General features: G+C 65.9%; 81 protein-coding genes (2 of these 81 only partly in view). 52 read left to right on the top strand and 29 right to left on the bottom strand.

From position 1 onward, the window contains the following. Positions 1 to 297, bottom strand: the 5' portion of a protein-coding gene (locus U9J33_RS24600) for a 2Fe-2S iron-sulfur cluster-binding protein (RefSeq protein WP_132468888.1). It extends 24 nt beyond the left edge of the window; the window shows 297 of its 321 coding nt (coding positions 1–297); the start codon lies at positions 295 to 297; its stop codon lies off the left edge, out of view. A gap of 322 nt (positions 298 to 619) precedes the next feature. Here U9J33_RS24600 and U9J33_RS24595 point away from each other — a divergent pair, with 322 nt between their 5' ends. Both U9J33_RS24595 and U9J33_RS24590 read left to right on the top strand, forming a co-directional pair. Then, the gene (locus U9J33_RS24595; protein ID WP_324699519.1) at positions 620 to 4,081 is read left to right on the top strand and encodes a glycosyl hydrolase; all 3,462 of its coding nucleotides are present in this window, start codon (positions 620 to 622) and stop codon (positions 4,079 to 4,081) included. Between the two features lie 344 nt (positions 4,082 to 4,425). Next, complete coding sequence (locus U9J33_RS24590) at positions 4,426 to 5,946, top strand: GH39 family glycosyl hydrolase (RefSeq protein WP_324699518.1); 1,521 nt, start codon at positions 4,426 to 4,428, stop codon at positions 5,944 to 5,946. 64 nt (positions 5,947 to 6,010) lie between these two features. Here U9J33_RS24590 and U9J33_RS24585 read toward each other — a convergent pair whose 3' ends face one another. Beyond that, complete coding sequence (locus tag U9J33_RS24585; RefSeq protein WP_324699517.1) at positions 6,011 to 6,823, bottom strand: SDR family NAD(P)-dependent oxidoreductase; 813 nt, start codon at positions 6,821 to 6,823, stop codon at positions 6,011 to 6,013. 191 nt (positions 6,824 to 7,014) lie between these two features. Here U9J33_RS24585 and U9J33_RS24580 point away from each other — a divergent pair, with 191 nt between their 5' ends. Continuing rightward, a complete protein-coding gene (locus U9J33_RS24580; RefSeq protein WP_324699516.1) occupies positions 7,015 to 7,770 on the top strand; it encodes an SDR family NAD(P)-dependent oxidoreductase in 756 nt (251 codons plus the stop codon). Between the two features lie 92 nt (positions 7,771 to 7,862). Then, positions 7,863 to 8,900 carry a dihydroorotase gene (gene pyrC / locus U9J33_RS24575; RefSeq protein WP_324699515.1) on the top strand — a complete coding sequence of 346 codons (1,038 nt, stop codon included), beginning with the start codon at positions 7,863 to 7,865 and terminating at the stop codon, positions 8,898 to 8,900. Positions 8,901 to 8,999: 99 nt separating this feature from the next. On the opposite strand, the gene U9J33_RS24570 is transcribed toward pyrC, so the two are convergent. Further along, positions 9,000 to 10,175, bottom strand: coding sequence for an ROK family protein (locus tag U9J33_RS24570; RefSeq protein ID WP_324699514.1), 1,176 nt, complete (start codon positions 10,173 to 10,175; stop codon positions 9,000 to 9,002). Positions 10,176 to 10,463: 288 nt separating this feature from the next. Here U9J33_RS24570 and U9J33_RS24565 point away from each other — a divergent pair, with 288 nt between their 5' ends. Together U9J33_RS24565 and U9J33_RS24560 are read left to right on the top strand one after the other, a co-directional pair. Then, a complete protein-coding gene (locus U9J33_RS24565; protein WP_324699513.1) occupies positions 10,464 to 13,076 on the top strand; it encodes a TonB-dependent receptor plug domain-containing protein in 2,613 nt (870 codons plus the stop codon). Between the two features lie 78 nt (positions 13,077 to 13,154). Beyond that, complete coding sequence (locus tag U9J33_RS24560; protein ID WP_324699512.1) at positions 13,155 to 15,305, top strand: hypothetical protein; 2,151 nt, start codon at positions 13,155 to 13,157, stop codon at positions 15,303 to 15,305. Between the two features lie 78 nt (positions 15,306 to 15,383). Here the strand turns inward: U9J33_RS24560 and U9J33_RS24555 are convergent, their stop codons facing one another. Beyond that, positions 15,384 to 16,874 (bottom strand): amidohydrolase family protein, encoded by a 1,491-nt coding sequence (locus U9J33_RS24555; protein ID WP_324699511.1) that lies wholly within the window; start codon positions 16,872 to 16,874, stop codon positions 15,384 to 15,386. A 357-nt stretch (positions 16,875 to 17,231) separates the two neighbouring features. Here U9J33_RS24555 and U9J33_RS24550 point away from each other — a divergent pair, with 357 nt between their 5' ends. After that, positions 17,232 to 19,592: a TonB-dependent receptor gene (locus U9J33_RS24550; protein WP_292635891.1), complete on the top strand. Its 2,361-nt coding sequence runs from the start codon at positions 17,232 to 17,234 to the stop codon at positions 19,590 to 19,592. Between the two features lie 151 nt (positions 19,593 to 19,743). On the opposite strand, the gene U9J33_RS24545 is transcribed toward U9J33_RS24550, so the two are convergent. Continuing rightward, a complete protein-coding gene (locus U9J33_RS24545; RefSeq protein WP_324699510.1) occupies positions 19,744 to 21,048 on the bottom strand; it encodes a lipase family protein in 1,305 nt (434 codons plus the stop codon). Positions 21,049 to 21,283: 235 nt separating this feature from the next. Between U9J33_RS24545 and U9J33_RS24540 the strand changes: the two genes are divergently transcribed. Further along, positions 21,284 to 22,555 carry an MFS transporter gene (locus tag U9J33_RS24540; RefSeq protein WP_324699509.1) on the top strand — a complete coding sequence of 424 codons (1,272 nt, stop codon included), beginning with the start codon at positions 21,284 to 21,286 and terminating at the stop codon, positions 22,553 to 22,555. Here U9J33_RS24540 and U9J33_RS24535 read toward each other — a convergent pair. After that, a complete protein-coding gene (locus tag U9J33_RS24535; RefSeq protein WP_324699508.1) occupies positions 22,504 to 23,229 on the bottom strand; it encodes an SDR family NAD(P)-dependent oxidoreductase in 726 nt (241 codons plus the stop codon). The two genes, U9J33_RS24540 and U9J33_RS24535, sit on opposite strands and share 52 nt — an antisense overlap. Before the next feature lie 138 nt (positions 23,230 to 23,367). Here U9J33_RS24535 and U9J33_RS24530 point away from each other — a divergent pair, with 138 nt between their 5' ends. The 3 genes from U9J33_RS24530 to U9J33_RS24520 are packed head-to-tail and all read left to right on the top strand — an operon-like array spanning position 23,368 to position 25,838. Next, positions 23,368 to 24,183 (top strand): D-glutamate cyclase family protein, encoded by an 816-nt coding sequence (locus U9J33_RS24530; RefSeq protein WP_185999574.1) that lies wholly within the window; start codon positions 23,368 to 23,370, stop codon positions 24,181 to 24,183. A gap of 3 nt (positions 24,184 to 24,186) precedes the next feature. Continuing rightward, positions 24,187 to 25,044, top strand: coding sequence for a phytanoyl-CoA dioxygenase family protein (locus U9J33_RS24525; protein ID WP_324699507.1), 858 nt, complete (start codon positions 24,187 to 24,189; stop codon positions 25,042 to 25,044). Further along, on the top strand, positions 25,044 to 25,838 hold the full coding sequence (locus U9J33_RS24520) for an SDR family NAD(P)-dependent oxidoreductase (RefSeq protein WP_324699998.1): 795 nt from the start codon (positions 25,044 to 25,046) through the stop codon (positions 25,836 to 25,838). The genes U9J33_RS24525 and U9J33_RS24520 overlap by 1 nt, the downstream gene beginning before the upstream one ends. Positions 25,839 to 25,896: 58 nt before the next feature. On the opposite strand, the gene U9J33_RS24515 is transcribed toward U9J33_RS24520, so the two are convergent. Both U9J33_RS24515 and U9J33_RS24510 read right to left on the bottom strand, forming a co-directional pair. Then, positions 25,897 to 27,336: a glutamine synthetase family protein gene (locus tag U9J33_RS24515; protein ID WP_324699506.1), complete on the bottom strand. Its 1,440-nt coding sequence runs from the start codon at positions 27,334 to 27,336 to the stop codon at positions 25,897 to 25,899. Positions 27,337 to 27,348: 12 nt separating this feature from the next. Beyond that, complete coding sequence (locus tag U9J33_RS24510) at positions 27,349 to 28,671, bottom strand: aromatic ring-hydroxylating dioxygenase subunit alpha (protein ID WP_324699505.1); 1,323 nt, start codon at positions 28,669 to 28,671, stop codon at positions 27,349 to 27,351. Positions 28,672 to 28,932: 261 nt separating this feature from the next. On the opposite strand from U9J33_RS24510, the gene U9J33_RS24505 reads away from it, so the two are divergent. Then, entirely contained in the window at positions 28,933 to 29,520 is a 588-nt protein-coding gene (locus tag U9J33_RS24505) for a TIGR00730 family Rossman fold protein (protein ID WP_324699504.1), read from the top strand. A gap of 59 nt (positions 29,521 to 29,579) precedes the next feature. Here the strand turns inward: U9J33_RS24505 and U9J33_RS24500 are convergent, their stop codons facing one another. The 4 genes from U9J33_RS24500 to U9J33_RS24485 are packed head-to-tail and all read right to left on the bottom strand — an operon-like array spanning position 29,580 to position 33,465. After that, complete coding sequence (locus U9J33_RS24500; protein WP_324699503.1) at positions 29,580 to 31,037, bottom strand: aldehyde dehydrogenase family protein; 1,458 nt, start codon at positions 31,035 to 31,037, stop codon at positions 29,580 to 29,582. Between the two features lie 4 nt (positions 31,038 to 31,041). Then, entirely contained in the window at positions 31,042 to 31,458 is a 417-nt protein-coding gene (locus U9J33_RS24495; protein ID WP_054441779.1) for a DUF3830 family protein, read from the bottom strand. A gap of 19 nt (positions 31,459 to 31,477) precedes the next feature. Beyond that, entirely contained in the window at positions 31,478 to 32,674 is a 1,197-nt protein-coding gene (metC, locus tag U9J33_RS24490; RefSeq protein WP_324699502.1) for a cystathionine beta-lyase, read from the bottom strand. 14 nt (positions 32,675 to 32,688) lie between these two features. Beyond that, the gene (locus U9J33_RS24485) at positions 32,689 to 33,465 is read right to left on the bottom strand and encodes an SDR family NAD(P)-dependent oxidoreductase (RefSeq protein WP_132468898.1); all 777 of its coding nucleotides are present in this window, start codon (positions 33,463 to 33,465) and stop codon (positions 32,689 to 32,691) included. 228 nt (positions 33,466 to 33,693) lie between these two features. On the opposite strand from U9J33_RS24485, the gene U9J33_RS24480 reads away from it, so the two are divergent. Genes U9J33_RS24480 through U9J33_RS24470 form a run of 3 tightly spaced genes read left to right on the top strand, consistent with a single transcriptional unit; the run spans position 33,694 to position 38,457 of the window. After that, entirely contained in the window at positions 33,694 to 34,701 is a 1,008-nt protein-coding gene (locus U9J33_RS24480; protein ID WP_324699501.1) for an isopenicillin N synthase family dioxygenase, read from the top strand. A gap of 7 nt (positions 34,702 to 34,708) precedes the next feature. Next, on the top strand, positions 34,709 to 36,787 hold the full coding sequence (locus tag U9J33_RS24475) for a hydantoinase/oxoprolinase family protein (protein WP_324699500.1): 2,079 nt from the start codon (positions 34,709 to 34,711) through the stop codon (positions 36,785 to 36,787). Then, a complete protein-coding gene (locus U9J33_RS24470; RefSeq protein ID WP_324699499.1) occupies positions 36,784 to 38,457 on the top strand; it encodes a hydantoinase B/oxoprolinase family protein in 1,674 nt (557 codons plus the stop codon). The genes U9J33_RS24475 and U9J33_RS24470 overlap by 4 nt, the downstream gene beginning before the upstream one ends. 50 nt (positions 38,458 to 38,507) lie before the next feature. Here U9J33_RS24470 and U9J33_RS24465 read toward each other — a convergent pair whose 3' ends face one another. After that, entirely contained in the window at positions 38,508 to 39,491 is a 984-nt protein-coding gene (locus U9J33_RS24465; RefSeq protein WP_054441770.1) for a LysR family transcriptional regulator, read from the bottom strand. A gap of 201 nt (positions 39,492 to 39,692) precedes the next feature. On the opposite strand from U9J33_RS24465, the gene U9J33_RS24460 reads away from it, so the two are divergent. From U9J33_RS24460 to U9J33_RS24445, 4 genes are all read left to right on the top strand, one after another. Further along, positions 39,693 to 40,481, top strand: coding sequence for an SDR family NAD(P)-dependent oxidoreductase (locus U9J33_RS24460; RefSeq protein ID WP_324699498.1), 789 nt, complete (start codon positions 39,693 to 39,695; stop codon positions 40,479 to 40,481). A gap of 26 nt (positions 40,482 to 40,507) precedes the next feature. Continuing rightward, a complete protein-coding gene (gene allB, locus U9J33_RS24455) occupies positions 40,508 to 41,947 on the top strand; it encodes an allantoinase AllB (RefSeq protein ID WP_231636213.1) in 1,440 nt (479 codons plus the stop codon). Positions 41,948 to 42,040: 93 nt separating this feature from the next. Next, positions 42,041 to 42,466 (top strand): GlcG/HbpS family heme-binding protein, encoded by a 426-nt coding sequence (locus tag U9J33_RS24450; protein ID WP_324699497.1) that lies wholly within the window; start codon positions 42,041 to 42,043, stop codon positions 42,464 to 42,466. A gap of 5 nt (positions 42,467 to 42,471) precedes the next feature. Beyond that, positions 42,472 to 44,577, top strand: coding sequence for a malate synthase G (locus U9J33_RS24445; RefSeq protein WP_324699496.1), 2,106 nt, complete (start codon positions 42,472 to 42,474; stop codon positions 44,575 to 44,577). A gap of 675 nt (positions 44,578 to 45,252) precedes the next feature. Here U9J33_RS24445 and U9J33_RS24440 read toward each other — a convergent pair. Next, positions 45,253 to 46,260, bottom strand: a complete 1,008-nt coding sequence (locus U9J33_RS24440; protein ID WP_324699495.1) for a site-specific integrase — start codon at positions 46,258 to 46,260, stop codon at positions 45,253 to 45,255. 153 nt (positions 46,261 to 46,413) lie between these two features. On the opposite strand from U9J33_RS24440, the gene U9J33_RS24435 reads away from it, so the two are divergent. The 19 genes from U9J33_RS24435 (at position 46,414) to U9J33_RS24345 (ending at position 68,170) form a co-directional block, all read left to right on the top strand. Then, positions 46,414 to 47,799 carry an EAL domain-containing protein gene (locus tag U9J33_RS24435; RefSeq protein WP_324699494.1) on the top strand — a complete coding sequence of 462 codons (1,386 nt, stop codon included), beginning with the start codon at positions 46,414 to 46,416 and terminating at the stop codon, positions 47,797 to 47,799. Positions 47,800 to 48,094: 295 nt separating this feature from the next. Beyond that, positions 48,095 to 48,385, top strand: coding sequence for a hypothetical protein (locus U9J33_RS24430; RefSeq protein ID WP_324699493.1), 291 nt, complete (start codon positions 48,095 to 48,097; stop codon positions 48,383 to 48,385). 109 nt (positions 48,386 to 48,494) lie between these two features. Continuing rightward, the gene (locus U9J33_RS24425) at positions 48,495 to 49,907 is read left to right on the top strand and encodes a sugar transferase (protein ID WP_132468900.1); all 1,413 of its coding nucleotides are present in this window, start codon (positions 48,495 to 48,497) and stop codon (positions 49,905 to 49,907) included. Between the two features lie 77 nt (positions 49,908 to 49,984). Continuing rightward, entirely contained in the window at positions 49,985 to 51,250 is a 1,266-nt protein-coding gene (locus tag U9J33_RS24420; protein WP_324699492.1) for a nucleotide sugar dehydrogenase, read from the top strand. Positions 51,251 to 51,252: 2 nt separating this feature from the next. Beyond that, the gene (locus tag U9J33_RS24415) at positions 51,253 to 52,578 is read left to right on the top strand and encodes a glycosyltransferase (protein WP_324699996.1); all 1,326 of its coding nucleotides are present in this window, start codon (positions 51,253 to 51,255) and stop codon (positions 52,576 to 52,578) included. Next, the gene (locus U9J33_RS24410) at positions 52,575 to 53,924 is read left to right on the top strand and encodes a hypothetical protein (protein ID WP_324699491.1); all 1,350 of its coding nucleotides are present in this window, start codon (positions 52,575 to 52,577) and stop codon (positions 53,922 to 53,924) included. The genes U9J33_RS24415 and U9J33_RS24410 overlap by 4 nt, the downstream gene beginning before the upstream one ends. Further along, positions 53,921 to 55,000, top strand: coding sequence for an acyltransferase (locus U9J33_RS24405; protein WP_324699490.1), 1,080 nt, complete (start codon positions 53,921 to 53,923; stop codon positions 54,998 to 55,000). Before U9J33_RS24410 ends, U9J33_RS24405 begins: the two co-directional genes overlap by 4 nt. A 59-nt stretch (positions 55,001 to 55,059) precedes the next feature. Further along, on the top strand, positions 55,060 to 55,767 hold the full coding sequence (locus U9J33_RS24400) for a polysaccharide biosynthesis/export family protein (protein WP_185999555.1): 708 nt from the start codon (positions 55,060 to 55,062) through the stop codon (positions 55,765 to 55,767). A gap of 52 nt (positions 55,768 to 55,819) precedes the next feature. Beyond that, entirely contained in the window at positions 55,820 to 58,027 is a 2,208-nt protein-coding gene (locus U9J33_RS24395; protein WP_324699489.1) for a GumC family protein, read from the top strand. Next, on the top strand, positions 58,024 to 59,184 hold the full coding sequence (locus tag U9J33_RS24390) for a hypothetical protein (RefSeq protein WP_324699488.1): 1,161 nt from the start codon (positions 58,024 to 58,026) through the stop codon (positions 59,182 to 59,184). Before U9J33_RS24395 ends, U9J33_RS24390 begins: the two co-directional genes overlap by 4 nt. Beyond that, a complete protein-coding gene (locus tag U9J33_RS24385; protein ID WP_324699487.1) occupies positions 59,181 to 60,533 on the top strand; it encodes an O-antigen ligase family protein in 1,353 nt (450 codons plus the stop codon). Before U9J33_RS24390 ends, U9J33_RS24385 begins: the two co-directional genes overlap by 4 nt. Then, positions 60,530 to 62,326, top strand: coding sequence for a heparinase II/III family protein (locus U9J33_RS24380; protein ID WP_324699486.1), 1,797 nt, complete (start codon positions 60,530 to 60,532; stop codon positions 62,324 to 62,326). Before U9J33_RS24385 ends, U9J33_RS24380 begins: the two co-directional genes overlap by 4 nt. Next, positions 62,323 to 62,688, top strand: a complete 366-nt coding sequence (locus U9J33_RS24375) for a hypothetical protein (RefSeq protein ID WP_054435637.1) — start codon at positions 62,323 to 62,325, stop codon at positions 62,686 to 62,688. The genes U9J33_RS24380 and U9J33_RS24375 overlap by 4 nt, the downstream gene beginning before the upstream one ends. Next, on the top strand, positions 62,685 to 63,743 hold the full coding sequence (locus U9J33_RS24370) for a mannose-1-phosphate guanylyltransferase (RefSeq protein WP_324699485.1): 1,059 nt from the start codon (positions 62,685 to 62,687) through the stop codon (positions 63,741 to 63,743). The genes U9J33_RS24375 and U9J33_RS24370 overlap by 4 nt, the downstream gene beginning before the upstream one ends. Continuing rightward, positions 63,740 to 64,255, top strand: coding sequence for a hypothetical protein (locus U9J33_RS24365; protein ID WP_185999549.1), 516 nt, complete (start codon positions 63,740 to 63,742; stop codon positions 64,253 to 64,255). The genes U9J33_RS24370 and U9J33_RS24365 overlap by 4 nt, the downstream gene beginning before the upstream one ends. 51 nt (positions 64,256 to 64,306) lie before the next feature. Further along, on the top strand, positions 64,307 to 65,320 hold the full coding sequence (gene galE / locus U9J33_RS24360; RefSeq protein WP_324699483.1) for a UDP-glucose 4-epimerase GalE: 1,014 nt from the start codon (positions 64,307 to 64,309) through the stop codon (positions 65,318 to 65,320). 43 nt (positions 65,321 to 65,363) lie between these two features. Then, positions 65,364 to 66,602: a hypothetical protein gene (locus tag U9J33_RS24355; protein ID WP_324699482.1), complete on the top strand. Its 1,239-nt coding sequence runs from the start codon at positions 65,364 to 65,366 to the stop codon at positions 66,600 to 66,602. Continuing rightward, the gene (locus U9J33_RS24350; protein WP_324699481.1) at positions 66,592 to 67,509 is read left to right on the top strand and encodes a glycosyltransferase family 2 protein; all 918 of its coding nucleotides are present in this window, start codon (positions 66,592 to 66,594) and stop codon (positions 67,507 to 67,509) included. The genes U9J33_RS24355 and U9J33_RS24350 overlap by 11 nt, the downstream gene beginning before the upstream one ends. 64 nt (positions 67,510 to 67,573) lie before the next feature. Beyond that, a complete protein-coding gene (locus tag U9J33_RS24345; RefSeq protein ID WP_324699480.1) occupies positions 67,574 to 68,170 on the top strand; it encodes a LuxR C-terminal-related transcriptional regulator in 597 nt (198 codons plus the stop codon). 44 nt (positions 68,171 to 68,214) lie between these two features. Here the strand turns inward: U9J33_RS24345 and U9J33_RS24340 are convergent, their stop codons facing one another. The 5 genes from U9J33_RS24340 to U9J33_RS24320 are packed head-to-tail and all read right to left on the bottom strand — an operon-like array spanning position 68,215 to position 79,287. Further along, complete coding sequence (locus U9J33_RS24340; RefSeq protein WP_324699479.1) at positions 68,215 to 70,149, bottom strand: alpha-L-fucosidase; 1,935 nt, start codon at positions 70,147 to 70,149, stop codon at positions 68,215 to 68,217. A 30-nt stretch (positions 70,150 to 70,179) separates the two neighbouring features. Next, on the bottom strand, positions 70,180 to 71,634 hold the full coding sequence (locus tag U9J33_RS24335; protein ID WP_324699478.1) for a glycoside hydrolase family 125 protein: 1,455 nt from the start codon (positions 71,632 to 71,634) through the stop codon (positions 70,180 to 70,182). Further along, positions 71,634 to 74,195, bottom strand: a complete 2,562-nt coding sequence (locus U9J33_RS24330; protein WP_324699994.1) for a glycoside hydrolase family 3 C-terminal domain-containing protein — start codon at positions 74,193 to 74,195, stop codon at positions 71,634 to 71,636. The genes U9J33_RS24335 and U9J33_RS24330 overlap by 1 nt, the downstream gene beginning before the upstream one ends. A 29-nt stretch (positions 74,196 to 74,224) precedes the next feature. Continuing rightward, the gene (locus tag U9J33_RS24325) at positions 74,225 to 76,843 is read right to left on the bottom strand and encodes a beta-mannosidase (RefSeq protein WP_324699477.1); all 2,619 of its coding nucleotides are present in this window, start codon (positions 76,841 to 76,843) and stop codon (positions 74,225 to 74,227) included. Positions 76,844 to 76,845: 2 nt separating this feature from the next. Then, a complete protein-coding gene (locus tag U9J33_RS24320; RefSeq protein ID WP_324699476.1) occupies positions 76,846 to 79,287 on the bottom strand; it encodes a beta-N-acetylhexosaminidase in 2,442 nt (813 codons plus the stop codon). A 179-nt stretch (positions 79,288 to 79,466) separates the two neighbouring features. Here U9J33_RS24320 and U9J33_RS24315 point away from each other — a divergent pair, with 179 nt between their 5' ends. Genes U9J33_RS24315 through U9J33_RS24305 form a run of 3 tightly spaced genes read left to right on the top strand, consistent with a single transcriptional unit; the run spans position 79,467 to position 84,030 of the window. Further along, positions 79,467 to 80,207: a GntR family transcriptional regulator gene (locus U9J33_RS24315; protein WP_054435645.1), complete on the top strand. Its 741-nt coding sequence runs from the start codon at positions 79,467 to 79,469 to the stop codon at positions 80,205 to 80,207. Then, entirely contained in the window at positions 80,204 to 83,134 is a 2,931-nt protein-coding gene (galA, locus tag U9J33_RS24310; protein ID WP_324699475.1) for a beta-galactosidase GalA, read from the top strand. The genes U9J33_RS24315 and galA overlap by 4 nt, the downstream gene beginning before the upstream one ends. Positions 83,135 to 83,190: 56 nt before the next feature. Next, positions 83,191 to 84,030, top strand: a complete 840-nt coding sequence (locus U9J33_RS24305; protein ID WP_185999539.1) for a hypothetical protein — start codon at positions 83,191 to 83,193, stop codon at positions 84,028 to 84,030. 8 nt (positions 84,031 to 84,038) lie between these two features. Here the strand turns inward: U9J33_RS24305 and nagE are convergent, their stop codons facing one another. From nagE to U9J33_RS24280, 5 genes are all read right to left on the bottom strand, one after another. After that, positions 84,039 to 85,763 (bottom strand): N-acetylglucosamine-specific PTS transporter subunit IIBC, encoded by a 1,725-nt coding sequence (gene nagE, locus U9J33_RS24300; RefSeq protein WP_054435650.1) that lies wholly within the window; start codon positions 85,761 to 85,763, stop codon positions 84,039 to 84,041. Next, on the bottom strand, positions 85,760 to 88,330 hold the full coding sequence (gene ptsP / locus U9J33_RS24295) for a phosphoenolpyruvate--protein phosphotransferase (RefSeq protein ID WP_324699474.1): 2,571 nt from the start codon (positions 88,328 to 88,330) through the stop codon (positions 85,760 to 85,762). Before ptsP ends, nagE begins: the two co-directional genes overlap by 4 nt. A gap of 49 nt (positions 88,331 to 88,379) precedes the next feature. Further along, on the bottom strand, positions 88,380 to 89,510 hold the full coding sequence (gene nagA, locus U9J33_RS24290; protein ID WP_324699473.1) for an N-acetylglucosamine-6-phosphate deacetylase: 1,131 nt from the start codon (positions 89,508 to 89,510) through the stop codon (positions 88,380 to 88,382). After that, positions 89,510 to 90,556, bottom strand: coding sequence for an SIS domain-containing protein (locus U9J33_RS24285; protein WP_324699472.1), 1,047 nt, complete (start codon positions 90,554 to 90,556; stop codon positions 89,510 to 89,512). Before U9J33_RS24285 ends, nagA begins: the two co-directional genes overlap by 1 nt. A gap of 197 nt (positions 90,557 to 90,753) precedes the next feature. After that, positions 90,754 to 91,533 (bottom strand): copper homeostasis protein CutC, encoded by a 780-nt coding sequence (locus U9J33_RS24280; RefSeq protein WP_324699471.1) that lies wholly within the window; start codon positions 91,531 to 91,533, stop codon positions 90,754 to 90,756. Positions 91,534 to 91,855: 322 nt separating this feature from the next. Here U9J33_RS24280 and U9J33_RS24275 point away from each other — a divergent pair, with 322 nt between their 5' ends. The 7 genes from U9J33_RS24275 to U9J33_RS24245 all read left to right on the top strand — a co-directional run bounded on the left by U9J33_RS24275 (position 91,856) and on the right by U9J33_RS24245 (position 104,614). Continuing rightward, positions 91,856 to 94,540 carry a TonB-dependent receptor gene (locus U9J33_RS24275; protein WP_324699470.1) on the top strand — a complete coding sequence of 895 codons (2,685 nt, stop codon included), beginning with the start codon at positions 91,856 to 91,858 and terminating at the stop codon, positions 94,538 to 94,540. A gap of 156 nt (positions 94,541 to 94,696) precedes the next feature. Next, complete coding sequence (locus tag U9J33_RS24270) at positions 94,697 to 97,039, top strand: GH92 family glycosyl hydrolase (protein ID WP_324699469.1); 2,343 nt, start codon at positions 94,697 to 94,699, stop codon at positions 97,037 to 97,039. A gap of 213 nt (positions 97,040 to 97,252) precedes the next feature. Beyond that, entirely contained in the window at positions 97,253 to 98,248 is a 996-nt protein-coding gene (locus U9J33_RS24265; RefSeq protein ID WP_324699468.1) for a N(4)-(beta-N-acetylglucosaminyl)-L-asparaginase, read from the top strand. A gap of 129 nt (positions 98,249 to 98,377) precedes the next feature. Next, the gene (locus U9J33_RS24260) at positions 98,378 to 101,395 is read left to right on the top strand and encodes a TonB-dependent receptor domain-containing protein (RefSeq protein WP_324699467.1); all 3,018 of its coding nucleotides are present in this window, start codon (positions 98,378 to 98,380) and stop codon (positions 101,393 to 101,395) included. Positions 101,396 to 101,446: 51 nt separating this feature from the next. Then, complete coding sequence (locus U9J33_RS24255; RefSeq protein WP_324699466.1) at positions 101,447 to 101,620, top strand: hypothetical protein; 174 nt, start codon at positions 101,447 to 101,449, stop codon at positions 101,618 to 101,620. Positions 101,621 to 101,807: 187 nt separating this feature from the next. Then, entirely contained in the window at positions 101,808 to 103,646 is a 1,839-nt protein-coding gene (locus tag U9J33_RS24250; RefSeq protein WP_324699465.1) for a DUF885 domain-containing protein, read from the top strand. 467 nt (positions 103,647 to 104,113) lie between these two features. After that, entirely contained in the window at positions 104,114 to 104,614 is a 501-nt protein-coding gene (locus U9J33_RS24245; RefSeq protein ID WP_324699464.1) for a hypothetical protein, read from the top strand. A 27-nt stretch (positions 104,615 to 104,641) separates the two neighbouring features. Here U9J33_RS24245 and U9J33_RS24240 read toward each other — a convergent pair whose 3' ends face one another. The 3 genes from U9J33_RS24240 to U9J33_RS24230 are packed head-to-tail and all read right to left on the bottom strand — an operon-like array spanning position 104,642 to position 108,854. Continuing rightward, positions 104,642 to 106,876, bottom strand: coding sequence for a CHASE2 domain-containing protein (locus tag U9J33_RS24240; protein WP_324699462.1), 2,235 nt, complete (start codon positions 106,874 to 106,876; stop codon positions 104,642 to 104,644). After that, a complete protein-coding gene (locus tag U9J33_RS24235) occupies positions 106,873 to 108,174 on the bottom strand; it encodes a FecR domain-containing protein (protein WP_324699461.1) in 1,302 nt (433 codons plus the stop codon). The genes U9J33_RS24240 and U9J33_RS24235 overlap by 4 nt, the downstream gene beginning before the upstream one ends. Continuing rightward, the gene (locus U9J33_RS24230) at positions 108,171 to 108,854 is read right to left on the bottom strand and encodes a response regulator transcription factor (RefSeq protein WP_185999528.1); all 684 of its coding nucleotides are present in this window, start codon (positions 108,852 to 108,854) and stop codon (positions 108,171 to 108,173) included. The genes U9J33_RS24235 and U9J33_RS24230 overlap by 4 nt, the downstream gene beginning before the upstream one ends. 208 nt (positions 108,855 to 109,062) lie before the next feature. Between U9J33_RS24230 and U9J33_RS24225 the strand changes: the two genes are divergently transcribed. The 3 genes from U9J33_RS24225 to U9J33_RS24215 all read left to right on the top strand — a co-directional run bounded on the left by U9J33_RS24225 (position 109,063) and on the right by U9J33_RS24215 (position 111,855). After that, complete coding sequence (locus U9J33_RS24225; protein WP_324699460.1) at positions 109,063 to 110,073, top strand: diguanylate cyclase; 1,011 nt, start codon at positions 109,063 to 109,065, stop codon at positions 110,071 to 110,073. Between the two features lie 85 nt (positions 110,074 to 110,158). Further along, positions 110,159 to 111,361, top strand: coding sequence for a serine hydrolase domain-containing protein (locus U9J33_RS24220; RefSeq protein ID WP_324699459.1), 1,203 nt, complete (start codon positions 110,159 to 110,161; stop codon positions 111,359 to 111,361). Next, positions 111,358 to 111,855, top strand: a complete 498-nt coding sequence (locus tag U9J33_RS24215) for a MarR family winged helix-turn-helix transcriptional regulator (RefSeq protein ID WP_324699458.1) — start codon at positions 111,358 to 111,360, stop codon at positions 111,853 to 111,855. The genes U9J33_RS24220 and U9J33_RS24215 overlap by 4 nt, the downstream gene beginning before the upstream one ends. 2 nt (positions 111,856 to 111,857) lie before the next feature. Here the strand turns inward: U9J33_RS24215 and U9J33_RS24210 are convergent, their stop codons facing one another. Then, the gene (locus tag U9J33_RS24210; RefSeq protein ID WP_324699457.1) at positions 111,858 to 113,546 is read right to left on the bottom strand and encodes a diguanylate cyclase; all 1,689 of its coding nucleotides are present in this window, start codon (positions 113,544 to 113,546) and stop codon (positions 111,858 to 111,860) included. A gap of 102 nt (positions 113,547 to 113,648) precedes the next feature. After that, positions 113,649 to 114,356, bottom strand: coding sequence for a FadR/GntR family transcriptional regulator (locus tag U9J33_RS24205; RefSeq protein WP_324699456.1), 708 nt, complete (start codon positions 114,354 to 114,356; stop codon positions 113,649 to 113,651). 228 nt (positions 114,357 to 114,584) lie between these two features. Here U9J33_RS24205 and U9J33_RS24200 point away from each other — a divergent pair, with 228 nt between their 5' ends. Continuing rightward, positions 114,585 to 115,343: the 5' portion of a serine hydrolase domain-containing protein gene (locus U9J33_RS24200; protein ID WP_324699455.1), read on the top strand. 378 nt of this gene lie beyond the right edge of the window; 759 of the gene's 1,137 nt are visible here — the first part of the coding sequence; the start codon lies at positions 114,585 to 114,587; the stop codon falls past the right edge of the window.

Here is a 115,343-nt window from a genome sequence, read left to right as displayed (position 1 = left end):
GCGCAGGCCATCGAGCGCATCGGTGACCTGCAACTGACACGAGAGGCGCGAGCGCTCATTCCGGTGGCTCGACGAATCCAGCAGATCGCTTTCATCATCGCTCATGGGATCGAGGGCCTTCGTCCCCTGCACATGTTCGACATGGACGTGGCAGGTCGCGCAGGAGCAACAGCCCCCGCACAGCGCCAGCAGTTCATCGAACCCGGCATCCCGGATGATTTCCATGACGGTTTGCCCCGGCCTCGCCTCCAGGGCTCTTTCCTCTCCGGACGCGCCCACAACGATAATCGTCGTCATTTTCCAGCCCTCTCCTGCACCGCGGCCCCACCGGCTTCAAACCGGATTTCGTTTTTACGCGATACAGTGGCGCATAAACCTGACGCCGCTTATGCGTCAAGCCCGAACGAGGATGGGAAGGGGGCATGCGGCGGCATCAGCCGGCCGAACCGCGTCACTGGCTTGACAGCGCTTCAATCCATTAATACGCGATACTGTATCGCACAAAATACATGGCGCCGGAGACAGTACGCAAGGGCCTGTTCCGGCCAGGCATTTTTCGCGCAACGATGCAGGAACGGGCAGAGACATGGCAGCAGGGAATTTTCGTTTTTATGCCAAAGTGTTGAAGCAGTTTCTGTTACTCTCGGCCGCCATCTGCTCGGCCCCCGCGCTTGCCGATGGAGCAGATCCCGCCCAGCCCGCGGAAGCACGGGGTCTCGAAGCCGCCTTCAACGATCCTCCCATGGAAGCGCGGCCGCGCGTCTGGTGGCACTGGATCAACGGCAATATCACGCAGGACGGACTCCTCAGGGATCTTGCCTGGATGAAGCGCGCCGGTATCGGCGGTGCACAGTCCTTCGATGTCAATCTGCAGAGCCCGCAGATCGTCGACCAGAGACTGGTCTACATGACGCCCGCCTGGAAATCGGCGTTCAGGGCCGCCGCTCGGGAAGCTGACCGGCTCGGCATCGAACTGGCCATCGCCTCTTCGCCGGGATGGTCCGAAACCGGCGGGCCATGGGTGCCGCCCGCCGATGGCATGAAGAAACTGGTCTGGAGCGAGGTGACTATCGAAGGCGGAAAACCGTTCTCGCGGGCGCTCCCCGCGCCGCCTGCTATAACCGGGCCCTTCCAGTCGATCGCGGCAAAGTCGGGAACGAACTCAACCATTAACGAGAAGGCGCCCGAAGTTCCGCAGCCCTTCTACCGCGATGTCGCCGTGCTGGCTTTTCCAGCCGCCGTAAACGAGGTGCCGGCGCCCGTATCCTACAGGGACGGCCCCGGGCAGAAGATTGACGGAGCCGCCCTGGCGGACGGCGATCTCGAATCCGCGGTTGACCTCGCCAAGGCGGCGAAAGGCCCATCGGTCCTGGAACTGGACTACGCCCGGCCAACCACGGTCCGGTCCATGACGCTCTTCGTGCCCGGCGGTTCCGGCAAATTCGTCGGCGCCAACCTCAAGGCCAGACTGGAAGCCGAAACGACCGGTGGGACGTGGACGGCAGTATCCGAAATACCGCTTTCGCGCGTGCCCACGACCATGGCCTTCCCGCCCGTGAAGGCAAGCCGGTTCCGCGCCGTGTTCGAGGAAGTCAGCAGCCTGCCCAACATCGCGCCGCCACCCGCAGGCGTCGATCTTTCCGCTCTGGCGGCAGGGTTTTCCGGCACCGGGCAGGCGAAGACCATCCGCATTGCCGAATTCGTCCTTTCCGAAACCGATCGCATCAATCGCGCCGAAGCCAAGGCCGGGTTCGACGTCGTGCCGGACTACTACGATCTCGACCACGGACTCATCGACACACCGGGAACGCCCCCGACCGATGTGATCGACGTGACAGCGCGCCTCCGCCCCGACGGCACGCTGGACTGGCTGCCGCCAAAGGGGCGGTGGCGGATCATGCGGTTCGGCTATTCGCTCGTCGGCACCATGAACCACCCGGCGCCGCTGGAGGCCACCGGGCTCGAGGTGGACAAGTACGACGCCGGAGCGGTGCAGCGCTACATGGATCACTACCTTGAAACCTATCGCGACGCGGCCGGCCAGGATCTGATGGGCGAAAAAGGGATCCGGGCCATCCTGACCGACAGCATCGAAGTGGGCGCGTCGAACTGGACGCCCGGCATGATCGACCGGTTCCGGCGCCTGCGCGGATACGATCCGGTTCCCTGGATGCCGGCCCTCACCGGCAGGATCGTCGGATCGCGAAGCCGGAGCGACCGCTTCCTCCATGACTTCCGCCGGACTTTGGCGGAACTGCTCGCCAGCGAGCATTACGGTACGATCGCCCGGTCAGCCCACGAACACGGCATGATCGTCTACGGCGAAGCTCTGGAGGACCACCGCCCCATGCTGGGCGACGACATGGCCATGCGCAAATTCGCCGATATTCCCATGGCCGCAATGTGGGCCTTCCCTCGCGCAGGAGGACCCAAGCCCACCTATCTAGCCGACATGAAGGGCGCGGCATCGGTCGCTCATATCTATGGCAGGACATTCGTGGCGGCGGAATCACTGACGTCCATGCTCTCGCCGTGGTCCTATGGTCCGGCCGATCTCAAGCGCATGATCGACCTGGAATTCGCAAGCGGCATCAACCGGCCGGTCATCCACACCTCGGTTCATGTGCCGGTGGAAGACCGCAAGCCGGGACTGCGCCTTTCGATCTTCGGGCAGGATTTCAATCGCAACGAAGCATGGGGCGAACTCGCGCGGCCGTGGATGGATTACATCGCACGCAACGCGCTGATGCTGCAGCAGGGAAGGAACGTTGCCGATGTCGCCTATTTCCACGGCGAGGAAGCGCCCCTCACATCCCTTTTCGGAAATGGGCAAGCTACCGGCATTCCCGCAGGCCATGCGTTCGACTTCGTGAATGCCGATGCGCTCGTGGAAGCCCTGAAAGTCGATCGCGGCGAACTCGCCAGCATCGGCGGCGCACGTTACCGCGTGCTCTATCTCGGCGGTTCTTCCAGCCGGATGAGCCTTGCCGTGCTGCGCAGGGTCGCTTCCCTGGCAGAACAAGGCGCGATCGTGGTGGGCCGGCGGCCGATCGGCGACCCGGGGCTGGAAACGGACAAAGACCTATACGCTGGCCTGCTCGGCAAGCTCTGGCCGGGCCGGCCCGACACCGCCGTCGGGCAAGGCCGCGTGTTTAACACTAACGATCTCGCTTCCGTCCTGACCGATATCGGCGTCAGGCCCGACTTTTCCTACACCGGCGCGCAGGCCGACAGCCATCTGCCGTTCGTGCACCGACAGTCGCAGGAGGCCGACATCTACTTCATTTCCAATCAGAAGGACCGAACCGAGACGATCGAAGCCCGGTTCAGGATCGCCGGCAGGATACCCGAGTTGTGGCATGCGGAGACCGGCCGATCCGAATCCGTCAGCTTCACTATCCGGGACGGCATCACGATCATCCCCCTGACCTTTCAGGCCGACGAATCCGTGAACGTGGTGTTTCGCAAGGAAACCCCGGCACGCCAGCAATCCGCGCCATCCCGCGATCCCGTCCCGCTGGCGACGGTTCCGGGCCTCTGGAATGTCGCGTTCGAACCCGGCCGCGGCGCGCCCGCAAGCGTGCGCATGGCGCTGGCGCCGCTGGACGAAAACGACGATCCGGCGATCCGCTACTTTTCCGGCGTGGCCACATACTCGCGCGAGATAGATACGCCGCGCGGCTGGAAGGCAGGCCAGCCTCTCCAGCTCGATCTGGGAGAAGCGCGGGAGATCGCGGAAGTCAGCATCAATGGCCGCATTGCCGGCCACGCCTGGCATGCGCCTTACCGCGTCGACATCGGCGCGTTCATGAAACCGGGCAGGAACCGCGTGCAAGTCCGCGTCGCCAACCTCTGGGTCAATCGCCTCATCGGCGATGCGCAGCCGGGAGCGGACAAGGTGACATGGACCGCGACGCCCACCTACCGGAAAGACGCGCCCTTGCGCCGCTCGGGATTGATCGGTCCAATCCGGCTGCTCGGCTTCCCGTTGAAGAATTCCGGCAACGTCAACATGGACCGCAATGCAGCTTTAAAAGCATCGCCGGGAAGAAAACGTGTGTCAGGGTCAGAAACACGGTAACAATCACTGGTCAGACCAATAAACAGAAAACGTGAAGGCCAAAAAAATGGCCGCACGACATTATGGGAGATGACAATGGCAAACGGCCGGCGACTTGTCGCTTCGATCGCTATGGAAGCCGCGCTTGCCGTGCCCGGCTCTGCACGTCCTTCCGTCGAGCGTCCCAGCCGCTGGCTCCGGTCTGGCGATCACCACCGACCTGCTGAAAGAAGCGGGCGCCCTGCTCGCGGAAGTAACCCGCAGCTTACCCGTCACGGTCACAGCTCGCCGGCTCAAGCTCGATTTTCGAAATAGAAATGGCGCACTGATCCTTCCGCGCATCCGACAATATTGTGGAGAGAAGCATGTTTGATCGACGTACATTCCTGGCATCCGGTGCCGCGGCGGCGGCCCTTTCCGCAAGGGGCGTCCGCGCGGCCGATATGGCGGTCCAGACCGTTCGAGTGGACACCCGCGCCGTAACCGGGCCGCTGCCCCACGTGTGGGAAGAATCGGTAGGATCGGACCGCGCCGCGATCACCATGCGCGAGGAATGGCGGCAGGACATGCGGATCGGCCGGGCCGAAGCGGGCTTCAAACGCGCCCGCTTCCACGGCATCTTCAATGACGAGCTCGGCGTATTCGGCAAGAGCATCCTGGAAATGCGCCGCAACGGCGGGCCGAACTGGCTGAATGTACACCGGGTCTACGACGGCATGCTCGACATCGGCATCAGCCCTTATGTCGAACTGAGCTTCATGCCGGGGAAACTGGCCTCCGGCAAAACCCAATTCGGTTTCTACGGCGGGAACATCACCCCGCCGACTTCCGACGCGGAATTCGCCGGCTTCCTGAAGTCGTTCACCGCCGCGATGGTGGACCGTTACGGCATAGAAACCGTGCGCACCTGGCCGTTCGAGGTGTGGAACGAGCCCAATCTCGCGTTCTTCTGGACAGCGGACAAGCAGCGCTACTTCGATATGTACAAGGCCGCCGCGGTCGCCATCAAGTCGGTCGATCCGCGCATTCAGGTAGGAGGACCGGCAACGTCGAAAACGGCTTGGATCGGGGATTTCGCGCAATGGTGCGCGGCGAACAACGCGCCGGTCGATTTCTTCGCCACCCACGTCTACGCCGGTGACGACCAGAACGACGTCTTCGGCAAGGACGCGCCCCGGCGCAACGTCAACGACGTGATCCCCGATGCGCTCGGCAATGCACGCCGGACCATCGACGCGGGTCCACTCGCGGGCAAGCCCTTGTGGCTTTCCGAATGGTCGTCGGACAGCCCGGCCATGATCGCCCACGTCATCGCTCAGGGCATGGCGCATTGTGCAGGGATGTCGCAGTGGACGCTCAGCGGCATGTACGAGGAACTGGGCGTGGACGACTACATGCTGAAGGAAGGCTCGATGGGCTGGAGCATGATGATCGACGGCATCGCCAAGCCTTCGTTCAACACTTATCGCCTGCTGCACCGCCTCGGCACCGAGCGGCTCTCCGCCCAGGGCCCGGCACTGGCTTCGCGCGGGAAGGACGGACGTGTTTCCGTGCTGGTGTGGAACCTGGCGGAAGTGGATCAACCCGGCGGCATTCCAGGCATGACCGCAGAACGCAGGATCAAGGGCGAGCCAAAGCGCATAACGCTTGCCTTCGACGGTATCGGCGGCCGTAAAACCGCGGAAGTCCGCTATGTGGACTGGGAGCGCGGCTCGCCCATGCCGGCCTGGCGAGCGATGGGTTCACCGCAGTATCCTTCGCGCGATCAGGTTGCGCAATTGCGCAAGGCCTCTCTACCCGTGATCGAACGCCGCCGCCTCGACAGTGACGGAACCCTCGCCCTGGACCTCCCGCCGGAAGGTCTCGCGCTCGTCGAACTGCTCTGATCCCGTCCGTCCCGGCGCCAGCCTCCAGAAGGTTGCCGCCGGGCCGGCGGATCGCGGCGAATGCTCAGGCGGCGACGCCGCCGTCGAGCAGGAGCGTGCTGCCGGTCATGAATGCGGCAAGGTCTGACGCGCAGAACAGGATGGCGCGGGCGATATCGTCGGCCACACCCACGCGGCCGAGTCGGCTGGCCCCGATACCCGGAATGGGGCAGTTCCTGATCGTTGCCTCATCCCAATCGGCGATGAACATCGTCTTTTCCGTAAGAGAGAAGCCCGGAGCCACCCCCAGAACCCGGATGCCGTGCGCGCCGAGTTCGATGGACAACTGGCGGGTGAGGCCGACGACGCCATGCTTGGACGAGCAATAGGCCGCCTGGCCTTCGGAAATACCAATGACACCGGCAAGGGACGCCACGTTCACGATCACCCCGCCCTGTCCGCGCGCGATCATCCGGCGCGCGGCTTCCCGCGCGCCCACGAACGATCCGCGAAGATTGATCGCCAGCACATTGTCGAATTCCGCGTCATCGAGATCGAGCAAAGGCGTGAACGAAGGAATGCCCGCATTGTTGACCCATATATCCAGCTTGCCGAACCGGCTCTCCGCAAGATCGGCCACGGCGGCGATCGAACCGCTATCGGCCGCATCCAGACAGGCGAACGAGACGTCGGCCGAATAGCGTTCCGACAGTTCCCCGGCTGTGGCAGCGGCCGCCTGCTCGTCGATGTCGGCGATGAGCACGGCCGCCCCCGCCTCGGCCAGCCGCCTCGCGGTTGCCTTTCCCAGTCCCCAGGCCGCCCCGGTCACGACCGCGCTCCTGCCCGCAAGGGAAATCAGTTCATTGATCGAGCGGTTGGAAACGTCCGGCACTGGCACTCTCTTTCTCCCATTCCAATTTTATCACGCGATCCGAATCGCGCGCTCCATGCCTATCGGTGGGCTGGACATCACGCAAGTTGTGCGCCACGATATCGCATAAACTAGCGATCCATACGCAGCGCGCTCGGGCCAGGAAGCTCGGCGGCGACCGCGCGGCGGAACGAAACGGATGGGAGAGAGAGAGCTAAATGAGCAGCCATGATCGTGTCGTCGTCGTCACCGGCGGAGCTTCGGGCATCGGATTGGGCGTGTCGCGCCTGTTCGCCCGCAACGGGCACCCCGTCGCGATGCTGGACATCCAGCAGGACGCGCTGGACCGGGAAAGCGCCGCGCTGCGCTCGGAAGGTGCGGCGATCCTTGCCCGCAAGGTCGACGTTTCCGACCGGAATAGCATCGAAACCGCTTATGCCGCCGTGCGCGAGGAACTGGGCCCCATCGCCATCGTGGTCGCCAATGCCGGCATATCCGAGGGCATCCGCTTCCAGGACGTAACCGTGGAAACCTGGCAGCGCATGATCGACATCAACCTGACCGGCGTTTTCCATACGGTACAGGCCGCGCTGCCCGACATGGTCGCGGCAGGATGGGGCCGGATCATCACGATCTCGTCGCAGGCCGCCCAGTCCGGTGCGGCGGATCGTGCGCATTACTCCGCTGCGAAAGCCGGAGTGATCGGATTGACGCGCGCACTGGCCCGCGAATTTGCGGGCCAGGGAATCACCGTCAACACCATCCCTCCATCGGTCGTCGCAACGCCGATGGCAGAAGCGGGAATCGCCGCGGGGACATTCCCGCCGCTTGACGTGATTGCCCAGCACATTCCGATTCCACGCCCCGGAACCCCGGAAGATATCGCGGCGGCCTGCGAATACCTCGCATCCGACGGCGCCGGCTACGTCACCGGGCAAGTGCTCGCAGTAAACGGGGGGATGTTCATCGGGTAACTTTCGAACCGACAGCACGCACCGATCGTTGCAGCGGAAATGTTCCGAATCCGGCATCGACGACAGCCATCGAGGTGGGCTAGAGCGGCCTCATGACATCGCAGATAACGATCCGCCGCCCCGACGACTGGCATGTGCATCTCCGCGATGGCGAGATGCTGAACGCAGTCGTCGGTTATACCGCGCGCCAGTTTGCGCGCGCCATCGTCATGCCGAACCTGACGCCGCCTGTCATCAGCGTGGCCTCGGCGCAGGCGTACCGGGAGCGGATAATCGCCGCCCTGCCGGCCGGGACGGACTTCACCCCGCTGATGGTCTGCTACCTGACGGACGATGCCGATCCGGCGGAAATCGAGCGCGGCTACGAACAGGGCGTGTTCGCTGCCTGCAAGCTCTATCCCGCCCATGCCACCACCAACTCCGCCCACGGCGTCACCGATATCCGCAAGCTCACCGGGCTGCTGGAAACGATGCAGCGGATCGGGATGCCGCTGCTGATCCACGGCGAAGTAACCGATCGCGATGTCGACATCTTCGATCGCGAAGCTGTGTTCATCGAACGCGTCCTCGCGCCGCTGGTCCGAGATTTCCCGGCGCTCAAGATCGTTCTGGAGCATATCACCACAGCCGACGCCGCAGAGTTCGTGGCTGAAAGCGGCCCCCGGATCGCCGCAACGATCACGCCGCAGCACCTCATCATCAACCGCAACGCGATTTTCGATGGCGGCATTCGTCCGCACGCCTATTGCCTGCCCGTTGCCAAGCGGGAACGGCACCGTCTCGCCGTTCGCAAGGCGGCGGTTTCGGGGTCGCCCAAGTTCTTCCTCGGTACGGACAGCGCGCCGCACGCCATCGGCCGCAAGGAATCCTCTTGCGGATGCGCCGGCATCTTCAATGCGCCGTTCGCCCTGGAAAGCTACGCGCAGGTCTTCGACGAGGAAGGCGTGCTTGACCGGCTGGAAGGGTTCGCCTCCGAACACGGACCCAATTTCTACGGCCTGCCCCTGAACGAGGGCACGGTAACGCTGAAGCGCGAGGACGTGGCCGTGGCGGAAACGATCGTCGACGGCGACATCACCCTCGTTCCCTTCCATGCCGGAGAGACGATCCGCTGGCGTTTCGTCGGCTAAGGCCGACCCGAAAGCAACAGCCTGCAAGCGCTCGACTGGGTAGATGAGGAGGATGACCCGGCTCTCCTCATCTACCTACTCCCCGCCAAACCGTGAAATTCACGATGCGGCGTAGACATGCTCCAGCACCATCGCCGCAGCGCCGCGCGCATAGGCGCCCTGATCCCGCGCCTTGAAGTAGAGTCTGGTCCGCCGGCGCAAAGCGGGGAAGGTGTTCTGTTCGAGAGCCGTGAAGAAGGCACCGCGCAGCTCATCCATCCGTGCAACGGGCGGCCCGATGATGATGACCGCCTCGGGGTCCTGCATGGTGATATGATTGGCCACGGCTATGCCGAGATAGTGGCTGGCCTGTTCCAGCACCGTCCGGATGTCGATCTCGGCAGCGGCATATTCTGCCATCAATCCATCGAAACAGGGGTTCATGACCTCGTGTGACGGCATCTGCCGCCCCAGTCGCTCACAGGACTGCTCGATGATCGAATGGATCGAGCAATAGGCCTGCAGGCAGCCGTTGGCGCCGCAGAAACAAGGGCGGCCGATGTCGGGCATGATCTTGGTGTGCCCGAATTCCGAAGCGATCCCGTGCGCGCCGCTGATTAGCTGCCCGCCTCGGTAAAGCGCCGCGCCGATGGCAAGATCGACATTGATGAGGGTGAAATCGTCGGCATGGGCACCTGCACCGTACCAATGCTCCGCACGGGCAAGCAGGTTGATGTTATTGTCCACCAGCGTCGGAATCCCGAGCGCGCCCGAGACGATGTCCCCGAAGTTGCACGGGCCGGGCTCGAACGTGATGATCTGCTCGACGATGCCGGTACGGCTGTCGACGATGCCGGGAAGCCCGACTCCGATCCGGAAAATCTCCTCCCGCTTCACCGGCCAGCCGGCAATGGCGTCTTCCAGCGCCGCCACGAACTGCTGCGCGAGATCCTCGATCCGCGTCGCCGGCTTTAATTCAGCCGTTGCTACGCCAAGGCTTTCGCCCCTCAGATTGACGATCTCGGCCACGGCCTGCCCGTCACCTGTCGCATTGATGCCGATGACGTACTTGCCGGTCGGATTGATCCGCAGGTTGACCCGGGGCCGCCCCGGGGCACTGGAGGCCACCTTCTCCTCGATCACGATGCCGCGTTTCACAAGATCGGCGGTGATCGCCGTGATCGTCCCCCCCGTCAGCCCGGTCAGCCCGACAAGATCGATCCGGGCAACCGGCTCGCTCGTCCGCACCTTCTTGAGCAGCAGAAGGCGATTATATTCCTGATCCGATAGACGCATGATCTTCCCATCGGCCAATTCCCCGGTATCCGCAACACCGCGCGGCCCCGATTTATTTTAGCCTCTAAATTTTTCCCGAGACAAGCGACCGCGAATCTGCCAATCCTAGTGCTCCGGCGCTTGCGACAGCCTCATAGCCAACAGCAGAAGCGGCGGAAAACAAGACCGGCAACCCGGAAAAATCCGCAGGTGCCGCACAGGGGAGAGGGTATGAAAAGGACTTGCGGATCCGTCCGTCAGTGTGCGCTGTTCGGCGTCTCGATAATTGCACTCACACCGATCGCCGCGATGGCGCAGGCCGTTCCTGATCAGGAAAGCCCGCCGCCGCTGAGCGATAAGGAAATCCAGGAAATCATCGTTACCGGCACCCTGCTGCGCGGCGTCGCGCCGGCAGGTTCGGAAACGGTTTCGCTCAATGCCCAGGCGATCACCGCCGTGGGCGCCAATTCCACCGCGCAGCTGCTTGCCAGCGTGCCGCAAACCGCGTCGTTCAATGCCGCGCCCATCGTGTCGGCCGTGAGTTCGAGCCAGATCACCATCAACCGCCCGAACCTGCGCAACCTGCCGGGAGCATCCGGCGGCGGTTCGTCAACGCTGGTGCTGGTCGATGGACACCGCCTTCCCGGCATGGGCGTTCGCCAGACCGTTCCCGATCCCGACGCCATCGCGCCCGGCGCGATCGAGCGCGTGGAGATCGTGCTCGACGGCGGCTCCTCGATCTACGGGGCGGATGCTGTCGGCGGCGTCATAAACTTCATCACGCGCAAGCGTTTCGACGGCATCGAAGCCAGGGGACGCTACGGCGTTGCGGACGACTATCAGTCGGTCAATGCCGACGTCACGGTCGGCAAGACCTGGGACGCGCTGTCCGTCTATGCAAGCTACAACTACGCTTGGCACGATTCGCTCTATGGCCGGGACCGAGATTACGTTCGCCGGCTGGACTATACCTCCGGCCTGCCGTTCGACCTGACCTGCGGGGCCGGCAACGTCTCTATCGGATCCACGGTCTATGCGCTGCCGGGGCTGACAGCCGGTTCCGGCAACCGCTGCGACGTCAGCGACAACCGCACCTTCTATCCCAGCGAACGACGCCACTCGGTATTCACCGGCCTTTCGTTCGATGACGGCGGCCCGGTCACCTTCGACGTGCGCGCATTCTACATGAACCGCGTGAACAAGGGCGACGGTGGCCCCGTTACCGCAACGGCCACCATCGCGCCGATCAATCCATTCGTTCCCGGCACTGTGTTCAACCCCTATTATCGCAACACCGGCGATGCCAACAGCTTCCAGGCCCAGTCCGTTTCGATGGACTTCTCCTCGCTGCTGGGCGAGCATACCCGGCAGAGCACCAGGCTTGAGACCTGGGGCGTCACCCCCACCCTCACCGCCGATCTCGGCAGCGGCTGGCAACTGCGCTGGCTGGGGAACTACGGCCGCGGCCGGTCAGAAGTCGCCAACGAGAAGATCGACGACGGCACCCTCTCCACGCTCGTCCTCACCGGCAACTTCGATCCCTACAACCTGTCGAACCCGGCCAATGCCGCCGTCCTGCCGCTGATCTCGAATTTCCTCGACTATGGTCTGGGCAAGAACGAGATGCTGAACACGCGCGTTGTCGTCGACGGCAGCCTGGCGCATCTGCCCGGCGGGGACGTGAAGATCGCGGCGGGCGGTGAATACAGCTATGAGAAGTATCAGTCCCGGATCGACGGCACCGTCAGCGCCAGCGCGGTGGACGATATGCCCTTCAACACCGCAAGCCGCCGCATCGCCGCGCTTTTCGGCGAAGTACAGGTGCCCGTCTTCGGTCAGCAAAACCGCACAGGAGGCTTCTATTCGCTGAGCCTGTCGGCATCGGGCCGCTACGATCACTACAGCGACTTCGGCGGCACCTTCAATCCGAAGTTCGGCGTGACTTACGAGCCGTTCGACGGCCTGAAGCTGCGCGGCACCTGGGGCAAGTCCTTCCAGGCACCCAGCCTTGCGGACGGCGCCGACGCCGCCCCGGCCACGATCTTCGCCTTCCCGTTCATCCTGTTCGCCAATCCGAATGTCGCCCCCCAGCCCGGGCAGGCACAGATCTTCCTCGGCGGCGGCGGCAACGACCTGAAGCCGCAGAAGGCCACGACCTGGTCGCTCGGCTTCGACATCGCACCCCCTTCATTGCCGGGGTTCCTCGCCACGCTCAATTACTACAACATCCGGTTCAAGGACCTGATCGACATTCCGCCGGTGTTCAACCCGTCCACCTTCTACAGCCTGTTCACCAACAACTACGTCATGAACCCGACGATCGCGCAGGTGAACGCGCTGGCGTCGCAAGTGCCGGACGGGCTCGCGGCGGTTTCGCCCTACACCGTGGTTCCCGGACAGGTCTATTCGATTGCGGATGGCAGGCGCACCAACCTCGCCGCGGTCAATACCGACGGCCTGGACTTCTCGCTCGCCTACGACCAGCCGACCGGCTTCGGCTCGGTCTATACGCAGATCAACGGCAACTACGTGCTGAACCGCAAGGAGCAGGCCGTCGCCGGTGCGGGCTTCGTCGATACGGTGAAGGCGCAGACCCGCTTCATCCTGTCCACCACGCTCGGCGCCGCATTCGGCAACTTGCGCGCACAGGCCACCTGGCGCCACCTCGGCGGCTGGAACGTCGCGCCGCTGGCATCGAACCTCAACCAGTCTAAGGTCAAGGCTTTCGACACCATCAACATGTTCGCCCAATACGATTTCAAGGGCAGCGGCGCGATGAAGGACCTGTCGCTGACCTTCAACGTGGACAACCTCTTCGACAAGGACCCGCCGGTCTACAACGGTTCGCTGAACTCGCTGGACGGCTACGCCGTCACCAGCATCGGCCGCGTGTTCCAGTTCGGCATCAGCAAGAAGTTCTGATCGGCCGTCTCCCCGTCGCCGCCCGCTCTCCGGGGCGGCGGCGGCACCCTTTCCTCACGAGCATACGGAACCTGCGGCATGAAACGCGCGCGCAAGAATAGCGGCATCACCGGCAAATTCGTCAGGCTTGCCCTGACCTCGACCCTGCTCGCAGGGGGAATGGCAGGAGGGACGATGGCACAGGGATCGCCCGCCGGTACCGAAACCACGCCCGCAAGCGCGCCGATCCCCGATCCGGTCTTCGCGCAGCCCTATATCGATATCGACGAATGGCGGGACGCACCGGTCCGCCATCGCTACGTCCATGGCGGCTTCAAGGGGACCGACACGCGCTTCTCCTTCTACTTCCCGCCGAAAGGGCAATATCAGGGGCGGTTCTTCCAGCACTTCACCCCCGCGCCCGACAACGAGAACCTGGCCCAGCAACCCACTTCGCCCGCCAATGACAAGATCTCCTTCTCGATCTCCAGCGGCGGATACTTCGTGGAAACCAACGGCGGCGGACCGGCTGTGGCGGGGTTCGGTTCAAAGGACCCCACCATCGGCGCCTACCGTGCCAATGCGGCGGCGGCCCAGTATTCGCGCGTCGTGGCGCTCCAGATGTACGGCGGCAAACGGCCTTACGGCTATGCCTATGGCGGCAGCGGGGGCGCCTATCGCACCGTGGGATCGATGGAGAACACGCGCGGCGTCTGGGACGGCGCGGTCCCGCATGTGCTCGGTTCCAGCATGGCGATCCCCAACAGCTTCACCGTGCGAATGCATGCCATGCGCCTGCTGGAAGGCAAGTTCCCGCAGATCGTGGATGCCATGGAGCCCGGTGGCAGCGGCGATCCCTATGCCGGGCTGAACGCCGAGCAGGCAGCCGCCTTGCGCGAAGTGACGCGCATGGGCTTTCCGCTTCAGTCCTGGTTCGGTTGGAAGACCATGGGCATCCACGGCTTTGCCGCGCTTTACGGCGGCGTCGTCATGGCGGATCCGGGCTATTTCACGGACTTCTGGACCAAACCGGGCTATTACGGCTTCGATCATCCCGAAAGCTTCACCGGCTATCGCCTGCAGCACAAGGCGGCGATCGCCGCCCTTGTCACCGGCGCGGATGCAAAACGGCAGAAGCTCGAAACCAGCGTGACCAACGGCAAGACCACCGGCAACGTCGATGACAGCTATGCCGCGATGCAGGGCAAGGAGGCCCAATATGTCGTCGCCATTCGCCTGTCCTCTCCGCCGCCGGCCGTCCAGTTCCTTGGCGGCGACCTCATCGTCCTGTCGGGCGCCGCGAAAGGGGCGCGGCTGACGCTGAGCCGCATCGACGGGGACACTGCCGTCTTCGGTATCGTCGACCCCGCCGTGGCCGCAAAGCTGGCACCGGGCGACGAAGTCCAGGTGGACAACAGCAACTTCCTCGCCGCGCAAACCTATCATCGCCACCAGGTGCCCGAAGCCGAATTCAAGGTGTGGGACCAGTTCCGCGGGGCCGACGGCAAACCGATCTATCCCCAGCGGCCGATGCTGCTCGGGCCGCTGTTCACCAAGGCGACGGCAGGGTCGGTCCCCGAGGGCAATTTCGAGGGCAAGATGATCCTGGTCGAATCCCTGTGGGACCGGGAAGCCTATCCCTGGTCGGCCGACTGGTACCGCGCGCGGGTGGACAAGCACTTCGGCGCGAAGGCGGACGACCATTTCCGGCTGTGGTTCACCGACCACGCCCTTCATGGCGACAGCGACACGCAGGAGGACGCGATCCATACCGTCAGTTATGTGCCTGTGCTCAACCAGGCCCTGCGCGACGTGGCGCTGTGGGTCGAAAAGGGCATCGCGCCGCCCGCCTCCACCAGCTACCGCTATGACGACGGGCAGATCATCGTCCCGCCCACGGCCGCCGCACGCCGCGGCATCCAGCCGGTCATCGTTCTAAAGGCGAATGGCGGCGAGCGCGCGGACATTGCCGCCGGACAGACCGTGACCTTCCGGGGCACGATCGAGGTTCCGCCCGGAACCGGCACCGTCATCGCGGCGGAGTGGGATTTCGAAGGAACCGGCACTTTCGCGGTCCAGTCTCCGGTGAAAGCCGGCCTCAGGACGGCCACCGTCACCATCACGCACAAGTTCGACAAACCGGGCACTTACTTCCCGGCCCTGCGCGGCATTTCCCAACGTGAGGGAGACCGCGAGACGGCATTCGGCCGCATCCAGAATCTCGGCCGGGTCCGCGTGGTCGTCAAATAGTCGGCAGCACCTGCGCGTTCCCGTAAGGTTTGGCGGGGAACGCGCAGGTACTGCCGCCGGGTATCGTGATAGTCCCGGTCAGATCGGGTCTTGGCCGCCTGACCGGTGGCATCCGCAGCCGTAGAACGCCGCCACTGCTCCCTGCATCTCCGCAATGGCCGCAAGGTCCGGCGGAGATGCCGCAAGCGACGCTCGCGCCGACGCGGTCAATCTGCGTTCCAGCTCCGGGAGATCGACACCGACACAGGCCCCGTTCTCGACAATCCGGCGCCCTCCCACCAGCAGGCATCGAACATGCCGGGACTGGGCCCTGCCGATGACGAGAGAGATCGTATCGGGTTCGGGCAGGATGTTGTCCGCGGATAGCGCCGCGAAATCGAGCACGAGGATATCGGCAGGGGCGCCCACCGCGATGGCCGCACCTTCCGTGCTGCCCAGCACCGACTTGCGCCCCGCCTCCAGAGCTCCATGCAGAACCGCGCTCGGGTCGAGCCCGCGCCCGCAGGAAGAGGTCCGCGCGTGGACGTGCCAGGCGAGGCGAAGCTCGCGAAGCATGTCCTCGTCGTCGTCCAGCGCCATTCCGTCCAGCCCGAATGCCACGCGCACGCCGGCATCGAGCAGCGCTGCGAGATCGGGCACCCCCGACCGCAGCCGCAAGTTGGAGGACATGTTGATCGAGACCGTCACCCCCCGTTCGGCAAGGAGCGCGATGTCTTCGGGTTCGAGCCAGACCGCATGGGCCACGGTAAGCCGATCGCTCAGGAGCCCCAGCCCGTCCAGCCATGCGAGGAACCCGCCGGGATGATGCGCCTTGGCCCATTCGCGCTGCAGTTCGGTTTCCAGCAGATGCATGTGAATGCGGCGCCCGTCCGCGGCGGAAGCGCGGGCAATCGCGGCAAGCGTTTCCGGGCGGGTCCATTGCGGCGCAACCGGGTGGTATTGCAGCACGAAATGTTCGTGCTCCAGCGCTTTTGCCTTCTCGAACAGGGCAAGGTTGGTTTGCAGGTCCCGCATCCCCGCCCCGGCGGCAAGCACGGCGCGCCGGCGTTCGTCCGGAAGAAATCCGGCCAGCCGCGCAAGGTCGCCGTAAACGCAAGGATTGCGGTCGAAGAACGGCCATCCGAAGGCCACCCGTATGCCCACGTCCCGCGCTGCGCGGGAGACGGCTTCGGCCTCCTCCAACAGGGCCCGGCCGTCCTGCGTGTTGTGGCAGTGATTGACGGCGCCCACCCCGCCCTGCGCAAGCCTTCCCAGCGCCACCGCCGCGTTCAGCCAGGGGTCGACACGCGGCTGCCGCGCAAGATCGGGCAACCAGGTTTCCAGCGACTGGTCAGCCGCGCCGAACGCCAGCGTCCTCAGCCCGCGTCCATGGTCGTGCCCGTTCGCAAGGCTTGGCATCATCAGAGCGCCGGCTTCCTCCGGCGTCAGGCTCTGCGGCGGGATGGCGCGCATGGCCGCGATGCGGCCGTCCGCGCCGATCTCAATCTCGGTTGGCCCCAGGACCTTGCCGTCGGCGCTCGCGATCACGCGTCCGGCACGAAGCAGGCGGGACGACGTCTCGCCGGTCATGTGGGCATTCCCGAAAGGCAGTTCCAGATGTGAGCCATGGGATCTTCCATAGGCAGGACGAGATACCCTGCGCGTTGCCAAAATGTATGTCCGGACTTCGGTTTGCGACAACACGGAAGACGAACGCACGGATTTGGCAACAGGTCGGTTCGTTAGTTGCAATGGTCCAGCCCGGAAATTTTTGCCTTCATGGCGCGGCGTGCCGGACAGCCCGGCCAAGCAAAAGGCCGGGACCATCTTCGGGAACCCGGCAAACCGACAGTGGAGGACCACGTGAGCACAGAAACGACCAAGCGTGGCGCGAGAGAGGGTCGAAAGGGAATTCGAGAGTTCCGACCAGAAAAGGGGTTTCGCGTCATGTCCCGTATCAACAATCCCAATGGGCTCACTACCCGTCACACGTCGCGGCTGAGGCTGCTTGCAGCGTCCTGCGCCGCCATCGCGCTGGCTGGCGGGGCACAGGCCGCGCTGGCTGAGGAAGCTGCCGAGGCCGCGCGTTCGGCAACCGGCTCCGACTCCGATTCCGGGGCTATCGTCGTCACCGCGCTGCGCCGTGAGCAGAGCATCAACGAAGTGCCGATCTCGGTCGCGACCTATGACAAGCGACTGATGGACCAGCAGGGCATCCGCAGCATCGACGACCTGTCGCGAATGACCCCTGCCCTGAACTTCGCGCCGTCCTCTGGCGTTTCCGCCAATAACGGCAGCAACATCTCGATCCGCGGCATGGCCTCGGACGTGGGTTCGGCCACCACCGCGATCTATATCGACGATACCCCGATCCAGATTCGCAACGTCGGCTACTACGGGGGCAACCCCTATCCCAAGGTCTTCGATCTCGACCGCGTGGAAGTGCTCTACGGACCGCAGGGCACGCTGTTCGGCGCCAGTGCCGAAGGCGGCGCGGTGCGCTTCATCACCCCTGGCCCGAACTACGACAAGTTGAGCATCTACAGCCGCTCGCAAGTGTCCTTCACCGAGGAAGGCGCGCCTAGCTACGAAGCCGGCCTCGCCTTCGGCGCCCCGATCACAGACAACCTCGCCTTCCGCGTGAGCGGCTGGTACCAGTATTCGGGCGGCTATATCGACCAGGTCGCACAGGGCACCGACACCGTCATCAAGAAGGACGTGAACTCGGGCAACTCCACCGTCATCCGCGCATCGCTCGGCTGGAAGCCCACCGACACCCTGACCATCACCCCGAGCTTCTACTACCAGCACGTCGAGGCCAATGCCCGTGACGACTACTGGGAAGGCTACGGGCTGGCCAAGGACAACGACTACCACACCGGCGTCTATTCCCTCGAACCGAGCAATGACACGTTCTACCTCCCCTCGCTCAAGGTGGACTGGAACATCGCGCCGAACATCGAGCTGATCTCCAACACCTCGTACTTCGCCCGCAAGCAGGAACAGACGCTCAACTACGCCACCTATTTCTCGGTGCTGCGCACGGGCAATCCGTTCGGGGTCTATTCCAACAAGGATCTCGACAACACCAACGACTACCTGACGATGAAGCAAAAGAACTTCGTCCAGGAAGCGCGGCTCCAGTCCTACGACAACAAGCTGATCGACTGGACCGCCGGTGTCTATTACGCGCACACCAAGCAGGACTTCAGCAACTACACCGGCTCCGGGCGCATCCCCGGCACGCTCATCAACGGCTATCAGCAATACGACGGCCGCTTCAGCTACGTGAATCTCGTCCATGCCAAGGATGAGCAGATCGCCGGTTACGGCAGCGTCGACGTGAAGCCGATGGAGAACCTGACCCTCACCGCCGCCATCCGCTACAGCCACGTCGCCTTCGACTTCGTGAACGTCGGCGACGGCACCACCACCGGCAACGTCCGCACCGTCACCACCGCCAACATGAAGGAAGGCGCCTGGACGCCGAAGTTCGGCATCTCGTACAAGATCGCGCCGAACAACATGGTCTATGCCTCGGCGACCAAGGGCTTCCGCCCCGGCGGCGCACAGGCCAGGATCCTGAGCGACCTGTGCACCGGCGACCTTGCCACGCTGGGCCTGACCGAAAGCCCCACCGCCTATACCTCGGACTCGCTGTGGTCCTACGAAGCCGGCACGAAGAACTCCCTCTTCGGCGGCAAGGTGAACTTCGGCGCCAGCGTCTACCTGATGAAGTGGAAGAACATCCAGCAGTCCGTACGCCTGCCGACCTGTTCGTTCTCGTTCATCTACAACCTGGGCAATGCCACCGGCAAGGGCGGGGAGCTTTCGCTCGACGTAAAGCCGGTCGAGGGGCTGACGCTGGGCGGCAACGTGGCTTATGTCGATCTGACCTATGATCATGACGTATTCGGCGGCAACGGCCTGATGCTGAAGGCCGACGGCCAGCACATCGGCGGCCCTTCGTGGACCGGCCACCTCTACGGCACTTACGAGCGTGAAGTGGGCCAGGGCGTCGATGCCTATCTGCGCAGCGACTTCACCTTCGCCAGCCATACCTACCAGACCTCGGTTTCCGGCGCCTATGGCTACGATTCCGGCCTGACCGAACTGGATGCCCGCAATTACCTCTCGGCCCGCGCCGGTGCCCGGTTCAGCGGCGTGGACCTTTCGGTCTTCGTCGAGAACCTCCTCAATTCGAGCGACGTTCTCTCGCGCGGTCACGACTCGATCGGCTCGTCGCTCTACTACAACCAGAGCTATCGTCCCCGCACGGTCGGCATGACCCTGCAGTACCGCTACTGAGGCCAGCTATCCCGAAAGGGTCGCACAGGGCGGCGGGGGCAGAGATGCTCCCGCCGTTCTCGTTCGTGCAGCCGCTCTGTGCGGCGGCGCCCAAAATAAAAGGCCCCCGCCAATGGCAGGGGCCTTCGTTCTTGCGGAAAGGGCGTTCGGATCAGCTGCTGGTGGCGGCCTTCTTCTGGACCGGACCGGGCGGGGTGATGGACGCGCAATTGGATTGCGGCACCTTTCCCGCCAGCAGGGCCCGCGCGAAGGGGATCGAATCGCGCGCCGAAGCATTCACCGCGCTGCCGTGATCCTCGCCGGGATAAGTATGCCACTGGATGTTGCTGCCCGCCGCGCACATCGCCTTGACGGCGTTGTACTGTCCCTGCGTCCCCGCCATGTCGTCCGCAAGGCCCGTACCGGCAAAGATCGGGCCGGGCATTCGGCCATCGGGGAAATCGAAGTTGGCGCTCATCGTCCCGTCTATCGGATCGATATTCTCGACGAAGACCTGCTGCCCGGTCAGCCCCTCCTTGTCGGCCTGCGCGAAGAGATCGTGCAGGCAGGCCTTGCGCGATGTCCGCAGCAGCGGGCGGCCGGCGGGCTTCACGAAATCGGCCGGGTCCAGATCGGGATGGAGCGCCCGGTCGATCCCCGCGATCCGCAGCATGGCGAAACCGGGAGGCATGTAGTGCGGATCGGTGAGAGTATTGGACTTGGCAACGTAGTCGGCCGTGTGCGGGGTATCGAAAGTCATGACCAGTCCGGTCGCCACGGTGCCCAGCATGTGGAGCTGCGGCGCATAGCTCTTCGCCAGATAGGTCGCCCCCAGCGCCGCGCCCGATCCCTGAGACTGGCCGACGACCAGTACACGATTGGACAGCGCGGCGGGATATGCGCCCAGCGCCGCCCGTGCCGCATCGAGCACCGAGCGTCCCTCCGAACGCCAGATCAGGTACGGGTGGACGCCCTTGGTTCCCAGCCCCTCGTAATCGCTGGCGACAACCGCGAAACCGGCCGCGAGCCACTTTTCGAGATACTCCTTGTCGCGCTCCGAAGTGCCGGTCCACGAAGGCGCGCAGACATCGGCAAAACCAGTCGTGCCATGCGCCCAGGTGACGATAGGCCAGCCACCCTTCGGCGGCTTGCCCTTGGGCAGGAACAGCATGCCGGAAACCGCGACGGCCCCTTGCCCTACACCGCTTGTCGAGCTGTAGAGCACCCGCATCGCCTTGCCGGCCTCGGGCTGGGTGCGTTCGGCAGGCAGGGCTTCCTGCCGCAGCATCCGGCCCGGCGCGCCGATGGTTCCGTCCCAGCGGTAGAAATCGGTCACGCCGCCGTCGCCGTCGATATGGCCGAGGTCGGCCGATCCTGCCTGTGCCTGTGCGGTCAGCGGAACGCCCGCCGCCAGCGAAACCGCCGCCAGCAGGGCCATATGCGAAAGGCGGGTCTTCATGTGGGGCCTGTTCTTCATGTCGAGATCGTTCGCTCCTTCTGATCGCGAGCTGATGCTGCCGCGAGCCTACGCCCTTTCCACCGGCCATGCGGACGCCGTTCCCGCATCGCCCCATTGCATCTGCGGCAACGCCCCGCCGGATCGGCCGCGGACCGCTTCACCGAAAAGTATACGCCTCGGTGCAGATTCCGAACCCGCCTTGTCCGATCATGACCCCGGCCTATCCTCCGAGGCGAACAAGGAGATGGTCGCAATGGCAGTGTCGATGGCAAGCACCGGACCGCGAGGGAACTGGACGACCGTAGCCCTCGTCTACGCCATCGGGCTGGGCAGCATGGCTCTCGTCGGCATCCTCTCGCCGCTGGCGCTGCGGATCACGGCATCGCTGCACGCCCCGGCCTCGGCGATCGGCCTGACGATAGCACTCTTCTCGCTTCCGGCAGCGATCGTCGCCACCATCGGCGGCGGCGTGGTGGACCGCCTCGGCCCTCGCCTCGTCCTGCTGCTGACATCGCCCGTATTCGTGCTGGCCGATGCGATAGTGTGGCTGGCCCACGACATCTGGCTGCTCAACTTCGGCGTGCTGCTGGCGGGGATCGGTTATCTGGGCATTCTCAACGGCGGCGCCGCCATGCTGATCGGCGCGCTGGAAGGCACGGCACGAACCAGGGCGATGACGCTCTGGTCCACTTACGCGCCGACCGGCTTCTCGCTCGGCCTGCTGATCGCGGCGCCATTCACCGCCGGCGAGGCGTGGCGCTGGGCGATCCTGCTCCACGGCGCCTTCATGGCGCTTTGCACCGCCGGATCGTTCGCGCTGCCCCATGTCGCGCTGATTCGCGCAAGGGGCGCCAGCGCGCGGGAGAAACTGACGAGCCTGTTCGCCGGGCTGCGCCATCCCGCAATCCTGATGCTCGGCCTTGCCATGGCGATGCCCGCGATGATCTCCTACGGCACCAGCCTTGCCGCGGCGACCTACATCGCCAAGGTCCACGGGGTTTCGCTTGCCGCATCGGCAAGCATCGTCGCCGTCGCCAAGATCGCGGCCGTCCTGCTGGGCGGAACCGTTACCGGCGCGCTGCTCACCCGCGATTTCCCGCCCCGGCGCCTGCTCGCCATCGTGGTGGTCATCGGCATCCTGGCGCAGACCGCGCTGTTCCTGCCGACCAGCCCGCTGGTTCTGGCGATAGCCGGGCTCATGGCCTGGCTCTTCACTTACGGCGCCGCGACCGGCGTGTGCATGGCGACGATGCCCGCACTTTCCACCAAGGATATCGGGGGCGGCAGCGTGGCGGGATTGGTAAACCAGTTCGTCTCGATCGCCTCGTTCCTGACGCCGACGATCTACTTCTCGCTCACACACTGGAGCGCTTACGTCGCCATCGCCGTGATCGGGCTAATCGCCTGCCTCGCCGCGCTTCCGACGGTGGGTGCGAGAACAAGTGCAAAAGCGGCGCAGCCGCATGCGGCAGATCACACCGCGGTATCGCCTCCGTCCACCGGAAGCATCGCCCCGGTCAGGTAACTCGCCGCGCCGGATGCCAGGAACCGCACGAGCGCGGCAGCCTCGCCTGCCGTCCCGTGGCGGCGCAGCGGAATGCGTCCGTCCACTTGCGCGCGCTGCGCCGCTGCATCCTCCACGCCGTCCCAATAGGCCCGTGTGAGCGGCGTATCGAGCCACCCCGCCAGCACCGCGTTCACCCTGATCCCCTCCGGCCCGAGTTCGGCGGCAAGGCTGCGCACCAGTCCCGCCACACCGGCCTTGGTCGCCTGATAGGCATGAGTGAAGGGTTGCCCGCGCATCGTCGCGGTCGATGAAACGATCGTCACGCTGGCGTTGCCGGACTGCGCAAGCCAGGGCTGGGCCGCCTGCGTCACCAGGAACGGCAGCCGCAAGTTGATGGCGGCGGCCTGGTTCCACATGGCGACGGTCCACTGCGCGATCGGAGCGCTTTCCATGGCCGCCGCCGCGATGACGACACTGTCTATCCCCGCGAAAAGCCCCGCAGCCTCCGCCGCAGCCCGCGCGCCGGTATCGGCGGCGGCAAGGTCGAGCCTCAGGAAATCCACGCCCGGCGCGATCCCCGCCGGAACCGCACACTCGTCCACCAGCAGCACGCGGTCTCCTCCCTCTGCGAAGGCCGCCGCGATTTCTCCGCCCAGTCCGTTCGCCCCGCCGATTACCAATATGCCTGCCATGATTGCTTTCGCCCTTTCCATTGCCGCAAAAGCGCAGCGAAGCACGAGCGCTTTCATTCCGCCCATGGCCGGATCGGCAACGGCTCAGGCATGAAAAAGCAACTCTCGGCAACACCCTGGTTGGCTATCTATGCTGGCATGACCCAGGCATCCCTGATCGACATCGCCCGGCCTGACTTCGATACCGACGATCCGGCCGCCGTGCGCCGCGCCATCCGCGAAGGGCGCTTCACCGGCTTCACCAACCATGTCGCGCGCGGCCATGTGCAAGGCAACCTCGTTGCCGTGCCCGAAGCCCATGCCGACGCCTTCGAACTCTACTGCCGTTCGAACCCTCAGGCGCTGCCCATCCTGGGCCGCAGCGCGCCGGGCTCGCGCGAGATTCCCGAACTCGCCGCCGACATGGACCTGGCGCGCGACACCGGCGGTTACATGGTGTTCCGGGACGGCGAACTGGCCGAGACGCCGCGCGATGCCCGCCATGCCTGGGCAGACGATCTTGTGTCCTTCGTTCTGGGGTGCTCGTTCTCGTTCGAGGCGATCCTGCAGAGCCACGGCGTGCGCCTGCGACATCTGGACGAAGGCAATGTCTCCGCCATGTACGAGACCGCGCGCGAAACGGTGCCGGTCGGCCCGTTCGGCGGCAGGCTGATCGTCTCCATGCGTGCGCTCTCGCCGGAAGACGCCGTGCGCGCAACGATCCTTTCCGCCCGCTACCCCCAGTTCCACGGCGCGCCGGTATCGCTCGCCCTGCCCGGGGATCTCGGCATCGGCGATCTGGGCCAAAGTTACGGCGGGCACGGCCTGACCCGGCTGAATACGGGCGAAGTCCCGGTATTCTGGGCCTGCGGCGCCACCGGGCAGAACGCGGTGCGCGCCGCGCGCCTGCCGCTCTGCATCACGCATTACAAGGCGCATATGGTCGTCACCGACCTGCCTCTCCCCAAGGACTGAGCCATGAACCTCGACGAGATCATTTCCTTCTATCACGAGCACGGCTACGTGGTCGTCCCCGGCCTGTTGCAGGGGCCCGTGCTGGACAGGCTCCGCGCGCTGACCGATGAAGTCGCCGCCCGCGCCGCAGAGGCGGAAGGCGACGATGCCTGGTTCGATTTCGACACCGATGCCGATGGACAACGCACGATCCAGCGCATCAAGAAGCCCAACCGCATCGACCCCTATTACGCCGCGCAGGCAGGAAATCCGCAGGTGCTGGAAATCCTCACCGCGATCATCGGCAAGCTGGTCCGGCTCAGCCATACCAAGATCAACATGAAGTCGGCCAATGGCGGCGCCGCGCTGGAATGGCATCAGGACTGGGCCTTCGCGCCGCACACCAACATGTCCACTTGCGTCGCCTCGATCATACTCGACGGCGCCAGCGCGGCCAATGGCGCGATGCAGGTCATCCCCGGCAGCCACAAGGGACCGCTTCTGGATCACCACGACGAGGAAGGCTTCTTCTGCGGCGCGGTCGACACGGCGGAGTTCGACATGTCCAGGGCCGCGCTGCTCGAGGGCCCTCCGGGCACCGTCAGCTTCCACCACCCGATGACGCTGCACGGATCGAGCGTGAACCGCTCGGGCGATCCGCGCCGGATCCTGTTCTACGAATATGCCGCCAGCGATGCATTCCCGCTGTTCTACAAGGTCGATTGGGAAGAATACGAATCCCGCATCGTCAGCGGGCCTTCCACCACCGAAGTCCGGTTCGAGGACAATTACGTCAAACTCCCCTTCCCCTCGCGCGCGGGCAGTTCGATCTACAAGATCCAGGCCGAATCCAGGCGCAAGTTCTTCGCGGACGCCAAGTGATGGGAGCCTCCGGCAAACGCCCCGTCGCTTTCGTGACCGGCGCCAGCGCGGGCACCGGGCGCGAGATCGCACTCTCGCTCGGCACGGCGGGCTATGACGTTGCGCTCGTCGCGCGGCGGACCGCCGAAATGGAAGCCGCCGCCGAAATCATCCGCGCGGACGGCGGCGAGGCACTCGTGCTCACCGCCGACGTGCGCGACGGCGAAGCCCTGAATGCGGCGCTGGACGCCTTCCTCGACTGGTCGGGCGGGACGGTGGACGTCGTGGTGAACGCGGCAGGCTATACCGGGCCGCTATCGCCGCCGATCGGCGAATTCAGCCTTGAGGAATTCGACAGCACGGTTGCCACCAACCTGCGCGCGCCGTTCATCGTGCTTTCGCGGCTGCTGCCGGTCATGCGCCGGGCCGGATCGGGCAGGATCGTCAACATCGGCGGCAACCACGGCATGCGCGGCCGGGCCGGACGATCGAGCTATTCCGCCTCGAAATGGGGCCTGCGCGGGCTGACCCGCAGTGCCGCCCTCGAAGCGGGGCCTGACGGCGTGACCGTGAACTACATCGCCCCCGGCCCCATCGCCGTGCCGCGCATGAAGGCGAACTGGCGGGCGCTGGCGCAGCAACGCGGGTTGAGCGAGGAGGAAGCGCTCAAGGCCTATGTCGCGGACATGGGCATTCCGCTCAACCGCCCCAGCGAGATGGAGGACATCGTTGCCATGGTACTCTATCTCGTCGGCGAAGGCGGACGAAACGTCACCGGGCAGGAACTGGTCGTGGACGGCGGCGCCACGCTATAACGCCGTGCAAAGGCCGCGCCGTCCCGGTTCGATTTGGGACGGCGCGCCTTTTTCCGATTCAGAACAGGTCGAAGTATTCGCGGTGCTCCCAGTCGGTCACCGTCTGGTTGTAGCGCATGACTTCCGCGCGCTTGATCATCAGGAAATGATCCACGAAATCGCTGCCGAAGGCACCGCGCAGCAATGTGCTGTCATCCAGCAGGTCCAGCGCCGCCTCAAGGCTGCGCGGAAGCCGCTCCGCCTCGGCAGCGTAAGGAGAATCCACCGATTCCGGCGGCTCCAGTCCCGCCTCGATACCCGCCAGTCCGGTCGCCATCTGGGAGGCGAGATAGAGATAGGGGTTGGCTGCGGGCTCACCCACGCGGTTCTCGATACGGCGCAGCTTCGCAGGCCCCCTGGCGAGCACCCGCAGCAGCGCGCCGCGATTGTCCTCGGCCCAGGCAAGACGGTCTGGCGCCAGCGAGTTCGGGCGGTAGCGCTTGTAGCCATTGATCGTGGGGGTCGAAAACGGCGTGGCCGCCGCCGCACCCGCCAGCAATCCGGCCAGGAACTGCCGCCCGACCGCGGATAGCCCCGGCGCACCGTCTTGCGGCGCGAAGGCGTTTGCTCCGGTCTTCAGGTCACGCAGAGACTGGTGGAGATGCCACCCGCTCGCCATGGCTTCGGGAAGCTGCGGGCGGCACATGAAGCTGACGTGATAGCCATGCCGCCGGGCGACCTGCTTGGCCATGCCACGGAACAGCACCATGTCGTCGGCCGGGCCGATGCCGGAGCCGACCTTGAACACGAATTCGCACTGGCTCGGGCCGAATTCCACTTCCATCGAATGCAGCGGCAGGCCCAGCGCCAGGCAGTTCTGCCTCAGAACATCGACGATCGGCTCGATCTGGTCGTAGCGCTGCTCGGTCAGGTAATTGTAACCCTGGTGAAGCAGCGAGACACGCGGCGGACGCGCGGGCTGGCCGGCATCCTCGGGGCTCAGCGCCGCATCTTCCAGACGGGTGAGATAGAATTCCACCTCCAGCCCGCTGACGAATTCGAACCCGCGCCCGGCCAGCCGAGCCGAGGCGTCCCGCGCCAGCCTTCTGGTGGATGAAACCACCGGGCGGCCGTCATTGTGGTAGAGATCGCAAAGCATCCACCCGGTACCGGGCGCCCAGGGCAGGAGGCGGAACGTCCCCGGATCGGGCACCATGACGACATCGCCGCCGCCCTGGAGATCGGCATTGCCGATCCCCGCCCCGGCCGAGAAGACCGGCGCTACGGTACGGTGCGCAGTGTCCTTGAGCAGCAGCGTGGAGGTGATCGCGCAGCCATCCTCGAAAGCGCCCTCCAGCGAGCCTGCCAGCAGGGTCTTTCCGCGCGCGATGCCGTGCATGTCGGCAAAGACGAGCCGCACGGTGGATACCTCGTCCGCCTCCACCCGGCGCAGCACTTCGGCGGCGAGGCGGCGCTGGTCCTCGTTCCACAGGCCATAAGCCTCGACAAATCCGGTCATGGCGCTCCCCGCTTATTCGGCGGCGTTCGCGGGTGCCGCCCAGGGCGCGGCATCGCGGCGGCGGGCATCGACAGCGCGCCAATACGCCTCGAGATCGGCTCCGGCAGGCGCCACCCCGTCAACCGTGCCCGGATCCACCACCGCCAGCGCTTCTTCCGCCGTCAGGTCCAGCAGCGGACGCTCGCCGTTCTCCATCTTGCGGAGCTGCCTGAGCAGCATGGTGCGATACGCGACGATGCCCTTGTCGGTCGTGCCGAGATGCTCCCGCGTGCGATCCTGGATACGGCCCATGGACTCCACGGCCCACTGGTCGTGAACGTTGATATCCTCGCCCATGCCCGTGTAAGTCCGGCTCTTCTGCTCCACCAAGTCATAACCGTAATCATTCGCGCGGTTGAGGCGCGGCTTGTAGTCCGGCAGTTCGTAAAGCGTCAGCCGCTGGCGGCGCATCTCCTCCTTGTCCACCGCATCGGTGAAGCTGGTGAAGGCGGCGTACCAGTAGCAGCTCGTGTCATCGATCGGCACGTGCCACTGCGTGATCGTCATCGTCTCCGACAGCGGAATGACGAAGGCCTGCGGGAAGAACAGGTTGGTGATGCGCACATGGGTCTGCCCTTCAGGCAGCGGGCGCAGCGCGGTGAGCCGGAAGCCGATGTCTGTCGGTGAAATCGTGATGTCCGGGTTCTCGAACTCGCGCAGGACCTGGATCATGGTCATGTCGCTGTCGGCCGAACGGGCGCGGAACTGCTTGCCATAGGCATCCGCTTCCTCGTCCTCGAAGAAACGGTGAAGAAAGCTGGCGTGCGCCGGATCGATCCCCACCTCGAGCGCCTGAAGCCAGTTGCAGTCGAGATAGCCCTTGAAGGCAAAGACATGGCTGCCGGGCGCCGCGAAGCAGTCCAGCCCCGGAAAAGCCGTGGGCTCGCCTTCACCCAGGAAGCCGAAGATCATGCCCGCCTGCTCGATCACCGGATAGGCACGCTGCCTGACGCGCGTGCAGAGCTTCGAGCCTGCCGGTTCGCCCGGCGTCTGGATGCAGTTGCCGTCCACATCGAACAGCCAGCCGTGGAACAGGCAGCGCAGTCCGCCGTCCTCGAGCCGCCCGAAGGCAAGGTCGGCGCCGCGATGGGGACAATCGCGATCGAGCAGGCCCAGCCGCCCCTCCTGGTCGCGGAACAGCACCATGTCCTGCCCCAGCACTTTCACCGCCTTGGCCGGGCGCGGTCCCTCCAGTTCCTCCAGCAGCGCGATCGGCTGCCAGTAGCGCCGCAGCAGCGCGCCAAGCGGGCGGTCGCGGCCGCTGAGGGTGACGAGATCGTTCTGTTCAGGTGTCATGGGCGTCTAATCCGTCAATCATCGAACCGAGGCCCTGTCCGGCTTGCCGCGCGGGCGTTACGCGCCCTTCGGCCCTTTTCGCGGACCGTTCGCTGCGGCAGCCTTCGGCCACTTCCCGCGTCATGCCTCAACGCGCGCGCGCCGCGTGTTGCCGAGACCACCCCGGCTCGTTGCCGAAACCGCACCGCACACCTCGTTGCCGCGCCAGTTTTTAGAACATAGACCTTGAACCCCTTAATCGCTTCGAGAGTCGCCCCCAGAATGAGCCAGTCCCCGCGAGAAATCCGCCATGTCGCCGTCTTCTGCGGCTCCAACACCGGCCTGGGCGACAAGTACGAACATGCCGCCGCCGCGCTTGGAGGCGCACTGGCCCGCAAGGGGATCGGGATCGTCTATGGCGGCACGCACAAGGGGCTGATGGGCATTCTTGCCGATGCGGCCCTGGCAGAGGGCGGGCACGTCCACGGCGTCATCAACCAGCGCCTGTTCGACAAGGGCCACCTCCACCCCGGCCTCTCGCTGCACGAAGTGGTCGAATCCATGCGGGTGCGCAAGGAACGGATGCTGTCGATCGCCGACGCCTGCATCGCCCTGCCCGGCGGCATCGGCACGCTTGAGGAATTCATGGAAGCCTGGACGCTCAACCAGCTCGGCGAGATCGACAAGCCGGTGGGCCTCTACAATGTCGGCGGCTTCCACGAACCCTTCATGGCCTTCATCGACAAGATGATCGAAGAGAAGTTCCTGCCGCCGGAACATCGCAAGGGCATCGTCCTCGAAGCCGATCCCGAAGCGCTGATCGATGCGCTGGCCGCATTCGAGAAGCCGGTCGTGCCGAAGTGGCTCTGACTTCGGCGATCTGACTTCGGCGGGACAGGATCGCCTGCCCCGCCGAAAACCTTCCTTGTTCAGACAGTCGTGTCGATCCAGATCGACTTGGTCTGGAAATGCTCCTCGACGTGCTGGCGGCCGTATTCGCGGCCGTGCCCGCTCGCCTTGATCCCGCCCGACGGCACCGCAGGGTCGATCCGGTTGTAGCAGTTCACCCAGACCGAGCCCGCCTTGAGCGCACGGGCCATGCGGTGCGCGCGGCCGAGATGGCTCGTCCAGACCCCGGCGCCGAGCCCGAATTCCGTGGCATTGGCGCGGGCGATCACTTCATCCTCGCTATCGAAAGGAAGCGTCGCCAGGATCGGGCCGAAGATTTCCTCCCGCACCGCGCGCATGTCGTCGCGGGCCTCGACGAGAACGGTCGGCGGGAAGAAGAAGCCCTTGTCGTAGGCTGCGCCCGACAGCCTGCCCCCGCCCGAGAGCGGCGCCGCGCCCGCCGCCAGCGCATCATCCATATGGCCGCAGACGCGCTCAAGCTGACGCGCCGAAACCAGCGGGCCGAGGTCGGTTTCGGGATCGAGACCATCGCCGATCTTCAGCGTGCCCGCGATCCGCGCGACTTCGGCGGCGAATTCGCGGTGAACCGCGCGCTCCACGAACAGACGCGTTCCAGCGCTGCAAACCTGCCCGGAATTGGCGAAGGCCGCGATCACCGCGGTCTTCGCCGCCGCTTCGAGGTCGGCATCGGCGAACACGATATTGGGAGACTTGCCCCCCAGTTCCAGCGAGAGCCGCTTGAGGTTGCCCGCCGAAGCCTGGACGATGCGGCGGCCCGTCGCCTCCGAGCCGGTGAAGGCGATCTTGTCCACCCCGGAATGCGCGGCGAGCGCCGCCCCGGCCTCGGCACCGAAACCGGTGACGACGTTGAACACGCCCTCCGGCACGCCCGCTTCCAGCGCCAGTTCCGCAAGGCGCAGCGGCGCGAGGCTGGCGTCCTCGGCAGGCTTCAGCACCAGCGTGCAACCGCTTGCGAGCACCGGCCCGAGCTTGAGAACACTGGCCCAAAGCGGTCCGTTCCAAGGGATGATCGCCCCGCAAACGCCAACCGGTTCCTTCACCGTGCAGGCGAAAGTTCCGGGATCGGACGGCCGGTTCGTGGTGCCTTCGACAGACCGCGCGATACCCGCGAAATAGCGCAGCAGGTCTACCAGCATCGCCACCGAGCCGCGGGTGTGGCGGATCGGCGAGCCCATCTCCAGCGTATCCAGCCGGGCGAACTGCTCGGCATCGCGCTCCAGCAGGTCGGCCAGGCCCAGGATCAGCTTCTGCCGATCGGCCGGCGAGAAGCGCGGCCATGGCCCTTCCTCGAAGGCGCGCCGCGCGGCATCGACCGCACGGTCCACATCACCCGCCGTGCCCCGCGCGATCCGGGCCAGCACTTCGCCGGTCGCCGGATTGCGGGTTTCGAAGGTTTCACCGGATTCCGCCGGAAGCCATGCTCCGCCGATCAGCAGTTTCTCGTCGCGAACTGCCATGGCTTCAATCCCTCAACCGGAAGCTGACGCCCTGCGCGCCTTCCCAGAGCACCGTTCGGCCCAGCTCGGGCAGATGCTCAAGCCCTTCCACGATGGTCAGGAAGTGAATGCCCGCCAGCGGCCCGAGCTTGCTGGCGAAAGCCACGCCGCCATAGGCAAGCAGGATCTCGCACTCGCTGTAGCCACCGGGATAGAAGATGAACTGGCCGGGCGCGGGATAGCGCGTGGGATTTTCCCAGGGCAGGTCGTAGTGCGCATCGCCCAGCGGAATCCACACGCCCTCGCCGCTCCAGCGGACATGGATCAGCTTTTCGTCGTAAGGCAACATCGCCTTGAAACGGGCGGCGGTGACAGGAGCGAGTTCCTCCTCCAGCCGGGCAACGAACCGGAACGGGCCGGCGGTAATGTCGATCAGGGTCATTTATCGTGTGTCCGTAGGGTCAGGCGGCAGCGACAAGGCGTGCAAGGCCGCGTTCGAGATCGGCGATCAGGTCTTCCACCGCTTCGAGGCCGACATGGATGCGCACGGCCGGGCCGGGGGCGGACCACTCCGTCGCCGAACGCAGGGTGTTCGGGTAAGTCGGCACCACGAGGCTTTCATAACCGCCCCAGGAATAGCCGAGCTTGAACAGGTCCATATGGTCCATGAAGGCAGCGAACTGCTTGTCCGTGCAGGCTTCCAGCACGAAGCCGAACAGGCCGGAGGCGCCGTCGTAATCGCGCTGCCAGATCGCATGGCCGGGATCGCCCGGCAGCGCGGGATGCATGACGCGGTGGACTTCGGGGCGGCCTTGCAACCATTCGGCGATGGCCAGCCCCGAGGCATGATGCTGCTTCATGCGCAGCGGCAGGGTCCGCAGGCCCCGCATGGCCATGTAGATATCGTCCGGCCCGGCGCAGTATCCCGATGCCGACGCGGTTTTCTTGACCGGGATGAAGGCATCCTCCGTGGTGACGGCAATGCCGAGCATGAGGTCGGAGTGGCCTGAGATATACTTCGTCGCGGCATTGATCGAGACGTCCACGCCGTGCTCCAGCGGCCGGAAATTGATCGGCGAGCCCCAGGTATTGTCGAAGATCGTCCAGATGCCCCGCGCCCGGCATTCCTTCGCGATCGCGGGAACGTCCGTCATCTCGAAGGTCAGCGAACCGGGGCTCTCCATGTAGACGACACGGGTGTTCGGCTGAAACAGCTCGGCGATCCCGGCGCCCACGTCCGGCCGGTAATAGGTCACGTCCACGCCGAACTTGCGCAGGAAGCTCTCGCAGAAATCGCGGGCTGGGCCGTAGAGGCTGTCGACGATCAGCAAGTGGTCGCCCGCCGAAAGGAACGCGGTGAGCGAGGCGCAGATCGCGCCAAGGCCGCAGCTCGTCGTGATCGCGCGGTAACCGCCTTCCAGGAGGGTGATCGCATCCTCGAAGGCACGCGTCGTCACCGTGCCCTCGCGTCCGTAAGTGAAGCCTTCGAAGGCGCCCGAGGCCCGGTCGCGCCGCGTTTCGAGCAGGGCCTCCACGGAATCGAACAGGACTGTCGAACAGTGGTAGACCGGCGGATTGACGACGCCGAAATTGTTCTTCGGATCGCGGCCTGCGTGGAGTGCCTGGGTATCGCGCTTGAACCCGGTGATATCGGTCACTTCGTGAGGTCTCCTTAGATGACGGTGCCGGAATCGACGACGATGTCCTGCCCGGTAATCATGCGCCCCGCCGGTCCGACGAGGTGGAACAGGGCTGCGGCGATATCGTCCTCGGTAACGAGGCGGCCCAGCGCCGTTCCGGAAAGGAAGCGTTTCAGGGGCGCATCCTCGGGCTCGCCGTTGCGCTGGGCGGTTTCGCGGAACAGGCGGTGGATACGCTCACCCTCGACCCCGCCGGGCGAGATCATGTTGACCCTCACCCCGTGCGGCGCCGCATCGAGCGCGGCGGACTTCACCAGCCCGCGCAGCGCCCATTTCGACGCGGAATAGAGCGAGAACCCGGCCACGCCCTTGTGCCCGTAAGTCCCGCCGACGGCCACGACACGCCCTTCGCCCCGCGCCGTCATGCCGGGCATCACGGCAGCCATGGCATTGACCACGCCCAGCACGTTGATGTCGAAGCATCCGCGATAGTCCTGCGGGCTCGCTTCCCAGACCGGGCGGCGGGGCGCCCCGACACCGGCCGCACAGACCAGTATGCCGGGCGCGCCCAGTGTCCGTTCGGTCCGGGCGGCAGCCTCGCACATCGAGGCATCGTCGGATACGTCCGCAGCGCAGGCGATGACGTTCAGCCCTTCGGCAACGAGGGATGCCGCCGCCCGCTCTCCGGTTGCCGCATCCCGGCCCACGATCGCCACGCCGGCGCCCGCGCGGCCAAGCGCCCGTGCGAGGCCCAGGCCGAGACCGCGCGTCCCTCCCGTCACCATGGCAACCTTGCCTTCGAGGCTCATCGGCGCGTCATCCGCATTTATCGTCCTTGATTGGGCTTCCCTGATGACTTGGTAGCGCAAGATCACGGTTCGGGAAGGTGACCATTAGGCGACGGGTCCGCACCGAAAAAGCACCGCCGGGGCCATGGGTGTTGTCCTAAACAGTTCACGGCGAATGGATCATGGCCTGCCGCTCCCGGCTGATTTTCCGCAGTTTTCCGGGGCCCGCGCCATCAAGGAGTCTCGATAATGAGCCGTAGCGAAAGAAGCGAGGACGACATTGCGGCAGCAGCCGCCGTCTCGCTCGAAGAAATTCCCGTGATCGACTTCGCGCCGTTCCTGAGCGGCGATCCGGAAGCCCGCCGCACGGTGGCAAGCGAGATCGCGCGGGCCTGCGAGGAGATCGGCTTCTTCTACCTCACCGGGCACGGTGTGCCGCAGGCGGTGATCGACGCGATCTTCGCCGCCGCCGCCGACTTCTTCGCCCGCCCCGCCGCCGAACGTGCCGGCGCCCATGCCACGCCCGAATGGTATCGCGGCTATATCCCGATGCCGGAACGCCAGCCCCTTTCGCGCAATACCCGGATGTTCGAGCAGTACCGCCTCCAGCACGAATGGCCCGCCGATCCGGGCGACATGGAACATGCCCGTATCTTCGACCAGGCAAACCGCTGGCCCGAAGGCATGGCCGCATTCCGCGAGGCCGGAGAGGACTATCTCGGCGCCATGCTGGCCCTTGGCCGCGAACTGCTGCGCGCCTTCGCGCTTGGCCTCGGGCTGGAGGAAAGCCGGTTCGACGACTGGTTCAGCCAGCCGCCTTCGCAGCTCAGCCTGAACTATTACCCCGTGCTCCCGGACAGCGCGGACACCGACGTGTCCAACATGATCTCCCATACCGACGAAGGTCCGTTTACGATCCTGGCCCAGGGCGCGATTGGCGGGCTCGAGGTCAAGCGCCGCGACGGGGCATGGATACAGGCACCGCCGATCCCGGGCGCCTTCACCATCAATGTCGGCGACATGATGATGTGGTGGTCCAACGGCCGCTTCATCTCGAACTACCACCGCGTGCGCAACCGCACCGACGTGGAGCGTTTTTCGGTCCCCTATTTCGCCAATCCGGACCGCACGGTGACCGTGGCGCCCCTGCCCGAACTGCTGGGCGAAGGCCCGCGCTATGCGCCCGTCCGCGTCGCCGACCACCTCGCCCGTTTTTACAGCCAGCTCTCCAAGAATCCTCATGAAGCCTACAACTGAGCCCCATATGACCGCAAAGATCGGCGCCGACATCGGCGGCACCTTCACCGACGTCGTGCTCGAAATCGGCGAGCGGCGCCATTCCACCAAACTGCTCACCACTTACGATGCCCCCGAACGGGCACTGCTCGACGGGGTGACGCTGCTGCTTGCCGAAGCGGGAATCGAACCGGCCGACGTCTCGCTGGTCGTCCATGGCACCACGCTGGCCACCAATGCCCTGATCGAGCGGCGCGGCGTGACCGTGGCCATGCTTACCACAGAGGGGTTCCGCGACGCGCTGGCGCTCGGCACGGAAAGCCGGTTCGACCAGTACGACATCGGCATGGAAAAACCCGCCCCGCTGGTGCCGCGCCGCCTGCGCCTCGGCGTGCCGGAGCGGCTCGATGCGCTGGGCGAAGTGCTCGTCCCGCTGGACGAGGACGCCGTGCGCACCGCCGCCGCCGCATTTCGCGATCAGGGCGTTGAAAGCGTCGCGGTCGCCTTCCTCCACAGCTACGTCAACGATGCGCACGAGAAGCGCGCGGCCGAAATCCTGCGCGAGGAAATGCCCGGCGTCTCGATCTCGCTCTCCTGCGAGGTCTCGCCGGAAATGCGCGAATACGAGCGGTTCTCGACGACGACGGCCAATGCCTATGTCCAGCCCCTCGTAGACGCCTATCTGCGCCGCCTCGAAGGCCGTCTCACCGAAATGGGCTTCACCTGCCCGCTCTACCTCATGCTGTCCTCGGGCGGGCTCACCACGGTCGATACCGCCGCGCGCTTCCCGGTGAGGCTGGTCGAAAGCGGCCCGGCGGGCGGCGCCATCTTCGCGGCCTCGGTCGCGGCGGAATGCGGCGCGGACCGCGTGCTCGCCCTCGATGTCGGCGGCACCACGGCCAAGATATGCCTCATCAACGACGGCGCCCCGCAGACCTCGCAGGTCTTCGAGGTCGGCCGCGTCCACCGCTTCCGCAAGGGCAGCGGCCTGCCGCTGCGCATCCCCGTCGTCGAGATGGTGGAGATCGGCGCGGGCGGCGGTTCGATCGCCTCGGTCGACAGTGCCGGACGCCTCGCCGTCGGCCCGCACAGCGCCGGCTCCGAGCCCGGCCCCGCCGCTTATGGACGGGGCGGAGAGCGGCCCACCGTGACCGATGCCGACATTACCCTGGGCCGCATCGACCCTTCGCGCTTCGCGGGCGGCAAGGTCACCCTCAGGCCCGAAAACGCGCAGGCAGCGCTGGCCGGGCTCGGCCTCTGGGACGGCCGCGCCGAAACCCTCGCCGTCGGCGTCAGCGAGATCGTCGACGAGACCATGGCAAGCGCGGCCCGCGTCCACGCGGTGGAACAGGGCATGACCCTGGACGAACGCAGCCTCATCGCCTTCGGCGGCGCGGCCCCGCTGCACGCGGTCAGCTTCGCCGAAAAGCTGGGCATCGGCACCGTCATCATTCCCTCCGGCGCAGGGGTCGGTTCGGCAGTGGGCTTCCTGCGCGCGCCGGTCTCCTACGAAGTCGCGCGCAGCCTCACCATGCGGCTGGACGCGGTGGACATCGACAGGCTGAACGCTCTGCTTGATGAGATGGCAGGCGAGGCGCGAAACCTTGTGAGCGCCGGGGCGCCCGGTGCGAAGCAGACGGAAAAGCGCGTCTGCCTCGCCCGTTATCAGGGACAGGGCTACGAAATCCCCTTCGAGTTCCCCACCCGCACGCTTGGTCCCGGCGATATCGCCGTGCTCAGGGAGGCGTTCGAACAGGCATACCGTGCGCAATACGGCGGCATGGTGCTCGACCTGCCGATCGAGATGCTGACATGGCGCGTCACTGTCGGCGCGGGCGGTTTCGCCTCGGAGGCGGCGGCGGCCGAAGCGACGCCGCGCGATGCCGCGCCCGTCGGAAGCCGCAAGGTGATCGACCCGGCCACCGGCGAAGCGCTCGACTTCGCACTCTATGCCCGCGAGGAGATGCGGCCCGGAGACCGGTTCTCCGGCCCCGCCCTCGTCGCAGAGCGCGAGACCACCACCGTCGTCTCCCCCCGCTTCAACGGGCGCATGGATGAACGCGGCTATCTCGTACTGACCCGCCGCGACCAAGGACTTTCCCGATGAGCCAGACTTCCGCCGGCACCGCCCTCACCGAACTGCGCATGCAGGTGATCTGGACGCGCCTGATCTCGATCGTCGAGGAACAGGCGCAGACGCTGATGCGCACCGCTTTCTCCACCACCGTGCGCGACGCGGGCGATCTGTCCGCCGCGTTGTTCGACCTCGAAGGCCGTCTCATAGCCGAGGCGGTTACCGGCACACCCGGCCACGTCAATTCGATGGCAGAGGGCGTGCGCCACTTCCTGGCCAAGTTCCCGGTCGCCACGATGAAGCCGGGCGACCATTTCATCACCAACGACCCATGGCTCACGGCGGGGCACCTGCACGACGTCACCGTGGTTTCGCCCGCGTTCCATGACGGGCGGGTCGTCGGCCTGTTCGGCGTGTGCTGCCACCAGGTCGACATCGGCGGGCTCGGGCAAGGGCCGGACGGCCGCTCGATCTACGAGGAAGGGCTCCAGATCCCCCTGCTGAAGCTGGCGGACGCGGGCCGGATCAACCAGGATCTCATCGATATCCTGTGCCAGAACGTGCGCATGCCGATGCAGGTCAAGGGCGATGTCCTGTCCTACATCACCAGCAACGAGGCGGCATCGCGGCGGCTCAGCGCCATGCTGGGCGAATTCGCCATGGCCGACCTTGCGCAAGTGGCGGACTACATCATCGAGCGCTCGCTGGCGGCAACCCGCGCCGAGATCGCCAGGCTGCCTGACGGCCAGTGGACCAGCACCCTGGTGATCGACGGTTACGACAAGCCGGTGACGCTGGTGGGCACGCTGACCATCGCCGGGGATACCCTGTCGATGGACTACGAAGGCACCGATCCCTGCCTACCGCGCGGCATCAATGTCGTGCTCAACTACTGCCGCGCCTACACCGTGTTCGGCCTGCGCTGCGTGATCTCGCCAGACGTGCCCAACAACTTCGGCGCGCTCGATCCTTTCGTCGTCACCGCGCCGGAAGGTTCGATCCTCAACGTCCAGCGGCCATGGCCGGTCGCGGCCCGCCACGTCATCGGGCAGATGCTGCCGGACCTCGTGTTCGGGTGCCTCTCTCAGGCGATCCCCGACCGCGTTCCCGCAGAGGGCAGCTCGTGCCTGTGGTCGGTTCAGCTTCGCGGCAACCTGCCCGCCCAGGGCAATGCGCGGCAGGGCGAGAGCTTCGATGCGATCTTCTTCAACTCCGGCGGTTCCGGCGCGCGGCCCGAGCAGGACGGCCTGTCCGGCACCGCCTTCCCCAGCGGGGTGCGCGCCATGCCGGTGGAAGTGACCGAGAGTTCGGCCCCCATCGTCATCTGGCGCAAGGAACTGCGCGCCGACAGCGGCGGCCCCGGCGAACGCCGCGGCGGTCTGGGCCAGACGGTGGAAGTGGGCATGCGCGACGGCAGCGGCTTCGAAGTGCTCGCCATGTTCGAACGGGTCGAACGCCCCGCCAGGGGCCGCGACGGCGGGCATGACGGAGCGGCGGGCAAAGTCACGACGTCGGGCGGCAAGACCATGCGCGCCAAGGGGCTTCAGGCGATTCCGGCGGGCGAGCGGCTCGTGCTGGAAATCCCGGGCGGCGCCGGGCTCGGCGCGCCCGCGACACGCGATCCCGCCAAGGTCCGCCGCGATATCGAGGAAGGGATGATAACGCCCGAGGGCGCTAGCCGGGACTACGGCTTCACCGGCTAGAAACCTGGGGCGGGGGTAAAATCCCCCGCCCCAGGTTCACCTGTTCCGGTTCATTTCTCGACAGCGATCTCGTCGATTTCCTCGTCCTCGTCGGCGTACCAGTTCTCGCTGCCCGGGATGGTCGGCAGCGAACGGCAATCGTTGAGGTCGCGCGCGATCTGCTCGGCGAACTTGGCCGCGACCAGCGGCAGCGGGCGCCCCTTGAGCTGCCCCAGCACCAGCGGCCCGTAAGTCCGGTCGATATCGCTGATCCGCCGCACCGCAAAGCGCGGATCGTGGCGCCACACATCGGCGCCGATGTCGATCTGGAAGGTAATCAGATCACTGCCGGCAACCAGCTCTGCCAGGAAATCGAAGCTGTTTGCCTCCACCGCGACATTGAGCTTGGCAGAGCTTGAAAGCAGGCGGCTCTCCACGATTTCGCGCCCGCCGAAGGCCATGTCCGGCATGGCCACGTCGTAATGCGCGCATTCCCTGAGCCGCAGCACTTCGTTCTTGGCCAGCGGATGGTCCGCCGCCATCACCGCGACCAGCCCCTGCCCGATGGACATGATCGGATGCAGCTCCGAGGAGCGCAGGGGGCGGAAGATCAGCACCAGGTCCATCTCGTATTCCATCAGCGCCCGCACGGCGGTGCTGTGGTCGGTAACGCTGACCTTGAACTTGACGTTGGGATGCTTCTCGCGAAAATCGGCGACGTGGCGAAGCACGAAGCTGCGCGCCACCGCCTGGCTGCAGGCAATCCGGACTTCGCCGCGCTGCAGCCCTTCGAGCTCCTCGATCTGGGAGTAGACCCGGCGCAGTTCCGATGTCTGCATCCTGATCCAGCCGATCAGCACCTCGCCGGCAGCCGTCAGCCTGACACCCGAGGTGTGCCGCTCGAAAATGGTCGAGTTCAGATCGTGCTCGACGTCCTGAATTCGTCGCAGCAGAGCCGAGGGGGTGACGTTCAGCCGTTCGGCCGCCTGGCGCACGGACCCGACCCGCGCGACTTCATCGATATATTGCCAGATCCTCTGGTTGCGTAGCGCCATCTGCGACTCCGTTCGATTTTCGGCTACACCCTGCCCGTGGTTTAACACCACTTGGGCAACGGCACATCCCTTATGCAACGAACGTCACGAGGCAGCGGCTTGGGAAGAAGCGCTTCCTCGTAAAACTCACAATATCGCCCGCCGGTCAACATTATTGTTATCATCGGGGTATTATTTAAATCACGTCTTCGGGGTGTTCCAATGGACCTGCAATTGAAGGATAGAATTGTTGTCATTACCGGCGCGGGTAAAGGCATGGGTCCGGCCATTTCTACATCGTTCGCCAAAGAAGGCGCCAAACTTGTTCTGCTGGGCCGCGACACCGAAGCGCTCGATATATTGAAGATGGCGATCGACGAAATCTCGTCCGCCCTTGTCGTCAAGTGCGACGTTACCGATCCCGCAGCCTGCGCTGCCGCCGTCACTGCAGCGGAATCCCATTTCGGACCGGTCGATGTCCTCGTCAACGTTGCCGGCGGCACCGGCCCGGTCGGCGCAACGGCGTGGGAAACCACACCCGAAGGCTTCGACGAGATCATCCAGCTCAACATGGGCGGCTGCTTCCTGATGATGCGCGCGGTGCTGCCCGGCATGGTCGCCCGGCGCTATGGCAAGATCGTCAATGTCGGCGGCACCTTCGGCATGCACGGCCGCGCCGGGCGCATGGCCTATTCCGCCTCGAAATGGGGCCTGCGCGGCATCACCAAGTCCACCGCGATCGAAGCGGGGCCCTACAACGTCAACGTCAACATCGTCGCCCCCGGCATGGTGGACGGGCCGCGCTTCCGCACCAAGGTCATGCCCGGCATGGCCGAAGCCCGCGGGCTGACCGAAGACGAAGTGATCGCCGAGCATGCGGCCGAATATGCCCTGCGCCGGATCAGCACGGCCGAGGACGTGGCTTCGGCCTGCCTGTTCCTCGCCTCCGACGTCTCGCGCCAGATCACCGGCGTCGACCTGCCGGTCGACGGTGGCTGGGCCTCGCTCTGAACCCTGAATTGCATACGGAACGCCCCATGACTGCTGAGCCCATGACCGCCGATATCGTCATCAACGGCGCAACCCTCGTCACTGACAGCGCCATGTTCGCAGCCTCGATCGCCATCAAGGACGGCGCGATCCTGGCGATCGGCGCGCCCGAGGCGATGCCGGACGCCGCCGAAGTGGTGGACGCCACCGGCAAGTACATCCTCCCCGGCGCCATCGACGCCCACGTCCATTTCCGCGATCCGGGCTATACCCACAAGGAAACCTGGGAAACCGGAACCGCCAGCGCGGCCATGGGCGGCGTCACCACGGTGTTCGAGATGCCCAACACCAACCCGCCCACGGGTAATGTCGAAGCGCTCAACATGAAGCTGGAATCGGCGAAGAAGGCCTATGTCGATTTCGGCATCTACGGGCTCCTGGGCGAGGACAACCTCGACCAGCTCGAAGCGCTGATCGAAGGCGGCGTGGCCGGGTTCAAGTGCTTCATGGGCAATACCTTCGGCAACCTGCCCTCTCCGCCCAGCGGCGCGATCCTCGAAGGTTTCGAGATCGTCGCCAAGCACGGCTACCGCGTCGCGCTCCATGCCGAGAATGCCTCCATCATGGCGCGCCGCTCGAAGAAGCTGCGCGAGAACGACTGCTGCGACCCGCTCGCCCATCTCGACGCGCGGCCGCCGGTAGTCGCAGTGGAGGCGGTATCGCGCGCGGCGATCCTGGCCGAATGGACCGGCGCACGCATCCACGTCCTCCACGTCTCCTCGGGCGACGAACTGCGCCCCCTGCGCGAGGCCAAGGCCCGCGGCGTGGACATCACGGCGGAGACGTGCCCGCACTACCTGCTGCTGGACGAACACGCCTATACCGAGAAGAAGTCCCTGATCCGCGTCAATCCGCCCGTGCGCGAGAAAGTTCATCAGGAGCAGCTCTGGCAGGGCGTTGCCGACGGCACGATCGACATGATCGCCACCGACCATGCCCCGCACAGCCACGCGGAAAAGCACAACGACGACATCTGGCGCGCCGACTGCGGCTTCACCGGGGTGCAGACGCAGATGCCGCTCATGCTCACCCAGATCGCCAATGGCCGCATGACGCTCAACCAGTATGTGCGCATGACCTCGCTGGCGCCCGCCAAGGCGTTCGGCCTCTATCCCCGAAAGGGCGCGCTGCTGCCGGGTTCGGACGCCGATATCGTCGTCGTCGATCTCGACAAGGTGGTGAAGGTCGATTCCGCGCTGCTCAAGTCCAAGGGATCTTCCACCCCGTTCCAGGACTACGAAACCCGCGGCGCGCCGATCCACACGCTGGTGCGCGGACGCTTCGTGATGCGCGACGGCGAGCTGGTGACCGAAGCGATGGGCCACGGCCTCAACGTGCGGCGCATCCAGCAGATGCCGACGCCCAGGCCCACGAACACGCACACCACCACCCGCGCGATCCTCGAAAAGCGCGGCAAGCGTTACTGAGCCGGACGCACCGCCAGACCGGTCCCTCACTCGGACGGCGCCCAGCAAACGGCGCCGTCCGTTCTTTCCCATGTCCCGAGCAGAAGAGTGTCCATGTCCATCAAGCTCGAACAGGCCCGTGCCATCGTTTCCGCCGCGCTCGAAAAGGGCCGTGAAATGGGGCTCAAGCCCTTGACGGTCGCCGTGCTGGATACCGGTGGCCATCTCGTCAGCTTTGGACGCGAGGACGGCTCCTCGACCCTGCGCCCGCAGATCGCCACGGCAAAGGCGGCGACGGCGCTGGCGCTCGGCCTGTCCTCGCGCGCCGTTGCGGCCATGGCTGCCGACCGTCCGGCATTCGTGGCCTCGCTCGGCGCCATCGCGCCGCAGGGCATCGTTCCTGCCGCCGGCGGCCTGCTCGTCATCAGCCCGGAATATACCGTGATCGGAGCCGTCGGCGTGACCGGCGACCTTTCGGACAACGACGAAGCCTGCGCCCTGGCGGGGATCGCCGCCGCCGGGCTTGCAACGAAGGAATAAGCCGCATGGCCACCCAGACGATCGACCGCGCCGGCCTCTCCGTCGAATCCTCGCTCGCGGCCTTCATCGAGGAGCAGGCCCTTCCCGGCACCGCGATCGCCCCTGAGGCCTTCTGGCACGACCTTGCTGTGATCTTCGCGCGCTTCACCCCGCGCAACGCCGCCCTCCTGGCGACCCGCGACCGACTTCAGGCCCGCATCGACGCATGGCACCGGACGCACCGCGACCAGCCCTTCGATGCTGCCGCCTATCAGGCATTCCTGAGCGAGATCGGCTATCTCGCAGCCGAGCCGGCACCTTTCAGGATCGCGCCCGAAAACGTCGATCCCGAACTTGCCGCGATCGCCGGGCCCCAACTTGTCGTGCCGGTGCTCAATGCCCGCTTCCTGCTCAACGCCGCCAATGCGCGCTGGGGCAGCCTTTACGACGCGCTCTACGGCACCGACGCCCTGCCCGGCAAAGCCACGGGTCCGGGCTACGATCCTGAACGGGGCGCTGAGGCGATCGCCTGGTCCAGGGCCTTCCTCGACCGCGCGGTCCCGCTCTCCAACGGCTCCTGGGCCGACTTTGCGGGCGGCGATCCCGCGCTTGCCGATCCTGCCGCGTTCGCCGGGCGCCGGGGGGCCAACATCCTGCTGCGCCATCACGGCCTGCACATCGAGATCGTGATCGATCCCGCCCATCCCATCGGCGCCGCCGATCCGGCGGGCATTGCCGATATCCAGCTTGAAGCCGCGATCACCACAATCGTCGACCTCGAGGATTCCGTCGCCGCCGTGGACGGGCCGGACAAGCGCGATGGCTACGCCAACTGGCTGGGCCTGATGCAAGGCGATCTCGAAGCGACCTTCGAGAAGGGCGGCAAATCGGTGCGACGACACCTTTCGCCGGACCGCGCCTACACCGCGCCCGATGGCAGCCCGTTCTCGCTGCGCGGCCGCAGCCTGCTGCTCGTCCGCAATGTCGGGCACCTCATGCGCACGCCCGCCGTCCACCTGCCAGACGGCAGCGAGGCCTTCGAGGGCATACTCGATGCCGTCGTCACCAGCCTGATCGCGCTGCACGACCTTGACGGCAGGGGCCGCTATCGCAACAGCCCGGCCGGCTCGATATACATCGTCAAGCCGAAGATGCACGGGCCGGACGAAGCGGCCTTCGCCAACGACCTGTTCGATGCGGTGGAAGACATGCTGGGTCTGGCCCGGCACACCATCAAGATCGGCGTCATGGACGAAGAGCGCCGCACATCGGCCAATCTGGCAGCCTGCATCCATGCGGTGAAGGACCGGATCGTCTTCATCAACACCGGCTTCCTCGATCGTACCGGCGACGAGATCCACACGTCCATGCAGGCCGGGCCGATGCAGCCCAAGGGCGACATGAAAAGCGCCCGCTGGCTTGTCACTTACGAGAACCGGAACGTGCAGATCGGCCTCCAGACCGGATTTTCCGGCCGGGCGCAGATCGGCAAGGGCATGTGGGCCGCGCCAGATCGCATGGCCGACATGCTGGAGCAGAAGATCGCCCATCCGCTCAGCGGTGCCTCCACCGCCTGGGTGCCTTCGCCCACGGCGGCAGTGCTTCATGCCACGCACTACCATGCGGTGGACGTGGCAACGCGCCAGTCCGAACGCGCAGCCGAACCCCCGGCATCGCTGGGCGACCTGCTGACGCTTCCGCTGGGCCGCCCCACGGATTGGAACCGGACCGCTATCGAGCGGGAACTCGACAACAACGCGCAAGGCATCCTCGGCTACGTCGTGCGCTGGATCGACCAGGGCATCGGCTGCTCCAAGGTTCCGGACATCAACGATGTCGGGCTGATGGAAGATCGCGCCACGCTGCGTATCTCCGCGCAGGCGCTCGGCAACTGGCTGCTTCACGGCGTCTGCACGCAAGACGACGTGGAAGCCGCGCTGGCCCGCATGGCGGAAAAGGTCGACGCCCAGAACGCGGCTGACCCGGATTACAGCCCGATGTCACGGGATCGGGAGCGTTCGGTTGCATTCCAGACCGCCCGCGCCCTGATCTTCGAAGCTGCCGCCCAGCCCAACGGATATACCGAATGCCTGCTGCACCGCTTCCGGCTCCAGCGCAAATGCGCAGCCTGAACGGTCGTAACGGACTTAACGGAAGAATTTGACGGATCGCGGCTGCGGCCGCGGTCCTGATTCCTGCGCCGGGCGTTCTGCTCGGCCACATTTCCTCTGCCCTGCCCGGCATCGAGGAGCGGCGCCCCCGCACGGCGCCTCAAGACCATTCGCTGAGCGCAAGAGGATGGCTCACGGGCGCATAGTTGCCCGCCCCTTACCCCGAAAGACCCCGCCGGCCGGTTTCGCGCCGGGCTATAGTCGTGAATACCGCCTTGCGGCGGTCATGCCGCCGCCGCGAAGGCGACCTGTCCCGCATGGACCACGTTCCGGCGGGAAGCGCTGGCATTTGGGCGCCGGGGACGAAAGAGCGCTCGCGCCATGAATGTATTGTAATTGGCACCCGCAAATGTGCGCTCGTATCCCCTGCCTCGTCATCGGCAGGGCGGGGAGCACGCCTCAGCGGGCCCGTCCGTCCGATCGCCGTGGCATGCGGCTTATGACGGATATCAAAGGCCTGAAGACCGGAAGAATTGAGGCCTGAGAAGGTGAAGCCAAAGAATTGAGGAAAGTGTCTGCATAAACAGAACGACTGGACACCGCTTCAGGCAGCATCAGGCCGGAATGGCCTCTTCCAGGCCAGCCGCGCCTGACAGGGAAGGCTGGAATCGGAAGCCGCGCCCTTAACAACTAACATTAACAACCGTCGTAAAGCGACTGGAGAGCACTCTCCACGCCCAGAGGCCAGAAGGCTCTTGCGGAGCGCCCACAGAGGCGTGCGGAGCCTGCCGAAGGGTCGTTCGCCGGATCGGCCAAATTATTCGCAGGATCAACGCATGTCCTTGAATTACAACGAAAATGATCGCGACACTTTAGCCAAAAGTGTATCACAGAGCAATAGGTTATTCTTTTTAGAGGGGATTGTGATGCTTTCTGCGGCCAAGGCTGCGGATCACCGTTAACCGGCAGATTAAGTAAATCACCTTTACCGGGGTTTACCATATCCTTCGACGACGGCCTGTTAACTGACCCGCCTGACACACCCTCTGCCACCTTCTCGGTCGATACCGGTTCTCCGGCGAATTCCACCAAGTCGTCACCGGGCAACATATCGGAGAATTTCGATTTCTCCGTGATCTTTTGCCGCCACATACGGGCCGCGATTTCCCGCTCTTCTGGTCCGACTGCGCTGGTATAGATTGCTGTTGTCTTGATGTCCGCATGTCCAAGCCATCTCTGGACCAGTGTAAGCGGCACTCCGGCCTGGATCGCACGGACGCCGAAACCGTGCCTCAGACCCTTGGGGCTGGCATAAGTGCCGGTTATTCCCGCACTTTCCATCACCTCGCAGATCCGGCGATAACCCGTCATGCGGGACCATGGCCACAGCTCGGGATCGTCGCTGGAGCGCGATCGGAGCCATTGATACAAAACTCTCAGAAAGTTGGGCGGAAGAGGAATTGCCCTAAATATTCGTTTGCCGCGCTTTTTCAGGCACTGGATAATGACGTGCTTGGCCTCGAAATCGATACTGTCGACGGTCAACGACAGCGCCTCGGAGATTCGGCAGCCAGTATAGGCCAGCATCCAGCAAAACGTTCGCACATCCGCACTTCGATTACGTGCGGAACGTATGAATGCGTCGATCTCATTATTAGTAAGATATTTGCGTTGTCCGTGCCGGTTATAGACAGTCCATGGCATATGATGAAGCCCTCGCGGTGACGGATTATCCGGTAAAGACATAGCGTTAACGCCGCTACCAAAACCCCGCTCCGGGCGGTTTGAGACACTTTTGGCTAAACCGTCTCAGACACGGCAGTTCCACTCGGAGTCTTGCTGATGTGGGGGTTGGCAATGGCTATTAACGCGGACAGACGAAGAACCGAGGGCACCAGGGCCGGCGCGGCTCACGTTGCCCGCCTGGCCAGATACCCTGACACGGCGCTCTTCTGGTTCCGCATTGGAAACTATCCGCATCTCGTGGCCGCCTATGGCCAGGAACTCGCTTCCGAGGCGGTGGCGACCGCTCATGACCATATCGCCCGGCTCGTTCAGGACAATGGCACCATGGAGACATGCCGCGCGGATATCCTGGAGGTCAGGATCAAGCGCGGCACCCGGCTCGGCGACACGATGACCCCTGAGACCGGCACGGCCTGGGCGGCGACGGTCTGCGAGGCGATCCCGCTGCTGGCCTTCGCCAGCAAGGCGGGGCCGATCCATGTCTGGGTTTCGGCCTGCTGGAGCATCTTCACCCCCGAAAGCGATTCCGGCGAAAGCGATTCCGGCGAAAGCGATTCCGGCGAAGACGATGCCAGCCCGGGCGATGTTTCGGAATGGATGTTTCCCTTCGTCGGCGCCCTTCCCGAGTATGGCGAGGAAGCCGAGCGTTACCGGGCCGACATGGCGATCGTCTCCCACGCCCTCACGGCGCTCAAGTCGATGCGGGACGGCACTGCCGGAAGCGGAGGCCTCCGCCCGTTCTGGCAGAAAGTGCGCTGCGCGGACTCGGGGGTGACCCGTTACTTCGAGGCGCTCGCCCGGCTATCCGACAGCAAAGGCCTGCCGGAACGCCCCGGGACCTACATCCTCTCTATGGAGCGGCTGGGCTTCGTGCGCCTGCTCGATCTCTTCATGGTCCGGCAGGTGATCGCCGAACTGGAACGCTCGGAGGACATCCAGATCGCGGTGAACCTGTCCGCCCTGAGCCTGAGCGACGATCCCTGGTGGGACGACATCCGTTCGACCCTGCGGCGCAACGGTCACATCGCCCGGCGCTTGCTGCTCGAAATCACCGAAACCGCATCTTTCCCGAAAGTCTCCGATGCCGTGCGGTTCGTCGATACGATGCGCCGCCTCGGTTGCGGCATCGTGCTTGACGATTTCGGCACGGGGTACGCTTCGGTCAGACAATTGCTGGCTTTCGCGCCCGACATCATCAAGATCGACAGCCTGTTCCTGCGCCGGGCCACCGCTTCGGAGCGTGGCCGCGCGATCTTCGTTTCCCTTGCTCAACTGGCCAAGTCGATCAGCGCTACCGTCGTCGCGGAAGGGGTCGAGACCTCCCAGCACCGGAATATCGCGCTGGAGGCGGGGGTGAACTGGCAGCAGGGCTACCTCTGGGGCCAGCCCTGCGGCTGCCGACCAAGACCTTACGTGGCGGACGGACTTCCGCAACCGCCGGAAACATCACGGGGCTGGCAGTGCGCGCCGGAACCTTCGCTGAGATTCGTCCAGTGAAGAGGCCGGCGTCCTGCGGGCGCCCAACTTCCTTCGGGTCGCCTCCGAAGGCCGAGAGGTGCGGCACCTTGTTTCGTGGGGGCGAACAACTGCCCGGCCGCACCTCTCCGTTCGCAATACCATATGAATTCACTCGTTAAATATCAGAATTTATCTCGATACATTTATATCGACAACATTTCAGATAACGAAAACACTTCGAAAAACGCATTTATTAAAATAAAAATGCAATAATTTTTCCCACCATACGGCAGATTATCTTGAGATGTATCTGCCACGGATTGGAGAATTTCACATGTCCGGATTTCGTCCGACTTATCTCATCGCGGGCATTGCCGCATTCGGCCTCGTGGCAGCAGCGCCTCCGGCGCCCGAGCGCGTGAAGCGCGCCAGCACCAGGATGGCCACGCAGACCGGCGCCGAAGGCCTGCCCGCTGCCGGCGGCGGCGGCGCTGCCGCCGCGGCGGGCGGAGGCTTCCTGCAAGGCTCGTGGCTATGGGCTCTGGGCGGCATCATTGCCGCAGGCGGCCTGACCGCGGTTGCCATCAGCAACTCCGACGATCCGCCCGCCAGCCCGGCGTCCTGATCCGCGCGCCGCCTCTGGGGGAGGCGGTTACATCCATTGAAGACACAGTCGCGCCGGACGGTATCGCCCGGCGATAGGGGGGCGTGTGCTCACTTCCGTTCAAAGTCCAATGCCTTTCATCGAGGCACCCGACAGCGGCGACCTGCCGCTGCGGGACGCCGTCGCCGCGCCTTATGGCAAGCCGCTCCGCTTCCTGCTGACCGGATGCCAGTTGCTGGCGGCCGACGGCGCCGGATTCCTGGCCGGCCATGCCCTGTTGCTGGCGTCCTGGCCCGCCGCCTGGGGAAACCTCCACGAACACGTCATGCTCATGCTGGCGGCCACCTATTTCCCAGTCGCCTGCTACGGCGGCAGTTTTTCGCCGGCGCTGGCCTCCAATGCCGTGCGCAGCGTGCAGCGGGCCTGGCTCGCCATCCTCGTGACGTTCCTGACGCTGCTGGTACTGGCCGCCCTGTTCGAGCGGACGACCGGCCGCATTTCGGAAACCCTCGCCTGCGCGGTCGGCGCTTCGGCCCTGACCATCGGTGTCGCACGGTTCGGGCTGGCCAGCCTGCTCGCGTCGCGCTGGTGGCGCGCGCGGTCGGGTCATGCCCGGACGATCGTGCTGCTGGACGACCAGTCGATGGCCACGGCCATGGCGATTTCCGACGGCATCATCGTCGACGTGAAGGCCCACGGGCTGCGCGCCGATCTCAATGACCCCGCCGCCCTTGCCCGTCTCGGCACGCTGGCGAACAACGCCGATCGCGTCGTCGTGGCCTGTGCCTCCGACAAGCGCGCCTTGTGGGTGGCGGCGCTGCGAGGCGCCAATGTTCCGGTGGAAGTGGTGGTGGACGAAGTCGGCGAACTGGCGCCGATGGGAGCCGGCCAGTTCGACGGACGCACCACGCTCAAGGTCGCGGCCGAACCGCTCTCGCTCGACCAGCGGATCACCAAGCGCGGGTTCGACATCCTGTTTGCCAGCGCGGCGCTGGTGGCCCTGTTGCCGCTGCTGCTGTTCACCGCCCTTGCCGTCAGGATCGACAGCGCCGGCCCGGTGATGTTCCGCCAGCCGCGCATCGGACGCGGCAACCGCACCTTCCTGATGCACAAGTTCCGCAGCATGAAGGTGGAGACCCAGGATCTCCACGGCAGCCAGCTGACGAGAGGTCGCGACGACGACCGGATCACCCGCGTCGGCCGCTTCATCCGCGCCACCAGCATCGACGAACTGCCGCAGCTGATAGACGTGCTTCTCGGCCACATGAGCATCGTCGGACCAAGGCCCCACGCGCTCGGCGCGAAGGCCGGGGACCAGCTCTACTGGGAAGTCGATGCGGCATACTGGCACCGCCACGCCGTCAAACCGGGACTGACCGGACTGGCGCAGGTGCGCGGTTTCCGCGGGACCACTTTCGTAGACACCGACCTCAGGAACCGGCTGGAATCGGATCTCGAATATGTCCGCAACTGGTCCCTTTCGGGCGACATCAGGATCGTCTGCCGGACCGTCATGGCGCTGAGCGGCAAGTCCGCCTTCTGACCAACACTTTCCCTTCTTGCATCTCCGCCGGGTGAAAGCCCGGCCGGACCGAACGCATACATACAGGAACTGGCGTAATGCATATTGCTGTTTTCGGAATGGGCTATGTCGGCCTTACTGCGGCCGCGTGCCTGGCACGATCGGGACACATGGTCAGCGGCGTCGAGGTCAACGAGGCCAAGGTCGCGGAGCTCAACGCCGGCGGCTGCCCGATCGCCGAACCGGGCCTTCACGAACTGCTGCGCGAAGGCCGTGAGCTGGGGCTCCTGTCCTATACCCAGAACGCCGGCGACCTCGTCAACGAATGCGACATGGCGATCGTCTGCGTGGGCACGCCGAGCGGACCCGACGGTTCGCACAACATGTCGTATATCGGCGAGGTCAGCCGCCAGATCGCCAGCGCGGTCACCACGAACCGGCCGCGTCCGCTGACCGTGGTATACCGCTCCACCATCCGGCCGGGCAGCCTGGAAACGCTGGTTCACCCTATCTTCGAGGCGGAACTGGGCGACCGCCTGCCGCAGGCCATCGAACTGGTCTACAACCCGGAATTCCTGCGCGAAGCGACCGCGATCGAGGACTATTTCCACCCGCCCAAGATCGTGATCGGCACCGTGGACGGCGCGCCCTCGGAAAACATGACGGCGCTTTACGACGGCATCGCCGCGCCCACCTTCGTCACCCGCTTCCGCGAAGCGGAATTCACCAAGTTCGTCGACAACACCTGGCACGCGGTGAAAGTGGCCTTCGCGAACGAGATCGGGCGAACGGCGGTAAAGCTCGGCATCAGCGCGCAGAGCGTTCACGAGATCTTCGTTTCCGACACCAAGCTGAACATCTCGCCCTACTACATGCGCCCGGGCGGCGCCTTCGGCGGCTCCTGCCTGCCCAAGGACGTGCGCGCGCTCCAGTATATCGCCGCCGATGTCGGCGCGCATACCGTCATGATCGATTCCGTCCTGCGGTCGAACGAGAGCCACAAGTACTTCCTGTTCCAGTACGTGCGGGAAAACGTGCCGGAAGGCGGCAAGGTGCTGATGGCGGGCCTTTCGTTCAAGGCGGACAGCGACGACTTGCGCGAAAGCGCCAATGTCGATCTTGCCCGCAAGCTGCTGGAATCCGGATATCAGCTTTCGGTCTACGACCCGACCCTGATCCCCTCCAAGCTGATCGGGCAGAACCTGGGCTATGCCTATAGCCAGTTGCCCGCGCTCAACCGCCTGTTCGTGCCGCGCGACGTGGCCGAGAGCGAGGAATGGGACCTGGCGATCGACACCATCGGCCTCATCGCCGACCTCAAGGTGAACGCGCGCAAGCATGTCAGCACCAACCGTCTGCCGTGACCATGGAGGCGCTTCCCAAAGTCATGGACTGCCCGCCGAGCGATCGCCCCCTGCGGATTGCGATCGTCTACAGCAGGCTGCCCTTCCCGATGATGCGCGGCGACCAGTTGACCGTCGCGCATCTCATCAGCTTTCTGGCCGCGCGCGGGCACGATGTGGACCTCTACACGCTCGACATGCAGGGGAAACTGTCGGGAACCCAGCGCGAGTGGCTGGAGCGCAATTGCCGCAAGCTTCACATCTACCGGCACGGTCCGGTGCGGATCTTGCGAGGGCTGATCGCCGGGCTGTTCAGGCGGGAGCCCGCCCAGGTCGCGATGTTCCGCAACGAAGTGCTGGCACGCGAACTCGCCGCCGCCACGCGTTCGAACGCCTATGACGTGATCTACTGCTACTACATGCGCAGCGCCCACGCGGTGCTGCAGCCGCCCGCACGCCTCCATCGCAATGCCACCACCTTTCCGGCGACCTTCCTCGCGATGCAACTTTCGCAGTCGCTCAATACCCGCCGCATCCTCGAAAACGAACGCAACCCGGTGCGGCGCTGGCTCTACCGGATCGAGACGGCGCGCTGCGAGTGGTACGAGGCACGCGTCTGGCAGCGCTTCACCCGTTCCGTGCTGATCGGCCCGGCCGACGTGGCAAAGGTCAAGGCGGTCTGCGCCGCGCAGGGCCAGCCGGAGATCGACAACTGGGTCTACGGCGCTCACGGCACCGACCTCAGCCACTATCGCCCCGCCCGCCCGGACGAGATCGTGCCCGGCCGCGTCGTCTTCTCGGGATCGATGCTCTACCAGCCGAACGTGCAGGCGGTGCTGTGGTTCGTCGAGCATTGCTGGGCGCGTATCCGCGCCGCCGTTCCCGATGCCCGCCTCGTCATCCAGGGCCGCGATCCCACCGCGCCGATCCGCGAGCTCGACGGGCGTGACGGCATCAGCGTGACCGGGACGGTCAGCGACATGGGCATCAACATCCGATCTGCCAGCGTCTGCATCAATCCGATGCGGGCGGCGGGCGGAATGCAGAACAAGCTCATCGAATACATGGCCAGCGCCAAGGCGATCGTCGCCACCTCCATCGCCAACGAGGGCACCATGGCCCCGGGCGACGCGCTGCTGCTGGCGGACGAAGCGCCCGCCTTCGCCGATGCCGTGATCGGGATCCTCTCCGACCCGCGGCGCGGCGCCGCCCTCGGCGCGGCCGCCCGGCGCTACGTCGAGAGCAACTGGACCTGGGAATCCCATTTCCTCAAGCTTGAAAAAGCCATCTTCGAAAGCCTTGGCCTGCCTGCCGATCCGGTCGAGGAACGGGCAGCCGTACCGGCATGACCGACAGGCTTTACGTTGCCCCGCCGTTCGCCGCCGAAGACGGGGACGACATCATCAGCGCCAGCCTTCTCGCCGGCGCCGTCGTCCTGTGCTGCCTGCCCTACCTGGTGTTCGGCCCGATCGCCGCGCCTTCGCAGGTCCAGCCCTGGGCCGCGCTGCTGTGCTGGGCCTTCGTGCTGCACCGGGTGCTGACATCGTCGCTGCGCATCAACGGCTTCCAGCTGCTGGTGCTGGCCTTCGCGCTGTGGTTCATGCTCTACGTCAATGACCCGGGCAACGTTGGGCTCGACTATTACCTGCGCCGGTCGGCAAGCTTCGTCATCTGCTGGGCCATCATCGTGGCCGCGCCCTACGTCTCGCCGATCCTGCTGTGGCGCGTGCTCACGATCACCCTGCCGCTGTGGAGCGGCTTTGCGGTGCTGGGGTTCGTCAGCAAGGGCCTGTACCTGGCGATTACCAAGCCGCTGGTTCCCACGGCGCAGGGCGTGGCCGGCGGGCGCGGGGCGACCGGGCTCGCCCCCGAGGCCACCGACTTCGGCTTCACCATGGCCTTCATGGTGCTGCTGGCGCTGATAACCCGCAAGGTCCTGTCGGACCGCGGATACAAGGTGCCTGCCTGGCCCATCGGCCTTGCCTTGTTCAATGTCGCGCTGTCCCAGTCCGGTTCGGGCTTCTTCGCCGTGATCGTGCTTGGCAGCCTGTTCTACCTGACGCGGGAAGGCGCGGGCAGCCGGGCCGATATCCGGGGCGCCGTGGCCTTTCGCCTGCTCGCCGCAGGCGGCGTGGCGGCGGCGCTCGTGCTGACCATCGGCATGGCGCCCGAAACGGGCGTGCGCGGGCTCGATCTGGTCATCCTGTCGCTGCGCTCGCCCTCGGGCCTGCTCAACACCACCTTGTCCTACCGCATCGTCCACAATGCCGTGGGCATCCTCGGCATGATCGATTCCCGGCTGATGGGCTACGGCGCGGGCTCCTTCCTCAAGGTCGGCGCGCAGCTCTACGCGCAGTACGATCTCGGCAGGTTCTTCGGCCTGACCGGCTATTACGCGGCTTCGGTCCCGCTGAGCTTCACCGGATCGCCGGTCGCCTATTTTCCGGTGCTGTTCCTGGAATACGGCCTGGCCGGGCTGGCTTTCGTGCTCCTGCTCTTCAGGACCGTGAGCCTTTCGGCCCTGCCTTACGTGCCGCTTGCCCTGGCGATGATGTTCATGACCTGGGTGCAGAGCTTCCCGGCCGCCTATCCGCCTTTCTGGCTGCTGATCGGGCTCGCGCTCAATCCCGGATTCCGTACCGGCAACCGCAGCGCCCTGCCCGCCGTGCCGGCCCACCGGGAGATGGCAGCATGACCGCGCATACCAACCAGACCCATGCCCGCTTCGGCTACGTCAGCGGGCTCGACGGGCTGCGCCTCGTTGCCGTGGCGATCGTGATCGCCGCCCATTACCAGCTGGTGCCCTATATCCCCGGCGGCTTCGGGGTTTCGATCTTCTTCTTCATCAGCGGGTTCCTGATTACCCGGCTCATGCTTGCCGAGGAGAAGACATACGGACAGATCGCGCTTGGCCGGTTCTATGTCCGGCGCTTCATCAGGCTGCTGCCGCCGCTCGCGCTCATGGGGATCGTCGCAGTGCCCCTGCTGGCGCTGACGGACCCGGCCGGCTTCTCCTGGAGCCAGGTCCTGCTCTCGTTCTCGTACCTCGGCAACGTGCACAAGATAGGCTCCCGCCTGCTGGGCTGGAATGCCGGTTACGACGCGCTCGAACCGCTCTGGAGCCTTGCGGTGGAGGAGCATTTCTACCTGCTGCTTCCCCCCGTGCTCCTGCTGGTACGGGGCAGCGCGGGCCGGATCCGCATGATCTCGGCGGTGCTGGCAGGCGCACTGGTGCTGCGGATGCTAATGTGGGCTGCCACGCCCCGGTTCGCGGACGACATCAACTACAACTTCACCCTGACCCGCATCGACGCGATCGGCTGGGGCGTGCTGCTCACCCTCCTGCTCGACGGGGGCCGGATCGGGCAGGCATGGATCGAACGCCATGGCGCCGTGCTGCTCTGGGGCGGGGCGCTGGCGATGCTGCTCTCGCTGGTCCACTGGTCCGGGTTCTACGAGACGGCCTTCAAGTACACGCCGCAAAGCATCGCCATCGGCGCGGCTTTCTGCGGTGCGATCTTCCCGGCGCGTAACGCCTGGGTCCGCCGGATCGCCGAACTGCCGCCCATCCGCTACCTCGGAAAGACCAGCTACGAACTCTACCTCTGGCACTATCCGGTCTATTCCCTGGCCGAGCGGTTCGTCGTCTCTCCGCACTTGCGCGCGGTGCTCTCGCTTGCAGCGACCATCGCGATCTCGTCGCTGGCCTACAGCCTGACGACCAGACGGCTCGCGCCCCTGCGAAAGCGGTTCGGAGGCCATCCCGTGTGATGCCCGCCCGGTTCGAACGGAACGCCCCCTCGACACCCCTTCAATCCAGGACAGCGAACGTGACACCCCTTTTCCCGCGGCCCCACCGAATTTCCGGCGTGCTTGGCTGCGCCGTGCTGGCTTCGCTCCTCGCAAGCTGCGCGCGCCCCGACCTGCCGCGTGACGAGGCGGCCTACCAGGTCATCCCCGCCGTTTCCCCCGAAAGCGGGCGCGACTACATCCTCGGCCCTTCCGACGTCATCAGCCTCACCGTGCTGAACGAACCAGACCTCAGCCTCAAGGATGTCCAGATCACCACCGGCGGCAACATCTCGCTGCCGCTGATCGGACAAGTGAGGGCCAGCGGCTTCACCACGGACGGGCTTGCGTCAGACATCGCCGCCCGGCTCGGCCAGCGCATGCTTCGCAATCCCGACGTTTCCGTCAATCTCACCACGGCGGTGTCGCAGAAGGTGGTGGTGGAAGGCTCCGTGACCAAGCCGGGTATCTACCCCGTGCAGGGCAGGACCACGCTGCTGGGCGCGATCGCGATGGCCGAAGGGACCAGCCGCATCTCCGCGCTTGGCGAAATCGTCATACTGCGCACGGTCGACGGCAAGGCCATGGGCGCGGTCTTCGACGTGGGCATGATCCGCAGAGGCGAACTGCCCGATCCCGAAATCCTTGGCGGGGACACCGTGGTCGTCGGCTTCTCGTCGCTCAAGGCGGCCTGGCGCGACATCCTGACGACGGCGCCGCTCGTCGCCGTGTTCCGGGCCTACCGATGAGCCATCCCGCCGCCGCCCCCTGCCGCCCTGCCCTGACCGGATATGCCCGCTGATGCCGAACCTTTCCCATTCCCCCCTGCCGGCCCACGGCGATCACGCCGCGCCGGATTCCTGGCTTTTCGCCGGGTCGCAGATCGATCTTGAGGGGCTGAGGGCAGCGCTGGTCCGCCATCGCTGGCTGGTCCTGCTGATCTGCGGCGCGGGCCTGTTGCTGGGTCTGACCGTCACCGTGCTGACCGTGCCGACCTACCGCGCCGAATCCAGCATCCAGATCGACCAGCAGGCATCGCGCGTGCTGGACGCACCCGATATCGAGCCGGTGCAGGCCGTCCAGGACGCCGACCGCTTCCTCCAGACCCAGACCGAGATCCTGCGCAGCCGCGCCCTGGCGATCCGGGTTGCCGAAACGCTGGGCCTGTTCGGCGGCAACGGCTTCCTGGAGGCCATGCACGTCAAGCCGCTGTCAGGCGCGATGGGCACGCTCGGCGCCGGGGAGGCGCACCGCGAGCAGGTGATCGCCGTGCTGCGCGACAACCTGTCGATCACCCTGCCAGACGGTTCGCGCGTGGCCCGCATCGCATTCGACAGTCCGGACCCGGCGATGGCCGCCAAGGTCGCCAATGCCTTCGCCAATACGATGATCTCCAGCAACCTCAGCCGCCGGTTCGACACCTCGGTCTATGCCCGCCAGTTCCTGCGCGAGCAGCTCGAACAGGCCAAGGAACGGCTTGAGGAATCCGAACGCAGCATGGTCGGCTATGCCCGCTCCAGCGGCATCATCGACACGGACGCCATCCGCGAGGCGGGAAGCGCCGCCAGCGGCGCGCCGTCCCTCGTCGCATCGAGCCTGATCGAATCGAACGATGCCCTGTCCCAGGCCCGCTCGCGCCGGATCGACGCCGAACAGCTCTGGACCACCACCCGTTCCGCCCCGCTGATGAGCCTGCCCGAAGTGCTCTCCAATCCGGCGATCCAGACGATGATGGAACGCCGCGCGGAACTGGAGGGAAGCTACGCCGAACAAAGCCAGCGCCGCCAGAACGACCATCCCGACCTCATCCGCCTGCGCAGCGAGATCGCCGCGCTCAACCAGCGCATCGCCCATCTCGCCGAAGATATCCGCAGTTCGATCCGCAACCGCTTCCGCGCCGCCGAGCTTCAGGAACAGCAGATGCAGGGCGAGGTCGAACGGCTGCGCAACGCGACGCTGAGCGAGCAGGACCGGTCGATCCGCTACACCATCCTGCGCCGCGAAGTGCGGACCAATCGCGAACTTTACGACGGGCTGCTCCAGCGCTTCAAGGAAGTGAGCGCGGCGGCGGGCGTTTCGGCCAACAACATCTCGATCGTCGATCTCGCCTCGACGCCGGTTCGCCCGGTGGCGCCCAATCTCCCCGTCAATCTCGGCCTTTCGCTGCTGGCCGCCTTCGTCGCCGCGATCGGCGTGATCTACTTGCGCGAAAACCTAGACGACATGCTGCGCACGGTGGACGATGCCGAGCGCAAGCTGGGCGTCACCGGGCTCGGCATGGTCCCGCGCCTCGACGCGGGCGTGACTTTCCGCGACGAAGTGGGAAAGCGCAATTCCAGCTTGTCGGAGGCGATCCACACGATCCGTTCGGCCATCGAGCTTGCAGGCGGAAACGGGCCGCCGCGCACCGTCTTCATCACCAGTTGCGGCAAGGGCGAAGGCAAGACCAGCACCGCCTATGCCCTCGCGCGGGACTTTGCGCAGATCGGCCGCCGCGTGCTCCTGGTAGACGCCGACATGCGCCGCCCCTCGATGCACAAGCTGCTCTCTTTCGAGAACAACGCGGGGCTAGCGGACCTCCTCAATCGCGAAAAGGCCATCGAGGACGTGGTGCGCCGCACCGCCATCGCCGACCTCCATTTCATCTCGGCCGGCGCCGCGGAGCCCAATCCCGCCGAACTGCTGGCATCCGGCACCCTTCCCTGGCTGATCGGCCAGCTGGAGGAGATGTACGATATCGTCATCATCGACGGACCGCCCATGCTGGGCCTCGCCGATGCGCCGAGCATCGCCGTCCATGTCGAGGCGACGCTGTTCGTCATCGATGCGGGCCAGACGCGCCGCAAGACGATCCGCTCGGCCCTGCGCCGCCTGCGGCTCAGCCGGGCGACGCTGCGCGGGGTCATTCTCAATCGCGTCGATGTCCGCACGCTCGGCTACGGCTACGAGTCCTACTATCGCTACGATGAGGAAGCGCGCCGTCCGCGCTCTTGGCTGGGACGGCGATGACCCCTGCCCACGCATCCTTCATTCACGCGGGCAGGCCGCTGCTGGCACTGGGCGCGGCGCTTGCCGGGGCCGTGCTGGTCGTCCAGGCCAACCTCGACCGGCTGCGCCCTGCCTCTGCGGCGGCCACGGAAACGTCGCTGGCGGACAGGCTGGCGGAGCGGCCCTATGACGCGGCCGCGCTGCGGGAACTGGCGCTGCTTCGCCAGCGCACGGGCAAGGGGCCGGAAGCGCTGGTGCTGGCGCGCCTTGGCGGCGAGCTGGGCTGGCGCGACAGCCGGACCCAGACGATGCTGATCGCCGACGAAGTCCGCCGGGGAGACGAAACGCAGGCGATCCGGCGCATCGATGCGCTGCTGCGGCGCAAGCCGGCGCTGGAACCGCTGCTGCTGCCCGTGCTTCACCGCGCCGCCACCGACGCGCGCGGCCGCGACGCCCTGCTGGACCGTCTCGCCGCCGCGCCGTCCTGGCAGGACGGCTTCTTCCGGCAGCTCGGCACCCTGCCGCCGGAACTGGAAACGGCGCACGAACAGCTGCTGGCGCAGTGGCTGCAAGGCCCGGCGCCGCACCGACGGGACGACCTGATCGCCTATGTGAAAGTTCTGGTGGATCGCCGGGAATACCGCCGCGCCAGAACCTTGTGGATCGCCCATGCGGGAACCGGCGATACGCCGGTGCTGGATCCCGCGTTCGCGCAGCTCGATCCCGCCGCCCCTTCCGGCAGTGCCGCCCCCTTCGCCTGGAGCGCGCAGCGCGTGCCGGGCGCCGAACTCGAAATGGTGGCGGGCAGCGGCGGCAAGGCTCCGCGCAGGCTTTCCGTCACCGCCGGGCAATCCGCCTTCGGCACTTTGCTGAGCCAGCATATCGTGCTGGCGCCGGGCCGCTACAGCATCGACGCGCTCATGCCGTCCAGCGCCGCCTTCCGGCGCGGCGCGCTGCACTGGACCGTGGACTGCCTGCCCCGCGGCCCCTCGATCGCGATGGTCGGCACCGCGGCGGCAGGGCGCTGGCGTCAGTCCTTCGCGGTGCCGCAGTCCGGCTGCACCGCGCAAGTGCTCTCTCTCGCCGCCCGCCGAACGGACGATCCGGCGCCGAGCCACGCCAGCATCGAACGCGTCCTCATCACCCCGTCCCCGGACGGCCCGGAGGACCGGTCATGACATCGCCGGACCTGCTTGCGGGCAGCCATCGCGGCCTTACGGGCGCGGCGCTGCTCCTGATCCTGGCCGTTCTGGCGGGCGGCGGCGGCAGCGGCCATGCCGTGGCGGAAATCGCCATCGAACTGGCCTCCATCGCCGTGGCCGCATGGCTTCTGGCCAGCCCGCTGCCGATGCGCGGGCGCGGCGCGCTGGTGCCGCTGGCGCTTCTGGCCGCATGGGCCGGGCTTGCGGCTCTCCAGCTGGTGCCGCTGCCGGCGCCGGTCTGGCGGGCGATGCCGGGACGCGAACTCGCCGCCGCCATCGCCGATCATGTCGGCGCCGGACAAGCCGCGCATCCGCTCAGCCTGGACCCGGCCGCCACCCGCCGCGCGCTGGCCGCGCTCCTGCCCGCAGCCGCGATGCTGCTGGCGGTTGCCCACATGGACCTGCGCGAACGCCTTGCCCTGAGCGCCGTCGCCATCGGATGCGCGCTCGCCAGCCTCCTGCTGGGCGTGATGCAACTGCTTTCGGCGGGCCAGTGGGGAACGCTCTATCCCGAAGGGCATCTTGGCTATGCCACCGGCCTGTTCGCCAACCGCAACCACCAGGCCAGCTTCCTGCTGGTCGCCGTGGCGCTGGCCTGCACATTTGCCGCGCGCAAGGCTTCGGGTTCGATCCTGGCCCTGCTGCTCATGGCGAGCCTTGCCGCCGGTGTGATCGCCACGACATCGCGTGCGGGCCTGCTCCTGCTGCCAGTCAGCCTGCTGCCGCTGGCGGCCTCGATCCCCGCGCGGCGCCTCAGGTGGTTGGCCGTGCTGCCGCTGGTTGCGGCAGGCGCATACGCGCTTGCCATGAACAACGCGATGGTCCGCATCGTCATGGACCGCATCCGCAACGGAAACATGGAGCGACTGTCGTTCTGGCAGGACAGCGGGACCGCGATCGCGCGCTTCTGGCCGTTCGGCTCCGGCTACGGCACTTTCGCCGGCGTGTTCCAGACGGTGGAGCCGCTCGAACATGTCGGGACGCACTACGTCAACCACGCGCATAACGACCTGCTCGAAATCATGCTCGAAGGCGGCATGCCGGCAACCCTGCTTTTCGCGGCCGGGATCGCATGGTGGCTGCGCAGAGGGGTCTCGGCCCTGCGCGAAACCGGCTCCGCCCGGCGGCTCGGGATCGCGGCCTGGACCGGGATCCTCGTCCTCCTGCTCCATTCGCTGGTCGATTACCCGGTCCGCATGCTCCCGGTGGAACTGGTTGCGGCGATGCTCGCAGGCTTCCTCGTACCGCCCGCCCCCCCTGCTCAGCCCGCGCGCCGACGCCTTGGCCCGCCCCACTCCTCGATCCAGCAAGCGACAGTTCGATGATGTCCCGCCAACTGCTTTCGGCCCTGCGCCGGGTTCCCCTTCCGGTTCTGGTCCACCAGATCCGCCGCAAGGCGCGCGACCGCTTCGCCGCCCTCGCACCCGGCGCCTATGGCCGCGCGATGGAGCGCCGCGCATCCCGCTTTCCCGCGCTTGCAGGCGCAAAGCAGGCCACGGTTCCGGTCGCGCTGGCAGCCTTCATCGGCCGCTATTACCGTGCGGACCGCACCGCCTGCGACGATGCCGCGCGCGGCGCTTTCGAACTGATGGGCACAAGGGTCGATTTCGGCAGCATCGCCGCCATAGACTGGCGGCACCGGCTGGAGAGCGAGAACGACCATAATCTCTGGCGCATGAAACTGTGCCAGCTCGAAATATTGCACAGCCTGCTGGCCGGAGGCCGCGAGGCCGACGGGCCGACGATTCACGCGCTGCTGGACAGTTTCGAAAGCGCGGCCGGGTTCGATCTTGCTGCCCCGTTCCGGACGATCTGGTCTCCCTACGGCGCATCCCACCGCATTCTCGCCGTGCTGAGCGGCCTCGTCCTCGCATCCGCGCAGGGGTGCACCGATCCCGAACTGCGCGCGCGTATCAGCCGTTTCCTGCACCGGGACGCGGCCTTCGTCCGCGCCAATGTGGAACACGACCTGCGCAACAACCACACCGAGCGCAACCTTGCCGCGCTGTGCCTCTATGGCATGGCCTGCCGGGGCTACAGCCCGGCGCAGGCAAGGCGGCTCGACCGGGAAGTCAGCGCGATCGTCATGCAGACGATCCTCGCGGACGGCATGCAGATCGAACGTTCGGCCATGTACCAGGGCCTCAGCGTCATGGCTCTGCACATCTTCGCAGCCTCCGATTTCCTGAGCGAAGCGACCCGCGCCCTTGCCGCCGAGCGCGCCAAGGCGGCGGAACGGGCCTGGCGGATGCTGTCCCACCGCGACGGGGACATTGCCCTGTTCAATGACAGCTGGCTGGGCGAGACCCCCACCGCACGGGACATCCTCGGGCCCGAGGATCCGGCCCGCGCGCTGTCGGGCCGCCTTCCCAACGCGGGCTATGCGCGCCTGACGGCCGGCGCGATCGACGTCTGGATGGACGCCGGACCGATCGGCCCCGGCTGGAACCCCGGCCACGGCCATGCCGATTTCCTCGCCGTCGAAGTCGACGTCGAAGGCGAGCGGCTGTTCGTCGATCCGGGCACATCCCAATACTCGACCGGCCCGCGCCGGACTCACGAACGGTCGGCCGCCAGCCACAACGGTCCCTGCTTCGAGGGCGCCGAGCCGGTCGAGTACCTCGGCTGCTTCAAGGTCGGCCGCCTCGCCGCCGCCGAAGCGATCGCGCCGGACGACCTGCGCGACTGTCCCGGCGAGGCGGTGGGAGGCCGCCTGACGACGGCAGCAGGGACCGTCAGGCGCATCGTCTCGGCCTTTGCCGAAGGCGGCGTGGTGATCGCGGACAGTTGGGCGGGACGAAAAGGAGAAGCCCGCGCACGCTTCCTGATCCCGGCGGAATGGCAACTGGCCCCCAGGGGAGACACGCTCATCCGCCTGACCAAAGGCGGCACCGAAGTCTGGCTGGATGCGCTCGAAGGGCATTTCCGGCTTGCGGAAAGCGACAGTTGGTGCCGCCGCTACATGGCGCCCGAGCCTGCCCATGTCCTCGATCTCGTGCCCGCCGCCGGAGGGGACAGGTACACCTCGGCCCTGCGCCTTTCGCAAAAGCCGCCGGGAACCGCGGACCGGATCGAAATCCTCGCCGGACCAGGCACGTTCTTCAGGAGCGCCCCGTGATCGCCGGTATCGCCATGGCCTGGTCGGCCGCAAAGGTCTGGCTGGAACGCGGCACCGGGATCGCCCCGGACGCGCTTCATGCCTTTGCGGGCGTCCTGCTTTTCGCCGCCATCCACCTGCTGGTCAGGCCTGCCTCGCTGCGCATGGCATGGCTGGGCGTGTTCATCGCCGAATGCCTCAACGAGGCGCTCGACATGGCGCGCCCCGCCGGTGCCGAAAGCGACTGGCGGTCCTCGCTCCATGACCTTCTCATCACGATGTTTCTGCCGACGATCCTGCTTGTCCTGTGGCCCGCGCTGACGCGGGCGGCGGCGAGACAGGCACCGGACGACGCCGCAAGCAAGGAAAGTGCCCTGCCATGACTAAAGCGCGCAAGATCATACCCGTCATCCTTTCCGGTGGCTCTGGCACCCGGCTCTGGCCGCTTTCCCGCCCCGACCGGCCCAAGCAGTTCCTGCCGCTGCTTTCGGAACGCACGATGCTGCAGATGACGGCGGACTACGTGCGCGACCGCAGTGTCTTCGCGCCGCCCATCGTCATCGGCGGCGCGGCCTTCGGGGCCGAGACGGTGCAGCAGATGAACGATGCCGGCGTGCAGGATTTCCGCGTCGTGCTGGAACCCCAGGCCCGCAATACCGCCCCCGCCATCGCCCTGGCCGCCGCGATGGCCGAACGGGGCGACGACCTGCTGCTGATCATGCCCAGCGATCACGCCATCCGCCGCCCGGAAGCGCTGATGGCGCATATCGCGCAGGCCGCGCCGCTGGCCCGCGAAGGCTGGCTCTGCACTTTCGGGATCGAGCCGGATTCCCCTCATACCGGCTACGGCTACATCCGCGCCGCCGAACCGCTCGCAGCCGGTGTCTGGCAGGTCGGCAGCTTCGTCGAGAAACCCGATCCGGCGCGGGCGCGGGCGATGCTGGAGGAAGGCGGCTATCACTGGAACGCGGGCATCTTCCTGTTCCGCGCCGATGCGATCATGGCCGCTCTCGACACGCACCAGCCCGCCGTGGCCGCCAGCGTCCGGGACGCCATGGCCGGCGCCGACCGCACGGCCCAGACCGTGCATCCCCTGCCCGCAGCCTTTGCGGCAAGCCCTTCGATCTCGATCGACCACGGGGTGCTCGAACATCATGACCGGGTGGCCGTAGTGCCCGCCGCGCTGGGCTGGTCGGACGTGGGAAGCTGGGACGCGCTCTACGACGTGCTCGACCGCGACGATCAGGGCAACAACGCACGCGGCCCGGTATTCTGGCGCGATGCCCGCGACTGCCTGGTGCAAAGCGACGGGCAGCGCGTTGCCCTGCTGGGCGTGCAGGACCTGATCGTCGTCGTCTCGGGAGACGATATCCTGGTGATGTCGCGCGGACGGTCGCAGGAAGTCCGGGATCTGGGCACGGCGGTACAGGACGCATGATCCCCTCGGCCCTCGAACGCCGCGGCACGCCGGGAAACGGCGCCTTCCCGGCAAAGCCGCGATTTGAGTGCGAGTTCGGCCCGGACCTCGCCTCGAAACGCCATGCACTGGCCCATTCGCTGCTCGAACTGGCCGACCAGAACCTCGCGCAGGCGCGGCTGATGAAGTCGGTGGCGCTGGACCTGATGTACCACGGCGCGGCCGGAGAGGCGCGCCGCCTCGGCTCGCTGGAGGTGGACGAGATCCGCCAGCGCCTCGACCTGCGCTACCGGGGAAGCGCCATGCTCCTGATCGAGCTGCTCGCGACACCGGGCTGCCCGCGCGGGGACCATGAACTGGCGTCCATCGTCTGCCTGCGCAAGCACAGCGTATCGGCCCTGCGCGTCTTCGTTCACGACCTGCGGACCGCGCTGGCGCGGGCCGGTTACCGGGACGTGATCAAGTGCAAGATGCGGCGAGGCTACTTCCTCACCCCCGACCATGCCCCGCAGGTCCTTGCCCTGGTGGGCTGACCGCCGGGCACTCCCCACAAGACACGACATTCATACAAAGGCAGTCCAATCATGCGTTCAATCACGGAAAAGCCCGCCGTACTGGTGACGGGCGGAGCCGGATACATAGGCAGCCACGCGGTCCTCGCGCTGCGCGATGCCGGATGGCCGGTCGTGGTGATAGACAATCTCTCCACCGGCTTTCGCTGGGCGGTCCCGCAGGACGTTCCCTTCGTCCAGGGCGACATCGCCGACCAGCCGCTCGTCGAGGCGGCGATGCGGGAGCACGGGATCGGCGCGGTGATGCACTTCGCCGGGTCGGTCGTCGTGCCGGAATCGGTCCGCGATCCGCTGGGCTACTATCGCAACAACACCGTCCGCAGCCGCGCGCTGATCGAAAGCGCCGTTACGTGCGGGGTGCGCCATTTCATCTTCTCCTCCACCGCGGCGGTCTACGGAATCCCCGAAATCGTGCCGATCGTGGAGGACTCCGGCAAGTCGCCGATCAATCCCTACGGTATGTCCAAGCTGATGACCGAACAGATGCTGCGCGATGTCGCTGCCGCTCATCCGATGAACTTCTGCGCCCTGCGTTACTTCAACGTCGCCGGGGCAGACCCTGAAAACCGGGCCGGGCAATCGACGCTGGGCGCCACCCATCTCATCAAGGTCGCCGTCGAAGCGGCACTGGGCAAGCGCGAGGCGGTGTCGGTCTACGGGACCGACTTCGACACGCCAGACGGCACCGGAGTGCGCGACTATATCCATGTGTCGGACCTTGCCGACGCGCACGTCCTCGCGCTTGGCGCGCTGATCGCCGATCCGGCGGCCAGCCACACCTTCAATTGCGGCTACGGGCGCGGCTTCTCGGTGCTGGAAGTGCTCGATGCGGTGGACCGCGTGACCAACCGCCCGATAGTTCGCCGCCTCGAAGGGCGCAGGGCGGGCGATCCCAACGCCCTCGTGGCGGACAACGGCAGGATCACCGCCGCCCTGCCCTGGCGCCCCGCGCACGAGGACCTCGACACGATCGTGCGCCATGCGCTGGCCTGGGAACGGCATCTGGCGGAGCGCACCGCACCATGACCGCCCCCGGCTCCTTCGCCCGCCATCGCCGGGCCTGCGCGCCATGAGGCTCGCGTCCACTTTCGTGCTGCACGGCTTCCAGATCGGATATCCCGCGTTCATCACCTGGCTGGCCGCCGCGATGGCCAGCCAGGTGATCGGGTCCGAAGTGGTGTTCTACCTCGGCGCGGGCTCGCTCGTGCTGGTGGGGCTGGAATACGGTTTCCGGTACTCCGGCGCCCGCGAAATCTCGCTGGCGCTGGAGAACCCCGCGCGGATCGCCGAAGTCATCGGCGCGATCATGCTCGTCCAGACCGGGTTCTTCTTCGCCGCGCTGCTCGCCGCCTTCGTCGCGATCGGCATTGCCGGACCTTCGATCGGCGTGGCCACGGCGCTGTGCGTGCTGGTGTTCATGGTGCTGAACGGGATCATCCCCACCTGGATCTTCATCGCACTGTCGCTGCAGAGGGAGTTCCTGCTGCTGACCGCGCCGGTGCGGCTGGCGGGACTGGGCGTGGCGCTGGTGGCTTACCATTTCCACAGCATCGACGGCCTGTTCCTGTCCCAGTGCGGCGCGATCCTGGCGATCCATCTCTCGGGCCTGCTGCTCTTGCACCGCAAGGGCTACTTCGCGCTGAGCTTCAGGCCGAAACTGGCCGCATCGCTCCTGCGCGAAGGGCGGGACATCTTCGTGATGAAGCTCGGCGTGTTTTCCTACACCAGCGCCGGCGTGCTGATCCTGGGCATCGTCCAGTCTCCCGAGATCGTCGGCGCGTTCGGCCTGTGCCAGCGGCTGGTGACGGCGATGCAGCAGGGCTCGGCACCGCTGTTCATGACCGCCTATCCGCTGAGCGTGCGCTATGCCTCGGGCGAGCGGGAGCTGGCCACCCGGCTGCTGCGCCTGAACGGCACGGCCCTGCTCTTTTCTGTGGGGATGTCGCTGGTCATCGCACTGGGCGGACCGGCGCTGCTGACCGCCATCGGGCTCGACCATTATGAGGGCATCACCCGCTGCATCCTCATCATGGCGCCGCTGCCCGCGCTGGTCGGCCTTTCCACCCTGCTCGTCAACAATGCGGTACTGGCGGCCAAGCGCGACACCATCGTGCGGCAGGTAACCCTTACCACCGGCGCGATCGGCATTCCCGCCTATTTCGCGATGACCCGCCTGATGGGCCTGTTCGGCGCCGCGGCAACCCTGACGATCATCGAGGCCTGCGTTGCGCTCGCCTACCTCACCATCTGCATCCGCGAGAATCTGCTGTCCTCGCTCTTCTATTGGAGAAGCGCCCATGAAAGTTAGCATCGTTACCCCGACACTCGCCCTGGACGATTTCCTCGCGGAAGCCAGGCAGTCCGTCGCGCGGCAGGATTCCGGCATAGAGATAGAGCACCTGATCGTGGTGGACGACAGGCAGGCCGTGCTGCCGGCCGACGACAGGCACGGCAATGTCGCCACCCTGTTCCTGCACAATGCCCAGGAAAAGGGACCGGGCGGGGCAAGGAACACCGCGCTGGACCGGGCCACCGGCGACTTCGTGTTCTTCCTCGATGCCGATGACGTGTGGGACCCCGATCACCTGCGCCGCGCGGTCGGCGTCTACCAGGGCAATCCGCAGGTGGACTGCATCTCCATCGCCGGGCTGAGCTTCGGGCAAAGCGTCAGGCATGTCCGCATGACCATCCCGGACCTGCCCCAGGGCATCATTCCGCGCCATTCCGTCGCCTGGAACCCGATCGGCGGCCCGACCGGGTTCAGCTACCGCCGCAGCGCGAAGACCGCCGCCGTCCGCTTCAAGGATGCGCTCTATTTCGCGGATATCATCTTCTACCTCGAACTGCTCCATCTCGGCGCGACCTTCTGGCGCGAGAACAGCGTGCGCTACTGGTACCGGCGCTCTCCCGGACAGCTCATCTCGATCGCGCCGATCGACAAGATCCGCGCTTCGGAAGCGCGCGTTCACCAGGAGATCGCCGCATGGAAGGATTCCGGCCTGTCTGCGCGCGAAGCCCGGCTCGCCTCGGTGCAGATCCGGCGCCTCAGCGCCAACCGGCAACGGCGGCCGTCCTACCGCAACACGCTGCTTCTCGCCGCCATCGCCCCGCGTTGGGCCGCCTCGCAGGTCATGCGGCAGGTGAAGAACATGAGGATCAGGCGCACCGCGCCCCGGCGGCCGGACGCCGCGCCCGGCTTCCCGGCGGCCGAATGAACCACCGGCCATCGCGCAGCGACCAGAACCGGCAATCCATCAATATCATTCACGGAACAGGGACATGAACGACACGCTGAACATCATACTCATCGACGATGACAACGAACGCAAGAAATACGTCACCTCGATCCTCAAGCAGGTCGACGATATTTTTAATATTCAATATTCGTGCGAATTCACCGATCTTTCGGCGCGTCACCCCACGATCGCTCTTATTGGCGACAACGACAACGTGCTGGACGATTTCCTCGTGAAATCGATCAATGCCCAGCGCATTCCCGTCGTGATATACAGCCTCGTCGTCAATGTGCGGCGGATCGTGGAACTGATATCGAAAGGCGCGGCCGATTACGTGATCCCGACCAAGGACATGGCGGAACTGCGCGATATCCTCACCCGGGCGGCAAGCACGGCCGATGTGCCGGGGCGTTATCACCCGCGCGAATCCGCCGCCGCCTCGCTGATCTCGCGCCTGACCAAGCGCGAACACGAAGTGCTGATCGGCGTGGCGAAAGGCCAGTCGAACCGCCTCATCGGCAAGGAACTGTCGATCAGCCCGAGGACGGTCGAGATCCACCGCGCCAACATGATCGCCAGGCTCGGCGCCAAGAACACGATGGAGGCGATCCGCATCGCCATCGAGGCGGGCAAGGCCTGAAAACGGCGCTTCGGCGCCGCCCCCCAGCCCTGCCTGCGCCGAATTCAGGTCCTTCCGGTAAAGGCGCCCAGCCCCGCGATGGCGAGCATCCCGGCGGGAAGCGCCGTGGCCTCGAAGGTCAGGCGCAGATAGCGTGCCTTTACCGGAGCGGCGAAGGCGATGCGCTGGGTGGCGAGCGCATAAGCGATGTTCCCGAATTCCCCTGCCGCACTGCGCTTCCAGGTCTTGCCGTCAAGGCTGGTCTCGGCGACGTAGCCCCGGGGCGGCGCGGAATCGGCCATGACCTGCCGGGACGGCGTCAGCGTGAAACCCCCCAGCGCTTCGGCCCGGCCAAGGTCCACCGTCACGCGCGCGGGTTTGCCCGGCTGGGGGGCGGGCTGCTTCCAGATCGTCGCCGCATCATTGTCCAGCAGCCGTTCCGCGCCCGGCGCGCTGGCGGCAACGATGGTCCACTTGGTGGAATCCAGCACGCTGGGATCGGTCGAGACGATCGCCGGCACATCGACAGGCGCCACCGAGGCGAACAGCGCGAATTCCGAGATCGCCGGCGCCGCGCTGCCTTCGAGGACGACCAGCCGCACCCGGCGCGGCGCGATCGGCTGCGGCAGGCGGATGATGCGCTGCGCGCCGATGCATTCCTTCTCGGCAAGGCGCTGCCACTGGCCGTCGATCTCCGCTTCCACCGCGAAGCGGGTCACGCGGATACCCAGCGGCAGGTATTCGCGCAGGCGCACCACGTCGAAGCGCGTGCCCGGCGCGAGGTCGAGCGTCAATGTGGGGGTCAGCACGGCGTCGGGCGCGGACCAGTAGGTCTCGCGCTGGCCGTCCAGCACCTGGGCGGGCACGAAGCGGCCCCCGCGCGAGGCGCTGGCATGGGCGACGCTGCCCTGCGCCAGATCCTTCGCGAAGGTCGCGCGGATCGCATCGCCGAACGACTTGAGGATCTTCACGTCCTGATCGGCGATCCGGCCGCGCCGGTCAGGCGGCAGGTTCAGGTTGAGATTGGTGCCCCGGCCCACGGATTCGTCGTAGAGGCGGATCAGGCGCGCCGGGCTCTTGACCTTGGAATCCTCGTCGGCGTGATAGAACCAGCCGGGCCGGATCGAAACGTCGGTTTCCGCCGGCCACCAGATCTCGCCCCCGCGCAGGCCCGCATTGCCCACATCCTGCTCATAGGGAACGTTCGGCATCGTCGGCCAGCAGGGATCGCCCGCCACGCCGTCCTCATTGCCGACCCAGCGCACATCGGCGCCAAGCGGATCGAACGTGCAGGCATCGGGCTGAAGTTCGTGGACCAGCTTTACGATCGAGGGCCAGTTGTAATACTTCGGCGCATCGATCTTGCGCGCCTCGCGCGCGCCGCCGTAGTAACCGTCACCGCCGTTGGCGCCGTCGAACCAGACTTCGAACAGCTTGCCGTAGCGGGTGCACAGTTCGGTCAACTGCTTGCGGTAATAGTCGATATAGGCCGGGCGGCCGTACTCCGCGTGGTTGCGGTCCCACGGCGAGAGATAGAGGCCGAACAGCATGTCCGCCTGGCGGCACGCCTCCGACATTTCCGCAACGATATCGCCCTTGCCCGCCTTGTAGGGGCTGTTGCGGATCGAATGCTCGGTAAGCTGGGTCTGCCAGAGGCAGAAGCCGTCATGGTGCTTGGCGGTCAGGATGACGCCGCGCATTCCCGCAACCTTGGCCGCCGCAACGATCTGGTCGGCATTGAAATCTGTCGGGTTGAACCACTTGGGGTCCTCGTCGCCGTAGCCCCATTCCTTGTCGGTGAAGGTGTTCATGGCGAAGTGCACGAAAGCGTACATTTCGTGCGCGTGCCAGTTCCACTGCCGCGCCGAGGGAACCGCGCCCGAGGGCAGCGGCGCGGCGGCATCACCGGCGGCGCGGCGCGCGGCCTGCGCGGCGTCGGCGCCAAGCGCAGTCGCCGCGACGGCGGAAGTGGCGAGGAAACGGCGGCGGGAAAAGTCCATCGTCAGTCCTTTGGTAAAGGCAGGCGCGTGTCAGAGCGGCGCGGAAAGCAGTTCGGGCCGGGTATCGGCCAGCTTGACCAGCAGTTCCCCGAAGAGCCCGTTGGCCCAGGCGAACCAGTCACGCGTGAATTTGGCAGGATCGTTGCTGTCCACCGCCTCGTGGATGAAGCCGGTGCCCGCGTCGGTATCGCGCAGCATCCGCAGCATCGCGCGGATCACCAGCGGATCGCTGCTCGACAGCGCGCGCACGATTAGGCTCATCGGCCAGACCTGCCCAAGCCCGACATGCGGCCCGCCGATGCCCTCGATCCTCGATCCCCGGAAGAAGTAGGGGTTCGCGTCCGACCAGCAGGCCTCCGCCGTGGCTTTCCAGAGCGGATCGGCGGCGTCCACGCATTCGAGGAAGGCAAGACCCAGCAGCGAGGGGACGTTGGCATCGTCCATGAACATCGCGTTGCCGAAGCCGTCCACTTCGTAGGCCCAGACCCGGCGGCCGTCCGGCAGCAGCATCGTGCCCCACTGGCGCAGCGCCGCTTCCACCTCGCTTGCCAGCGCGCGGGCATCGGCGGCCAGCGCGGTGTCGCCGCGGGCCTGCTCGGCCACGGTGGCCATCTCGCGCAGCGATGTCACCGCGAAGAGGTTGGCCGGGATCAGGAACGGATACGTGCAGGAATCGTCCGAGGGGCGGAAACCGCAGTGGATCAGCCCGACCGCACGGCTCGGCGCGCCCCAGCCGTCGAGTTGCATGGTCTCGGTCGGCCGGTTGCTGGTGCGCAGGAAGCGATAGGGTCCGGGCGATCCCTTGCGCTGCTGTTCGCGCAAGGTGCGCACGCAGGCGCGGGAGGCTTCGGCCCAGGTCTGGTCGAAAGGCAGCTTGTCCCGCGTCTGGCGCCAGTAGCGGAAGCCGAGCCGCATCGCATAGCAGAGCGAGTCGATCTCCCATTTACGCTCGGCGACGCCGGGCTTCATGTCGGTCTGGTCCTTCAGCGCCCACGACAGATTGGTCTTCGCAGACGGATCGCGCATGAAGGCGTTGGCATAAGGATCGATCAGGATCGAGCGCGACTGGCGGGCGATCAGGCCCCGGAACAGCGCGGTGAGCGCCGGGTCCTTGTTCACCAGATGGAGGTAGGGCAGCACTTGCGCCGTGCTGTCGCGCAGCCAGAGGCAGGGGATGTCGCCAGTGATGACGAAAGCGTCCGGACGGCCGTCCACGCTGTCCATGTAGACGGTGGTGTCGAGCGTGTTCGGATAGCAGCCCACGAACATCGCGCGCAGCTTGGGATCGGCAATCTTGCGCGATACGCGGTCGATCTCGGCCTCCACCGCGCGGCTGACGTAGCGGCGATCCGACACCGGGGGACGGCCTCCGCCTTGCGGCATGGGGATGGTCACCGCACGGGCCGTGGCCGGAATGGCGAGCGCGGCGGCACCGGTCATGGCGCCTGCCAACGTGCTGCGGCGGTCGAGGTTTGTCTTAGTCATCACTTCGGCAGCTCCTGCGCCTGTCCGGTCAGGGTGAACTGCACCCATGCGCCCGCGCCGTCACCCGGCTGTCCGCCGCCGATCCACACTTTGTAGTCGCCCGGCACGACCTTGCGCGTGCCCCGACGATCCACGACCGACAGGCTGCGCGGATCGATAGTCAGCGAGACTTCCCGCGACTTGCCCGCTGCCAGCGGAACGCGCGTGAAGGCGGCAAGCTGGCGCTGCAACACGCCCTGCGTCATGATCGGGCGCGGCTCGATCACCGGCGGCACGACATAGGCCTGCACCACTTCCTCGCCCGCCATGCTTCCAAGATTGCGCAAGGTGGCCGTGACCGTCACGGGCTGGCCCAGCGCGGGCGCGGAAACCTTGGCGCCCTCGTAGCCGTAAGTCGTATAGCTCAGGCCATGGCCGAAGGCCCAGAGCGGCTTGCCGGTGAAGTAGCGATAGGTCCGCTCCTTCATCGAATAGTCGACGAAGGCGGGCAGGTCGCTGGTCGACTTGTAGAAAGTAACCGGCAGGCGGCCCGAGGGATTGTTGGCCCCGGCAAGCGTCTCGGCAATGGCGGTGCCGCCCGCCTCGCCCGGATACCATGCGGTCATCACGGCATCGGCCATGGCCGGATCGACCGAGACCGCGCTGCCATTCGTCAGCACGACGATCACCGGCTTGCCGGTGGCGTGGAGCGCCTCCAGCAGTTTGGCCTGCGGTTCGGGCAGCGCGATATCGCTGCGATCGCCGCCGACGAAGCCGGGCACCTGCACCTGCAGCGCCTCGCCTTCGAGATCGGGCGAAAGGCCCAGCACGGCAACGATGGCGTCGGCCTGCGAAGCGGCCTTCACGGCCTCGGCGCGCTGAGCCTCGGCGGGCGGCAGCCACATGAGGCGCAGGCCCTCGTCCTCGCCGTAATGGTCGAGTTCGAGGCTGATCGGCTGCGGCGAGCCATCGGATGCGATGTCGAATTCGACCCGCTGCTTGCCGAGCACGCCGCTGTGCAGTTCCTTGCCGCCGATGCTCAGGCGCACGTCGTCATGGCGGGTGCAGTCCTTCCAGCAGGCCGGAATGTCGAGCGCGAGGCGATAGGTCCCCGCTCCCGGCGGCACCAGCGATCCGCTCCAGCGCACCTTGAAGCCCTTGGCGTCCAGCCCCTTGGGCGCGGTGCGGGTGAGGTTGAAGTCCACGCGGCGATCCTGCCGCACGAACACGCGCTTGCCCGACATGTCGAGATATTCGGCGCGAAGACCGGGCTTGCCATCCGCGACGAGCGCGGTTTCCGGCACGACCACGGGCGCACCCTCGGCCAGCACCGAGCCTTGCGCATAAGCGACGTTGGCCGCGCCGAACTGGCGGCGGATGCCTTCCAGCGGCGTTACCGGATCGGCGGCGGTGCCGTGGTAATTGGCCTCGATCACCGAGAGATCGTCGGCATTGGTGCCGATCACGGCGAGGCGGGTTCCGGCCTTCAGCGGCAGGCGGCCGTTCTCGTTCTGGAGCAGGACCACCGACTTGCGCGCGGCTTCCAGCGCGAGGGCGCGGTGGGCGGGGGTGTTGACTTCGCCCGGCTTGATCTTCGCCCAAGGATTGGCCGCCCCGAAGGCGATGCCCAGCTTGTAGCGGGCCTCCAGCGAGCGGGCGAGCGCGCGGTCGACCTCGGCCTCGGTGAGCAGGCCGCGCGCCACCGACTGGGTGAGCGCGGCGTAAGTCGTGCCGCAGTCGAAATCAGTGCCCGCCTTGATCGCCGCGGCCGAAGCCTCGGCGGCGTCGTAGCGGTAATTGTGGAACATCCAGATGTTCGCCACTGCATCGCAGTCCGACACGACGAAGCCCTTGAAGCCCCAGTCGCGGCGCAGAGTGCCGTTCAGCAGCGCATCGTCGGCGCAGACCGGCACCCCGTGGGTGGAGTTGTAGGCGCACATCAGCGAGAGCGGCTTGGCCTCGGTCACGGCCTTGCGGAAGGCGGGCAGGTAAGTCGCCTCGCGGTCCTGCGGGCTGACATCCACGTCGAAACTGTCGCGCCCGGCCTCGGGGCCGGAGTGGACGGCGAGGTGCTTGGGCGTCGCGATCACGCGCGGATGGAGCGGATCGGGGCCTTGCAGACCCTTGATGAAGCCGACCGCCAGCGAGCCGGTGAGGAACGGGTCCTCGCCGTAAGTCTCCTGACCCCGGCCCCAGCGCGGGTCGCGGAAGATGTTGATGTTGGGCGACCAGATCGTCAGGCCCTCGTAGATGCGCCGGTCGGCATCCACGGGCTTGGCATTGAACCTGGCGCGCGCCTCGGTGGAGACGACGGTGCCGACCTTTTCCATCAGCGCCGGATCGAAGGTCGCGGCAAGGCCGACCGCCTGTGGGAACACCGTGGCCACGCCGTTGCGGGCAAGGCCGTGGAGGCCCTCGTTCCACCAGTCATAGGCGGGCAGGCCCATGGCCTTCGCGGCAGGTGCGGTGCTCTGGAGCTGGTCCGCCTTCTCGGCCAGATCGGCCTTGGCGATGGCGGCGAGCACGGCGGGATCGGCCTCGCCCGACAGGTCCTGAGCGGCGGCAGGCGCCGCCAGAACCATGGCGAGGGTGATCGGGAACAGCGCCTTCATCACCCTTCTCCCGCCAATGTGCGCAGCACCAGCGCCTTGCGCAGCGCCGCCGCATCGGCCTTCGAGGTGATCTCGATCCGCACGCTCTCACCCGGCAGCAGGTCGAAGCCGTTGTCCGAAGCCTGCGCATCCACTGCGCCGAAATCGAGCATGACCGCGCGGGCCAGCGCCTTGGCGGTGATCGTCACCGCCTTGCCGTCCCACGTCGCGGCAAGGCCGGGCGCGGGATAGGCCATGGCCTTTGGCAAGGCACGCTCGACGATCTGGCGCGAGACGGTCTTGCCGCCGATCACCAGTTCCGCCACCGCATAGCTCGCCTCTACCGGAGCACTCGCGAAGACCGCAGCGTCCGACACATCGGGAACGGTAGTGGCGGTCGTCGGAGCCAGCGTCACCGCCCCGCCCGCTTCGCCCAGCTTCGTGCCGTCCATCCCGTAGCCGGTCAGGCGCCACTCCGCCGCGACCGGGCTGGTGGCGTCCGACGCGAAGCTGACCCTGGTCACGCCCTGCTTGTGCTCGGCCACCACCGCCTGCGGGGCGAAGAAGTGCCGCGCGGCGTAGTGCAGCAGCTTCCAGCGCCCCTCATAGTCCACGCTCGCCCACGAGATCGACGGCCAGACATCGTTGAGCTGCCAGTAGAGCGAACCCAGCGTCACCGGCGCGCAGGCCCGGTGATGGCGCGCGGCCATATCGATCGCCTGCGCCTGGTTGACTTGCGTGAGGTAAACGAAGTCCGCCAGATCCTTTGCCGGGCGCAGCCTTGCGTCAAGGTAGAACTTCAGGCGCTCGTTGCCCTCGCCCGCGAGGAACTTCTGGTGCGCCTTCATCACCGGGCTGTCCGGCGCCTGCGCCGCATCGCCCGCGAAACCGCGGATCGTCGCCATGACCGGCATCGCCTGGAACCCGTATTCCGACATGAAGCGCGGGCAGGAAAGCGTATAGTTCTCGACCGGCTTGGAGCCCGACCAAACATCCCAGAAATGGCGGTCGCCCGCGGCATCGGTATCGACCGGGCCTTCGTAATCGGTCGAAGGGGAACCCGGCCAGTAGGGCGTGGTCGGCGAATGATCCGTCACGGCGCCGCGCAGCACGCGGTCGAACAGCACGGTCATCGAAGTCGCCATGCGCTCGTGTTCCTCGGCGCCGACGGCCTTCTTCCAGGCCTTGCGGTCGCTCCAGGTTTCCCAGCCGGAGATAACCTCGTTGCCGCCCGCCCAGATCACGATCGAGGGGTGCGAACCGAGCCGCTCGACCTGCTGGTCCGCCTCGATCCGCACGTTCTCGCGGTAGGCGACGTCGGCAGGCGGCACCGCGCCGCCGAACATGAAGTCCTGCCAGACCATCAGGCCCATGCGGTCCGCCATGTCGTAGAAGCTGTCCGGCAGATAGTAGCCGCCGCCCCAGACGCGGATCATGTTCATGTTGGCCGCGCGGGAATCCTCCAGCAGCGACTGCATCTTCGCGTCGGTAACGCGCGAGGGGAACATGTCGAAGGGAATGAGGTTCGCGCCCTTGGCGAAGACCGTCACGCCGTTCACCCGGAAGCCGAAAGCGCCGCCCCCGCGCACGAGTTCGACCTCGCGCAGACCGATAATACGGGCCGCCTTGGCTCCGGCGCCCGCGCCCGAAGCGATCTCGCCCGAAACCTTGTAGAGCGGCTGATCGCCGTAGCCGACCGGCCACCAGCGCTTCGGCGCGGCGACCGTCAGCGGCACGGTGACCACGCTTTCGCCCGCATCGAACGAAGCCTCGCGCGAGACCGGGGCGAGCGCTTGCCCGTCCGGTCCGGTCACGCGGGCGGCGAACTGCGCCTTGCCCGGCTTGTCCGCGAAGACGCGGAACTTCGCCACCAGCCGCGCCTCGTCCTTGCCGAGCGCTTCCTGCACGACCTCGAAGGCGCCGAGCCGTGCCTCGTCCCAGGCTTCCAGGCGCACCGGCCCGGAAATGCCCTGGTTGACGATGCGCGGGCCCCAGTCCCAGCCGTAATGGTACTTGGCCTTGCGGATATAGGCGGAAGTCTGCTTGCCCTTGGGCTCATCCCCGAAGGCGGAATCGTATTCGCCGGGCAGCGGATGCGCCTCGGCCAGGACCATCGGCTGCAAGGTGCGGATCGGCGAGGCGAAGCGCACGAGGATCTCGTTGCGGCCCTGCTTGAGGAATGCCTTGGCGGCGACGCGCCACTGCCGGTGGCCGTTATCGGCCTTGAGCACCTGCCTGCCGTTGATGAACACGGTTGCGAAAGTATCCAGCCCGTCGAACACGAGGTCGAGATGCTCGCGGCCCATGGCTTCGGCGCTCACGTCCAGCGTGCGGCGCAGTTCCCAGTCGGTCAGCCCGGCCCACTGGATCGCCGCCTCGTTGGTGCCGAGGAACGGATCGGGCACCTGCCGCGTGGCGATCAGGTCCTGCTGCACGGTGCCCGGCACTTGCGCGCGGAACCAGCGCGCGGCCTTGGGATGGGCCTTTACGGCAGCTGTATCGCCCGGCGCGATGCGGGCCTGCCAGCCCTCGTCAAGCGCGGTCTGCGTGGGCGGGGCCGCCAGCGCGGCCCCCGAAACGCCCGCCAGCCAGAGGGCCAGCGCCCCGCTTGCGAACGGACCTGCAAGCCTGCCCGCCATCCTCACTTCGCCTTCTCCCCGTAGACCACCTTCTCTACCGCGTAGAACGGATCGGAAAGCGGCGAGGTGAACTGGAAGCAGACGTCGGCCTCGTCCTTGAGCTCCGGCCGGTCAGGCAGGTTCGCGGTGAACGTGTACTGCTGCGGCGAAGCGTCGGGATCGGGCAGCGCGAACGTGGCCAGCACCGTTGCGCCGGGCATCGGCGCATGTTCCTTCTGCTTGCGATTTGCGGCCTTTTCCGCCGCGCGGCAGCCCGCGCTGATGACGAGTTCCCCGTGCGTGGTCACCGCGAAGTGTTCGATCAGCGCCGATGCCTCATGCGCAAGGCCATAGTTGCGCGGCAGCCGCGCGACCGAGACGGTGATCGTCTTCGCATGAGCCAGCGGCGCATGGTCGTCGGCCTGGCAGGTGTCGAAGATGTTGACGTTGTAGGCCGGGCCGTTCGCCGTCGCATCGGCGGTGAGCGGCACGCGCAGGCCCTGCGCCCCGCGCGGGCAGGCAACCAGCGTGGAGGCGGTGGAGGTCAGCAGCGTCTCGCGCGCGGTATCGTAGCGGCGCGGGGCGGAAAGCTGCGTGCCGTCCGGCGCGAAGCTGGCGGCGGTGACGACCGTGCCCGGCTTCACGACAAGCGCCTTGGCATAAGCGGGCGATTTCGCCGCCGGCGCCTTGCCGTCCAGCGTGTAGCGGATCGTGCCGTAGGAGGCCTGGTTCGCCAGCGCCACGCCGATGCTCTTCGCATCGAGCTGGGCTGCGCGGGTCTGGGTGGGCGTGAAGGCCACGCCGAAGGCGCTGTCCGACACTTCGAACCCGCCCTGCTTCCAGCGCTGGATCTGCGGCGTCAGCCGCGCGAGGAAGCCGGGATAGTCCTTCTCTCCGGTGACCACGGGCGACCATGCGGTCTCGGCCAGCGCCCCCACGCGCGGGAACAGCTTGTGCTGCAACTGCCAGGGGGTGACGATATATTCGCTCCAGGCATTGCCCTGCACGCCCAGCACATGCTTGGCCTTGGCGGCATCGATGCCCTTGGGCATCGGGTCGTAGCGATAGACCGCTTCCATCGTCTGGATCGAAATGCGCCCCGGCGCTTCGTCCGGCAGGGTCGATTCAAGATTGTCGAGATAGAGGTTGGGCGCTGGCGTCAGCACCACGTCGTGCCCGGCGTTGGCCGCGTCCACCGCGCCCTGCTCTCCGCGCCAGCTCATCACCGATGCCGAAGCGGGCAGGCCGCCTTCGAGGATCTCGTCCCAGCCGATCAGGCGGCGGCCATGCTGCGCCAGATATTCGCCGAACCGGTCGATCATCCAGCTCTGCATCTCGTTCTCGGTCTTGATGCCCAGCTTGCGCATCTGCGACTGGACTTCGGGCGAACGCTCCCACTGGTCCTTCACCGCCTCGTCGCCGCCGATATGGATGAACTGCGAGGGGAAGACCTCCATCAGTTCGTCCAGCACGTTGCGCACGAAAGTCATGCCCGCGTCATTCGGGTTGAACAGCCAGGGATTGACCCCCCAGTCATGCGAAACGGCAGGCCGGTCGCCCAGCACGCCCACTTCGGGGTAGGACGCGACGAGCGCCTGCGCATGGCCCGGCAGGTCGATCTCGGGCACCACGGTGATGCCGCGCTCCGCCGCATAGGCCACCAGCGCCTTGAGCTGCTCCTGCGTATAGAACCCGCCCGACCGGGGGCCGATGGCGCCGCCGGTGTCCGGCGGCAGGCGCCATGCGCCGATGCGGGTGAGTTCGGGATAGCGCTTGACCTCGAAGCGCCAGCCCTGATCGTCGGAAAGGTGGAAGTGCAGGGTGTTGAGCTTCACTTCCACCATGCGGTCGACGATGGCGTAGACCAATTCCATCGGCTGGAAGTGCCGCGAGGGATCGACCATCACCCCGCGCCACGAAAAGCGCGGCGAATCCTGGATGGTGAGCACGGGAACCGAGGCGCTCTTGCCCGCAGAGCCGGCATCGGCCGTCAGCAGCTGCAACAGCGTCATCGCGCCGTAGATGAAGCCGGACTTGCCCGATGCCGAGATCACCGCGCCGCCGGACGTCACCGTCAGCCGGTAGGCCTCGGAGCCGGAAATCGCGGCATCGCGCTCGAAGCGGATGGGTGCTGCGCCGGAAGAACCGGCCGCAGAACCGGCCCCAGAACCGGCCCCAGAACCGGCCCCAGAACCGGCGTCAAGCACAAGACCGCTCGCGCGTTTCACATGGTCTGCAAGGAGCTGCGCCGCTTCCGCCGCGTCCGCATCGCCCGCGGGCACGGCAATGACCGAACCGGATGCGACCAGCAGCTTGCCGCTGCCCTGCTCGACGGAAGCGGGCCACGGCGTAAGCGCCAGAGGCGCGGCCTGCGCGGGAGCCGAAAAAGCCAGTGCCGCAAGGATCGAGGCGGTGACCACGCCTCCGGTCCGCAGCTGCCGATATCCCTTTGCCGTCGTGCCCATACCTGCCCCTCGTTTTCTTGTGACCAGAGCAGGCAACGTAACCAAAATATATCCTTTCCCGCAATAGGTCTTATTCTATTCCTGCGAATTGGGCTTGAACTGCGACCATTTGCTGCGATTGTCAGCGCGACATGACCAATGTAAAGCCATTCGCAGAGAATGGACCGAAGGGGGATCGAATGTCATTTTCCGACCGGATCGGTCGCCTGCGGGAAGACAATGCTGCGCCGCTGTACATCCAGCTCCAGCAGCTCATCCGCGATGCGATATCCGAAGGCGTGCTGGACCAGAACGAAGCGATTCCGCCCGAACGCAATCTCGCGATCGAGTATGACGTTTCGCGTATCACCGTGCGAAAGGCGATCGCCGGTCTGGTCGAGGAAGGCCTGCTGACGCGGCGGCGCGGCGCCGGAACTTTCGTGGCGTCCCGCGTGGAAAAGAGCTTCTCGAAGCTGACCTCGTTCAGCGAGGACATGGAAGCGCGCGGCAAGCGGGCCTCCAGCGCCTGGGTCTCGCGCATGACCGGGCCGGTCAACCCAGAGGAATCGATGGCGCTGGGCCTGGCGCCGGGCAGCACCGTCCTGCGTTTCACCCGCATCCGCTATGCCGACGACGAGCCGCTCGCGCTCGAAATCTCGACGATCGCGGGGTACTGCCTCGCCAGCCTCGATGTCGTCGGGGATTCGCTTTACGCCGCGCTGGAAAAGAGCGGCAACCGCCCGGTTCGCGCACTCCAGCGCCTGCGCGCGGTGCCTTTCGGGGCCGAGCACGCGCGGATGCTCGGCGTGGAATCCGGCCATGCCGGCCTCCTGATCGAGCGTCACGGCTTCCTGCGCGACGGCCGCACCGTCGAATTCACCCGCTCCTACTATCGCGGCGACTCCTACGACTTTGTCGCCGAGCTGATCGAGGGTTCATGAAACGCCGAGAATTGCTGCTGCGCGGCGCCTCCACGGGCGCCGTCGCCACCCTTCTGCCCGCCTTTTCGCCTTCGACCCTTGCCGCTCCCGCCCCGGCCTTCGGACCGGGCATGGCCGACGGGCTGCCGATGCCGGCCCCGCTTCCCGGCCCCTCGCCCCGCCTGCCCGAAACAGACCCCTCGCGCACCCTGCTCGAACGCGGCTGGCGCTTCCACGAGGGCGAGGTGCCGGTACCCGAACCCACCGACCACAACGCCACCTACCTCTCGGTCAAGGCCGGCAATGCGCGCGGCGCGGCGGCGCTGGCCTTCGACGATTCCGACTGGCAGACGGTAGACCTCCCGCATGACTGGGCCATTGCGCAGGACGTGAGCGAAAACGCCAATGTCTCGCAAGGCTACCGCCCGCGCGGGATCGGCTGGTATCGCCGCCTGCTGCGGCTGGACGAAAGCCAGAAAGGCCGCCGCCTCGAACTCCATTTCGACGGTATCGCCACCCATGCCACGATATGGATCAACGGCAGCGAAGTGGCCCACTCCTGGTCGGGCTACAGCAGCGTCATCGTCGACCTCACCCCCTTCGCCCGCTTCGGCGACGAGGTGAACTGGATCGCCGTGCGCGTCGATGCCGCCGCGCGAGAGGGCTGGTGGTACGAAGGCGCGGGGCTTTACCGCCATGTCTGGCTGGTCAGCCGCCCTGCCCTGTCGATCGAGACGGACGGGCTCTATTGCGATCCGGTCCATCAGGACGACGGCACCTGGCACGTGCCGGTGGAAGTCAGCCTGTCGAACGTCGGCGAAGACACCGGACAGGCCGAGATCGCCGCCCGTCTGCTCGACCCCGAAGGCCGCGAAATCCACCGCACGCGCGGCAGCGCCGCGGTCGCGCCGCTGGAACAGGCAAAAGTCACCGCCCAGCTCGCGCCCGGCGCGGTGAAGCTCTGGTCGCCCGACAGCCCGGTGCTCTACAGCGTCGAGGTGGACCTGCTGCACGAAGGCCAGGTCGTGGATACGCGGCGCCAGTTCATCGGCTTCCGCACGGTGCGCTTCGATCCCGCGCGGGGCATGGTGCTCAACGGCGTGGAGACCAAGCTCAAGGGCGTGTGCATCCACCAGGACCATACCGGCGTCGGCACCGCCATCCCCGACGCGCTGGCGCTCTGGCGGTTGCAGCGGCTGAAGGCGATGGGCTGCAACGCCATCCGCATGTCGCACAATGCCCCCGCCAAGGAAGTGCTGGACTGGTGCGACCGGCTGGGCTTCGTGGTCATGGGCGAGAACCGCCTTTTCAACCCCGCGCCGGACTATCTGGCGCAGCTCGAATGGATGGTCCGCCGCGATCGCAACCATGCCTCGATCGTGCTCTGGTCGGTGTTCAACGAGGAGCCGATGCAGGGCACCCATGCGGGCGTGGAAATGGTGCGCCGGATGCGCAAGGCCGTGCACAGGCTGGATACGCAGCGCCCCGTCACGGCGGCGATGAACGGTTCGTTCTACAATCCCGAGAACGTCTCCACCGTCGTCGACGTCATGGGCTTCAACTATTACCAGGGCGACTACGACAAGTTCCATGCCCTTCACCCGGACAAGCCGATCACCAGTTCAGAGGACACCAGCGCCTACGAAACGCGCGGCGCCTTCGAGAGCATCCCGGCGCAGCAGGTCATCACCTCGTTCGACAAGGAGGCAGCCTCCTGGGGCGCGACCCACCGCGAGACGTGGAAGATGATCGCCGAGCGCCCCTTCGTGGCGGGCGGCTTCGTCTGGACCGGCTTCGATTATCACGGCGAGCCGACGCCTTATGCCTGGCCTTCGACCAGCAGCTTCTTCGGCATCATGGACCTTTGCGGCTTCCCCAAGACCGCCTTCGGCATCCATTCCGCCCACTGGCGCGACGATGCCCCGGTGATCTGGCTGGCGCCGCACTGGACCTGGCCCGAATACGAGCGACCGGGCCGCGAAGGGCAGACGCTGGAGGTCTTCGCGATCACCAATGCCGAGGCCATCGAACTGCGGCTGAACGGCGAAGTGATCGAGCGCGTGCCCGCCGCCGACCGGATCATGGGCCACACCTTCCAGGTGCCCTACCGCCCCGGCCGGATCGAGGCGCTGGCGCTGCGCGGCGGCAAGGTCGTGGCCCGCGCCGTCCACGAAACCGTGGGCGCGCCGGTTGCCCTGCGCCTGACGCCCGCCCGGCAGGCGCTGGCCAGCGACGGCGAGGACGTGCAGGCGATCACCGTGGACTGCGTGGATGCACGCGGACGCCATGTTCCCACCGCCAACCTGCCGGTGGAGTTCGCTATTTCAGGCGGGCACATCATTGGCCTCGGCAACGGCAACCCCAACGACCATGCAAGCGAAAAGGGCAGCAAGCGCGCCCTGTTCAACGGTCTTGCACAGGTCATCGTCCAAGGCGATGCCAGCGGCCAGCGGCTCACGCTGGAAGCAAGCGCAGGCGGCCTGCGTTCCGCGCGTCTCAGCCTCGCCCGGGCGCCGCGCGAACCGCGCGCGCAAGTCCCGGTCGTCCCGGCGGAAATGGCGATCACCGACTGGCGCCGCTCGGCCCTGTTCCCGCAGAAGCCCGATCCGGCGCTGGCCCCGGTGGACGGCGACAACAACTCGTGGGACTTCGTGCGCCCGGGCGTGGCCGCGCCTGCGGGAAGCGCCGGATGGCGCAGTTATCGCACCCGCTTCACGCCGTGGAAGAAGGTCGCCGCAGAAGGCGGCACCTTGCACTTTGCCGGGATAGCGGGAGCCGCCGAAATCTGGCTCGACGGCAAACTGGCCGCGCGCAAGACCGATGCGGCACCTGCCGCACTGACGGCGGCGATCCCTCCAGGCCCGGGGCCGCGCACGCTGGCCGTGCTGGTGGCGGCGACCGAGGGCAACCCGAGCGGATTGGTGGGGCGCGTCTACGTCACCCCCTGAGCGACTTGAAAAAGAGAGCGGATGCAGTAACTTCCCTTTCGTAAAGGGGAACTGGCATGAACATCGTTTCCGGCTGCCTTTGGGCAGTCGCCGCTCTCGTTCCGGCCACGGCTTGCGCCGCGACCGACGCCAGGGAATCCGCCCACCGCTTCGTCGCGCAAATGGCCATCCCGGCCCAAAGCGACGAGCCGCTGGCCCGGTTCACATACCCGCTTTGCGTCGGCAGCGCCGGACTGCCTGCGGAGGCGGGCGAGGTCGTGATCGACCGGATTGCCGAAGTGGCCGCATCGGCAGGCTTGCCCGTCGCAGCGGCAGGTTGCGCACCGAACCTGATGGTGGTTTTCGTGGAGGATAGCCGGGCGGCAGTGCAGAGGCTGTCCCACGGGCGATCCGGTGCCATGATCGGGCAATCGCGCGCCGATATCCGCCGCATTCTCGAACAACCCGGCCCCGTCCGGGCCTGGATCAAGGCCGCAATCCGCAGCCGCGACGGTGACCGTCCCAGCTATTCGCCAACCGGCGTGACGACCTTGAAGACGGAGACGTCAACGCGCCTGTCGTCAACCACGCGCCGCGATATCGTCAGTTCCGTCGTTCTGATCGACCGCGAAGCCATGGCCGACCGCGACTTGCGGCAAGTGGCAGACTATGCGGCAATTCGCGGTCTCACCGGCGCGCATCTGGGCGAAATCCGCGCGGAAGGGCCGCCAACGATCCTGACGCTGTTCACGTCGCAGGGAGATGCCGATGCACCGCCCGGCCTGACTGCCGCGGACCGGGCCTTCCTCAGCGCCTTCTACACCGTTCGCGCCGATATGGCCGAGCCGCTGCAGCGCCAGCGCATTGCGGACCATATGGCCCGCACGCGCCCCGCCGAATGGGACGGGGCGCGTTAGGGCAGGTGTCAGGCTGCCATCCGGTCCAGATCGGCGGCGGCAAACAGCAAGTGGATGGCCGGGCCTTCCGTCGCGCCCACGCCGCGTACTCCAGCAGCGACCAGCGCCGCATCGTCGATCATTTCCGGATCGCCAAGCTCGACCCTGAGGCGGTTGCCATAGCGCGCCGCGCCGCGCAAATTCCCCTCGCCGCCAAGGGCCTGTGCAAGGTTCGCCGGAAGCTGGAGCTGCGCGGCGGCTTCGGTGACTGCCGGGGCCGTCACCGGCTTCGACAGCGGGGCAGGTCCCGCCGCGATGGCCTCGCGGATCTCGACCGAGACGATATCGGCAACCGGGCCGAGGATCACCTGCAGCGCCTTGTCCGAAGGGCGCACGATCCCGCGTGAACCCAGCGCCTTCAGCCGCGCCTCGTCCACCGCGCCGTGATCGGCGATGATGAGGCGCAGGCGCGTGGTGCAGGCGGAAACCTCCAGGAGGTTGCCGCTGCCGCCCAGCGCCGCAAGATAGGCGTGCCCGCGCGTCTGCTCTGCCGAAGCCTCGCTCGCGGCGGGCGCAGCGGCATCCTCTTCCTCGCGGCCGGGGGTCTTGAGGTCCAGCTTGCGGATCGCGAAAGCGAAGACACCGTAATAGACCGCGAAGTAGACGAGGCCCACCGGCAGCAGCAGCAGCGGGCGTGTCGCCTTGCCGAAGTTCAGCACATAGTCGAACAGTCCTGCCGAAAATCCGAAGCCCAGATGCATGCCCAGCGCATCGGTGAGCCACATCGAAATGCCGGTGAGCACCGCGTGGATGGCGTAGAGCACCGGGGCGAGGAACATGAAGCTGAACTCGATCGGCTCGGTCACACCGGTCAGCAGCGAGGTCAGCGCGAGGCTGAAGAACATGCCGCCCACCGCCTTGCGCCGCTCGGGCCGGGCCGCGCGGTACATCGCGAGACAGGCGGCTGGCAGGCCGAACATCATGACCGGGAAGAAGCCGGTCATGAAGCTTCCGGCGGTGGGATCGCCCGCGAAGAAGCGGCGGATATCGCCGTGGGCGCCGTCGAAATCGCCGAAGACGAACCAGAACAGGTTGTTGAAGACATGGTGCAGCCCGGTCACCAGCAGGAGCCGGTTGATGAGGCCGAACAGGAACAGTCCGAAGCCGCCCAGCCCGGTGATGCCGTGGCTCACCCCGTCGATCCCGGTGACGATGGGCTGGAATCCAAGGCCGACAAGGCTGGCGATGACCAGTCCGGCCACGCCCGAAACGATCGGAACAAACCGGCGCCCACCGAAGAAGGCCAGGTATTCGGGCAGCTTCATGGCCGAGAACCGGTTGTAGAACAGCCCGCCGACCAGGCCGGAGACGATGCCGATCGGCACGTCGAGCCGCCCGATGGCCTGGCTCTTCGCCGCCGCCACCGCTGCCGCGAAAGCCTCTTTCGAAAGCGCGGGATCGATGCCCGGCGGCACCGGCATCAGCACCTTGGCGCCTTCGGTGGCGACGAGGAAGCAGACAATGCCGGCAAGGCAGGCCGCGCCGTTGCCGTCGCGCGCATAGCCGGTGGCGACGCCGATGGAGAACAGCAGCCCGAGGTGCGAAAACAGCGCATCGCCCGCCGCGCTCAGCAGCGCAATGTCGAGCAGGTCCGGCTGGCCCAGCCGCAGCAGCAGCCCCGCAACCGGAAGCACCGCGATCGGCAGCATGAGCGCACGGCCCAGCGGCTGCAACGTTTCGAGAACCCGCCTCATGCCCCCTGCTCCTTCAGAAATTCGCGTACAAGCGCACGCACTTCGCCCGCCGAGCCGCATTCCAGCGCACGCGCGGCCAGCGCGCGGCAGCGTTCCATGTCGAGCCCGGTCACCAGCGCCTTGATATCGGGCACTTGCGCGGGCGTTGCCGAAAGCTCGCCCACGCCGAGGCCCAGCAGCAGCGGCACCGCCAGCGGGTCCGACGCCAGCGAGCCGCAGACGCCGGTCCAGCGGCCATGCCGCGCCCCTCCCTCGCAAGTGAGCGCGATCAGGCGCAGCACCGCCGGGTGGAGCCCGTCGATGGCCGAAGCCACCGCCGCATTGCCCCGGTCCATCGCCAGCGCATACTGGGTGAGATCGTTCGTCCCCACCGAGAGGAAATCGGCCTCCCGCGCAAGGATGTCCGCGGTTGCGGCGGCGGCGGGAGTCTCCACCATGATGCCCAGCGACACCGGCCCGGCAAGGCCCAGACGCGTCGCCACGCCGTCCACCACACCGCGCACGGCGCGCAGTTCGGACAGGCTGGCCACCATCGGCACCATGATCCGGCATTGTCCGGCAGGACGCACGCTGAGGATCGCCTCGACCTGCGCTTCCAGCAATTCGGGATAGGCAAGGCCGACGCGAATGCCGCGCAGGCCCAGCGCCGGGTTTTCCTCGGCCGGCATCGGCAGGAACGGCGCGGGCTTGTCGCCGCCGATATCGAGCAGGCGCACGATCAGCGGACGGCCCTCCAGCGCATCGGCAATGGCCTGGTACGTCTCCAACTGCTCACCGGCGCCCGGCGCCTGCGCTCGCTCCACGAAGAGGAATTCGCTGCGCAGCAGGCCGCAGCCTTCCGCGCCGTTCGCCATCGCCTGCCGCGCATCGGCCAGCGAGCCGAGGTTGGCGAAGACCTCGATCCGCGTGCCGTCCGCGGTGTGGCACGGCCCCCGCGCTTCGAGCGCGGCGGCGCGGCGAGCGGCCTGCAGGGCAAGCTGATCGCGAACCCCGGCGATCCGCTCCGCCGAGGCGCCGGTTTCGAGCCGCGCGGCAGCGGCATCGACCACCAGAACCGCGCCCTCGGCAATATCGTCCAGCGCGCTGCCCATCGCCACCAGCATCGGCACGCCGAGCCCGGCCGCAAGGATCGCGACATGCGACGTCGGCCCGCCGTTGACGAGGCAGATCGCCGCCAGCCGCTCGGGATCGAGCGCCATGAGCTGGGAGGGCAGCAGATCCTCGGCGATCAGCACGGCATCCTGCGGCAGCGCGAAGCCGGCGGCATCGCCGCCGATCAGCGCGCAAAGCACCTGCCGTTCCAGATCGCGCATGTCGTCCACGCGCTCGGCAAGGCGCGCATCGCCCGAACGCAGCAGGAGATCGACTTGCGCGCCGATGGCGAGCCGCCAGCCCGCGCCCGCGCTGTCGCCTTTCGCGATGGCCTCATGCGCGGCGGCGAGCAGGTCCTCGTCCTCCAGCATCACCGCATGGGCGGCGAGGATCGACGCGGCATGGGGCGGCGCGCCTTCGCTTTCCTGCGCGATCTTCGCGCGCAGCGCCGCCAGCGTTTCATCCAGCAGGCCGCGCTCGGTCGCGGGATCGCCGGAACCTTCGGAAACCTCCACCTCGCCGAGGCGATAGCGGACCGCCTCGCCCACGGCCACGCCCGGCGCGGCAACCACGCCTGTCAGGGTGCCGTCGGGCGCGATCTGCGTGACCCGGCGCTGCGCCGCCGGAGCCGCCACGCGCACCGGCTGTGCGGGGGGCTGTTCATCGGCGTGGGCCAGTTCGCCCATGCCGCTGGCGATCAGGGCCTCCAGCGCGTCGAGCACTTCGCCCGCCTGCCTGCCGCGCGCGTGAAGCGAAATACGGTCTCCCAGCCTGACGCCAAGGGCCAGCACGCCAACCGGGCTGCGCAGGCTTGCGGACTTGCCCGCGATTTCCATGCGGACCACCGCCTCGAACGACGTCGCCACCTGCCGCAGGCGCGCGGCCGGGCGGGCGTGAATGCCGTGGCGCAGCGGAACCGGCAGTTCGCGCACCAGTTCCTCGTCCGGCGATCCGGCAGCCTCGCCCATGGCAGCGCCGGTCCCCGAAACGCGGCGCAGCGCCATCACCACATCGCCCACCTTGACCGGGCCGGGATCGCGCTTCGATTCCAGCGTCCATTCCTCACCGGCGAGCAGGAGCACCGGCGTCATCGCGCTGGCCGCGCCGGTCACCACGGCATCGAGATCGAACCGCACCAGCGGATCGCCCGCCGCCACGACCTGATCCTGCGCCACCAGCGGCGTGAAACCGCGCCCGCCCATCGCCACGGTATCGACACCGAGATGGAGCAGCAGTTCCGCCCCGCCTTCAAGGCGCAGGGTCACGGCATGGCCGGTCGCCGCAAGCGAGGCCACCGTTCCCGCGCAAGGTGCGTGAAGCATGCCGCCGGTGGGATCGATGGCCACGCCGTCGCCCAGCATCCCCCCGGCGAAGACCGGATCGGGAATTTCGGCCAGCGGCGCCAGCCAGCCCTCCAGCGGAGCCGTGACGACGATGGTGTGCCCGGCGGGAGTCATGGCCCGCTCGGCAGTCATGGAAGAAACGGAGGCAGTCATAGTTTTGGCTTGTCTCCAGAAATCGATATCAGAATGCCCGTTCGCCGGCGATCCATGTCGCCTGCGGCGCCATGGCGCGATCGAGATGGACGAAATCGGCGGTATATCCGGCGGCGATCACGCCCCGTTCCGCACCGAGGCCCAGAAATTCCGCCGGCTGCACGCTGGCCATGTCAACCGCCTGCGCCACCGAAAGTCCCGCCATGTCCACGGCATTACGCACGGCGCCCGCCATGTCGAGCGACGCGCCCGCCAGCGTGCCGTCCGCGCCCACGCAGCGCCCTTCCGCCACGGTGATCTCGCGGCCGTCCAGTTCGAAGCTGGCAAGGTCCGATCCCACGCAGGGCATCGCGTCCGTCACCAGCATGAAGCGCTCGAGCGGGCGGCTCGCCAGCGCCACGCGCATCGCGGCGGGATGGACATGGTAGCCGTCGGCGATCAGCCCGCACCAGGCCGTGCGGTTCTCCAGCGCCGCGCCCACCATGCCGGGGTTGCGGTGATGAAGCGCCGACATGGCATTGAACAAGTGAGTGACCCCGGTAACGCCCATGTCGAAGGCGGCACGCGCGGTTTCGTAATCGGCGTCGGAATGCCCCATCGCGAGCACCACCCCGGCGCCGGTCAGCGCACGGGCCTGATCGGCGTGAAGATATTCCGGCGCGATGGTGAACAGTACCTTGCCGGCGCGGGGGCGGGTCAACAGGTCCACCATGGCATCGTCCAGCCGGCGCAAGTTGCCCTCGGTATGGATGCCGCGACGCTTCGCGTTGAGCACCGGCCCTTCGACGTGAATGCCGATGCAACCGGGCACCCCGGCCGAAATCGCCTCGTCCGTCGCGTCCAGCGCCGCCGCGATCACGTCAGGCGTCGCGCTGATGAGCGTGGGCAGCATGGCGGTCGTCCCGAACCGCACATGGGCGGCGGCGATCGCGGCGATTCCCGCCACGGTCGGCGCATCGTTGAGCAGCACGCCGCCGCCGCCGTTCACCTGCACGTCGATGAAGCCCGGCACCAGCCAGCCACCGTCGAGATCGACGATTTCGTCGGCTTCCGTCCCGCGCTGCGCGGCCAGGATGCGCCCCTGCTCCACCGTCACCACGGCATCGCGCGCCCAGGCGCGATCCAGATAGACGTTGCCGTTGACGAAGGCGGTTTTCATCACAGGGTCTCGGTTACCTTGCGCAAGTGGGCCGGATTGTCCGGGTCCAGCCCGCGCGCCAGCGAAAGTGCGTTCACTTGCGGGTAGAAGGACTGGATCATCAGCAGCGGTTCCAGCGCCGCATGGCCCGCAAGCGCGGCCAGCGTGCCTTCGCCGAAGGGTGCCTCGGCATCGAGCAGCGCGACTTGCGCACCGCGCCCGGCAAATTCGCGCGCGGCATCGCGCACGCTTTCGCCGCTGGCGTCGGACGTGGCGAAGGCTACGATGGGAAAGCCTTCGTTGATGATCGTCATCGGGCCGTGGCGCACTTCGGCGGCGCTATAGGCTTCGGCATGAAGACCGCAGGTTTCCTTGAGCTTCAGCGCGCCTTCCTGGGCGATGCCGAAGCCGTATCCGCGCGCGATCACGAAAAGGTTCGTCGCTGCGGAAAGCCGTTCGACCAGATCGAACGGCGCGGTGCCGGCGGCAATGGCCAGCGCATCGGGAAGCCTGCCGAGCGCCTCCGTCAGCGCGGCGTCGCCGGTCCACTGCGCGACGATGGCGGCGACCCCGGCAAGCGAGGCGATGTAGGACTTGGTGGCCGCAACGGACTTCTCCGGCCCGGCGTGAAGCGGCAGCACCCACTGCGCCAGATCGGCAAGCGGGGCGGTCTCGTCATTCACCAGCGCGACGACGCGGGCACCCGCACGGCGATGCGCCTCGACCGCCGCGAGCAGGTCGGGGCTACGGCCACTTTGCGAAATGGCGATCACGAGCACGCGGCCCGGCTGCATCTCGGCGCCGAACACCGACGAAACGCTGAGCGCGGAAGAGGACACCGGCACACCGGCCAGCGTCTCGATCAGGTATTTGGCGTAAGTCGCCGCGTTGTCGGACGATCCGCGCGCACAGGTCACCACCACCGAAGGCGGGCTGCCGCGCAGGTCCTGCGCAAGCGATGCGAGAGTGTCCTGGTTGCGGGCCAGGAACGCGCGAACGGCCTGCGGCGCCTCGGCGGTCTCGCGGGCCATGAGCGACTGGGACGGATGAGCAACTTCGGATTGCATTGCGGCGAAATCTCCTTCGCACCGCCCCCGGTCGGCGGAAAAGCGCCAGACGGGAGCGTCTGCTTACCAATATCTACATAAGTTCTATATTGGTATTCCCCAACTGCAGGCGATGCGCAATTGGTTTCGCAAGGGCAAGCGCGTTTTTCTTCCGGCACCACCCTCGCCAGCGGTCGCTGCGTGTCGCTCTACCCCTTTTAGGTGTCGTTCAACCCGCCTTGCCCACGCGCGATGGCAGCCTGCAGCCGGGACACCTCGGCAGCGTCCGTCACCGGCCGGTTTCCCTTCTGGAAGCCCAGTTCTTCCAGCCGCCCCGATGCCGTCGTCGCCGTGCCGGGGGTGCGGCAGGAGGCGTGAAACTCCTCGATTCCGGCCGCGCGCAGCGCCGGCACCGCCTCGGCCGAGACCCCCGATCCGGCCAGAATCACGATGCGCCCGGCGGCCAGTTCATGGAGATGCGCAAGCATCCGCACCCCCTCGGGCGCCCGCACCGCGCCGCCGGACGTCAGAATCCGGTCAAACCCCATCGCCACCGCCTGCTCCAGTCCGTTTTCCATGTCGTCCAGCACGTCGAAAACGCGGTGGAGGGTCAGCGAAAGCCGCGCCCCGCGTGCCGTTCCCGCCCGCCGGGCATGATCGAGCCAGGTGCCGAGAACCGCCAGGTCAAGTCCGCCCGCAGCGCCCGCCCCGATGACGATTCCCGCCAGCCCCGCTTCCGCGGCCAGATCGATATCGTCGCAGACTTGCGCGGTTTCCTGCGGCCCGTAGACGAAATCGCCCTCTCGCGGGCGGCAGAGCATATGGACGGGAATCGGCGCCTGCGCCGCCAGCCGGACCAGCGAACGCGGCGGCGTCAGCCCGCCCAGCGCCAGCGCGCTGCAAAGCTCCACCCGGCCGCCACCCCCGGCGACAGCGGCAGCAAGACCGGCGGCATCTTCGACACAGATTTCGAGCACTTCGCCCCTTCCAAAAGACATCCGGCCCCGTCACGGCCGGCGATTCGCACTGTCGGAAATTGGACATACTTTGGCCCGACGCGCCATCCCGTTCCACCGCAAAGCCAATGCCGCCAACAGCCAGCCCAGCCGCCGCAACCTCCCATTTTCCCACCATTCCCGCCAATTTTCGACCACCTTGCCGAACAAGAAGAAATTTACTGTGGACAGGAGGATCTATTTTGGTGACATTGAATTAGGACATTGGCTTTGTATTGGCATTGTCCGCAGGAAGTTATCGGGCACGCATTTCCGCAAACATAACGTCACGGCGCGCTCACGGGTTCGGGTCATGAGGAAAACTATGATGAAACTAGCACGCGCGATGCTGCTGGCGACGAGCGCCACCATGGGCTTCGCCGCCCCCGCCTTCGCACAGGAAGCCCCGCAGGACCAGAACGACCAGGACGCGATCGTGGTCAGCGGAATCCGCGGCGCACTGACGAACGCGATCAACGTGAAGCGCAATGCGGACGCCGTGGTCGATGTCATCACCGCCGAAGGCATCGGCAAGTTTCCTGACCGCAACGTCGCGGAATCGCTGTCCCACATCCCCGGCGTCAGCGTGGACCGCCAGTTCGGCATCGGCGAGCGCGTCTCCATCCAGGGCACCGACCCGGCGCTCAACCGCGTCCTGATCGACGGTCACACCATCGCTTCGGCAGACTGGGGCGGCAATTCCGGCGACGTGACCGGCCGTACCTTCAACTACTCGTTGCTGGCGCCGGAAATCGTCTCGCAGATCGAGGTGTTCAAGTCCCCCGAACCGCGGATCGACGAAGGTTCGCTGGGCGGCACCGTGATCGTGCGCACGCGCAAGCCGCTCGATCTCGACAAGAACACCATCAACGGCTCGATCGGCTACGGCTACAACGATCGATCCGAAATCGGCAATCCGCGAGGCTCGCTGCTCTACAGCTGGAAGAACGACAACGCGACCTTCGGCATCCTGGTGGCAGGCACTTACGACAGGGATTCGCTGGCCCGTGCAGGCGTCGAGTACTTCGGCTACAACAGCGGCTCGGACTTCACGTCCACCGATGCCGACGGCAACGTCACGCTGAACAACCCGAACGCAGTGCTGACCGGCGGGACCGCCGAAGACCTGGCCAACGCCCGTTATCCCTACGGCATCAACCACGCCTATTTCAAGCAGACGCGCGAGCGCATCGGCGGCCAGTTCGCCGTGCAGTGGGCGCCCAGCGACCGCCTCGAATTCAACCTTACCGGCCTTCACATCGAAGGCACCTACAACAACTTCAGCCAGTCGCAGTACGTGGTTCCGACCTGGGCCGCCGGCGCGCTGGAATCGGCAACGATCTCCAACGGGCTCGTCACGGACGCATCCTTCGGCGCGACCAACCTGCCCTCCACCAGTTCGCAGCTGGACATGAACTACCGCAAGACCAAGGTGCGGACCGACAGCTACAATCTCGACACCACGTGGAAGGCAACCGATCGCCTGACGTTGTCGGGCAACGTGGGCTGGACCAAGGCCACGGGCGGCACCAACCCCGAATACCTGATGAACCTCCAGTCCAACATGCCCTTCAGCTACAGCTACGGGCAGAACCAGACTTCGGTGACGTTCTCCACCCCGCCGACCGACCCCACCGCGTTCTTCCGCTCGGACCTGCGCGATGTCACGCTGCCGGACGGCAGCACCATCCAGGCATACCAGATCGGCGGCATCGCCACCTCGCGCCAGCGCGACAAGGAGCATTACGGCCAGTTCGACGCCAAGCTGGACGTGGACGACGGCTTCTTCAAGTCCGTGCGCATGGGCGTGAAGGCATCGGATCACGTCAACAGCCTGCGCGCCACCGGATCGCAGGTCTACCTGACCGATCCGATCAGCCTTGCCGACTACGACTACACCCTGACGCCATCGGGGCTGTTCAGCGGTCTGGGCTCCGGCGGCAACGCCAACCAGTTCGCAACGCTGCACAGCGGCGACGTCATCGACACGCTGAACAACGGCATCTACGTCGATACCGGCCTCGACGAAGGAACCTCGTTCAAGGTCCGTGAGAAATCGGCCGCCGCCTATGTGCAGCTCGACTTCGAAACCGGCCCGATCCGCGGCAACGTGGGTTACCGGGCGGTCTATACCCAGGACGTTTCGGACTATTACCTCTACACCGCCGAAAACGACACCTACACGCCGACCCGCGCCACGAACGACTATCTGAAGGGCCTTCCCAGCATCAACGTGAGCTGGGAAGTGAACGACCAGCTCAAGCTGCGCGGCTCGATCGCCAAGGTCATCGCCCGTCCGCGCTACGGCCAGCTTGCCGGCGCCTTCAGCCGCAACGACACGCAGCTGACGGCAGGCGGCGGCAACCCCGACCTCAAGCCTTACGCCTCCACCAACTACGAGCTTTCAGCCGAATGGTACTTCGGACACAGCGCGCTGCTTTCGGCCGAGTATTTCCGCCGCGAAATCTCGTCCTACATCGTGACCACCACGAGCCAGCAGGTGCTGTTCAACAACCTGACCCAGCAGAACGAGACCTATATCGTCTCCAGCCCGGTCAATGCCTCGAACGCCACCGTCAACGGCGTGTCACTGGGCTTCCAGACCCCGATCTGGGGCGGCTTCGGCATCCTGACGAACTACACGTTCGCCGACGCGAGGGGCGGCCGGGACGCCGACGGAAACGTGCTCAACCTGCCCTACCTCTCGAAGCACACCATCAACGTGATCCCCTACTTCGAAAAGGGTCCGTTCCAGGCACGCGTGAGCTGGAACTGGCGCAGCCACTACTTCACCGGCATCGGCCGCCTGAATTCGGTGGATTCGACCGACGGCTATCACCAGCTTGACGCATCGATCTCCTACAAGATCAACGAGCACTTCACGGTTCAGGCCAATGCCCAGAACCTGCTGGATTCGACGTATTACTCGTACAGCGGCACCAAGTCGGCGCCGACCGCCTTCTACAAGAACGGGCGCGTCTTCGCGGCGACTGCCCAGTTCAGCTTCTAAGTCCCGTGCAAAAGCGTGTAGGTCCTCCTCCTCCTCACTAAGATCTGCATGCACACGGGCCGGCGCCTGTCCGGGGCTTCCTGCCTGCGGACAGGCGCCGTCCTTTTATGAAAGAGGCCTTGTAGAACGGGGCCTCATAGACTGGGGATGCCAGACATGACTGCCTTGAGTCGCCGCCACCTGATGTCCGGCTCCTGCCGCCTTGCGCTGCTGGCCGCCGCCGTTCCTGCCGGCGCGACCCGCGCTCTTGCAGCGGAAGCGGCGCCGGCCGGAACCGGGACTGATGCCGTGGCCGATCCCTTCATCGGCACCGGCGGCGACGGCCACACTTTCCCGGGCGCCACCCTGCCCTTCGGCATGGTCCAGCTCAGCCCGGATACCGACACTGCGCGCTGGGACACCTGCTCCGGCTATCACCACGGCGACGCCTCGCTGCTCGGCTTCTCGCATACCCACCTTTCGGGCACCGGCATCGGCGACATGCTGGACGTGCTGGTCGTGCCCTGCCGGGGCGAGGTCCGCCTCAAGCCGGGACCGCTCGACCGGCCGGACGAAGGTTATCGCCTGCGCTACGGCAACGAGACGGCGGAACCCGGCTACTACCGGGTCCAGCTTGAAAACGGCGTGTCCAGCGAACTGACCACAACGCTGCGCACCGGCATCCAGCGCCACAGCTATCCTGCTGGAGAAGCCGGCCACCTGCTGATCGATCTCTCGCATCTCGTGCTCGATTCCTCGGACAAGTATCCGCTGATCGACGATGCGGAAATGGCACTGGACGCGGACGGCACTCTCACCGGCCAGCGGCGGGTGTTCCGCTGGGCCAAGGGCCGGCACATCTACTTCGCGATGCAGTTTTCCCGCCCGCCGAGCCGGGTGGAATTCTTCGGTGACGAAGACAGCCCCCAGCCTGCCGGCAGCAAGCAGGTCAAGGGTCGCCGCCTGAAGGCCGCCATCCACTTCGACGATGCCGGAAGCGCGCCGCTGGTGTTGCGCACCGCCGTTTCGGCCGTGGACATCGCCGGTGCCCGCGCGAACCTCGCGGCGGAGGCGACGCACTTCGACTTCGACATCTATCGCCAGGCCGCTGCCCGCGCATGGGCGGAGGAACTTTCGCATATCGAAGTGACCGGCGGCAGCGCCGAACAGCGCACGATCATGGCAACCGCGCTCTATCACGCTGCGATCGGCCCCACGCTGTTCTCCGACGTCGATGACCGCACCATGGGGCTCGACCGCAAGGTGCACCAACTCGCGCCAGGCCAGAAAGCCTATAGCGCCTATTCGCTCTGGGATACCTACCGCGCCTTCCACCCCCTGCAGACGCTCATCCGGCCCGCGCGGGTCGAGGAGTTCGTTTCCGATCTTATACGCCAGACCCAGCAGAGCCCTTATGGCCCCCCGGTCTGGCCGCTGCAGGGCGTGGAGACCGGCTGCATGATGGGCTGGCATTCGGTGCCGGTCCTTGCCGAGGCCATGGCCAAGGGCATCCCCGGCGATTACGCCGCCGCCTGGCCCAATATCCGCCGCCGCTCGTTCGACTTCACGATGCCCGTGCTCGACAATTCCCGCGGCATTCCGGAATATGACGCCAAGGGCTACGTCCCCGCAGACAAGGTCTTCGAAAGCGTCAGCCGCACGCTCGAATATGCCTATGACGACTATGCCGCCGCAAGGATCGCCGGCGCCGCAGGTGCTGCAGACGACGCCGCGCGGCTGAAAGCACGTTCGGGCAACTGGAAGAACGTGTTCGACACGCAAACCGGATTTGCCCGGCCGCGTCTCGACGACGGTTCCTGGACCGAGCCTTACGATCCGGTCGAACTCGGCCATTCGGACAAGTGGCGCGATTTTACCGAGAGCAACGGCTGGCAGGCGACGTTCCTCAACCAGCACGACGTCCATGGCCTGGCCGAGGCGATGGGCGGCCCGGCCGGTCTCGAAGCCAAGCTGGATGCCTTCTTCAACGCGCCTTCGACCCTGCCGAAGAACGCGCCGCCGGACATCAGCGGCATGGTGGGCCAGTATGCGCACGGCAACGAGCCCTCGCACCACGTTGCCTATCTCTACGCCTGGACCGGTGCGCACTGGAAGACGCAGGCCATGGTTCGCCGCCTGCTGGCGCTGATGTACCGTGCCAGGCCGGCAGGCGTGATCGGCAACGACGATTGCGGCCAGATGAGCGCCTGGTACGTGCTTTCGGCTCTGGGTTTCTACCCGGTCGATCCCGTCAGCGGCATCTACATCTTCGGCAGTCCGCTGTTCGAGGAAGCGCGGATCAGGCTGGGCAATGGCCGCGAACTGATCGTCAGCGCACCGGGCAACCGATCCGACCGCCCCTACTACGGCCGCGTGGAATGGAACGGAAAAGCACATGACCGCTGCTGGATCGGCCACGAAGAGCTCATGAAGGGCGGCAGGCTCACCTTCCACATGCAGAACGTGCCTGAATTGGGCTTCGCCCGCGACCCGCACGGCCGCCCGCCAAGGCAGGCCTGAGACGGAATCGCGCGACCTTTCCGCGATGAGGTGAGACCAATTAGCGACATATTCCGTCAAAAATCGGAAAAATCTAATGCCAATCTGAATTTTGGAATTGAATTTATTTAATACCTATGACAGCTTTGTTGCAAGGCAGGCTTCGGGAAGGGCGTGCCGTTCCGTAACTAACGAAAAATCGAGGTGGCCATCTCTGGCCGGGGGACAGTGGGCATGGGATTCTCGCGTCGCAACACCTTGGGACTTGCCCTGGCCGGATCGGTCGCGGCAGGAACGGCACGCGCTGCCGGCACCACGAAGAATGCCGTCAATGCCGCACTCGTGGTGTCGACATGGGATTTCGGCGCGGCGGCGAATGCCGCTGCCTATGCTCGCTGGAAAGCCGGCGGAACACTGATCGACGCGGTCGAAGCCGGTGCGCAGGTGCCGGAAGCGGATCTTGCCAATCACTCCGTCGGGCTGGGCGGATACCCTGACCGCGATGGCCACGTCACGCTGGACGCGATCATCATGGACGACCGCGGCCATGCCGGCGCGGTCGCCGCGCTCGAAGGCTACGTTCATGCGATCTCCGTCGCGCGGCGCGTCATGGAACGCACGCCGCACACCATGCTGGTCGGCGACGGCGCGGCGCAGTTCGCACGCGAACAAGGCTTCGCAGCGCAGGAACTGCTGACGCCCGAGGCAGAGGCGGCGTGGAAGGAATGGCTCAAGAAGGCCGAATACAAGCCGGTGGCCAATATCGAGAACCAGCGTGGGTCGGCGCTCGACCATGACACGATCGGCATTCTCGCGCGCAGCCCCGACGGGCGCCTCGCCGGCGCCTGCACGACTTCGGGCATGGCTTTCAAGCTTCGCGGCCGCGTCGGCGATTCCCCGCAGTCGGGCTGCGGGCTGCTGGTCGAACCCGGCGTCGGCGCAGCCACGGCAACCGGCGTGGGCGAGGAAGTGACGCGCATTGCCGGTGCCGCAAGAGTGGTCGGCTCGATGCGCATGGGCATGTCGGCCATGGCCGCCTGCCGCGAAGCGGTAGAGCATATCGTTGCCTTGCGCGGAGACGCCGTGAAGGACGCCCAGGTCGCATTCCTCGCAATCGACACGGACGGCCAGGTCGGAGCCTTCGCGATCCAGCCCGGCTTCACTTACGCGGTAACGGACCAGACCGGCCGGACCGTCATCCGTCCTTCGGAAAGCCTCCGCCGAGCCTGATCGCGCCCCGAGGCGCGAGCGAGCCGAGCGATTGCCCGACGTCCCCGCGGCGGAAGCCGAGCGCGTGCACCCGGCAGAACCAGATTAATACCAGGCAATATCAATACCAGGGAAGAAAAGGGGTAACGAATGAGGAAGATCACGAGACTATTGTTGGCGACGACCTGCATCACGGGTCTCGCTACCCCGGCGCTGGCGCAGAGCAATGCGCCCGACGATGCCGCCTCCGACAGCACGGCCAATTCCGCCGCAAGTGCCATCGTCGTGACCGGCTCGCGCATCAATCGTCCGAACTCGGCAGCGGCAGCGCCGATCACCTCGGTGACCAACGATGCGATCCGCGCACAGGCCGCCGTCAACATCGAGGAAGTTCTCAACCGCATTCCGCAGATTTCGCCGGACAGCCAGCAGAACTACCAGGATTCCGACGGTCGCCAGCGCATCAAGCTGCGCAACCTCGGCTTCGAACGTACCCTCACGCTGATCGACGGCAAGCGCGTGGGCACCATGAACGGCGTCGACGCCAACATGATCCCGACCTCGCTCATCAAGCGCGTTGACGTGCTGACTGGCGGCGCCTCGGCGGTCTACGGCTCGGATGCGATTGCCGGTGTCGTCAACTTCGTCATGGATGACGATTTCGAGGGCCTCCAGCTCAACGGCAACTACAACTTCTACCTCCACAAGAACAAGCGCACGCTGATCTCGGACGTTGCCAGCCAGTATGGGTTCGACCAGCCCGCCAGCGGCACGACCACGGACGGCGGTCGCGCGGACCTTTCGCTGACCTTCGGCAAGAAGCTGTTCGATGACCGGTTCCACATCAGCGGCTACGTCAATTACCGCGAAGCGGCGCTCGTGCCCTATTCCTCGCGCGAGACTTCGGGCTGCCAGCTGACCGAAGCGGTGAAGGATGGCCCGCTCAGCTGCACGGTATCGACCTACACACCCTACGGCTACATCTCGCCCCGCACCGGCGCGGCCAGCGGCGAACAGTACGTCAACAATCCCGACGGTTCGCGCACCTTCGTGCCCTATAGCACCGCGCTCGCCGCCAACCCCTATGACGGCTATTCCTTCCAGCGCGAAGACAAGCGCTGGAACGCCGGCGGCTTCACCTCGTTCGAAATCTCGGACGCGGCTGAACTCTATGGCAGCGCGATGTGGTTCCGCGACCGTTCGACCAACCCCTACCCGGCGCGCGTCTACAGCCCGACTGCCTATGGCGACGGCTCCTCGCCCTACTACGTCAATTGCAACAATCCGCTGATGTCGGCCTCGCAGGCGCAGACGGTGTGCGGCAGCTCGGCAGGCACCTCCGACCTCGTGCCGATCGAACTGCGCTACCGCTTCAACAACGTGAAGGACATCGAGGACGTCTATCTCAACAAGGGCCTGCGCGCGACCGCAGGCGTGCGCGGCCAGTTCGCGCAAGGCTGGAGCTACGACGTGGGCGGCGTTTATGCCCGCAATCGTCAGGACATCACCTGGGGCCAGCCTGACTACGACCGCGTCAACAACGCGCTCAACGTGGTCAGCGTCAACGGGCAGCTCCAGTGCGCCTCCGGCACCACGGATGGCTGCGTTCCCTTCGACGCCTTCAGCGCCAATTCCACCCTCAACACCCAGGCGCTCTACGACTACCTGACCGAGGGCAGCTTCGGCACCTCCACCACGATCAACACGCTCTACGACATGGTCGCCACCGTGCAGGGCGATCTTGGCACTTATGGCATCCAGTCTCCCTGGGCCGACCAGGGCGTGGCCATCGCACTGGGCGCCGAATTCCGCCAGGACAAGCTGAAGAGCTACGCGGACGACGTCTGGCGTGAAAACAACGGCGGCTCCGACGCCAACCTTTCGCAGCACGTCTGGGAAGGAAACGTCGAGCTTCAGGTTCCGATCATCGAGCGCAAGCCTTTCGCCGAACTGCTCCAGTTCAACGGCGCCTACAGGCTTTCGAAGTACAGCTCCAACCCGAGCGTGTTCTCCACCTGGAAGGCGGAAGCGATCTGGTCGCCGATCTCGGACATCACGTTCCGCGGATCGATCAACAAGGCGCAGCGCGCGCCCACGGTCGTCGAAGCCTACCAGGGCTCGAACATCAGCTATGACCGGATCACCACGGCCTACAACGACATCTGCGCACCGACGGTCACGTACACGACCGGCGCCAACGGCCAGCAGGTTCCCGTCTACGGCGCTCCGGCAGCATCGCGCGAAGTCTGCGCGGCGACCGGCCTGGCGGACAGCCTCTACGGCAGCCCGACGCTGGTCTGCCCGACCGACATCGGCTGCACCGTGCGCCGCGGCGGCTATACCGTCGACCCCGAAACGGCCTATACCAAGACCTTCGGCGTCGTCCTCAAGCCCTCGTTCCTGCCCGGCCTCGTCGTCTCCGTGGACCGCTTCCTGATCGATCTCGACGATTCGATCGGCTACAACGACTACGACTACTTCTCGAACGGCTGCCTCCAGACCGGCAGCGAGTTCTTCTGCTCGATGTTCGTGCGCAATGCCGATGGTACGCTCTCGAGCAACCCGGGCACCAACCCCACCACCGGGTTCATCCGTGGCGGCACGACCAACTACTACAAGAGCAAGTCGCACGGCTGGGACTTCCAGGGCCAGTACACCCTCGGCCTCGGCCGTTACGGTGACCTCGCGCTGGACTTCTCGGGCTCGCTCACCACGCTGGCGGGCGGCCAGGATTCGCCGATCCTCGCCAAGTACAACTGCGCGGGTTACTACGGCGGTCCCTGCGGCCAGCTGATCCCCAAGTGGACCCACAGCCTGCGCGCCACCTACACGACCGAGGATCGCGCTTTCAACGCCTCGTTCAACTGGCGCTATGTCGGCCCGCTGACCAACGTGAGCAACTCGGGCGACCCTGCACTGGGCTGGAGCGAAAGCTCCGAGCGCGAGACGTTCTACCGGATCAAGGCGCAGAACTACTTCGATCTTGCGATGACGTTCCGCGTCGACGAGGCCTTCTCGTTCCGCATCTCGGCGAACAACATCTTCGACAAGCTGCCGCCGCTGCTGCCGAATTCCTACAACTACGGCCTGTCGCGGAGCAACACGCTCTCGGCACGGTATGACTCGCTTGGCCGCCAGATCGCCATCGGCGCGACGGTCAACTTCTGATCGGTTCCGCCGCGCCCGGCATGCCCGGCGCGGCGGCTCCCTTCCAAGGCAATGAATGTACCAAGGCAGTCGATGAACAATAAAAAGGCGGCGCCCCGCCGAAACAGAACGAAAATCAACGATCCGGGCAAAGTGCCTGAAAAGAAGAAATTGCCGCAAGCCGAGGATACCGCTCATCGTCCGCCCGTCCTGCGGGCCGTTGCCGGCTTCGATCCCGACTTCTGAACGGCGCCCCTCCCCGGTGTTCGGCGAGGCCGATCAATGACTGGCGTCCAAAAGCGGCGGCAAGCCCGGGATGATTTCATGGGGAGAGCGGCTTCTTCACCTCTTCTTGCCCGAAATCATCCGCTCCATTTGCATTCGCTTGAAACCATGGCGTAAGTTCCGGCCATAAACTATCGCCGGAGCTTTCATGATCGATCGTCGCCGTTTCCTCACTTCCGCTTCGGCAGGTGCCGCCGCTGTTGCGGCCGGCCCCGCGCTCGCACGCGTGTCCGCGTCGCCGGCCGGTTCCGACGCTGCCCTTGCCGCCTTCATGGACAAGTACTTCGAAGTCCAGGTCGATGCCTCGCCAGAGACGGCGACGCAGCTGGGACTGGACACCGGCGCCCGCGCCGCGCTGAAATCGCGCCTGACGATTCCCACGCGGGAGCAAGAGGAAAAGGACCGGGCACTCGTCCGCACTGCTCGCGCCCAGCTTGGCGCCCTCGACAGGGCTTCGATGAATTCGCGGGACGCGATCTATTACGACACGATCGCGGCGAACCTCGATTCCGTCATCAATACTTACGCCATACCTTATGGCCAGGGTGGCTGGCCGCAGGTCTACCGGGTCAGCCAGGGCGGCGGCGCCTACCTCAACACCGCCGATTTCCTCGACAACCAGCACACCATCAAGACGGCAGCCGACGCCGAGGCCTTCGTTTCGCGCGTGAACGACTTTGCAGATGTTCTGACCGCCGAGACCGACCGGATGCGCGAGGATTTCGGCCTTGGCGTCATCCCGCCCGATTTCATCCTGAACAAGACCATCGGCCTCCAGGCCGGAATGCTGGGCACGGCGGCCGGCGAATCCACGCTCGTCCAGTCGATCGTGCGGCGCACGCATGAACAGTCGATCCCCGGCGAATGGGGCGCGCGCGTGGAAAAGCTGGTCTCCGAACGGGTCTATCCCGCCCTCCAGCGTCAGAACGATGCCTTGAAGGCCGCCCTGCCCAAGGCCGGACATGACGCCTCGGTATCGCGCCTGCCGCAAGGGGCGCAGTATTACGCCAATAGCCTGAACTACATCACCACGACCCGGATGTCCGCCGATGAGATCCATCGCATCGGGCTGGAACAGGTTGCCGATCTGACCGCCCGCTCCGACGCCTTGCTGAAGTCGCAAGGCTTCAGCCAAGGCACTGTGGGCGAACGCATGGCGGCCCTGATCGCCAACCCCGCCAACGTCTATCCCAACACCGACGCCGCGAAGGTGGAACTGGTGGCGCACTTGAACGAGCAGATGGCGGCGATGCAGGCGCTGTTGCCCAAGGCCTTTGGCCGCCTTCCCAAAGCAGGCGTGCAGATCAAGCGCGTTCCTCCCGAGATCCAGGAAGGCGCTTCGCAGGGCTACTACAATTCGCCCAGCCTCGACGGCACGCGCCCCGGGATCTACTGGATCAACCTGACCGACACCGCCAACTGGCCGAAATTCGGCCTCCCCACCCTCACCTATCACGAGGCGATCCCGGGTCATCACCTCCAGATCGCGCTCCAGCAGGAAAGCGCGGCGGCGCCCAAGCTCATGAACCTGCTGTTCTTCTCCAGCTATGCCGAAGGCTGGGGGCTCTATGCCGAGCAGCTGGCCGACGAACTGGGGGCCTATGACAACGATCCGCTGGGCCGGATCGGTTTCTATCAAAGCCTGCTGTTCCGCGCGGTGCGTCTGGTGGTCGATACCGGAATCCACTCCAAGGGCTGGAGCCGCGAACAAGCGATCCGCTATTTCATCGACAATACCGGCCGCGCCGAAGGCGGGGCGACCTCGGAAGTGGAGCGCTATTGCAGTTGGCCGGGCCAGGCCTGCGCCTACAAGGTCGGCCACAACGAATGGGTCCGTCTGCGCGAAAAGGCGCGGGCGGCACTGGGAGACCGCTTCGACATCCGGGGCTTCCACGACACGGCGCTTGCGGGCGGCGGAATGCCGCTGACCGTGCTTGAACGCGTCGTTGACGACTGGGTATCGACCAGCAGGTCATCCGCCGGCTGAACGCAACGCCATCGGACGAAGGATGGCAAAGGATGGGCAGCGGCTCCTCGGGGGCAGTCGATGAGACTGAGCCGCTGCCCGCCGCCTCCCCTAAAGACCTGCCTGCTGCATCACCATAGCGATAACAATTGTTTACATTTATGATGGCTGGCCTGCAAAGAAAGGGCCTCGCTCCATTGGGGGGAGCGAGGCCGGAGGTGGCGCCCGGTTCGAGCCCGGATCACTTCTCACCTCGATCACCATACATGGGGTATTTTTCGCTGGCGCGGGGGGTAATGCAGCGTCGCGATCGAGATGGCCGCAGCGGATTGCAACGGCCAGCCCAGCATAGGCGAAATCCCTCAGACGCGATGTAAAGCAGTGTAAATTCGCAAGCCGCTCAGTTGGCGAAGGCTTGCATGAGATGGACTTAGCCGCGAATTCACCTACGAGACCGCTCGACCCTGCAGGCCTGATCGGAAATGACGATGAAAGTACCCGCTTCACCGCTGCTCCTGGGATTGGCAGCCCTGCTGCCTGCATGTACGTCCCTGCCGAAACCCACTGTGAATGCCACAGGCGCTATTCCGCAGGCGGGCGGTATCGAACTGGTTGGCGGGCCGGCAGACGACGGCGACTGGCAGAGCGCTATTCTCGCCGATCTCGCAGCGCGGGGGTTCTCGCGCTCGGAAAGGGCGGATTATCTCGTCCAGCTCACCACGGCCCGGCTTCCCGGCGGGACAGGCCTCTTCGCGCCTCAGGACAAGGCGGACGAAAAGACCTGGCTCGTGCCGCCCACCCGGTCCCGTTCCACCGAACTGCGGGTCTATACGCTCGTCATCTCGCAGCGGGAGACGGGCCGGGAACTCTACCGCCTTGTCGGGCAAGAGCCGGTGAAGCAAGGCAGGCCCGGCGTCGAGGGCCAGCTCTTGCAGGCGTTCCTGACGCAGCTCGGCGGTTCCACCGCGACGGCAACCGCCCGGCCGTAAACGGTCCATTCCGCCGAGGCCGTAAACCTAGGCTTGTCCTTGATCGGCAAGCGGCAGGGCCAGCGTGAATGTCGCGCCTCGGCCAGCTTCGCTGGCGCAGCGGACCTCGCCGCGATGCCGCACCACAACGGTATGAACGAAGCTCAGGCCAAGCCCGACGCCATCCGTTCTTCTACCGGCGCCGAGCGGGCCGCGATGAAAGCGCTCGAAGAGCCTGTGCCTGTGTTCCTCTTCCAGTCCGGGGCCTTCGTCCACGATCTCACAGATCGCGCGCAGTTCGTTGTCATCTCCCGGCTCCTGCCGCACAGTGCAACGAATATGGCTTCCCACGGGGCTGTACTTGATCGCGTTGTCGAGGAGGTTGATCAGCGCGCGGGTCATGAGTGAACGCTCTACCCGCACGATCAGGCGCTCTTCACCGTCGGCGGTATCGATCGAAATCGATTTGGCCGTGAGCTGCGGCCAGAGATCATCGATCGCATCGATCATCATGTCCCCCAGCGCGACATCCTCCAGGGCATACTCGAGGCTTTCAGCGCGCGCGAGCTGGACGAAGCCATCGGCGAGACCAAGCGTCCTTTCCGCGTAGTGGCGAATGCGGCGCGCTTCTTCCGGCGCGATGTTCTCGCTCGGCGCCGTTTCCAGAACGGCGAGGATCGATGCCTGCGGGGAGCGCATGTCGTGAGTCAGGAGTTCGAGGATATCGTCGCGCTGGCGCTGCGCCGCCTTGGCCTCGCTTACATCCATGAACTGGACGATCCAGCCAACGAAGCCTCCATCGACGGAGCGCTGGGGCGCAAAGCGGATGGCGAAGAAATGGCCATCGTCCGTAATGGCATCGAAACTGAGCGCCCCCCCGGTCGGCATGTCGGGAAAGCGGATAGGCTCCTGGAATCCGGCCTGCCGGAAGCGGCCCAGCAGTGCAGCACCCTTGCCGGGCTCGCCGCTTCGGACCTGCTCCGGCCCGAAGAGGTTACCCGCCGATGCATTGGCGAGCAGGATTTTACCCTCACCATTCGTGACGAGGGTCGCGTCCGGCAACTGGTCGAGCCGTTCGGCGACGAAATGCTTCATGTCGCGGTTGCTCGTGATGGCGGCAGTAAGCAGTGAAATCGTCGAGGGCAGCGGTTGCCGCCCCTTCCTTGGGCGCTGCACAAAGATCGTGGAATCGGCCTCCAGACGCAGCAGTTCGCGGTGCATGAAGCGCTGCGTGATCGCAAGTTGCCGCCACCCCCAGATCGGATAGGCAATACAGAGAGCCAGGACCGCGGTCGCGGGCGGAAGCCAGATCCGTCCAAGGAGAAGCAGCAGGCCGGCGGCCGCCAGGACGGTCGCCGTTGCGGCTGCAAGGCCCAGCGCCGGGGAAACGCGCGGGAACGGGCCCATCAACAACATGAGCAGCCAGACCGGCACGACCGCAAAGCCGATCCGCGCCGCGATCCCCGCTTTCTCGATCATCAGATCGGCGAGCAGCCCGCGCAGGAACTGGGCATTGATTTCGAGCCCGGACATCGTGCCGAGGCCGGGAACGGGATAGCGCGGCCCGATACCACCGGCTGTCACTCCCACCAGGACGAACTTGCCGCGCAAATCCTGGACCGGAACTTTTCCCGCGATGAGCGATGCCGCCGGAATACGAAGCCACGGCTCGCCGGGGGTAAAGGGGATCAACCTGCCCGATCCGGGCACCTGCGCGCCTTTCCCGATGCTGCGGTGAACCTCGACCATCAGGTGCAGGCGGGAGCCGATCGGTGCCGGGGCCGAGCGCATCACCCCGTCTGCATCCACGAGGAAATCGGTAAAGCCCGTGCCCTTCGCAGCATTCCGCAGCAGCGGAATAGGGTCGACGATCCTGTTTCCTCCGCCCGGCAGGCCGCCTGCGCTGACGAAGAAGGGCAGGAACACGTTCCCTGCCCGCCCGATAGCGCCGGCCAGCCTCGAATCTCCGGCGGGCGCACCCGGCTCGGTGAAAAGCGTATCGTAGACGATCGCCTTCGGTGCCGCTTCGCTCAGCCGATCGACGAGCCGCGCATGAATGCCGCGATCCCATGGCCAGCGGCCAAGTTGCGCAAGGGCGTCGTCGTCAATCTCGACCAGCGCGATATGGCCATCCGACTTTTTGGGATCGAGTTGCAGCAGATGGTCGTAAGCGGCATTATCCAACCGCGAGAGCGCATCGCTTAGCGTCAGGACAACAGCCAGAAGGCTGACGAGCACGGCAATGATCCACCATTCGGTCTTGAGGCGAACCGTGAGGTTCACTTCGCGGCCCCGACCCGCAGTTCATTGGCAGACGACCATTTTGTGTAGACCTGCCCCTCGGCGGCCTCGATGCTCATCACCCGCCAGTAATAGGTACCGGCCGCGAGATCGGTGATGACGAAAGCATCCCCGGTCAGGCCGGTCTGGTCCACCAACGGCGCGGAACCATCGGGACTGCGCGACAGCTGGAAGCGGAAACTGGCCTCCGGAGCATCCGGCGCCTGCCAGCGGAACAGGAACTGCCGGTATCTGCCGGCACGACTTTCCTCGAAACTGGTTCGTAGCCGGTTGAGCCGGCGCTCGAAGCTATAGGTCGAGGCAAGGCCCTCAAGGTCGTTACCGTCCATGCCGGCCATGCGTACGAAATATGTCCCACGAGGCAGGCCCGCGAATTCGGCGCGCGGCACTTGCGCATAGGCTTCGTCCAGCACGTCCATGAAACCCGCATCGCGGGCGATCTGAAAGCGATAACGTGCAGCGCCGACGACCGGCCGCGCGGCGAAGACCAGTTGCTCCTCGGCCTGTACCCTGTCCGGCGACATCAGCTCTGGCGGCGCCAGCAGCGGCACGGGTGCCGCAAGCCCGTCGTTAGTGCCGAAGCCCGCCACGACGAACTGCTCCTTCTCCCGCGTCTCCCGGAACGCAACCTTGCCTTCCGAGACTTCGACTTTCGAAGCCCCGCTGGCCGGATCGTAGCTTGTACGGAACCGGGTTCCGCGCACCGATGTCATCGCGCGGGGCGTCAGGAACTCGAAGGTGCTGTGAGGGTCCGTCATCGGCGTGACGATCCCGGACGCCTGCCCCCGCTGCACGACGAAGCGCCGCTCGACGGATTCCGCCAGCAGGGTGCGACGCAGCCGCTCCACGCGCACACGGCTTCCGGGAGGAAGGGAGACGGTGGTGCTATCGGGCAGCCGCAGCGAAACGAACGAGCGCTCGCCCGTCTCGATCAGATCTCCCTCGCGAACCCTGAGCCCAACGGCCGCGCTTCGCGCGCCCACGAGCACGGCCCCCCTATAGCTCTGCACGACCGCCTCGATGGGTTCGCGGCGCAGCATGGAGCGCGGTATCTTGAGGATGCGCCCTACGGGAATCCGCCTCGGGTTGCCGATCCTGTTGAGCTTCTGAACCACCGGATAGCTCGCCGGATCGGCGAAATAGCGCCGGGCAAGGTCGTAGAGAGTGTCGTTCCGGTTGACGCTGTAAGCGACATGGGCCGGCGTCTCCGCGCGGACACCTGCCGAAGTGGCCAGCAGCGCCGCGGCAAGGGATGCGCGGCAAAGAAAACGAGAGTTCAAGTCAGGGCTTCCAGACGATAGCCATACGAGTAGATCGGCGAGAGCTTGAAACCGTTCGCCGGGCGCAGGTTGAGCTTCGTGCGCACGTTCGAGATGTGCGCGTCGAGCGTCCGCGTAGGCAGGTTCGGTCGCACGCCCCAGATCGCTTCGAGAAGGTAAGCCCTGGACAAGGCGCGGTTCATGTTCCTGAAAAGGAGCGTGGCAAGGGCAAACTCCTTCGCGGTGACGGCCACCGCTTCTCCCAGCAGCTCGATCGTTTCCGCCCGGCTGTCGAACCTGAAGGGGCCGAATGTCTCGACCGGGTTGGTGGGGGTGGGATACGCCCGCCGTGCCACGGCGGCCACCCGCGCCAGCAGGACGGCCGAGGATACCGGCTTGATCACGTAATCGTCCGCACCGGCGGACAGTCCGGCCACTATGTCCTCTTCGGCAGACCGGCTCGTGAGCATGAGCGAAGGCGGCCTGCTGTCCAGATTCTCGCGCATCCAGTCCAGTATCTGGAGGCCCGACATGCCCGGTACATTCCAGTCGAGGATCAGCATGTCGAAAGTCTCGCGGTGCATCTGATGCAGGAGGTTCTGACCGTCCGCAAACATGGCACAACTGTTGCCGCTGGCCAGCAGCGACTTCTCGACATAGCCGGCAAGGGCGAGATCGTCCTCCAGAATTGCAATCCGCATTCGCGCGTAGCCCCTGATCCGCCCCGGATTTTCCGCAGCACCATGCCCCCGCAGGTAGCATATCAGCGCGGACCGTCCTGGGCAGCAGTCCTTCAGCCGGTTTTACAAGGTTTTACAAGCGCCACAAATTTGCACTCCTTTACATGACTTTTGCCCGCAAGAGGGGGAACAGGGGCGCTCATAAAAGTCGAACAGGAGGATGGATTCCATGGTGAGAGCTGCCTGCCCGGAAGATACCGGGTTTCCGGAAAGCCGCCATGACCGCTCCTCTGCCGATGTCACTCCGGTATTCGGCCGGTTCTTCGAGTCCGTGCCTTTCGCCTTCTGCATCCTCGATCGCGCCCGTCACGTCGTCTTCATCAACCGGCAGATGGCCGCGATTGCCGGCCATACGGTGGAGGAACTCGATGGAGCCTGCGCCACTACGATGTTTCCGCAGCTCGGCCCTATGCTTGAGCGATGCTACAGGTTCGCCGAACACGGCACCCCCCTGCCCGATATCCGAATCTACTGGCGGAGCCGCACCTACCTGCTCTCGTTCAGCGTGACTTACGACGCCGAAGGGCTGGTCGCGGAACTGCTGATCGGCGCCATGGACATCTCGCGGGAAGCCCGGATCGAGGCCCGGCTCCGGCAATCCCGCAGGCAGCTCCTGTCGTCCTTGCGCACCGACCATCTCACCGGGCTGCTCAACCGCAACGGCCTGGCAAGCGCGCTTTCCAGAGAGTTGCGGTGCAGCAATCGCGAGGAAACGTCCATGGCCCTGCTGCTTGTCGATGTCGATTACTTCAAGAACTACAATGACTGCTTCGGCCATCTCGCGGGAGATCGCTGCCTGGTCGCGATTGCCCGCGAGATCGCGCGCTGGGGCCGCCGTGCCGGCGATGCCGTGGGCCGCTTCGGGGGCGAGGAATTCGTCATGGTCTTGCCTGACACGGATGCTGCGGGCGCGCTGCGGGTGGCCGAAAACTGCCGTATTGCGGTGGAACGTCTTTCCATGACCCATCCGGAAAGTCCGTTCGGCCGGATCACCGTCAGCATCGGCGTGACCGTAAACGACGGCAGGCGCGGAAAGCCGGTCGATGCCGATCATGCTGCCCGCTGCCTTGGCGCCGCAGACCGTGCCCTTTACGAAGCGAAGGACGCAGGACGCAACACGATGCGCTTCAGCCATCTCTCCGACGATCACGAAATCGCCTCCCCCAGCTTCAATCCTTGAAGTTCACAGTCCGCCTGGAAGAATAGCGCTTCCTTTTGAGCGCATATTAATGTAGGTGCCTACATATATCAGCGGGACATTCCACATGCCGAACATTGTTCACTCTGCACCAGGCGTTTCCTTGAACCGACGAGCCTTCCTGACGGGTGCCGTGGCCACCATGGCGACACCGGCCCTGGGCGCCGCGGCGGCCTTGGACATAACGGCGGACAATGGCCGATTGGATGCCTTCCTGAAGGAACAGCTTCGAAACGGCGCCTTCCCTGGCATGGCGGTCGGCATTGCGCGGGCAGGCAAAGTCGTTCTTACGCGTGGGTATGGCTTTGCCAATGTCGCGCAGCGCCGGCCTGTGACGACAGACACGATGTTCCACCTCGCATCCGTCACCAAGACCGTGACGGCCACCGCGATCATGATGCTGGTTGAAGCAGGCCGGATCGAACTCGATGCGCCGGTAAATCGCTATCTCGACTTCGAAGTCCTCAATCCCGCCCATCCTCATGCCGCCATCACGGCCAGGCATCTGCTGATGCACGTGTCGGGTATCTCGGACGAAACTTACTACAAGGTGGATTTCCGGACGGTTGGCAAGGATTCCTCCCTCCCGCTTGGGACATTCCTCAAGGACTATCTCCTGCCGGACGGCAGACACTATTCGGTTACAGGAAGTTTCTCGCCAGCGGCCCCCGGCGCGAACTATGACTATTGCAATGTCGGTTATGCGCTGCTCGGATATCTGGTGGAACGTGTCGCGGACGAGGACCTGCGCGTATTCACGCAAGCCAGGATGTTCGATCCGCTTGGTATGCGGCAGGTCTCATGGACCATCGCCGGCGTGCCCAAGGCGTTGATGGCCACTCCCTACGACATCGTCGATGATCGGATCGTCCCGACCGAACCGGTCGGTTTCCCGGATTTTCCGGTGGGGATGCTGCGCGCCTCGATTGCAGGTTTCATGCCCTTTGTCGCTGCAGCCGCCAATCGCGGAGCGGCCGGGCCCGCGCAGATCCTGACGGCGACCGACCAGGCCGAGATGCTGACCATGCATGTACCGCAGGGCCTGCCGGATTGGGTGACAGGACAGGGGCTGGGCTGGATGGAATCCAGCGCACTCGGCAAGCGGCGGATCAACCATTGGGGCGGCGATCCCGGCGTGTTCACCGCCGTCTACCTTGATCCTGCCTCGACGACCGGCGTCGCGATCTTCACCAATGGTTCGGCTACGCCTGCGAGCAAGACTGCAATCAAGGCGATCGCCGAGCGCCTCCTCACCGGGCCGTTGGCATGACGGACAAGCGCATGGATTATAGTCGTGCAGTCGGCGGAGCCGCGCTGGGGGCCCGCTTACGCAGGCTTTCCGAAAGGATCGACCGCGAAACGGCACAAATCTACGCGTCGCAGGACGTCCACTTCGAACAGCGCTGGTTCGGTATTCTCAACCAGATCGTCCTGAACGGCGCGATGACGGTCGGCGAGATTGCCGATGCGCTTTGCGTCACTCATGTCTCCGTCAGTCAGGCCAGACGGGCGCTTGAAGCGGCGGGACTGGTCCAAGCCAGAAGCGATGAAGCCGATGCCCGGCGTCGGCTCCTCTCACTTACAGCGCAAGGTGACCGGCTCGTCGCATCGCTTGCCCCCCTCTGGAAAGCGCTGAACGAAAGCGCCGAGGAACTGGATGCCGAAGCGGGCCATCTCGTACCGCTGCTCGATCGCCTGGAGGACGCGCTCGACGGGCGCCCACTGGCCGCTCGCGTCGCCGCCCGCATCGATCTCGCCAACTAGGTCTATGCCACCATCGCCCGGCCGCTCAAAACGCCATCCAGCGGCGGCGACTTTAAGGCAAACCGGGTTCTGTTTCGCCCGGCGCTTTTGGCTTCGTAAAGCAGCTTGTCGGCCCGATCATAAAGAGATGCGAAACCTTCCTCCCCGTGGAGCACGGCCATGCCCATGCTGGCAGTGACCGCACGTTCAAGACCGGTAACGGCATTGGCGACGATTGCGGGAATGGCCCTGCGCCGAAGCTCGGCCTGAATCTCGGCATCGTCGCCGCGCAAGAGCAGCACGAACTCTTCACCGCCAAGGCGGTACGCGCAGACGCTCAGGGTTGGCTGAAGCGCGCGGGCGACCGCTTTTAGCACCTCATCGCCGACAGCATGTCCGTTCAGGTCATTGATCGCCTTGAAGTGATCAAGGTCGATGATCGCCAGCGCGGTGAAGCCTTCGATTCGAAGCTGGTCGAACTGCTGCTCTATCGCCCTGCGATTCAGCAATCCTGTCAGCGGGTCCGTTTCGGAAATCCGTTCAAGCAGTTCCGCCTCGGTGCGTGCGCCGTCTCGCTCCCGCTTCATCGTGACGAAACGGTCCGCCATGCCGAGCGTCGTGAAAAGGACTTCGCAAATACAGCCGATGTAGAACAGAAGCATGGCATCGGAACTGTGCGCCCAGGGGATCACGCCGGTCACCAGACGGATCAAACCCACCACCACCATCGGCGTATACCCAACGGCCTGAAACTTCGCGGCGCGACTGCCTCGACGCAATGCATCGATCATCGACAACAGGAATACGGCAAGAACCGGCGCGAACGCCGCGGTGTAGGCGCTCGACTGGATGGGCCGCGCAATGAACGGGAATGCCGCATGAAACACGCTCAGCAACAGTGACCATACCGCGCAGTAGGGCAGCAATCGCCGCAGGAACGGATGCATGGATCCGGGCTCGATGAAGCAGTACGTGAACATCGCCCCCGACCCGATCGTCATCCCGAAGATCAACGTCGCCATCCGGCTCAATGTCATGGCAGGGGGATCGAACAACATGACCGACAAGCCCGATGACACCACGATGGTTATCAGCAGCGAAAGCGTCAGCGCCGAGTGCCAGAGGACGAAAGGCTCGCGCAAGGCCCGGTAAAACGCCGCATTGAAGATGAGCGGCATGATGAGCATTCCGGCCAGCCCTGCGAGGACCAGCAGGGATCGCATGCCCGCAAGCCCCCCTGTCGCGTCCGCCCGCGCGAGATATCCCTTCTCGAGGGTCATCCGGTGGCTGGGCAGGTCAACCGCGACGATCACCTGCCTGGTCGCGCCCGTCACGTTCGGCAAGGGCGCTATGAAGTACCCGCCGGCGACCGAACTGCGCAGGGAGTCTGCGGGAATGGAGCGGCGGCGAACCGTACCATCCCGGTCGATGGCAAGCAGATGTATCGCCGCAAGCGCGCTCCGCCTTGAAAGGAAGAATCGCGGCAGCGGCTCGTCGGCATGGATTTCGAAGCGCAAGAGTGCGCGCTCGGCATCAATGGAGAATTTCCCGTCGCCACAAGACCATCGCCCTGCCTCCGCAGCTACCGCCAGGACGTCTTCCGACATGCGACCCGACGCCCGGCAGAATTCTCGCGTTTCATGCGTGGCAGCTACGTTGTTCCAACCGGCGCCGAAGCACGCCAGCATCGCCAGCAGCAGAAAGACCGCCAAGGACCATTTTCGATAACCGCTCGAAATCATCCCCCGCGGCTAGGGGAAAACGCTTTTAATACCGTTAATCACCCGCAAGAGACCGGATCAGGGCGGCGCCGTTCATTGCCCTTCCGCGTTCGACGGCGCCCGTGCAAGCCGCTGCAGGATATCCTCCCGCCGGCGCTGCGCCTCGAACCGGGCAAGCCCGGCATCGCGCCGGAGAATGGCATAGATGATGTTGTGGCGCTCCTGCTTCCAGCGCTCGGCGCCTTCGGCTCCCGGATAGATCGGCACGCGGACATGCGAGGAATAGTGCTCCATGGTCACACGGGCGAGCATCTCCATCAACGGCCGGTCGACCATCGCGTATATAATGTCCTGCATCTCCTGCTCAAAAGCGCCCCGTTGCTCGGGCGTGTTGCAGGCGTCGATCTGACGGCCATGATCGCGCAGCCGTTCGCGAAGCGCCTCGTCAGTCGCAAGCGCGGCTGCGGAAATCAGGTCGCAGTCGAGCAGCGTCATGATTTCGATGGCCTCATGCTCGCGTGACCGGTTGACCTGGAGGAAACCCGCCATGGCCCGCCCCAGCGACGCAGCGTCGGGGCGGGCGCCGTAGTAGCCACCGCCGTTCCCGCGCTTGACCTTCAGGAAACCCTCATGCTCGAGAACGCGCGCGGCCTGCTGCACCGTCACGACGCCAACGCCCAGCGCCTTGGCGAGGTCAGGAAGGGAGCCGATTTGCGTACCGGAATCCTGTGCGAGGATCATCTGCTTCATCCGCTCGACCGCCCCGGAGACCAGGCCTTCCTTCGATGGCTTTCGCGCCATTTGCACATTGCTCCCAAGGTTCGGCCCCGCGGTGCAGGGCCATCCGCGTTCCATCCACGCAAGCCGCATTCTCTTCAAGAGGAATTCTAATAATGCATGTTTAAAAGAGATATTGGTGCCGTTACGCCGGAAATGCCCGATTGACTCGCTTATAACACACCTATTATGAACTTCGCAGAGACGGCGAAGGCACGAACCTCACGCCGCCCCACGGTGAGAGGTGTAGACATGGCGAAGCATCAGGCGGCCAATGCCGCCGTCCAACAGGTCCTTGACGCTCTGGTCGAGGAGGGCACCGAAATCGGCGTGCAGGTTGCGGCCTACCTGAATGGCGAACTGGTGGTGGATGCCTGGGCCGGAGTTGCCGATCCGGCCACGGGCCGCAAGGTAGATGGCGGCACTCTGTTCAATGTGTTCTCGGTGACCAAGGCCGTTGCGGCGACGGCGCTTCATGTCCAGGCGGAACGCGGCCCTGTCGATTACGACAGTCCGGTGGCGCGTTACTGGCCCGAATATGGCTCGAACGGCAAAGAGGCCGTTACCGTTCGCGATGCGCTCTCCCATCGAACCGGCACGCCGCAAATGCCGCCTGCGGTAACGCCCGAGATGATGTGCGACTGGGACGCGATGACCGCCGGAATCGCCGCGCTGGAGCCGATCTTCCCGGTCGGGCAGCCCGCCTATCAGGCCGTATCCTTCGGTTGGGTGATCGGCGAAATCGTTCGCCGCACCGACCCGGAGCGGCGCAGCTTCCGGGATTTCGTGGCACAGGAAATCGCCGGCCCGTTCGATATCGAGGATTTGTGGATCGGTGTCCCGGAAGCAGCCGAACCGCGCATCGCCAGGCTTGTCGATGCGCTGAACATGCAGCCGCCGCCGGCAGGTACGGTCCTCGAAAAGGCAATGCCGTTCGAGGTCCGGCTCGCGCCCGATATTTTCGAGCGGGAAGACGTTCGCCGGGCGACTATCGCCGGCGTCGGCGGGATC

This window comes from Novosphingobium sp. RL4, from assembly GCF_035658495.1.
Classification (GTDB): domain Bacteria; phylum Pseudomonadota; class Alphaproteobacteria; order Sphingomonadales; family Sphingomonadaceae; genus Novosphingobium.
The sequence above is the reverse complement of the archived record's forward strand: the minus strand, read 5'-3'. Positions and strand labels throughout refer to the sequence as shown.

Coding starts and splice junctions, on each gene's coding strand:
- U9J33_RS24590 (WP_324699518.1), top strand. CDS start 4,426: ATGTTTGATCGACGTACATTCCTGGCATCCGGTGCCGCGGCGGCGGCC.
- U9J33_RS24580 (WP_324699516.1), top strand. CDS start 7,015: ATGAGCAGCCATGATCGTGTCGTCGTCGTCACCGGCGGAGCTTCGGGC.
- pyrC (WP_324699515.1), top strand. CDS start 7,863: ATGACATCGCAGATAACGATCCGCCGCCCCGACGACTGGCATGTGCAT.
- U9J33_RS24570 (WP_324699514.1), bottom strand. CDS start 10,175: ATGCGTCTATCGGATCAGGAATATAATCGCCTTCTGCTGCTCAAGAAG.
- U9J33_RS24565 (WP_324699513.1), top strand. CDS start 10,464: ATGGCGCAGGCCGTTCCTGATCAGGAAAGCCCGCCGCCGCTGAGCGAT.
- U9J33_RS24560 (WP_324699512.1), top strand. CDS start 13,155: ATGAAACGCGCGCGCAAGAATAGCGGCATCACCGGCAAATTCGTCAGG.
- U9J33_RS24555 (WP_324699511.1), bottom strand. CDS start 16,874: ATGACCGGCGAGACGTCGTCCCGCCTGCTTCGTGCCGGACGCGTGATC.
- U9J33_RS24550 (WP_292635891.1), top strand. CDS start 17,232: ATGTCCCGTATCAACAATCCCAATGGGCTCACTACCCGTCACACGTCG.
- U9J33_RS24545 (WP_324699510.1), bottom strand. CDS start 21,048: ATGAAGAACAGGCCCCACATGAAGACCCGCCTTTCGCATATGGCCCTG.
- U9J33_RS24540 (WP_324699509.1), top strand. CDS start 21,284: ATGGCAGTGTCGATGGCAAGCACCGGACCGCGAGGGAACTGGACGACC.
- U9J33_RS24535 (WP_324699508.1), bottom strand. CDS start 23,229: ATGGCAGGCATATTGGTAATCGGCGGGGCGAACGGACTGGGCGGAGAA.
- U9J33_RS24530 (WP_185999574.1), top strand. CDS start 23,368: ATGACCCAGGCATCCCTGATCGACATCGCCCGGCCTGACTTCGATACC.
- U9J33_RS24525 (WP_324699507.1), top strand. CDS start 24,187: ATGAACCTCGACGAGATCATTTCCTTCTATCACGAGCACGGCTACGTG.
- U9J33_RS24520 (WP_324699998.1), top strand. CDS start 25,044: ATGGGAGCCTCCGGCAAACGCCCCGTCGCTTTCGTGACCGGCGCCAGC.
- U9J33_RS24515 (WP_324699506.1), bottom strand. CDS start 27,336: ATGACCGGATTTGTCGAGGCTTATGGCCTGTGGAACGAGGACCAGCGC.
- U9J33_RS24510 (WP_324699505.1), bottom strand. CDS start 28,671: ATGACACCTGAACAGAACGATCTCGTCACCCTCAGCGGCCGCGACCGC.
- U9J33_RS24505 (WP_324699504.1), top strand. CDS start 28,933: ATGAGCCAGTCCCCGCGAGAAATCCGCCATGTCGCCGTCTTCTGCGGC.
- U9J33_RS24500 (WP_324699503.1), bottom strand. CDS start 31,037: ATGGCAGTTCGCGACGAGAAACTGCTGATCGGCGGAGCATGGCTTCCG.
- U9J33_RS24495 (WP_054441779.1), bottom strand. CDS start 31,458: ATGACCCTGATCGACATTACCGCCGGCCCGTTCCGGTTCGTTGCCCGG.
- U9J33_RS24485 (WP_132468898.1), bottom strand. CDS start 33,465: ATGAGCCTCGAAGGCAAGGTTGCCATGGTGACGGGAGGGACGCGCGGT.
- U9J33_RS24480 (WP_324699501.1), top strand. CDS start 33,694: ATGAGCCGTAGCGAAAGAAGCGAGGACGACATTGCGGCAGCAGCCGCC.
- U9J33_RS24475 (WP_324699500.1), top strand. CDS start 34,709: ATGACCGCAAAGATCGGCGCCGACATCGGCGGCACCTTCACCGACGTC.
- U9J33_RS24470 (WP_324699499.1), top strand. CDS start 36,784: ATGAGCCAGACTTCCGCCGGCACCGCCCTCACCGAACTGCGCATGCAG.
- U9J33_RS24465 (WP_054441770.1), bottom strand. CDS start 39,491: ATGGCGCTACGCAACCAGAGGATCTGGCAATATATCGATGAAGTCGCG.
- U9J33_RS24460 (WP_324699498.1), top strand. CDS start 39,693: ATGGACCTGCAATTGAAGGATAGAATTGTTGTCATTACCGGCGCGGGT.
- allB (WP_231636213.1), top strand. CDS start 40,508: ATGACTGCTGAGCCCATGACCGCCGATATCGTCATCAACGGCGCAACC.
- U9J33_RS24450 (WP_324699497.1), top strand. CDS start 42,041: ATGTCCATCAAGCTCGAACAGGCCCGTGCCATCGTTTCCGCCGCGCTC.
- U9J33_RS24445 (WP_324699496.1), top strand. CDS start 42,472: ATGGCCACCCAGACGATCGACCGCGCCGGCCTCTCCGTCGAATCCTCG.
- U9J33_RS24440 (WP_324699495.1), bottom strand. CDS start 46,260: ATGCCATGGACTGTCTATAACCGGCACGGACAACGCAAATATCTTACT.
- U9J33_RS24435 (WP_324699494.1), top strand. CDS start 46,414: ATGGCTATTAACGCGGACAGACGAAGAACCGAGGGCACCAGGGCCGGC.
- U9J33_RS24430 (WP_324699493.1), top strand. CDS start 48,095: ATGTCCGGATTTCGTCCGACTTATCTCATCGCGGGCATTGCCGCATTC.
- U9J33_RS24425 (WP_132468900.1), top strand. CDS start 48,495: ATGCCTTTCATCGAGGCACCCGACAGCGGCGACCTGCCGCTGCGGGAC.
- U9J33_RS24420 (WP_324699492.1), top strand. CDS start 49,985: ATGCATATTGCTGTTTTCGGAATGGGCTATGTCGGCCTTACTGCGGCC.
- U9J33_RS24415 (WP_324699996.1), top strand. CDS start 51,253: ATGGAGGCGCTTCCCAAAGTCATGGACTGCCCGCCGAGCGATCGCCCC.
- U9J33_RS24410 (WP_324699491.1), top strand. CDS start 52,575: ATGACCGACAGGCTTTACGTTGCCCCGCCGTTCGCCGCCGAAGACGGG.
- U9J33_RS24405 (WP_324699490.1), top strand. CDS start 53,921: ATGACCGCGCATACCAACCAGACCCATGCCCGCTTCGGCTACGTCAGC.
- U9J33_RS24395 (WP_324699489.1), top strand. CDS start 55,820: ATGCCGAACCTTTCCCATTCCCCCCTGCCGGCCCACGGCGATCACGCC.
- U9J33_RS24390 (WP_324699488.1), top strand. CDS start 58,024: ATGACCCCTGCCCACGCATCCTTCATTCACGCGGGCAGGCCGCTGCTG.
- U9J33_RS24385 (WP_324699487.1), top strand. CDS start 59,181: ATGACATCGCCGGACCTGCTTGCGGGCAGCCATCGCGGCCTTACGGGC.
- U9J33_RS24380 (WP_324699486.1), top strand. CDS start 60,530: ATGATGTCCCGCCAACTGCTTTCGGCCCTGCGCCGGGTTCCCCTTCCG.
- U9J33_RS24370 (WP_324699485.1), top strand. CDS start 62,685: ATGACTAAAGCGCGCAAGATCATACCCGTCATCCTTTCCGGTGGCTCT.
- U9J33_RS24365 (WP_185999549.1), top strand. CDS start 63,740: ATGATCCCCTCGGCCCTCGAACGCCGCGGCACGCCGGGAAACGGCGCC.
- galE (WP_324699483.1), top strand. CDS start 64,307: ATGCGTTCAATCACGGAAAAGCCCGCCGTACTGGTGACGGGCGGAGCC.
- U9J33_RS24355 (WP_324699482.1), top strand. CDS start 65,364: ATGAGGCTCGCGTCCACTTTCGTGCTGCACGGCTTCCAGATCGGATAT.
- U9J33_RS24350 (WP_324699481.1), top strand. CDS start 66,592: ATGAAAGTTAGCATCGTTACCCCGACACTCGCCCTGGACGATTTCCTC.
- U9J33_RS24345 (WP_324699480.1), top strand. CDS start 67,574: ATGAACGACACGCTGAACATCATACTCATCGACGATGACAACGAACGC.
- U9J33_RS24340 (WP_324699479.1), bottom strand. CDS start 70,149: ATGGACTTTTCCCGCCGCCGTTTCCTCGCCACTTCCGCCGTCGCGGCG.
- U9J33_RS24335 (WP_324699478.1), bottom strand. CDS start 71,634: ATGACTAAGACAAACCTCGACCGCCGCAGCACGTTGGCAGGCGCCATG.
- U9J33_RS24330 (WP_324699994.1), bottom strand. CDS start 74,195: ATGGTTCTGGCGGCGCCTGCCGCCGCTCAGGACCTGTCGGGCGAGGCC.
- U9J33_RS24325 (WP_324699477.1), bottom strand. CDS start 76,843: ATGGCGGGCAGGCTTGCAGGTCCGTTCGCAAGCGGGGCGCTGGCCCTC.
- U9J33_RS24320 (WP_324699476.1), bottom strand. CDS start 79,287: ATGGGCACGACGGCAAAGGGATATCGGCAGCTGCGGACCGGAGGCGTG.
- U9J33_RS24315 (WP_054435645.1), top strand. CDS start 79,467: ATGTCATTTTCCGACCGGATCGGTCGCCTGCGGGAAGACAATGCTGCG.
- galA (WP_324699475.1), top strand. CDS start 80,204: ATGAAACGCCGAGAATTGCTGCTGCGCGGCGCCTCCACGGGCGCCGTC.
- U9J33_RS24305 (WP_185999539.1), top strand. CDS start 83,191: ATGAACATCGTTTCCGGCTGCCTTTGGGCAGTCGCCGCTCTCGTTCCG.
- nagE (WP_054435650.1), bottom strand. CDS start 85,763: ATGAGGCGGGTTCTCGAAACGTTGCAGCCGCTGGGCCGTGCGCTCATG.
- ptsP (WP_324699474.1), bottom strand. CDS start 88,330: ATGACTGCCGAGCGGGCCATGACTCCCGCCGGGCACACCATCGTCGTC.
- nagA (WP_324699473.1), bottom strand. CDS start 89,510: ATGAAAACCGCCTTCGTCAACGGCAACGTCTATCTGGATCGCGCCTGG.
- U9J33_RS24285 (WP_324699472.1), bottom strand. CDS start 90,556: ATGCAATCCGAAGTTGCTCATCCGTCCCAGTCGCTCATGGCCCGCGAG.
- U9J33_RS24280 (WP_324699471.1), bottom strand. CDS start 91,533: ATGTCTTTTGGAAGGGGCGAAGTGCTCGAAATCTGTGTCGAAGATGCC.
- U9J33_RS24275 (WP_324699470.1), top strand. CDS start 91,856: ATGATGAAACTAGCACGCGCGATGCTGCTGGCGACGAGCGCCACCATG.
- U9J33_RS24270 (WP_324699469.1), top strand. CDS start 94,697: ATGACTGCCTTGAGTCGCCGCCACCTGATGTCCGGCTCCTGCCGCCTT.
- U9J33_RS24265 (WP_324699468.1), top strand. CDS start 97,253: ATGGGATTCTCGCGTCGCAACACCTTGGGACTTGCCCTGGCCGGATCG.
- U9J33_RS24260 (WP_324699467.1), top strand. CDS start 98,378: ATGAGGAAGATCACGAGACTATTGTTGGCGACGACCTGCATCACGGGT.
- U9J33_RS24255 (WP_324699466.1), top strand. CDS start 101,447: ATGAATGTACCAAGGCAGTCGATGAACAATAAAAAGGCGGCGCCCCGC.
- U9J33_RS24250 (WP_324699465.1), top strand. CDS start 101,808: ATGATCGATCGTCGCCGTTTCCTCACTTCCGCTTCGGCAGGTGCCGCC.
- U9J33_RS24245 (WP_324699464.1), top strand. CDS start 104,114: ATGAAAGTACCCGCTTCACCGCTGCTCCTGGGATTGGCAGCCCTGCTG.
- U9J33_RS24230 (WP_185999528.1), bottom strand. CDS start 108,854: ATGCGGATTGCAATTCTGGAGGACGATCTCGCCCTTGCCGGCTATGTC.
- U9J33_RS24225 (WP_324699460.1), top strand. CDS start 109,063: ATGGTGAGAGCTGCCTGCCCGGAAGATACCGGGTTTCCGGAAAGCCGC.
- U9J33_RS24220 (WP_324699459.1), top strand. CDS start 110,159: ATGCCGAACATTGTTCACTCTGCACCAGGCGTTTCCTTGAACCGACGA.
- U9J33_RS24215 (WP_324699458.1), top strand. CDS start 111,358: ATGACGGACAAGCGCATGGATTATAGTCGTGCAGTCGGCGGAGCCGCG.
- U9J33_RS24205 (WP_324699456.1), bottom strand. CDS start 114,356: ATGGCGCGAAAGCCATCGAAGGAAGGCCTGGTCTCCGGGGCGGTCGAG.